At 71.5% G+C, this 113,197-nt stretch carries 101 protein-coding genes, 1 tRNA gene, 1 other RNA gene, 2 pseudogenes and 2 riboswitches (2 of these 107 cut by a window edge); of the genes and pseudogenes, 35 read left to right on the top strand and 70 right to left on the bottom strand.

Annotated features, from left to right (window positions below; translation table 11 throughout):
• On the top strand, window positions 1-537 hold the final stretch of the coding sequence (locus ACGF2Y_RS13270) for an SGNH/GDSL hydrolase family protein (RefSeq protein WP_392945960.1). The gene continues 711 nt to the left of window position 1, outside the view; 537 of the gene's 1,248 nt are visible here — the last part of the coding sequence; the start codon falls outside the window, past its left edge; the stop codon is at window positions 535-537.
• A gap of 165 nt (window positions 538-702) precedes the next feature.
• Here the strand turns inward: ACGF2Y_RS13270 and ACGF2Y_RS13275 are convergent, their stop codons facing one another.
• From ACGF2Y_RS13275 to ACGF2Y_RS13290, 4 genes are all read right to left on the bottom strand, one after another.
• The gene (locus tag ACGF2Y_RS13275) at window positions 703-1,440 is read right to left on the bottom strand and encodes a DUF1707 domain-containing protein (protein ID WP_392946197.1); all 738 of its coding nucleotides are present in this window, start codon (window positions 1,438-1,440) and stop codon (window positions 703-705) included.
• A 174-nt stretch (window positions 1,441-1,614) separates the two neighbouring features.
• A complete protein-coding gene (locus ACGF2Y_RS13280) occupies window positions 1,615-2,637 on the bottom strand; it encodes an ATP-binding cassette domain-containing protein (RefSeq protein ID WP_392946199.1) in 1,023 nt (340 codons plus the stop codon).
• Window positions 2,638-2,690: 53 nt separating this feature from the next.
• Window positions 2,691-3,518, bottom strand: coding sequence for an ABC transporter permease (locus ACGF2Y_RS13285; protein ID WP_392946201.1), 828 nt, complete (start codon window positions 3,516-3,518; stop codon window positions 2,691-2,693).
• 97 nt (window positions 3,519-3,615) lie between these two features.
• Window positions 3,616-4,416, bottom strand: a complete 801-nt coding sequence (locus tag ACGF2Y_RS13290) for an ABC transporter permease (protein WP_392945962.1) — start codon at window positions 4,414-4,416, stop codon at window positions 3,616-3,618.
• 187 nt (window positions 4,417-4,603) lie between these two features.
• On the opposite strand from ACGF2Y_RS13290, the gene ACGF2Y_RS13295 reads away from it, so the two are divergent.
• Entirely contained in the window at window positions 4,604-7,054 is a 2,451-nt protein-coding gene (locus ACGF2Y_RS13295; protein WP_392945964.1) for a transglycosylase domain-containing protein, read from the top strand.
• Between the two features lie 13 nt (window positions 7,055-7,067).
• Here the strand turns inward: ACGF2Y_RS13295 and ACGF2Y_RS13300 are convergent, their stop codons facing one another.
• From ACGF2Y_RS13300 to ACGF2Y_RS13310, 3 genes are all read right to left on the bottom strand, one after another.
• A complete protein-coding gene (locus ACGF2Y_RS13300) occupies window positions 7,068-7,388 on the bottom strand; it encodes a multidrug efflux SMR transporter (protein ID WP_018488630.1) in 321 nt (106 codons plus the stop codon).
• Between the two features lie 37 nt (window positions 7,389-7,425).
• Window positions 7,426-7,498, bottom strand: a riboswitch (guanidine-III (ykkC-III) riboswitch).
• Window positions 7,499-7,540: 42 nt separating this feature from the next.
• Window positions 7,541-7,915, bottom strand: coding sequence for a GroES family chaperonin (locus ACGF2Y_RS13305; protein WP_392945967.1), 375 nt, complete (start codon window positions 7,913-7,915; stop codon window positions 7,541-7,543).
• Window positions 7,916-7,995: 80 nt separating this feature from the next.
• Window positions 7,996-8,313 (bottom strand): DUF3618 domain-containing protein, encoded by a 318-nt coding sequence (locus tag ACGF2Y_RS13310; RefSeq protein WP_392945969.1) that lies wholly within the window; start codon window positions 8,311-8,313, stop codon window positions 7,996-7,998.
• Between the two features lie 142 nt (window positions 8,314-8,455).
• On the opposite strand from ACGF2Y_RS13310, the gene bcp reads away from it, so the two are divergent.
• The 5 genes from bcp (at window position 8,456) to ACGF2Y_RS13335 (ending at window position 12,196) form a co-directional block, all read left to right on the top strand.
• On the top strand, window positions 8,456-8,923 hold the full coding sequence (bcp, locus tag ACGF2Y_RS13315) for a thioredoxin-dependent thiol peroxidase (RefSeq protein WP_392945971.1): 468 nt from the start codon (window positions 8,456-8,458) through the stop codon (window positions 8,921-8,923).
• 192 nt (window positions 8,924-9,115) lie between these two features.
• Entirely contained in the window at window positions 9,116-10,612 is a 1,497-nt protein-coding gene (proP, locus tag ACGF2Y_RS13320; protein ID WP_392945973.1) for a glycine betaine/L-proline transporter ProP, read from the top strand.
• Window positions 10,613-10,731: 119 nt separating this feature from the next.
• The gene (locus ACGF2Y_RS13325) at window positions 10,732-11,391 is read left to right on the top strand and encodes an HNH endonuclease signature motif containing protein (RefSeq protein WP_392945975.1); all 660 of its coding nucleotides are present in this window, start codon (window positions 10,732-10,734) and stop codon (window positions 11,389-11,391) included.
• Window positions 11,388-12,050 carry an HNH endonuclease gene (locus ACGF2Y_RS13330; RefSeq protein WP_392945977.1) on the top strand — a complete coding sequence of 221 codons (663 nt, stop codon included), beginning with the start codon at window positions 11,388-11,390 and terminating at the stop codon, window positions 12,048-12,050. Before ACGF2Y_RS13325 ends, ACGF2Y_RS13330 begins: the two co-directional genes overlap by 4 nt.
• A 62-nt stretch (window positions 12,051-12,112) precedes the next feature.
• Window positions 12,113-12,196, top strand: a tRNA-Leu gene (locus ACGF2Y_RS13335).
• Between the two features lie 47 nt (window positions 12,197-12,243).
• Here ACGF2Y_RS13335 and rdgB read toward each other — a convergent pair.
• The 4 genes from rdgB to ACGF2Y_RS13355 form a co-directional block, all read right to left on the bottom strand.
• Window positions 12,244-12,846, bottom strand: a complete 603-nt coding sequence (gene rdgB / locus ACGF2Y_RS13340) for an RdgB/HAM1 family non-canonical purine NTP pyrophosphatase (protein ID WP_392945979.1) — start codon at window positions 12,844-12,846, stop codon at window positions 12,244-12,246.
• 67 nt (window positions 12,847-12,913) lie between these two features.
• A complete protein-coding gene (locus ACGF2Y_RS13345; protein ID WP_392945981.1) occupies window positions 12,914-13,303 on the bottom strand; it encodes a hypothetical protein in 390 nt (129 codons plus the stop codon).
• Between the two features lie 123 nt (window positions 13,304-13,426).
• Window positions 13,427-14,164, bottom strand: coding sequence for a ribonuclease PH (gene rph / locus ACGF2Y_RS13350; protein WP_392945983.1), 738 nt, complete (start codon window positions 14,162-14,164; stop codon window positions 13,427-13,429).
• 182 nt (window positions 14,165-14,346) lie between these two features.
• Complete coding sequence (locus ACGF2Y_RS13355; protein WP_392945985.1) at window positions 14,347-14,637, bottom strand: glucose PTS transporter subunit EIIB; 291 nt, start codon at window positions 14,635-14,637, stop codon at window positions 14,347-14,349.
• A gap of 161 nt (window positions 14,638-14,798) precedes the next feature.
• On the opposite strand from ACGF2Y_RS13355, the gene ACGF2Y_RS13360 reads away from it, so the two are divergent.
• Both ACGF2Y_RS13360 and ACGF2Y_RS13365 read left to right on the top strand, forming a co-directional pair.
• On the top strand, window positions 14,799-16,058 hold the full coding sequence (locus ACGF2Y_RS13360) for a PTS transporter subunit EIIC (protein ID WP_392945987.1): 1,260 nt from the start codon (window positions 14,799-14,801) through the stop codon (window positions 16,056-16,058).
• Between the two features lie 279 nt (window positions 16,059-16,337).
• A complete protein-coding gene (locus tag ACGF2Y_RS13365; protein WP_392945989.1) occupies window positions 16,338-17,603 on the top strand; it encodes a PTS transporter subunit EIIC in 1,266 nt (421 codons plus the stop codon).
• 119 nt (window positions 17,604-17,722) lie between these two features.
• Here the strand turns inward: ACGF2Y_RS13365 and ACGF2Y_RS13370 are convergent, their stop codons facing one another.
• Together ACGF2Y_RS13370 and ACGF2Y_RS13375 are read right to left on the bottom strand one after the other, a co-directional pair.
• Window positions 17,723-18,247, bottom strand: coding sequence for a GNAT family N-acetyltransferase (locus ACGF2Y_RS13370; RefSeq protein WP_392945991.1), 525 nt, complete (start codon window positions 18,245-18,247; stop codon window positions 17,723-17,725).
• 43 nt (window positions 18,248-18,290) lie between these two features.
• Window positions 18,291-19,043: an MBL fold metallo-hydrolase gene (locus ACGF2Y_RS13375; RefSeq protein WP_392945993.1), complete on the bottom strand. Its 753-nt coding sequence runs from the start codon at window positions 19,041-19,043 to the stop codon at window positions 18,291-18,293.
• Between the two features lie 206 nt (window positions 19,044-19,249).
• Here ACGF2Y_RS13375 and ACGF2Y_RS13380 point away from each other — a divergent pair, with 206 nt between their 5' ends.
• A complete protein-coding gene (locus ACGF2Y_RS13380; protein ID WP_392945995.1) occupies window positions 19,250-19,774 on the top strand; it encodes a type II toxin-antitoxin system PemK/MazF family toxin in 525 nt (174 codons plus the stop codon).
• 191 nt (window positions 19,775-19,965) lie between these two features.
• On the opposite strand, the gene ACGF2Y_RS13385 is transcribed toward ACGF2Y_RS13380, so the two are convergent.
• From ACGF2Y_RS13385 to clpS, 10 genes are all read right to left on the bottom strand, one after another.
• Window positions 19,966-20,916, bottom strand: a complete 951-nt coding sequence (locus ACGF2Y_RS13385) for a PLP-dependent cysteine synthase family protein (RefSeq protein WP_392945997.1) — start codon at window positions 20,914-20,916, stop codon at window positions 19,966-19,968.
• A complete protein-coding gene (locus ACGF2Y_RS13390) occupies window positions 20,916-21,194 on the bottom strand; it encodes a MoaD/ThiS family protein (protein WP_351096320.1) in 279 nt (92 codons plus the stop codon). Before ACGF2Y_RS13390 ends, ACGF2Y_RS13385 begins: the two co-directional genes overlap by 1 nt.
• A 98-nt stretch (window positions 21,195-21,292) precedes the next feature.
• On the bottom strand, window positions 21,293-21,421 hold the full coding sequence (locus ACGF2Y_RS13395) for a putative leader peptide (protein ID WP_018958487.1): 129 nt from the start codon (window positions 21,419-21,421) through the stop codon (window positions 21,293-21,295).
• Between the two features lie 69 nt (window positions 21,422-21,490).
• Window positions 21,491-22,291, bottom strand: coding sequence for an ABC transporter ATP-binding protein (locus tag ACGF2Y_RS13400; RefSeq protein WP_392945999.1), 801 nt, complete (start codon window positions 22,289-22,291; stop codon window positions 21,491-21,493).
• Between the two features lie 208 nt (window positions 22,292-22,499).
• Entirely contained in the window at window positions 22,500-23,540 is a 1,041-nt protein-coding gene (locus ACGF2Y_RS13405) for a FecCD family ABC transporter permease (protein WP_392946001.1), read from the bottom strand.
• Entirely contained in the window at window positions 23,537-24,532 is a 996-nt protein-coding gene (locus ACGF2Y_RS13410; RefSeq protein ID WP_392946003.1) for an ABC transporter substrate-binding protein, read from the bottom strand. Before ACGF2Y_RS13410 ends, ACGF2Y_RS13405 begins: the two co-directional genes overlap by 4 nt.
• A 58-nt stretch (window positions 24,533-24,590) precedes the next feature.
• Window positions 24,591-24,710, bottom strand: a riboswitch (cobalamin riboswitch).
• Window positions 24,711-24,780: 70 nt separating this feature from the next.
• Window positions 24,781-25,203, bottom strand: coding sequence for a Mov34/MPN/PAD-1 family protein (locus ACGF2Y_RS13415; RefSeq protein ID WP_392946005.1), 423 nt, complete (start codon window positions 25,201-25,203; stop codon window positions 24,781-24,783).
• 134 nt (window positions 25,204-25,337) lie between these two features.
• Complete coding sequence (locus ACGF2Y_RS13420) at window positions 25,338-26,792, bottom strand: amino acid permease (RefSeq protein WP_392946007.1); 1,455 nt, start codon at window positions 26,790-26,792, stop codon at window positions 25,338-25,340.
• Between the two features lie 341 nt (window positions 26,793-27,133).
• Complete coding sequence (locus tag ACGF2Y_RS13425; protein ID WP_392946009.1) at window positions 27,134-27,745, bottom strand: DUF2017 domain-containing protein; 612 nt, start codon at window positions 27,743-27,745, stop codon at window positions 27,134-27,136.
• Window positions 27,746-27,801: 56 nt separating this feature from the next.
• Window positions 27,802-28,119, bottom strand: a complete 318-nt coding sequence (clpS, locus tag ACGF2Y_RS13430) for an ATP-dependent Clp protease adapter ClpS (protein WP_311119745.1) — start codon at window positions 28,117-28,119, stop codon at window positions 27,802-27,804.
• A 79-nt stretch (window positions 28,120-28,198) separates the two neighbouring features.
• On the opposite strand from clpS, the gene ACGF2Y_RS13435 reads away from it, so the two are divergent.
• Both ACGF2Y_RS13435 and ACGF2Y_RS13440 read left to right on the top strand, forming a co-directional pair.
• Window positions 28,199-29,527, top strand: a complete 1,329-nt coding sequence (locus tag ACGF2Y_RS13435) for a nicotinate phosphoribosyltransferase (RefSeq protein WP_392946012.1) — start codon at window positions 28,199-28,201, stop codon at window positions 29,525-29,527.
• A gap of 235 nt (window positions 29,528-29,762) precedes the next feature.
• A complete protein-coding gene (locus tag ACGF2Y_RS13440; RefSeq protein ID WP_392946014.1) occupies window positions 29,763-30,350 on the top strand; it encodes an isochorismatase family protein in 588 nt (195 codons plus the stop codon).
• A 35-nt stretch (window positions 30,351-30,385) separates the two neighbouring features.
• On the opposite strand, the gene ACGF2Y_RS13445 is transcribed toward ACGF2Y_RS13440, so the two are convergent.
• Together ACGF2Y_RS13445 and ACGF2Y_RS13450 are read right to left on the bottom strand one after the other, a co-directional pair.
• A complete protein-coding gene (locus ACGF2Y_RS13445; protein WP_392946016.1) occupies window positions 30,386-30,805 on the bottom strand; it encodes a hypothetical protein in 420 nt (139 codons plus the stop codon).
• A 124-nt stretch (window positions 30,806-30,929) separates the two neighbouring features.
• Window positions 30,930-33,332 carry an immune inhibitor A domain-containing protein gene (locus ACGF2Y_RS13450; protein WP_392946018.1) on the bottom strand — a complete coding sequence of 801 codons (2,403 nt, stop codon included), beginning with the start codon at window positions 33,330-33,332 and terminating at the stop codon, window positions 30,930-30,932.
• A gap of 423 nt (window positions 33,333-33,755) precedes the next feature.
• Between ACGF2Y_RS13450 and ACGF2Y_RS13455 the strand changes: the two genes are divergently transcribed.
• Complete coding sequence (locus tag ACGF2Y_RS13455) at window positions 33,756-34,073, top strand: hypothetical protein (protein ID WP_392946020.1); 318 nt, start codon at window positions 33,756-33,758, stop codon at window positions 34,071-34,073.
• Between the two features lie 105 nt (window positions 34,074-34,178).
• Here ACGF2Y_RS13455 and ACGF2Y_RS13460 read toward each other — a convergent pair whose 3' ends face one another.
• A complete protein-coding gene (locus ACGF2Y_RS13460) occupies window positions 34,179-34,847 on the bottom strand; it encodes an RDD family protein (RefSeq protein WP_392946022.1) in 669 nt (222 codons plus the stop codon).
• Window positions 34,848-35,039: 192 nt separating this feature from the next.
• Window positions 35,040-36,704, bottom strand: a complete 1,665-nt coding sequence (locus tag ACGF2Y_RS13465; protein ID WP_392946024.1) for an RDD family protein — start codon at window positions 36,702-36,704, stop codon at window positions 35,040-35,042.
• A 247-nt stretch (window positions 36,705-36,951) separates the two neighbouring features.
• Here ACGF2Y_RS13465 and ACGF2Y_RS13470 point away from each other — a divergent pair, with 247 nt between their 5' ends.
• A complete protein-coding gene (locus ACGF2Y_RS13470; RefSeq protein ID WP_392946026.1) occupies window positions 36,952-37,434 on the top strand; it encodes an SsgA family sporulation/cell division regulator in 483 nt (160 codons plus the stop codon).
• 22 nt (window positions 37,435-37,456) lie between these two features.
• Here ACGF2Y_RS13470 and ACGF2Y_RS13475 read toward each other — a convergent pair whose 3' ends face one another.
• Complete coding sequence (locus ACGF2Y_RS13475) at window positions 37,457-38,824, bottom strand: FAD-binding oxidoreductase (protein WP_392946028.1); 1,368 nt, start codon at window positions 38,822-38,824, stop codon at window positions 37,457-37,459.
• A 97-nt stretch (window positions 38,825-38,921) separates the two neighbouring features.
• Here ACGF2Y_RS13475 and ACGF2Y_RS13480 point away from each other — a divergent pair, with 97 nt between their 5' ends.
• Window positions 38,922-40,406 carry a tetratricopeptide repeat protein gene (locus tag ACGF2Y_RS13480; RefSeq protein WP_392946030.1) on the top strand — a complete coding sequence of 495 codons (1,485 nt, stop codon included), beginning with the start codon at window positions 38,922-38,924 and terminating at the stop codon, window positions 40,404-40,406.
• A 97-nt stretch (window positions 40,407-40,503) separates the two neighbouring features.
• Here the strand turns inward: ACGF2Y_RS13480 and hppD are convergent, their stop codons facing one another.
• Window positions 40,504-41,649, bottom strand: coding sequence for a 4-hydroxyphenylpyruvate dioxygenase (gene hppD, locus ACGF2Y_RS13485; protein WP_392946032.1), 1,146 nt, complete (start codon window positions 41,647-41,649; stop codon window positions 40,504-40,506).
• A gap of 122 nt (window positions 41,650-41,771) precedes the next feature.
• Between hppD and ACGF2Y_RS13490 the strand changes: the two genes are divergently transcribed.
• The 8 genes from ACGF2Y_RS13490 to ACGF2Y_RS13525 all read left to right on the top strand — a co-directional run bounded on the left by ACGF2Y_RS13490 (window position 41,772) and on the right by ACGF2Y_RS13525 (window position 48,452).
• A complete protein-coding gene (locus tag ACGF2Y_RS13490) occupies window positions 41,772-42,269 on the top strand; it encodes an Lrp/AsnC family transcriptional regulator (RefSeq protein ID WP_392946034.1) in 498 nt (165 codons plus the stop codon).
• Between the two features lie 25 nt (window positions 42,270-42,294).
• Complete coding sequence (locus ACGF2Y_RS13495; RefSeq protein WP_392946036.1) at window positions 42,295-42,942, top strand: ABC transporter permease; 648 nt, start codon at window positions 42,295-42,297, stop codon at window positions 42,940-42,942.
• Window positions 42,935-44,200, top strand: a complete 1,266-nt coding sequence (locus ACGF2Y_RS13500; RefSeq protein ID WP_392946038.1) for a betaine/proline/choline family ABC transporter ATP-binding protein — start codon at window positions 42,935-42,937, stop codon at window positions 44,198-44,200. Before ACGF2Y_RS13495 ends, ACGF2Y_RS13500 begins: the two co-directional genes overlap by 8 nt.
• On the top strand, window positions 44,197-45,063 hold the full coding sequence (locus ACGF2Y_RS13505) for an ABC transporter permease (RefSeq protein WP_392946040.1): 867 nt from the start codon (window positions 44,197-44,199) through the stop codon (window positions 45,061-45,063). Before ACGF2Y_RS13500 ends, ACGF2Y_RS13505 begins: the two co-directional genes overlap by 4 nt.
• A 164-nt stretch (window positions 45,064-45,227) precedes the next feature.
• Window positions 45,228-46,118, top strand: coding sequence for a glycine betaine ABC transporter substrate-binding protein (locus tag ACGF2Y_RS13510; RefSeq protein WP_392946203.1), 891 nt, complete (start codon window positions 45,228-45,230; stop codon window positions 46,116-46,118).
• Window positions 46,119-46,194: 76 nt separating this feature from the next.
• Window positions 46,195-46,809 carry an ArsR/SmtB family transcription factor gene (locus tag ACGF2Y_RS13515; protein ID WP_392946042.1) on the top strand — a complete coding sequence of 205 codons (615 nt, stop codon included), beginning with the start codon at window positions 46,195-46,197 and terminating at the stop codon, window positions 46,807-46,809.
• 43 nt (window positions 46,810-46,852) lie between these two features.
• Complete coding sequence (locus ACGF2Y_RS13520) at window positions 46,853-47,053, top strand: hypothetical protein (protein ID WP_392946044.1); 201 nt, start codon at window positions 46,853-46,855, stop codon at window positions 47,051-47,053.
• Between the two features lie 31 nt (window positions 47,054-47,084).
• The gene (locus ACGF2Y_RS13525; protein ID WP_392946046.1) at window positions 47,085-48,452 is read left to right on the top strand and encodes an MFS transporter; all 1,368 of its coding nucleotides are present in this window, start codon (window positions 47,085-47,087) and stop codon (window positions 48,450-48,452) included.
• Here ACGF2Y_RS13525 and ACGF2Y_RS13530 read toward each other — a convergent pair.
• From ACGF2Y_RS13530 to ACGF2Y_RS13615, 18 genes and pseudogenes are all read right to left on the bottom strand, one after another.
• Window positions 48,412-49,200, bottom strand: a complete 789-nt coding sequence (locus ACGF2Y_RS13530) for a S16 family serine protease (RefSeq protein ID WP_392946048.1) — start codon at window positions 49,198-49,200, stop codon at window positions 48,412-48,414. The genes ACGF2Y_RS13525 and ACGF2Y_RS13530 overlap by 41 nt on opposite strands.
• Before the next feature lie 148 nt (window positions 49,201-49,348).
• Window positions 49,349-49,993, bottom strand: coding sequence for an IclR family transcriptional regulator (locus ACGF2Y_RS13535; RefSeq protein ID WP_006124906.1), 645 nt, complete (start codon window positions 49,991-49,993; stop codon window positions 49,349-49,351).
• A 517-nt stretch (window positions 49,994-50,510) separates the two neighbouring features.
• Complete coding sequence (locus tag ACGF2Y_RS13540; RefSeq protein ID WP_392946050.1) at window positions 50,511-52,295, bottom strand: DEAD/DEAH box helicase; 1,785 nt, start codon at window positions 52,293-52,295, stop codon at window positions 50,511-50,513.
• Between the two features lie 156 nt (window positions 52,296-52,451).
• Window positions 52,452-52,835 (bottom strand): type II toxin-antitoxin system death-on-curing family toxin, encoded by a 384-nt coding sequence (locus ACGF2Y_RS13545; protein WP_392946052.1) that lies wholly within the window; start codon window positions 52,833-52,835, stop codon window positions 52,452-52,454.
• A complete protein-coding gene (locus tag ACGF2Y_RS13550) occupies window positions 52,835-53,032 on the bottom strand; it encodes a ribbon-helix-helix protein, CopG family (protein WP_032775118.1) in 198 nt (65 codons plus the stop codon). The genes ACGF2Y_RS13545 and ACGF2Y_RS13550 overlap by 1 nt, the downstream gene beginning before the upstream one ends.
• A 44-nt stretch (window positions 53,033-53,076) precedes the next feature.
• Entirely contained in the window at window positions 53,077-54,576 is a 1,500-nt protein-coding gene (locus ACGF2Y_RS13555; RefSeq protein ID WP_392946054.1) for an MFS transporter, read from the bottom strand.
• A 284-nt stretch (window positions 54,577-54,860) separates the two neighbouring features.
• Window positions 54,861-55,604 (bottom strand): hypothetical protein, encoded by a 744-nt coding sequence (locus ACGF2Y_RS13560; protein WP_392946056.1) that lies wholly within the window; start codon window positions 55,602-55,604, stop codon window positions 54,861-54,863.
• A gap of 85 nt (window positions 55,605-55,689) precedes the next feature.
• Window positions 55,690-55,908 (bottom strand): annotated as a pseudogene (locus tag ACGF2Y_RS13565) (hypothetical protein); the annotation flags it as partial.
• 22 nt (window positions 55,909-55,930) lie between these two features.
• A complete protein-coding gene (locus tag ACGF2Y_RS13570) occupies window positions 55,931-56,356 on the bottom strand; it encodes a hypothetical protein (protein WP_392946058.1) in 426 nt (141 codons plus the stop codon).
• A gap of 128 nt (window positions 56,357-56,484) precedes the next feature.
• Window positions 56,485-58,842 (bottom strand): xanthine dehydrogenase family protein molybdopterin-binding subunit, encoded by a 2,358-nt coding sequence (locus ACGF2Y_RS13575; protein WP_392946060.1) that lies wholly within the window; start codon window positions 58,840-58,842, stop codon window positions 56,485-56,487.
• Window positions 58,843-58,900: 58 nt separating this feature from the next.
• Complete coding sequence (locus tag ACGF2Y_RS13580) at window positions 58,901-60,538, bottom strand: 2Fe-2S iron-sulfur cluster-binding protein (protein WP_392946062.1); 1,638 nt, start codon at window positions 60,536-60,538, stop codon at window positions 58,901-58,903.
• The gene (locus ACGF2Y_RS13585) at window positions 60,535-61,431 is read right to left on the bottom strand and encodes an FAD binding domain-containing protein (protein ID WP_392946064.1); all 897 of its coding nucleotides are present in this window, start codon (window positions 61,429-61,431) and stop codon (window positions 60,535-60,537) included. The genes ACGF2Y_RS13580 and ACGF2Y_RS13585 overlap by 4 nt, the downstream gene beginning before the upstream one ends.
• A gap of 328 nt (window positions 61,432-61,759) precedes the next feature.
• Window positions 61,760-63,427 carry a beta-N-acetylhexosaminidase gene (locus ACGF2Y_RS13590; protein ID WP_392946066.1) on the bottom strand — a complete coding sequence of 556 codons (1,668 nt, stop codon included), beginning with the start codon at window positions 63,425-63,427 and terminating at the stop codon, window positions 61,760-61,762.
• Between the two features lie 4 nt (window positions 63,428-63,431).
• A complete protein-coding gene (locus ACGF2Y_RS13595; RefSeq protein WP_392946068.1) occupies window positions 63,432-64,280 on the bottom strand; it encodes a carbohydrate ABC transporter permease in 849 nt (282 codons plus the stop codon).
• A complete protein-coding gene (locus ACGF2Y_RS13600; protein WP_392946070.1) occupies window positions 64,277-65,266 on the bottom strand; it encodes a carbohydrate ABC transporter permease in 990 nt (329 codons plus the stop codon). Before ACGF2Y_RS13600 ends, ACGF2Y_RS13595 begins: the two co-directional genes overlap by 4 nt.
• A gap of 2 nt (window positions 65,267-65,268) precedes the next feature.
• Window positions 65,269-66,573: an extracellular solute-binding protein gene (locus ACGF2Y_RS13605; protein ID WP_392946072.1), complete on the bottom strand. Its 1,305-nt coding sequence runs from the start codon at window positions 66,571-66,573 to the stop codon at window positions 65,269-65,271.
• 270 nt (window positions 66,574-66,843) lie between these two features.
• Entirely contained in the window at window positions 66,844-67,140 is a 297-nt protein-coding gene (locus ACGF2Y_RS13610; RefSeq protein ID WP_006124925.1) for a DUF3039 domain-containing protein, read from the bottom strand.
• Window positions 67,141-67,170: 30 nt separating this feature from the next.
• Window positions 67,171-67,731 carry a YqgE/AlgH family protein gene (locus ACGF2Y_RS13615; RefSeq protein ID WP_392946074.1) on the bottom strand — a complete coding sequence of 187 codons (561 nt, stop codon included), beginning with the start codon at window positions 67,729-67,731 and terminating at the stop codon, window positions 67,171-67,173.
• Between the two features lie 287 nt (window positions 67,732-68,018).
• Between ACGF2Y_RS13615 and murA the strand changes: the two genes are divergently transcribed.
• Complete coding sequence (murA, locus tag ACGF2Y_RS13620) at window positions 68,019-69,359, top strand: UDP-N-acetylglucosamine 1-carboxyvinyltransferase (RefSeq protein WP_356563440.1); 1,341 nt, start codon at window positions 68,019-68,021, stop codon at window positions 69,357-69,359.
• Window positions 69,360-69,457: 98 nt separating this feature from the next.
• Here the strand turns inward: murA and ACGF2Y_RS13625 are convergent, their stop codons facing one another.
• Entirely contained in the window at window positions 69,458-70,300 is an 843-nt protein-coding gene (locus ACGF2Y_RS13625) for a helix-turn-helix domain-containing protein (protein ID WP_392946205.1), read from the bottom strand.
• Between the two features lie 52 nt (window positions 70,301-70,352).
• Between ACGF2Y_RS13625 and ACGF2Y_RS13630 the strand changes: the two genes are divergently transcribed.
• Window positions 70,353-70,835: a DUF2000 family protein gene (locus ACGF2Y_RS13630; RefSeq protein ID WP_392946077.1), complete on the top strand. Its 483-nt coding sequence runs from the start codon at window positions 70,353-70,355 to the stop codon at window positions 70,833-70,835.
• 135 nt (window positions 70,836-70,970) lie between these two features.
• On the opposite strand, the gene ACGF2Y_RS13635 is transcribed toward ACGF2Y_RS13630, so the two are convergent.
• From ACGF2Y_RS13635 to ACGF2Y_RS13660, 6 genes are all read right to left on the bottom strand, one after another.
• Window positions 70,971-71,252, bottom strand: coding sequence for an HU family DNA-binding protein (locus ACGF2Y_RS13635; RefSeq protein WP_003968811.1), 282 nt, complete (start codon window positions 71,250-71,252; stop codon window positions 70,971-70,973).
• A gap of 376 nt (window positions 71,253-71,628) precedes the next feature.
• Complete coding sequence (locus tag ACGF2Y_RS13640) at window positions 71,629-73,065, bottom strand: NAD-dependent malic enzyme (RefSeq protein WP_392946079.1); 1,437 nt, start codon at window positions 73,063-73,065, stop codon at window positions 71,629-71,631.
• 540 nt (window positions 73,066-73,605) lie between these two features.
• The gene (locus ACGF2Y_RS13645; protein ID WP_392946081.1) at window positions 73,606-75,987 is read right to left on the bottom strand and encodes a HelD family protein; all 2,382 of its coding nucleotides are present in this window, start codon (window positions 75,985-75,987) and stop codon (window positions 73,606-73,608) included.
• Window positions 75,988-76,199: 212 nt separating this feature from the next.
• Window positions 76,200-77,177 (bottom strand): anti-sigma factor family protein, encoded by a 978-nt coding sequence (locus ACGF2Y_RS13650; protein ID WP_392946082.1) that lies wholly within the window; start codon window positions 77,175-77,177, stop codon window positions 76,200-76,202.
• Window positions 77,174-77,761, bottom strand: coding sequence for a sigma-70 family RNA polymerase sigma factor (locus ACGF2Y_RS13655; protein WP_392946084.1), 588 nt, complete (start codon window positions 77,759-77,761; stop codon window positions 77,174-77,176). The genes ACGF2Y_RS13650 and ACGF2Y_RS13655 overlap by 4 nt, the downstream gene beginning before the upstream one ends.
• Window positions 77,762-77,826: 65 nt before the next feature.
• Window positions 77,827-78,540, bottom strand: a complete 714-nt coding sequence (locus ACGF2Y_RS13660) for a CGNR zinc finger domain-containing protein (protein ID WP_392946086.1) — start codon at window positions 78,538-78,540, stop codon at window positions 77,827-77,829.
• 143 nt (window positions 78,541-78,683) lie between these two features.
• Between ACGF2Y_RS13660 and ACGF2Y_RS13665 the strand changes: the two genes are divergently transcribed.
• Window positions 78,684-79,373: a GNAT family N-acetyltransferase gene (locus ACGF2Y_RS13665; RefSeq protein ID WP_392946208.1), complete on the top strand. Its 690-nt coding sequence runs from the start codon at window positions 78,684-78,686 to the stop codon at window positions 79,371-79,373.
• Here ACGF2Y_RS13665 and ACGF2Y_RS13670 read toward each other — a convergent pair.
• The 4 genes from ACGF2Y_RS13670 to ACGF2Y_RS13685 form a co-directional block, all read right to left on the bottom strand.
• Complete coding sequence (locus tag ACGF2Y_RS13670) at window positions 79,306-79,989, bottom strand: GNAT family N-acetyltransferase (protein WP_392946088.1); 684 nt, start codon at window positions 79,987-79,989, stop codon at window positions 79,306-79,308. The two genes, ACGF2Y_RS13665 and ACGF2Y_RS13670, sit on opposite strands and share 68 nt — an antisense overlap.
• Before the next feature lie 45 nt (window positions 79,990-80,034).
• Window positions 80,035-81,177 carry a uroporphyrinogen-III synthase gene (locus ACGF2Y_RS13675; protein ID WP_392946090.1) on the bottom strand — a complete coding sequence of 381 codons (1,143 nt, stop codon included), beginning with the start codon at window positions 81,175-81,177 and terminating at the stop codon, window positions 80,035-80,037.
• A gap of 142 nt (window positions 81,178-81,319) precedes the next feature.
• Window positions 81,320-82,651: a nitrate/nitrite transporter gene (locus ACGF2Y_RS13680; protein ID WP_392946092.1), complete on the bottom strand. Its 1,332-nt coding sequence runs from the start codon at window positions 82,649-82,651 to the stop codon at window positions 81,320-81,322.
• A gap of 337 nt (window positions 82,652-82,988) precedes the next feature.
• Complete coding sequence (locus ACGF2Y_RS13685; RefSeq protein ID WP_392946094.1) at window positions 82,989-83,960, bottom strand: LysR family transcriptional regulator; 972 nt, start codon at window positions 83,958-83,960, stop codon at window positions 82,989-82,991.
• Window positions 83,961-84,063: 103 nt separating this feature from the next.
• Between ACGF2Y_RS13685 and ACGF2Y_RS13690 the strand changes: the two genes are divergently transcribed.
• Window positions 84,064-85,599 (top strand): MFS transporter, encoded by a 1,536-nt coding sequence (locus ACGF2Y_RS13690; RefSeq protein WP_392946096.1) that lies wholly within the window; start codon window positions 84,064-84,066, stop codon window positions 85,597-85,599.
• Between the two features lie 65 nt (window positions 85,600-85,664).
• Window positions 85,665-87,434: a phosphotransferase gene (locus ACGF2Y_RS13695; RefSeq protein WP_392946098.1), complete on the top strand. Its 1,770-nt coding sequence runs from the start codon at window positions 85,665-85,667 to the stop codon at window positions 87,432-87,434.
• A 100-nt stretch (window positions 87,435-87,534) separates the two neighbouring features.
• On the opposite strand, the gene ssrA is transcribed toward ACGF2Y_RS13695, so the two are convergent.
• From ssrA to ACGF2Y_RS13715, 4 genes are all read right to left on the bottom strand, one after another.
• Window positions 87,535-87,921, bottom strand: a transfer-messenger RNA (tmRNA) gene (gene ssrA, locus ACGF2Y_RS13700).
• Window positions 87,922-88,078: 157 nt separating this feature from the next.
• A complete protein-coding gene (gene smpB / locus ACGF2Y_RS13705) occupies window positions 88,079-88,567 on the bottom strand; it encodes an SsrA-binding protein SmpB (RefSeq protein WP_030589153.1) in 489 nt (162 codons plus the stop codon).
• An 18-nt stretch (window positions 88,568-88,585) separates the two neighbouring features.
• Window positions 88,586-89,773: a S41 family peptidase gene (locus ACGF2Y_RS13710; RefSeq protein WP_392946101.1), complete on the bottom strand. Its 1,188-nt coding sequence runs from the start codon at window positions 89,771-89,773 to the stop codon at window positions 88,586-88,588.
• Window positions 89,774-89,870: 97 nt separating this feature from the next.
• Window positions 89,871-90,086: a toxin-antitoxin system HicB family antitoxin gene (locus tag ACGF2Y_RS13715; protein WP_392946103.1), complete on the bottom strand. Its 216-nt coding sequence runs from the start codon at window positions 90,084-90,086 to the stop codon at window positions 89,871-89,873.
• Between the two features lie 36 nt (window positions 90,087-90,122).
• On the opposite strand from ACGF2Y_RS13715, the pseudogene ACGF2Y_RS13720 reads away from it, so the two are divergent.
• Window positions 90,123-91,324 (top strand): annotated as a pseudogene (locus tag ACGF2Y_RS13720) (RNA-guided endonuclease InsQ/TnpB family protein).
• Between the two features lie 34 nt (window positions 91,325-91,358).
• Here the strand turns inward: ACGF2Y_RS13720 and ftsX are convergent.
• Together ftsX and ftsE are read right to left on the bottom strand one after the other, a co-directional pair.
• Entirely contained in the window at window positions 91,359-92,276 is a 918-nt protein-coding gene (gene ftsX / locus ACGF2Y_RS13725; protein WP_392946105.1) for a permease-like cell division protein FtsX, read from the bottom strand.
• Between the two features lie 54 nt (window positions 92,277-92,330).
• Window positions 92,331-93,020: a cell division ATP-binding protein FtsE gene (gene ftsE, locus ACGF2Y_RS13730; protein ID WP_018512316.1), complete on the bottom strand. Its 690-nt coding sequence runs from the start codon at window positions 93,018-93,020 to the stop codon at window positions 92,331-92,333.
• A 260-nt stretch (window positions 93,021-93,280) separates the two neighbouring features.
• Between ftsE and ACGF2Y_RS13735 the strand changes: the two genes are divergently transcribed.
• Window positions 93,281-93,481 carry a hypothetical protein gene (locus ACGF2Y_RS13735; protein WP_392946108.1) on the top strand — a complete coding sequence of 67 codons (201 nt, stop codon included), beginning with the start codon at window positions 93,281-93,283 and terminating at the stop codon, window positions 93,479-93,481.
• Window positions 93,482-93,742: 261 nt separating this feature from the next.
• On the opposite strand, the gene ACGF2Y_RS13740 is transcribed toward ACGF2Y_RS13735, so the two are convergent.
• From ACGF2Y_RS13740 to ACGF2Y_RS13755, 4 genes are all read right to left on the bottom strand, one after another.
• On the bottom strand, window positions 93,743-94,675 hold the full coding sequence (locus tag ACGF2Y_RS13740) for an LPXTG cell wall anchor domain-containing protein (RefSeq protein WP_392946109.1): 933 nt from the start codon (window positions 94,673-94,675) through the stop codon (window positions 93,743-93,745).
• 330 nt (window positions 94,676-95,005) lie between these two features.
• Window positions 95,006-96,112, bottom strand: coding sequence for a peptide chain release factor 2 (gene prfB / locus ACGF2Y_RS13745; protein WP_392946111.1), 1,107 nt, complete (start codon window positions 96,110-96,112; stop codon window positions 95,006-95,008).
• 125 nt (window positions 96,113-96,237) lie between these two features.
• Entirely contained in the window at window positions 96,238-97,488 is a 1,251-nt protein-coding gene (locus ACGF2Y_RS13750; RefSeq protein WP_392946113.1) for a serine/threonine-protein kinase, read from the bottom strand.
• Window positions 97,489-97,734: 246 nt separating this feature from the next.
• The gene (locus ACGF2Y_RS13755) at window positions 97,735-99,450 is read right to left on the bottom strand and encodes a protein kinase (RefSeq protein WP_392946115.1); all 1,716 of its coding nucleotides are present in this window, start codon (window positions 99,448-99,450) and stop codon (window positions 97,735-97,737) included.
• Window positions 99,451-99,948: 498 nt separating this feature from the next.
• Here ACGF2Y_RS13755 and ACGF2Y_RS13760 point away from each other — a divergent pair, with 498 nt between their 5' ends.
• From ACGF2Y_RS13760 to ACGF2Y_RS13780, 5 genes are all read left to right on the top strand, one after another.
• A complete protein-coding gene (locus tag ACGF2Y_RS13760) occupies window positions 99,949-103,863 on the top strand; it encodes an FHA domain-containing protein (protein WP_392946117.1) in 3,915 nt (1,304 codons plus the stop codon).
• Between the two features lie 285 nt (window positions 103,864-104,148).
• A complete protein-coding gene (locus tag ACGF2Y_RS13765; protein WP_392946119.1) occupies window positions 104,149-105,522 on the top strand; it encodes an ABC transporter substrate-binding protein in 1,374 nt (457 codons plus the stop codon).
• 106 nt (window positions 105,523-105,628) lie between these two features.
• Window positions 105,629-106,939, top strand: a complete 1,311-nt coding sequence (locus ACGF2Y_RS13770) for a carbohydrate ABC transporter permease (protein ID WP_392946211.1) — start codon at window positions 105,629-105,631, stop codon at window positions 106,937-106,939.
• A 100-nt stretch (window positions 106,940-107,039) separates the two neighbouring features.
• Complete coding sequence (locus tag ACGF2Y_RS13775; RefSeq protein WP_392946121.1) at window positions 107,040-107,930, top strand: carbohydrate ABC transporter permease; 891 nt, start codon at window positions 107,040-107,042, stop codon at window positions 107,928-107,930.
• Window positions 107,931-108,159: 229 nt separating this feature from the next.
• A complete protein-coding gene (locus ACGF2Y_RS13780; RefSeq protein ID WP_392946123.1) occupies window positions 108,160-110,394 on the top strand; it encodes a CDP-glycerol glycerophosphotransferase family protein in 2,235 nt (744 codons plus the stop codon).
• Between the two features lie 66 nt (window positions 110,395-110,460).
• Here ACGF2Y_RS13780 and ACGF2Y_RS13785 read toward each other — a convergent pair whose 3' ends face one another.
• Both ACGF2Y_RS13785 and ACGF2Y_RS13790 read right to left on the bottom strand, forming a co-directional pair.
• On the bottom strand, window positions 110,461-111,603 hold the full coding sequence (locus ACGF2Y_RS13785) for a glycosyltransferase (protein ID WP_392946125.1): 1,143 nt from the start codon (window positions 111,601-111,603) through the stop codon (window positions 110,461-110,463).
• On the bottom strand, window positions 111,600-113,197 hold the 3' portion of the coding sequence (locus ACGF2Y_RS13790; RefSeq protein WP_392946127.1) for a CDP-glycerol glycerophosphotransferase family protein. The gene runs 1,417 nt beyond the window's last position; 1,598 of the gene's 3,015 nt are visible here — the last part of the coding sequence; its start codon lies off the right edge, out of view — the gene reads right to left on this strand; its stop codon occupies window positions 111,600-111,602. The genes ACGF2Y_RS13785 and ACGF2Y_RS13790 overlap by 4 nt, the downstream gene beginning before the upstream one ends.

Genomic DNA, 113,197 nt, shown 5'->3' on the forward strand with positions numbered 1-113,197 from the left:
GGCGGCCGGTACGGGGTCGCCAACGCGGGCATCTCGGGCAACCGGGTCACGGGCATCGGCCGCGGCACCGGGGGCCAGCCGGGCACCGACCGGCTCGACCGCGACGCCCTGTCGGTCGCCGGAGCCCGGACGATCGTCGTGGCGCTCGGCATCAACGACGTACAGCAGTCCCCCCAGGAGACCGACCCCCAGCGCATCGTGGACGGCCTGCGCGCCCTCACCGACCGGGCGCACGCCCGCGGGCTCAAGGTCGTCGGCGCGACGCTGACCCCGTTCGAGGGCTTCCGCACCTGGACGCCCCAGCGCGACGCCGTACGCCGGGCGGTCAACGAGCAGGTCCGGGCGGGCACGGTCTTCGACGCGTACGTGGACTTCGACGCGGCGGTACGCGATCCCGCCGCGCCGAACCGGATCCTCGCCGCGTACGACTCCGGCGACCACCTGCACCTCAACGACGACGGGTACCGCGCGCTCGGCGACCGGCTGGACCTGGAGTCCCTGGACCGGGCCCGCGCGCCCCGGTCCGACGCACTGTGAGCCGGTGAGGAGCCGCGTACGGGCGGGGCGGGGCGCAAGAGGGTGCGTTGGCACAACGGCGGTCAGGGCCGCTGGTGTTGATGCGACGCGGGGGGGGCTCGGTCGCCGATGCACCCGCCCAGGGACACCCGGCCTGCCCGGTGCGCGCGTCCTGCCCCGGCCCCCTCAGAGTTCCTTGCGGCCGCCGCCGTCCGTCCCGCCGTCCGCCCGACCGTCCGTCCCGCTGTCCGGGCGCTCCAGCTCGCGTCGGCGGCGCGCCTCCAGTTCCGCTTCCTTCGCCTCCTTGAGGCGGCGGCGCTCCGCCTTCGTCCGCTTGCGCTCCACGCCGACGCCGCCCATCAGGGCGAAGCCGGTGATCCGCACCTGCGGGGCGTCCGGGGCGGGCTCGCCCTCGTCGTTGGAGCCCTCGCCGAACCCGCCCATGATGCCGATGCCTCTGACCTCGACGTTCAGCTCCGGCGGCGCGGTCACATGGAGGCCGCCCATGATCGTGAAGCAGCGGATGACGATCTCACGGTCCTCGAAGTTCGCCTCGCGCAGATCGATCTCGCCGCCGCCCCACATCGCGAACGCGGTGAACGTCCGGCCCACCGTCCAGCGGCCCTTCCGGTTGAACCCGCCCCAGAAGGCGAACGCCCCCTTTGAGGTGGCGTTGCCGCCGATCCGCGCGGGCCAGTCGGCCGCGGAGCCCCGCAGCGGGGCGGGCGCGGACGAGCCCACCGGGGCGACCGTCGAGCCCGGCGCCGGAAGGTCCTGGACCAGCGGCTCCAACTCCCTGTGCGTACGGGCCTTGTAGGCCGCCTCAAGGCGCTGGTCGAACTCGTCCATGTCCAGTCGGCCTTCGGCCACCGCCTCGCGCAGCAGTTCGGCGATCCGCTCACGCTCGGCATCGGAGGCGCGCATTTCCGGACGTTCACTTGTCATACCGCGCAGCCTATTGAACGCACCCGTTCCCGGCACAAACCTGCAGGCCCACGACCTGCGGGCCCACTCCCCGCAGGCCCACGACCTGCGCGCCCACGACCTGCGCGCCGCACCAGGAGGGTTTCACCGGAGAGTTCCCCGGAAGCGTGCCCGTCACCCCGCGGACTCGTACATCCTCGCGATCACGGCCTCGATGTCCGGCTCCCGCACCGACAGGTCGACCAGCGGGTAGTCCGCGGCGATCCGTGCCACCAGCGGCGCCGCCGAGGCGGCGGCGGGGAACGCCAGCCACTGGCGCGCTCCCTCCACCTTGACCGCCCGCACGGCCGGTCCCCCTGCCGCCCCCTGCGACTCCAGCACGATCGGGGGCAGTTCGCTCTCCAGGTCCACCACGAGCATGCGTTCGCTCTCCCCCACCTCGTGGAGGCCCGCCGGCGAACCGTCGTACATCAGCCGGCCATGGTCGATCACCATCACCCGGCCGCACAACTGCTCGATGTCGGTGAGGTCGTGCGTCGTCAGCAGGACCGTCGTCCCGCGCTCGGTGTTCAGCTCCTTCAGGAACTGCCGCACCTTGGTCTTGGAGATCACATCAAGACCGATCGTCGGCTCGTCCAGGTAGAGCACCTCCGGATCGTGCAGCAGCGCCGCCGCGATGTCGCCGCGCATCCGCTGCCCCAGCGAGAGCTGGCGTACAGGTACGTCCAACAGCTCGCCCAGATCGAGGAGTTCGACGCAGCGGTCCAGGTTCTCCCGGTAACGCCGGTCGGGGATGCGGTACATGCGGTGCATCAGCCGGTACGAGTCGCGCAGCGGCAGGTCCCACCAGAGAGTCGTCCGCTGGCCGAACACCACACCGATGCGGTGGGCCAGCCGGGTGCGTTCGCGGGAGGGGTCGATGCCCGCGACGCGCAGCCGGCCGCCGCTCGGGGTGAGGATGCCCGTCAGCATCTTGATCGTGGTCGACTTGCCGGCCCCGTTCGGGCCGATGTAGCCGACCATCTCGCCACGTGCGACCTGAAAGCTGATGCCGTCCACCGCCCGCACCTCGCGGCGCTCGCGACGCAGCAGTCCGGTACGGCGGCGGACCTGGAAGACCTTCTCGACGCCGTCGAGGGAGATGAAGGCGTCGCCGCCCACACCACCACCATCGCCCACGCCCGAGCCGCCGCTCATGCCCGTACCCCCCTGCTCAGAACCGTCCGACATGCCCAACTCCCTTACCTTCCTCAACTGCCCGTGCTCCGGTACGACCGCAGCCCCGCCCGCCACGCGAGGCCCGCCACCACCCAGCAGCCCACCGCCACCAGCGGCGGCAGGAACGCCACCCACTGCGGCAGATCGACCGGATACTCCCGGTCCAGCACGTACAGCGCGGGCAGCCAGCTGACGAAGGCCAGCGGCACCACGAACGTCACCCCGCGCACGAGGTCCTTCGCGAAGATCGTGGGCGGGTACTGGAGCAGCGTCGTCCCGCCGTACGTGAAGGAGTTCTGCACCTCCGAGGCGTCCTGCGCCACGAACTGGAACGCCGCCCCCACGACGAAGACCGCCCCGAAGATCGCCGCCCCGCTCACCATCATCATCGGCAGCATCAGCACCTTCACCGGTGTCCACGCGATGTCCAGCGAGACGAGCGCGTAGCCGAGCACCAGCAGCCCCTGCGTGATCCGCCCCAGCCGGCGCAGCGCGAACCGGTCCGCCGCGACCTGCGCCAGCACCGGGACCGGCCGCACCAGCAGGGTGTCGAGCGTCCCGTCCCGGATCCGGCGGCCCACCCGGTCCATCGACCCCAGCAGCAGATCGCACAGCCCGAACGCGGTGGCCGACACCCCGTACAGCAGGGCGATCTCCGGCAGTGTGTACCCGCCCAGCGCGTCGACGTGCGAGAACATCAGCAGGATCGTCACGAAGTCGAAGGCCGTCACCGCGAAGTCCCCGGCCGTCGTCATGACGAACGAGGCCCGGTACGCCATCGTCGAGCGCACCCACATCGCCATGATCAGCCCGTACGCCCGGACTCCTTCCAGCAGCCGGGGCCGCTCCGGAAACGCCAACGCCCGCGCCCGCGCCTGCGCCTGCGCGGCAGCCGACGCCTCCGCCGCCCGGACCGCCCCGTCCCCCCGGTCCTCCTCCGCCGCCCGCACCACACTCTCAGCCACCCTGCACCACCACCCTCCTGGTCGCCGCGGACTGCAGCAGCCGGCCCGCCAGCAGCAGCGCCACCGCCCAGCCGCCCTGGAACGCGTACGCCTCCACCAGCCCCCACCCCGTGCGCTTGCCGAGGAACACGTCGGCCGGGACCTGGAGCAGCGAGGACCACGGCAGCGCCAACGCCACCTCGCCCAGCAGTCCGGGGAACAGGTTCAGCGGCAGCAGCATCCCGGAGAAGAACAGCCCGGCCAGCGACACGATCCGCAGCGCGCCCGCCCCGTCCATCAGCCAGAACGCCGACAGTACGACCAGATAGCGCACCGCGAAGCTCACCACCACGCCCAGGAACACCGAGAGGAGGAAGGCCGGCCAGATCCACAGCGAGCCGGGAAGGGCCAGGTCGAAGGCGAGCGCCCCCAGGCACATCGGTGCGACCCCCCGGCCGAGCAGATGGAACGCCGCCCGGCCCAGGTCCCCCGCCAGCCACCACAGCTGAAGATCGGCGGGACGGTACAGATCGACGGCGACGTCCCCCGTACGGATCCGCTCCGTCAGCTCGTCCTCGAAACCGCCGCCCATCATGGCGCAGGCCATCAGCAGGGCCTGCCCGAGCCAGACGTAGGTCAGCGCCTGGGACGTGTCGTACCCGCCGAGGTGCGGACGCGCCTCCCACAGGGCGAGGTAGGTGTACGCCACGATGAAACCGAAGACCGTGTTGGTGAACACCCCCGCGGCGGTGGCCGTCCGGTAGGTGGCATAGCGCCGGAACGCACCCCCCGCCACCACCGCGTAGAGCCGCACGCCGTCCCCTCTCCCCCGCCACCACCGGATCCCGACACCAAAGCGGCCGACGCTAGTGCACGCGTGACGGCCACCGCGACTGCATTTCAGGACGGCTGGAGGAGGGAACAGTCCGGTCAGACCCGAAGATATTCCGGCGAAACGGGCACTATGGGAGAACTGACCACGCCCGAGGAGCCCCACGGACATGAGCGACGCGTCACAGCACTGGGCCCCCCGCGACCCCTCGGACGCGGCGGCCGCACCCGGGAGCGACCAGGGAGAGCCCCCCGGAAAAAACGGCGAGACCGGCAAGAACAGCGGGAAGAGCGAGCGGGCCCGCGGGAAGGGCGGGAAGCGCAACGGCAGGAAGCGGCGCACCGGCTGGCGGCGTGTCATCCCCACCTGGCGGATGACCCTCGGCACCGTGCTGGGCCTGTGCCTTCTCCTCATCGGCGGGTTCTTCGCCGGATACCAGCTCGTCGACATCCCGGCCGCCAACGCCTCCGCCACCGCCCAGTCCAACGTCTACCTCTACAACGACGGCAGCGTCATCGCCCGTGACGGCGACGTGAACCGGGAGAAGATCAGGCTCTCCCAGGTCCCCGTGACCGTCCAGCACGCGGTGCTGGCCGCCGAGGACCGGGACTTCTACTCCGAACGCGCCGTGGACGTGAAGGCGATGGTCCGGGCCGGCTGGAACACGGTGACCGGCAAGGGCACGCAGGGCGGCTCGACGATCACCCAGCAGTACGTGAAGAACTACTACCTCGGCCAGGAGCGGACCGTCCTGCGCAAGGCCAAGGAGTTCTTCATCGCGGTCCGGCTCGACCGCGAGGAGACCAAGGACGAGATCTTCGAGGGCTACCTCAACACCAGCTACTTCGGGCGCAACGCGTACGGCATCCAGGCCGCCGCCCAGGCGTACTACAGCAAGAACGTCGAAGACCTCACCACCGCCGAAGGCGCCTACCTCGCCTCCCTCCTCAACGCCCCCAGCGCCTACGACGTCATCGCCCACCCGGACAACGAACCTGCGGCCCGGCGCCGCTGGAACTACGTCCTGGACGGCATGGTCAAGGAAGACTGGCTCGATGCGGCCGAACGGGCGACGACGCGGTTCCCCACACCCGGCGAGGCCAAACCGTCGACCGGGCTCTCCGGACAGCGCGGCTACATCGTGCAGGCCGTCGAGGACTACCTGAACCGACGCGGCATCCTCGACGAGCAGACCCTCGCCACCGGCGGCTACCGCATCACCACCACCCTCGACCGGGCCAAGCAGGACGCCTTCGTCAAGGCCGTCGACACCAACGTCATGGACAGGACCAGCACCGACCGCGAAGCCGACCGCGACATCCGCGTCGGCGGCGCCTCGATCCTCCCCGACACCGGCGAGGTCGTCGCCCTGTACGGCGGCATCGACTACACGAAGCAGTACGTCAGCAACGTGACCCGCCGCGACTACCAGGTCGGCTCCGTCTTCAAGCCGTTCGTCCTCACCTCCGCCCTCGTCAACGGCTCCACCACCCAGGACGGCCGGCGCATCACGCCCAACACCGTCTACGACGGCACCAACAAGCGCACCGTCATCGGCCCCCAGGGCTCCACCGGCTACGCCCCCGCCAACGAGGACGACGTCGACTACGGCGACATCACCGTACGCACCGCCACCGACAGGTCCGTCAACTCCGTCTACGCCCAGATGGCCCAGGACGTCGGCCCCGGCAAGGTCCGCGACACCGCGGTCGCCCTCGGCATCCCCACCGACACCCCCGGCCTCATCGCCTCCCCCTCCATCGCGCTCGGCCCCGCCAACGCCAGCGTCCTGGACATGACCGAGGCGTACGCCACCCTCGCCGACCACGGCCGGCACGGCAGGCACGTCCTCGTCAGCAAGATCACCAAGAACGGCACCGGGATCGAGCTGCCCGAACGCACGACCCGCCAGGCCGTCAGCCGCGAGGCCGCCGACACCACCACCGCCGTACTCCGCGGCGTCGTGGAAGGCGGCACCGGCACGGCGGCCCAGGCGGTGGGCCGCCCCGCCGCGGGCAAGACCGGTACCGCGGAGGAGGACCGGGCCGCCTGGTTCGCCGGGTACACCCCGGACCTCGCGACCGTCGTCGCCGTGCTGGGCCAGGACCCGGACACGGGCGCCCAGACCTCGCTGTACGGGGCTCTCGGCCTGCCCCGCGTCAACGGCGGCGGCGTCCCCGCCGAGACCTGGGCCGCCTATACGGAAGCGGCGCTGCGCTCCTCCCCGGCCCAGGAGTTCGACCTGGAGACGGCTGCGGGCTCCGACGTGGAGGACGAACCCCTGGTCGACGAGAACCCCGGCGGAAGCACGGACCCGTTCTCCCCGTCGGACCCCACCACCCCCTCCGGCACCACACCGAGCAGTCCGGCCGGCAGCTCCCCGCCCGCACCCGGCACGAACAGCGGCGGGACGGACGGAAACGACGGCACGACCGGCGGAACGACCGGCGGCGGCGGAACAAGCGGCACAAGCGGCGCGACCGGAGCCGCCGGTGCCACCGGCGGCTCCGGCGAACCAGGAATCACCGGAGCCACCGGACGTGACGGCGAGGGCGGGGGCGACGGCGGCTTCATCGAAGGCGCTCGCGGCCCCGGCTTCCCCGACGGCCCACCGGTATGACCCGCGGCCGGCCTCAGTGCCCGGAGGTCGCCTTCAGCCCGACCACGGCCACCAGCAGCAGACAGACGAAGAAGATCCGGGCGGCGGTCACCGGCTCGTTCAGCACGACCATGCCCAGGATCGCCGCACCGGCCGCGCCGATACCGACCCACACGCCGTACGCCGTACCGATCGGCAGCGTCTTGGCCGCATGCGACAGCAGCACCATGCTCGCCACGATCCCGAGGCCGGTGAACACACTCGGCCACAGCCGCGTGAACCCCTCGGTGTACTTCATCCCGATCGACCAGCCCACTTCGAGCAGACCGGCGATGATCAACAGAACCCACGCCATGACTGGCACCTCCGACGACGACCACGTGAACAGAACGGGTGCGTCGTCTTTGCAGGCCCGGTACGGCGCGTCTCGTCGGGTGGTCCCACCGTAGCAAAAACGGGAAAAGGGCCTGGTGACGCCGGTCACCAGGCCCTGAACGGCCACAGCTCCTACAGATACAGCCCGGTCGAATCCACCGAACCCTCGAACCGGTCGGCGGCCACCGCGTGCAGATCGCGCTCCCGCATCAGGACGTACGCCACACCCCGCACCTCGACCTCGGCACGGTCCTCGGGGTCGTACAGCACCCGGTCGCCGGGCTCCACCGTCCGTACGTTCTGCCCGACCGCGACGACGACGGCCCAGGCGAGGCGCCGGCCCACCGCGGCCGTCGCCGGGATCAGAATGCCGCCGCCGGACCGCCGCTCGCCCTCCGACGCGTCGTTCCGCACCAGCACCCGGTCGTGCAGCATCCGGATGGGCAGCTTGTCGTCGGCGGCGGAACCGGTGGCACCGCGATGGCCCTCGTGGGTGTTGTCGCTCACGCCCGCAACCTACCTGCCGGACCCGGGACCGTACGCCTCCGGGTACCGAACACCCCCGGACACCGGCCGATCACCACCGGTCACGTGCGGCGGCGCCTGGACACGGTGAACAGCCCCACCACGCCGACCACCAGCAGCGCCGCGGGAATCACCCGCTCCAGCCGCGGAGAACCGTCCTCCGCGACGAACCGCGCCTTCACCTCCGACACCGAGCGGTTCACCGCGACGAAGGCACGGCCGGCCGTCCGGTCCACGGACTGGGCGGCCTTCGCCTTGGCGTCGGTGATGATCGTCTTCGGGTGTACCCGCACCCCGATCTCGTCGAGCACCGCAGCGAGCTGCTCGCGCCTGCTGATGATGTCCGCCTCGATCTGCGCAGGGGTCCTGGCATCCGACACTGCGCCGCCTCCGTGGTCGTCGTCCGGTAAACCTTCTCTGAGCCTTCATCGACAGTCTGTCAGCTCGAACCTCCGCACACCCGGCGGCACCCCTATTACCCTCGGACCCGTCCGACCCGCGCACCACCCGAGGAGAACCAACATGAGCGAGCGACTGAAGCCCGGCGACACCGCTCCCGCCTTCACCCTTCCCGACGCCGACGGCAACGAGGTGTCGCTCGCGGACCACAAGGGCCGCAAGGTCATCGTGTACTTCTACCCGGCCGCCCTCACCCCCGGATGCACCAAGCAGGCCTGCGACTTCACGGACAACCTCGACCTCCTGGCCGGCGCCGGGTACGACGTCATCGGCGTCTCCCCCGACAAGCCGGAGAAGCTCGCGAAGTTCCGCGACACGGAGAACCTCAAGGTCACCCTGGTGGGCGACCCGGCCAAGGAAACTCTGGAGGCGTACGGTGCCTTCGGCGAGAAGAAGCTCTACGGCAAAGTGGTGACGGGCGTGATCCGTTCCACCGTCGTCGTCGACGAGGACGGCAAGGTCGAGCACGCGTTCTACAACGTGAAGGCGACCGGTCACGTGGCGAAGATCATCAGGGACCTGGGCATCTGACCCCCGCCCGCCTCTTCACACGATCTCGACGTGTACCGACACGCTCCCCGTCAAGAACACGTCGGCCCGAACACGTCGAGATCGCGTGAAGGGGACCGCGTCGGATCCCGCACCGGCCCTCGGCATCGGTTGCGACCGCCCTGACCGCACAGAAGCCTTTCCTCGAACGCACTCCGAGGAAAGGACCCGTCCATGGCGGCCCCCGACCCCCAGCAGGCGGCCGACCCCGCAGCGGTCAGACGCCACCCCACCCTCTTCCGGGCCGTCCGGAAGCGGCGGAACCCTCGGCTGCGCCGGACGGACATCACGGTCACGGACGACGCCGCGGTCAAGCGGGCCGTGAAGGCCGCCTCGCTGGGCAACGCCATGGAGTGGTTCGACTTCGGGATCTACTCCTACCTGGCCGTGACGATCGGGCACGTGTTCTTCCCGTCCGGGAACGACACCACCCAGCTCCTCTCCTCCTTCGCGACCTTCGCGGTGGCCTTCCTCGTACGGCCGCTGGGCGGCATGTTCTTCGGCCCGATGGGCGACAAGGTCGGCCGCAAGAAGGTCCTCGCGCTGACGATGATCCTGATGGCGATCGGCACGTTCGCGATCGGCCTGATCCCCTCGCACGACACGATCGGCGTCTGGGCCGCGGTCCTGCTGATCTTCTTCCGGATGCTCCAGGGCTTCTCGACGGGCGGCGAGTACGGCGGCGCCTCGACGTTCATCGCCGAGTACGCCCCCGACAAGCGGCGCGGCTTCTTCGGCAGCTTCCTGGAGTTCGGCACCCTGGCCGGCTACGTCGGCGCGGCGGGCCTCGTAACGGCCCTGTACGCCCTGCTGACCGACGCGCAGATGGAGGCCTGGGGGTGGAGGATCCCGTTCCTCGTCGCGGGCCCGCTGGGCCTGGTCGGCCTCTACCTGCGACTGCGCCTGGACGAGACCCCGGCGTTCCAGAAGCTGGAGGGCGGGACCGCGCACGCGAGCGAGGCGGCGGACGGCGTCGAGTCCACGGCCAAGGGCGATCTCGCGAAGATCTTCCGGCAGTACTGGCGGACGCTGATCCTCTGCATCTGCCTGGTCGGCGCGTACAACATCACCGACTACATGCTGTTGTCGTACATGCCGACGTACCTCTCCGACGAGCTCGGCTACAGCGAGACCCACGGCCTGCTGATCCTGCTGGCGGTGATGGTGCTGCTGATGACGGTCGTCAGCCAGATCGGCAGGGCCTCCGACCACTTCGGCCGCAAACCGCTGCTGATGACCGGGATGCTGGGCTTCCTCTTCCTCTCCCTCCCCGCGTTCCTCCTGATCCGGGTGGACGGCATCTTCCCGATCACGGTCGGCATGCTGCTGCTGGGCCTCTCCCTGGTCTGCATGCTCGGCACGATGTCGGCGGCGCTGCCGGCGCTGTTCCCGACGAACGTCCGCTACGGGTCGCTCTCGGTCGGCTACAACCTCTCCGCGTCGCTCTTCGGCGGCACGACCCCGCTGGTGATCACGGCCCTGATCAGCTGGACCGGCTCCAACCTGATGCCCGCGTACTACGCGATGGCGGCGGCCCTGGTCGGCGTGGTCGCGGTCGCCTGCATGGAGGAGACCGCCCAACAGCCCCTGATCGGCTCCCCGCCGTCGGTCGAGACGGAGGAGGAGGCGGCGGAACTGGTGCGGGCGCAGGCGCCGGAAGCGACGTTCTGATCCGCTCCCTTGCGGCCGTTCCCCGTTTCCACCGGATTCCGGGCGTGACTGTCCGATAAACGGTTCGTTACTCCGTACGAGGCTGCGAACGGGCGGCCGGAGACGGAGGGGGCGGGGGCATGGGGAACAGCCCGTACACGCGGGAGCGGCTGGCGGAGGCGGCCTCGTCGTCGCGGACGCTCTCGGAGGCGTTGGCGAAGCTCGGGGTGGATCCGAGGAGTCCGACGCGGCGGTATCTGCTCGACCGCATGCGAAAGCTCGGCGTGGACACCCACCACTTCGAAAGCGAAGGCGTGCGCTGGACGAAGGAAGTCCTTCAAGCGGCGGTCGCTTCCTCGACCAACATGTGCGAAGTGCTGCGGCGCCTCGGCCTTGAGGTGGTCGGAGGTCAGCACACCCACATCAGCCGCCGTGTGAAGGCTTTGGGGATCGACACATCGCACTTCTCGGCACCGCCGAGGACCGGCGACATCCGCCGTCGGCATCCGGAGGAACTGCTGGTCGACCAGGGCCAGAACCTCGCACGCCGCATACCCGGCGAGCGGCTCAAGCGGGCCATGATCGCTCTGGGCGCCGCGGAACGGTGCACCCTCTGCGGCACGGGCCGGATGTGGCGGGAGAGGCCTCTGCCACTTGAGGTCGATCACATCGACGGCAACTGGCGGAACAACCGGCCGGAGAACCTTCGGCTCCTCTGCCCCAACTGCCATTCGACGACCGACACGTACCGCGGCCGCGGCAAAGGGCTTCGCACCTCGGCACGGAGTGAAGCCCGGTGAGCGCCCGCAACGGCTACACACGAGAGCGGTTGGCCGAGGCAGCCCGTCGGTGCGCCGACATCCAGGAGGTCATCGCCTTTCTGGGCACCCGCCCCTATGGCAGGCTCAGCCGCTACCTGTTCGCCCGCTTCGAGTATTTCGGGATCGACGTGTCCCACTTCTCCCGCCGCGGCTACCACAGAGCCGGAGAACGTCCTTCGACCGCAGAACTCGCGGAAGCCGTCGCCGCTGCCGTTTCCATCGCCGACGTCCTCAGGCGGCTGGGCCGGGCGGACACCACAAGCCAACGACAGCACTTACGCACGTGGACAGCCGACGACGGACTCTCCACCGCGCATTTTCTGGGGCAGGGCCACCAGCGGGGGCAAGCCGGACCCACCCCGCTCAGGACCGCTGAACAGATCCTGGTGAAACACGAGGGCAACCACCGTACGAAGACGGTCCTGTTACGGCGGGCACTGCGGGAAGTCGGCCTCGCGGAGGAGTGCGCCGAGTGCGCAACCCCGGCCCTCTGGCTGGGCAAGCCCATGACACTGGAGGTGGACCACATCAACGGCGACTGGAGCGACGACCGCAGGGAGAATCTGCGGCTCCTGTGCCCGAACTGCCACGCGGTGACCCGCACCTGGTGCAGGGGTGGCAAGGTAGCTCCGGCCTGAGGATCCCTCCCTGATATCCAGCGCGCTTACTCCGCAGAGGGCAGTAAGCTGAGATCTGCTGCGCGGCCGTGGCCAAACTGGTATCGGCGGGTGTTTTAGGGGCATCTGGGAGAAATCCTGTGTGGGTTCGAATCCCACCGGCCGCACGCCCACGAGAAGGGGCCGTCCCGAGCGGGACGGCCCCTTCTACGCTTCACCCCACCAGCTCCCGCACCACCGGCACCAACGCCCGGAACGCCTTCCCCCGGTGGCTGATCGCGTTCTTCTCCGCCGGGGACAGCTCCGCGCATGTGCGGGTCTCCCCCTCCGGCTGGAGGATCGGGTCGTAGCCGAAGCCGTATCCGCCCGACGGGGTGTGGCGCAGGGTGCCGTTCAGGCGGCCCTCGACCACGCGTTCCGTGCCGTCGGGGAGGGCCAGGGCCGCGGCGCAGGCGAAGTGCGCCCCGCGGTGTGCGTCGGCGATGTCGCCGAGCTGGGCCAGGAGCAGGTTCAGGTTGGCCCTGTCGTCGCCGTGGGTGCCGGACCAGCGGGCCGAGAAGATGCCGGGGGCGCCGCCGAGGACGTCCACGCAGAGGCCGGAGTCGTCGGCGATCGCCGGGAGGCCGGTGGCGCGGGCCAGGGCGTGGGCCTTGAGGAGTGCGTTCTCGGCGAAGGTGACGCCGGTTTCCTTGACGTCGGGGATGTCGGGGTACGCGTCCGCGCCGACGAGGTCGAGTTCGAGTCCCGCGTCGGCGAGGATGGCGCGGAGTTCGGTGATTTTCCCGGCGTTGCGGGTGGCGAGGATCAGGCGCTTCATGGGGCGATTATCGCCCCGGGGGGTGGGGCGGGGCGGCCCAGCCCCCGGCCCGCCCCACACCCGCGTGCTACGCGCTGCAGACCTTGCCGATCTCCGTCGCCGCGTCCGTCACCGGGGTGATGTCGGGGGTGGCGTCGCCGTTCTCGATGGATTCGCGGACGTCGGTGACGCCCGCCTGGAGGTCGTCGACGGCCTTGGAGAGGTCGGCGTCGTCCGTGGTGTCGTCGAGCTTCTTCAGCTCGCGATCGATGTCGTCCAGGGACTCGGAGGCCTGGGTGACGTCCTCGGAGGCGTTGGAGACGGCCTGCTGGAGGTTGCCGACGCTGGTGGCTATGGCGTCGGCGGTGCGGACGCAGTCGAGCGCCTTGTCGAGGCCGGCGCAGCCTGCGGTCGTGGTCAGTGTCAGCAGGGTGGCGGCGGTGGCGAGTACGAGGCGTTGGTGGCGGCGCGAGGCCATGGTGCGGTCCCTCCCCGGGAGTTGTTACGTGGACGGGCGCACGGTTCGACCCGTGCGCCCGTATCCGTAGCGACGCTCTGTGGTGCGTATGCGGTTGCTTCTTCGCCCACGGAGAGCGGGTTGTTACGCGTCCCGGGTGCTCGCGAGCGCGTCGCGCTGGAGTGCGGCGAGGTCGACGCAGCCGGCGGTGGCGAGGTCGAGGAGGGAGCCGAGTTCCTTGCGGTCGAAGGGCGCGCCCTCGGCGGTGCCCTGGACTTCGACGAAGCGGCCGTCGCCGGTGCAGACGACGTTCATGTCGGTCTCGGCGCGGACGTCCTCCTCGTAGCAGAGGTCGAGGAGCGGGGTGCCGTCGACGATGCCGACGCTGATGGCGGCGACGGTGTCTGTGAGCGGCTTGCGGCCGGCCTTGACGATCTTCTTGCCCTGGGCCCAGGTGACGGCGTCGGCGAGGGCGACGTAGGCGCCGGTGATGGCGGCGGTGCGGGTGCCTCCGTCGGCCTGGAGGACGTCGCAGTCCAGGACGATGGTGTTCTCGCCGAGGGCCTTGTAGTCGATGACGGCGCGCAGGGAGCGGCCGATCAGGCGGCTGATCTCGTGGGTGCGTCCGCCGATCTTGCCGCGTACGGCTTCGCGGTCGCCGCGGGTGTTGGTGGAGCGGGGCAGCATGGAGTATTCGGCGGTGACCCAGCCTTCGCCGCTGCCTTTGCGCCAGCGCGGGACGCCTTCGGTGACGGAGGCGGTGCAGAAGACTTTGGTGTCGCCGAAGGAGATGAGGACTGAGCCTTCGGCGTGCTTGCTCCAGCCGCGTTCGATGGTGACGGGGCGGAGCTGTTCGGGGGTGCGGCCGTCGATGCGAGACATGGGGCCGACTTTATCCGCTGGCGGGGGTGGCTCCGTTCGGGTGCGGTGGGCGCTGCGGTGGAGTGCGTGCCCGGTGCGGTGGGCGCTGCGGTGGAGTGCGTGCCCGGAGCCGTCCGGGCATGGCAGGGCCCCGCCCACCGGTGGGGGACGGGGCCTGCGGGGTCCGGCGTGGGGTCAGCCGGTCACATCATGTCTTCGATGTCGGCGGCGATGGGGTCCGCGTCGGTGCCGATGACGACCTGGATCGCGGTGCCCATCTTGACGACGCCGTGGGCGCCGGCGGCCTTGAGGGCGGCTTCGTCGACCTTGCTGGGGTCGTGGACCTCGGTGCGGAGGCGGGTGATGCAGCCTTCGATCTCGTCGATGTTGTCGATACCGCCGAGCCCGGCGACGATCTTCTCAGCCTTGGTGGCCATGTCCTTCTCCCTGGTTTCGCGCGCAGACGGCCGCCCGCTGCGGTTCCGTTTCGTCACGGTAACGCACGGTTGGCCCAACTTCACGGGCGGGTAACCGGATGATCCCGAAAGATGACGATCACCGGCGCCCTGCCTTCGGACGGGCCCGGACCGTGACGCAACTGGTCTACACCAGTTTGCAACGACCGCCAAACGTGAAGTGTTCCGGGAGGACGCCCATGAGTTCGAGCGCCGCTGCGGCACCGCAGCAGAAATGGTGGAACGGACCGGTCCAGGGCCTGCAGAAGGTCGGGCGGAGCCTTCAGCTCCCGGTGGCCGTCCTCCCCGCCGCCGGTCTGCTCGTCAGCCTCGGCAATCTGTTCAGCTCCTATCTGGACGGCGCGTTCTGGGACAAGACCTCCAAGGTCCTGCTCAACGGCGGCACCGCGATCCTCGACGGCCAGCTCGGCCTGCCCCTGCTGTTCTGCATCGGCGTCGCCATCGGCTTCGCGAAGAAGGCGGACGGCTCCACCGCGCTGGCGGCCGTTGTCGGCTTCCTGGTCTACCGGGGGGTACTGGCCGCCTTCCCCATGGACGGCACCGTGACGGAGGCGCTGCCCGACGGCCAACCGCAGAACCCCGGGGTACTCGGCGGCATCCTGATCGGGCTGCTGACCGCGGTCGTCTGGCAGCGTTACCACCGCACCAAGCTGGTCGACTGGCTCGGGTTCTTCAACGGGCGGCGTCTGGTGCCGATCCTGATGGCGTTCCTCTGCGTGATCCTCGGTGTGCTGTTCGGGCTGTTGTGGCAGCCGGTGGGCGACGGGCTGACCTGGTTCTCCAAGCAGCTGATCGATCTCGGCTCCTGGGGTGCGGCGATCTTCGGCTTCGCGAACCGGCTGCTGATCCCGATCGGCATGCACCAGTTCCTGAACACGTTCTTCTGGTTCCAGGCGGGCGAGTTCACCGGGATGGACGGCCAGACCGTGCAGGGCGACATCTCCCGCTTCTTCGCCCAGGACCCCTCGGCCGGACAGTTCACCTCGGGCTTCTTCCCGATCATGATGTTCGGCCTGCCCGCCGCGGCCCTGGCCATCACCCACACCGCACGGCCGGAGCGCCGCAAGGAAGTGGGGGGTCTGATGGTGTCCGTGGCACTGACCTCGTTCGTGACGGGGGTGACCGAGCCGATCGAGTTCTCGTTCATGTTCGTCGCGCCGCTGCTGTACGGCGTGCACGCGGTGCTCACCGGGGCCTCGATGGGCATCACCTGGCTGCTGGGCGTGCATGCCGGGTTCAGCTTCTCGGCCGGGTTGATCGACTACGTCGTCAACTGGCATCTGGATACGAAACCCTGGCTGATCATCCCGATCGGCGTGTGCTTCGCGGTGATCTACTACGTGGTCTTCCGCTTCGCGATCACCAAGTTCGACCTCAAGACCCCCGGGCGCGAACCCGAGGAGATCGAGAAGGAGATCGAGAAGGACCTCACCAAGTAGCGGGGAACCGCAGGACAGCGGGTCTCCGGACCCGGCCGCACCAGGCAGGCGCAAGGCCCTCGGACCATCGGTCCGGGGGCCTTCGGCATGTCACCGAACGTACCGGATCCGCTACTGCGAATAAGTAGGGAATTGCAGGTTCCTTATCTAACCCTCACCGTGCTAAAACTGGTCTACACCACTGAGTGGTCCAGACCACGGCTGTCTGCCGCCGTCTGTCGAGTCGCTGCCTCCCCTCATCCATCACCTGGGCGGCACCGTGTCCCATGGAGGAAGTTGATGACCACGGCTGAGACCGCACCCGCGGCCGAGAAGAAGAAGGGCGCCGGCGCGATGGCCGTCATGCAGCGCATCGGCCGCAGCCTCATGCTGCCGGTCGCCGTGCTGCCGGCCGCCGCACTCCTGGTCCGCCTCGGCCATGAGGACATGCTGGGCCGCGATTCGTTCCCGGCCTTCATAACGAAGCTCGCCGGCTACATGGCCGCGGGCGGCGGCGCACTCCTCGACAACATGCCGCTGCTGTTCGCCGTCGGCATCGCGATCGGCTTCGCGAAGAAGTCGGACGGCTCCACCGCCCTGGCGGCCGTCACCGGTTATCTGGTCTTCCAGAAGGTGCTCGCCACCTTCACGGACGGGAACCTGCCGCAGGTCGCCGGCGTCGTCGACGGCAAGATCGTGATGAACGACGCCCCCGTCAACGCCGGTGTCCTCGGCGGTGTCGTGATGGGCATCGTCGTGGCCCTGCTCTACCAGAAGTTCTACCGGACGAAGCTGCCCGACTGGGCGGGCTTCTTCAGCGGCCGCCGTCTGGTCCCGATCCTCTCCGCCTTCGCGGGTCTGCTCATCGGTATCGTCTTCGGTCTGATCTGGCCGGTGCTCGGCGCCGGTCTGCACAACTTCGGCGACTGGCTGGTCGGCTCCGGCGCGGTCGGCGCGGGCATCTTCGGTGTCGCCAACCGTGCGCTGATCCCGGTCGGCATGCACCACCTGCTGAACTCCTTCCCTTGGTTCCAGGCGGGCGAGTACAACGGCGCCCACGGTGACATCGCCCGCTTCCTGGCCGGTGACCCCAACGCCGGGCAGTTCATGACCGGCTTCTTCCCGATCATGATGTTCGCCCTCCCGGCGGCCTGCCTCGCGATCGTGCACTGTGCCCGCCCCGAGCGCCGCAAGGTCGTCGGCGGCATGATGTTCTCCCTCGCGCTCACTTCGTTCGTCACCGGTGTGACCGAGCCGATCGAGTTCACGTTCATGTTCATCGCCCCGGTGCTGTACGCGATCCACGCGGTGCTGACCGGTGTGTCGATGGCCCTGACCTGGTCGCTCGGCATGAAGGACGGCTTCGGCTTCTCGGCCGGTCTGGTCGACTTCTGGCTGAACATCGGCATCGCGTCGAAGCCCTGGATGCTGGTCCTGGTCGGCCTCTGCTTCGCGGTGGTCTACTACGTGGTCTTCCGCTTCGCGATCATCAAGTTCAACCTCCCGACCCCGGGCCGGGAGTCGGACGAGGAGCTCGCCGAGCTGCAGAAGGCCGAGGCGAAGTAAGACCCACCCCCGATTGCCGGTGGGTCTAAGCCTCCGCCACGCCCGTAAAAGACGAAGCCCCCGCTTCCCGAAGATCTCTTTCGGGTCGGGGGCTTCGTCGTACCTGCCGTACGGTCACCTCACACCTGGCGTACGGGCATGGGCACGGGCAGGCGGTAGATCTGGCGGGAGCCGCCCTCCGGGCCCGGGTCGGCCGGCTCGGCGGGGCGGAAGCCGAGCCGCTCGTAGAAGACCCGGGCGCCGCTCGCCACGGCCCCGGGGTGGTCGGGGCCGAAGGTGACCACCTCGACGGTGCCGGGCCCGGCGACGTACCGGCGCATCGCCTCCGCCATCAGCAGGCGGCCCACACCCGCGCCCCGGCAGTGCTCGGAGGTGACGAGCCAGTGCACGTGGTACGTGGGCGGTTCGGCGCCGAACAGCAGGCCGCCGACGAGGCCGGACGCGCGCGCCGACCCGGCGGGCTCTGCGGACCCAGCGCGCTCCGTGGACTCGGCGACCAGCGCCGCCCCGTCACGGATGTGGGCGTTCACCGCACGGTGGAAGCCCGGCTCCCCGACCATCGGCCCGAACCAGTGCTCTACCTGGGACGCCAGGGCCAGGAAGCCGTCGAGATCGCCCTCCCGGGCGGATCTGATCGTGATCATCCCGGGAGTCCGGCAGAGCGGACCCCGGTTCGGCGGCCCGTTCTCAGCACTCGTACACCGCGCCCGGAGCCGCCAGTTCCACCGGGCCCGGGTAGACCGCACGGGCGTCGGCGGCGTTGCGGTCGGCGTCGGTCCACGGCGGGATGTGGGTGAGGACGAGCCGGCGCACTCCGGCGCGGGCCGCCGCCTCGCCGGCCTCGCGGCCGTTGAGGTGCAGATCGGGGATGTCCTCCTTGCCGTCGACGAACGACGCCTCGCAGAGGAACAGGTCCGCGTCCCGGGCCAGGTCCTCCAGCGCCTCGCAGGTCCCCGTGTCGCCGGAGTAGACGAGGGTGGAGCCGCCGTGCTCGATCCGGATGCCGAAGGTGTCGACGGGGTGGCAGAGCTTCTCCGTACGGACCGAGAAGGGGCCGATCCCGAAGGATTCCGACGTGAGGGTGTGGAAGTCGAAGACCTCGCTCATCGCCCGGTCGGAGGGGGTGTCGCCGTGGGCGGCGGTCAGGCGCCGCTCGGTGCCCTCGGGGCCGTAGACCGGGAGGGGGACGGGGCGGGCGCCGTCGTGCCGGTAGTAGCGCACGACGAAATACGCGCACATGTCGATGCAGTGGTCGGCATGCAGATGGCTGAGGAAGATCGCGTCGAGGTCGTAGAGACCGACGTGGCGCTGCAGCTCGCCGAGGGCTCCGTTGCCCATGTCGAGGAGCAGCCGGAAGCCGTCGGCCTCTACGAGGTAGCTCGAGCATGCCGAACCCGTGGACGGGAACGAGCCGGAGCAGCCGACGACGGTGAGCTTCATGGAGCGTGAACCTCCGAGACGTGGGAACGGGGAGGGTTCGTGCGATTCCGCCGGAGCTTCGTACGGTTCCTGCGGGACGGGTTTTGCGGTTCGTCGAGCGTAAGGCGCGAAACTCCACGTCGCTCCTCCGCTGCCCTCCGTTGTGGGGGAACTCACCTGCTCTGTCACCGGTTCGATGGAAGCGCGCCCACCGGTACGGTCGGTGGATGGACACGTTCTGGTGGGTGGCGCTGGTCGCCGTGGTTCTGCTCGCGCTCGTCGCCGCGGTGGTGGACGGGCGGGGGCGCTCGGACCGCGGGCCTCGTTCGCGGCGGCCCCGGCAGCCGGTGGGGTCGGCCCGGCCGCCGTCCCGGCCGTCGCGGCCCTCGTCCCGGCCTTCGGGTCCGGAAGGGCATGGCGACGGGCGTACGCCGCGGGCCGGTGAGGTGTGGTGGGCCGATGTGCCGTACGAGGACGGGCCCGGGTCGAAGGACCGGCCGTGTCTGGTGATCTCGGTACGGGGGCGGGGCCGGGGGCGCACGGCGCTGGTCGCCAAGATCACCAGCAAGCATCACGAGGAGCGGCCCGGGGTGATCGCGCTGCCCGCGGGGACGGTGGGGGATCAGCGGGGGCGGCAGAGTTTCCTGGAGACGGATGAGCTGCGGGAGGTGCGGGTCGCCGGGTTCCGGCGGCGGGTGGGGGCGGTGGATCCGGAGCTGTGGGAGCGTGTGCGGAAGCTGGGGGCGGGGTGAGGGGCGAGGCCCTGGTTTCGGGGCTCCGCCCCGGACCCCGCTCCTCAATCGCCGGAGGGGCTTGAAAGATGTCCTCAAGCGCCGGACGGGCTGGAGAGTGCGCCCGGACCAGCTGAAGGGACGCCGGACCGGCTGAAAGATGCCCTCACGCGCCGGACGGGCTGGGGTGCGCGCCCGGACGGGCTGGAGGATCAGGCCCAGAGCTGGCCCTGAAGCGTTTCGATCGCGGCTTCTGTCGTCTCGGCCGTGTAGACGCCCGTCGACAGGTACTTCCAGCCGCCGTCCGCGACGACGAAGACGATGTCGGCGCTCTCCCCCGCCTTGACCGCCTTGTTGCCCACGCCGATCGCCGCGTGGAGCGCGGCGCCGGTGGAGACGCCCGCGAAGATGCCCTCCTGCTGGAGGAGTTCGCGGGTGCGGGTGACCGCGTCGGCGGAGCCCACCGAGAAGCGGGTGGTGAGGACCGAGGCGTCGTAGAGCTCGGGGACGAAGCCCTCGTCGAGGTTGCGGAGGCCGTAGACGAGGTCGTCGTAGCGCGGTTCGGCGGCGACGATCCGGATGCCGGGGCGGTTCTCGCGGAGGTAGCGGCCGACGCCCATGAGGGTGCCGGTGGTGCCGAGGCCCGCCACGAAGTGGGTGATGGACGGGAGGTCGGTGAGGATCTCGGGTCCGGTGGTGGCGTAGTGGGCGCCCGCGTTGTCCGGGTTGCCGTACTGGTAGAGCATCACCCAGTCCGGGTGCTCGGCACTGAGTTCCTTCGCGACGCGGACGGCGGTGTTGGAGCCGCCCGCGGCCGGGGAGGAGATGATCTCGGCGCCCCACATGGCGAGCAGGTCGCGCCGCTCCTGCGAGGTGTTCTCCGGCATGACGCAGACGATGCGGTAGCCCTTGAGCTTGGCCGCCATGGCGAGCGAGATGCCGGTGTTGCCGCTGGTGGGCTCCAGGATGGTGCAGCCGGGTGTCAGCCGGCCGTCCTTCTCGGCCTGTTCGACCATGTGGAGCGCCGGGCGGTCCTTGATCGAGCCGGTGGGGTTGCGGTCCTCCAGCTTGGCCCAGATCCGGACGTCCTCGGACGGGGACAGCCGCGGGAGGCGGACGAGGGGGGTGTTCCCCACGGCCGCCAGCGGGGTGTCGTACCGCATCAGCGCATGCCGCCGGCGACGGCCGGGAGGATCGTGACGTTGTCGCCGTCGCTGAGCTTGGTGGTGATGCCGTCGAGGAAGCGGACGTCCTCGTCGTTGAGGTAGACGTTCACGAAGCGGCGGAGCTGTTCGCCGTCGACGATGCGCTCACGGATGCCGGTGTGGCGGCTCTCCAGGTCGGCGAAGAGGTCGGCGAGGGTGTCCCCGTTGCCCTCGACGGCCTTCGCGCCGTCGGTGTAGGTGCGGAGGATGGTCGGGATGCGGACCTCGATGGCCATGGCGTGGGCTCCTGTCGAATGCGGAGAGGTGGCGTGGGGCGCGCGTTTGTGCCCCCGCGCAGGGGGTGGTGCGTGTGGGTGGGCGCGCGGACCGCGGCTCAGGCCGGGCGGCTCACGGGCAGGCTGCGGGCGGGACAGATCGCGCTGGCGAGCCTGCACAGGTCGACGTGCAGCCGCGCGACGAGCAGCGTGCCCGGCGTCTTGTTGCTCACGTCATGGGGAACCATGCGGGCATCGTATCGATTCCCTGTGCGGAAACCCGAGGGGCATCCCACATCGCGGATGGTAAGCGACCGCTATGTGGACATGGTGGGGCGGGCGAGTCCTTCCGGGAGGTAGACGACGGTGGGTGCGCCGGTCTTCGGGTGGGTGCTGACCTCGGCGGCGACGCCGTACACCTCGCCCAGCAGCTCGGCCGTGAGGACCTCTTCCGGGGTGCCGGAGGCGACGACGCGGCCGTCCTTGAGGACGTAGATGCGGTCGCAGTAGTACGCGGCGAGGTTGAGGTCGTGCAGGGCGAGGAGGTTGGTGGTGCCGAGGTCGCGGACCAGGGAGAGGATCTCCAGCTGGTAGCGGATGTCCAGGTGGTTGGTCGGCTCGTCCAGGACGACGAGTGAGGGCTGCTGGACCAGGGCGCGGGCGACCAGGGCGCGCTGGCGTTCGCCGCCGGAGAGGGAGGCGAACGTACGGGGTTCGAGTGCGGCGATGCCGACCCGGGCGAGGGCGCCGGTGACCAGGGCGGTGTCGGCGGCGGTGTCGGCCTCCCAGAACCGCTTGTGCGGGGCCCGGCCCATCGCGACGACCTGGCCGACGGTGAGCTCGAAACCGGCGTGGCCGTCCTGCGGGACGGTAGCGATGCGCTGGGCGCGGGCCTTCACGGGGAGGGCGGCGAGGTCGTCGCCGTCGAGGAGGACGCGGCCGTGGGTGGGGCGCAGGGTGCCGTAGACGCAGCGCAGGAGGGTGGTCTTGCCGCTGCCGTTGGGGCCGACGAGGCCGACGGTCTCGCCGTCGGCGGCGGTGAGGTCGACGGCGTCGACGAGATGGCGGCCCTCGTCGCCGATGCCGTACGAGAGGCCCTCGGTGCGCAGGGTGGTCACGGGCGGGCTCCTCGGGCGTGCGGAGGCGTCGGGCGGGCTCCTCGGACGTACGGAGGTGTCGGGCGGGCTCCCTCGACGCGTGGCACCTTCATGCGGAGGCCCGTGACAAGGAAGGACCTCGTGCGGAGGCCTGCGACAAGAAAGGACCTGGTGCGGGGGCTCGTGACAAGAAGGGGCCGGGTGCGGGGGCTCGTGACAAGAATGGGCCTCATGCGGGGGCTCCTTCGGACCTGCGGCGGAGCATCCAGAGGAAGAACGGGCCGCCGGTCAGCGCGGTGAGCACGCCGACCGGGATGTCCTGCGGGGCCGCGAGCGTCCGGGCGGCCAGGTCGGCGAGGACGAGGAACACCGCTCCGCCGAGGGCGACGACCGGGAGCAGCGCGCGGTGTGCGGCGCCGACGGCCATCCGGGCCATGTGCGGGACCATCAGCCCGACGAAGCCGATCGCCCCGCTGTACGCGACGAGCACCCCGGTCATGAGGGAGGCGAGGACGAAGACGGCGGCCCGGAAGCGGGCGGTGTCCAGGCCGAGGACGGTGGCGCCCTCCTCCCCCACCAGAAGCAGGTCGAGCGGGCGGGCCAGGGTGAGGAGTACGGCGGTGCCGATGACCAGGGTGACCGCGGGGAGCGCGAGCATGTCCCAGCGGGCCGCGCCGAGGCCGCCGAGGGTCCAGTAGAGGACTTCCTGGAGGTGGTCGGCGCGGGCGGAGGTGACCAGGATCAGGCTGGTCAGGGCGGAGAGGATGTAGGAGACGGCGACCCCGGCGAGGACGAGCCGGTTGGTGGTGAGGCCGCCTCCGCCGCGCGCCAGGGTGTAGACGAGCAGCAGCGAGAGCAGCGCGCCGGCGAAGGCGGCGGCGGGGATGGTGACGGTGGTGGCGAGGGTGGCGCCGATGCCGAGGACGATCACGAGGACCGCGCCGGTGGAGGCCCCGGAGGAGACGCCGAGGAGGAACGGGTCGGCGAGCTGGTTGCGTACGAGGGCCTGGAGGACGGTGCCGATGACGGCGAGTCCGGCGCCGACGACGATGCCGAGCAGCACGCGGGGCAGCCGGACGTCCAGGACGATCGTGCGGAAGGGGCTCGCCTCCGCCCGCCCGGTCAGGATGTCGAGGACCTGGCCGGGCGGGATGCGGACGGAGCCGAGGGCGAGGGCGGCGATCACGGCGGCGGCGAGGAGCGCGGCGAGGACGCCGAGCACCAGGGTGTAGCGGAGCAGCCGCCGCGGTGCGGGGGTACGGCAGCTCACGGGGTGGTGGCCGCCGGGTGGAGCTGGGCCGCGAGCTTCTCGACGGCGGCGGGGACGCGGACGCCGAGGACCGCGTCGGAGAGCGGCATGACCGCGAAGCGCTTGTTCTTGATGGCGGGGACGTCGGCGAGGGCCGGGTCGGTCAGGAGGCGCTTCTTCTTCTGTTCGACGGTGGTGGCGCCGTAGTCGTAGATCACGATGGCTTCGGGCCCCCGGGCGACGACGTTCTCCCAGGAGGCGTCACCGAAGGGCTTGTCGAGGTCGGCGAAGACGTTGGTGCCACCGGCCCGCTCGATCAGTTCGTTGCCGATGCCCTCGCCGCCCGCGGTGAAGGCGGTCTTGTCGCCGCTGTCGTAGACGAAGACGGAGACGGGCTTCAGGCCGGCGAGCTTCTTCGCGGTGGCGGCGTTGTCGGCCTTGGCCTGCTTGATCCAGGCCTCGGCGCGGTCGGCGACGCCGAAGGTGCGGCCGACCTCGCGGACCTCCTCGTAGAGGGTGTCCATGGGCTGGTCGCCCTCGGTGCAGCTCTCGGCGTTGAGCCGGGTCTCGATGCCGGACTTCTTGAACGCTTCGCGGCTGCGGCCGTCGCCGGCGGTGAAGGCGCTGCTGTAGCCGCCGTAGACGAAGTCGGGGTTGGTGGCGAGGACCTGCTCGTAGGAGGGGTACTCCTTGGCGATGACCGGGACGGAGGCGTAGTCCTTCGCGTACTTCGGCAGGACCTGGTCGTCGAGGTAGGCGGTGCCGACGAGGGACTTCGCCAGGCCCAGTTCCAGCATGATCTCGGTGACGTGCTGGTTCATGGTGACCACGCGCTTCGGCGGGGCCTGATACGTCGTGGTGACACCGCAGTTCTTGACGGTGTACGGGAATCCGTCGCTCTTCGCCGCGGCCTTGTCCCCGGTGGCGGCGTCGCCGTCCGGGGAGGAGCAGGCGGTGAGGGCGAGCGGGAGCAGCACGGCGGCGGCTATGAGCGCGGGGGTGCGCCGGGACATGGCGAGGCCTCTCCGGGGGATTTCCGCGTCCCCTGGTCGATGCGGAAAGGCGGCGGGCCAGTTCCTGGCTTCCGGGCCGCCCTCCGGTGCGATGTCGTCCGTTTGAGGAGTCGTCCGCGTGGGAGGGGGCCCGGTCACAGTGGCGGGACCGTGCCGGATTCGCACCGGCTTCCTGGTTCCTGCTGCCTTGATCGGGTCTGGGGGCAGTGTGCCAGACCCGTGCGGCGGCCCGGCGGTCCGCCCGGGGTTCAGTACGCCTCGACGACCCGCACGTCTTCCTCGGTGATCTCGCCGTCCACGATGCGGTACGAGCGGAACTGGAAAGGGCCCGCGCCGTCGGTGTCGGCGGTGGAGACGAGGACGTAGTGGGCGCCGGGTTCGTTGGCGTACGTGAGGTCGGTGCGGGAGGGGTAGGCCTCGGTCGCCGTGTGCGAGTGGTAGACGACCACGGGCTCCTCGTCGCGGTCGTCCATCTCGCGGTAGAGCTTGAGGAGGTCGGCGGAGTCGAACTCGTAGAACGTGGGCGAGCGGGCGGCGTTGAGCATGGGGATGAAGCGCTCGGGGCGGTCCGTCCCGGCCGGGCCCGCGACCACTCCGCACGCCTCGTCGGGGTGGTCGGCGCGGGAGTGGGCGACGATCTGGTCGTAGAGCGTCTGGGTGATGGTCAGCATGGCGCCAGGATATGCAAGGGGCCCCCGCGTACCGGTGGGTGGTACGCGGGGGCCCGCATGCTGGACGCCGTCGGCCGTTGGGGCGGCCGGGGGCGGTCCGGGGAGGAGGGCGGTCGTGGGGCCCGCCCTCGGGGTCAGTGGGTGCCGGAGGTGGTCTTCCGCGGGGTGCGCGCCTGGATCACCCGGTAGGAGACGAAGAGGAGGAGCGCCCACAGGGGTGCGCAGTAGAGCGAGATCCTGGCGTCCTCGTCGATCGCCATCATCACGATGACCATGCCGATGAACAGGAGCGCGAACCAGCTGGTGTACGGGGCTCCGGGGGCCTTGAACGAGGACTGCGGGAGCAGGCCCGCGTCGGCGAGGCGGCGGTAGCGGATCTGGCTGAGCAGGATCATGATCCAGGCCCACATGCCGGAGATGGTCGCGAAGGAGACGACGTAGGTGAACGCCTCGCCCGGCCACTGGTAGTTGATCCACACGCCGACGAGCATCAGGGCGGCGGAGAAGGTGGTGCCGAGGAGCGGCAGGCCGTTCTTCGTCAGCTTGGTGAAGGCGCGGGGGCCCTGGCCGTTGAGGGCGAGGTCCCGGAGCATACGGCCGGTGGAGTACATGCCGGAGTTGCAGGAGGAGAGCGCCGCGGTGAGGACGACGAAGTTGACGACGGCGGCGCCGACGCCGAAACCCATCTCCTCGAAGGCCTTCACGAACGGGGAGACGCCGGGCTTGAAGGTGGACCACGGCACGACGGAGAGGATCATGATCAGCGCGCCGACGTAGAACACGGCGATGCGCCACGGCACGGTGTTGATGGCCTTGGGCAGCACGGTCTCGGGGTCCTTGGACTCTCCGGCGGTGACGCCGACGAGTTCCACGGCGAGGAAGGCGAACATGACGATCTGGAGCGTCATGAGCGTGCCGGTGATGCCGTTGGGGAAGAAGCCGCCGTCGTTCCAGAGGTTGGAGACGCTCGCGGTGTCGCCGGCGTCGGAGAACCCGACGGTGAGGACGCCCGCGCAGATCAGGATCATGCCGATGATCGCGGTGACCTTGACCATGGAGAACCAGAACTCCAGCTCGCCGAAGAGCTTCACGGAGATCAGGTTGGCGCCGTACAGGATGAGGGTGAACACCAGGGCGGACAGCCACTGCGGAATGTTCCACCAGTACGTCATATAGGTGGCGGCGGCGGTGACTTCGGTGATGCCGGTGACGACCCAGAAGAGCCAGTAGGTCCAGCCGGTGACGAATCCGAAGAACGGTCCGAGGAATTCCCGGGCGTACTCCGAGAAGGAGCCGGAGACCGGGCGGTACATCAGGAGTTCGCCCAGTGCCCGCATGATGAAGAAGATGACCAGGCCCGCGATGACGTAGGCCAGGACGATGCTGGGTCCGGCCCGGTCGATGGCTTTGCCCGCGCCGAGGAAGAGCCCGGTGCCGATGGCTCCGCCGATGGCGATCATCTGAATCTGACGGGCTCCCAGACCGCGCTGGTATCCCCCGCCGTCGGCCCCGGCAGCCCCGTCGGCCCCGGCGTCGCCGCCGGGCCGGCCCTTGTCGACCTGTCCTTCGTCGACCTGCGCCGATGTCATGGTGGTGCGCCTTTCTCCACGCCGATCCGCGCCGTACAAGGCTGCGGATCAGGTCCTGATCCCCCCGGATATGGATGGAGTGCCACCGGCGTTCGGCCGGTCTGTGGCGCCCCCGGGGACAGGGGTGACGTCCCCGGGCGGTCGTGAAGATTTATCACGACCGCCAGGGGACACCGTGGGACATTCTGTGGCGCATACCACAGCGAAAGCGGGCAAGAGGTTTGATTCGGCAGAAAAGGGCTGAATCACTTGGGGGGATCGTTATGCGGATCTGAGCGTCCGTTGAGCGAACGGTCGTCCCCCGCCCCGGCACGGCGGGGGATGATCCGCGCCCTTGACGTTTACGGCATCAGCGTCTCGACGAGCGTTTCCTGGAGCGCGCCGAGCCAGAGGTAGGCCATCACCATGGGCTTGCGCGGATCGGAGTCGGGGAGCCGGTAGAGCGAGCCCTCCTCGCCCTCGTCCTCCTCGGACACCTCCAGCCGGGTGCCGATGGTCAGGCGCAGGTCGTTGAGGGAGCGGAGCCAGCTGCGGCACTCGTCGCCGGTGAGGGTGAGGACGGCGCCGCCGTCCCCGGCGGGCACGAGCGCGTCCAGGGTGCGGACGACGGTGAGGGCGTCCTCGCGCTTGCCGGAGCGCAGGTCGTTCTCGGTGAAGCGGCGGAACTCGGAGGACAGCTCGCGCAGCTCCTCCTGCGGCTTTCCGCCCTCGGCGGGCCGGTCGGGGCCGCCGTAGGCGTCGGGGAAGAGCCGGGCGAGCGCCGGGTCGGAGGGCGGCTTGCTGGGGCCTTCGGCGAAGAGGGCGGCGAGCGGGTCCTCGCCGTCGGCGGGCGTCTCGCCGGGGCCGATCAGTTCGAGCAGCTGGACGACGAGGGAGCGCAGGATGGAGATCTCGACCTCGTCGAGCGCGACGGCCGCGCCGCCGCCTGGGGTGGCCTCGAAATGGCCGGCCATGGATTCTCCGATGGTGGGTCGAACGGGGCGGGGGGTACGGCGGTGCGCGCAGGGCGCTAGTTGCGGTCCTGGGTGAGGGTGGCCCACAGCCCGTAACCGTGCATGGCCTGGACGTCGCGTTCCATCTCCTCGCGGCTGCCGCTGGAGACGACGGCGCGGCCCTTCTGGTGCACGTCCAGCATGAGCCTGTGGGCCTTGTCCTTCGGGTAACCGAAGTAGGCCTGGAAGACATAGGTCACATAGCTCATGAGATTGACCGGGTCATTGTGGACAAGCGTCACCCACGGGACGTCCGGCTCGGGGACCGCGAAGGTCTCCTCGGCCGAATCGGGACGTTCGATCTCTACGGGGGTAGCAACGCTCACCTGTCCCATGCTGCCACCAGGGCGGGTCCGGCGCACAAACGGACCCCACATCTCGTCACTCTGACGAATAGGGGGTAGCATCCCAGCCATGAACTCAGCGGACCTCGGGCGACGGGTCGGCGTTCCGTCGACCGCGCTCTTCACCGACCAGTACGAGCTGACCATGGTGCAGGCGGCCCTCAAGGCCGGCACCGCCGACCGGCACTCGGTCTTCGAGGCGTTCACCCGCCGGCTGCCCGAGGGGCGGCGTTACGGAGTCGTCGCGGGCACCGGGCGGGTGCTGGACGCCGTGGAGAACTTCCACTTCGACGACGAGATGATCGGCTTCCTGCGGCAGCGGAACATCGTCGACGAGCCCACCCTCGAATGGCTGGCCGGCTACCGCTTCAGCGGCGACATCTGGGGGTACCCGGAGGGCGAGGTCTACTTCCCCGGCTCCCCGATCCTGCGGGTGGAGGGGTCCTTCGCCCAGTGCGTGCTGCTGGAGACGGTGATCCTCTCGATCCTCAACCACGACTCGGCCATCGCCGCCGCCGCCTCGCGGATGTCGGCCGCCGCCGGGGGCCGCCGGCTGATCGAGATGGGCGCGCGCCGCACCCACGAGCTCTCCGCGGTCGCCTCGTCCCGCGCCGCGTACGTCGGCGGCTTCGACGCCACCTCCGACCTGGCGGCGGGCTTCCGCTGGGCGATCCCGACCGTCGGCACGAGCGCGCACGCCTTCACCCTGCTGCACGACACCGAGCGCGACGCGTTCCGGGCGCAGGTGGACTCGCTGGGCCGGGGCACGACGCTGCTGGTCGACACGTACGACGTGACCGAGGCGGTCCGGGCGGCGGTCGAGATCGCGGGCCCCGAGCTCGGCGCCGTACGGATCGACTCCGGGGACCTGCTGCTGGTCGCGCACCGGGTGCGGCAGCAGCTGGACGAGCTGGGGGCGACCGGCACCAAGATCGTGGTGACCTCGGACCTGGACGAGTACGCCATCGCCTCGCTGGCCGCCGCGCCGGTGGACGCGTACGGGGTCGGCACCCAGCTCGTCACCGGGAGCGGGCACCCCACCTGCTCGATGGTCTACAAGCTGGTCGCCCGCGCCGGCTCGGCGGAGCCGGACGCTCCGCTGGTACCGGTGGCCAAGAAGTCGCTCGGCGCGAAGTCGTCGAAGGGCGGTCGCAAGTGGGCCGCCCGCCGGACCGACGAGCACGGCATCGCCGAGGCCGAGGTGATCGGCACCGGACCGGCGCCCGCGGAGTCGGCCGGCCGGCCGCTGCTGGTGGAGCTGGTGCGGGGCGGCGAGGTGGTCGCCCGTGAGCCGCTGGAGGCGGCCCGGGAGCGGCATGTGGCCGCGCGCGCGGGGCTGCCGATGTCGGCGATCCAGCTGTCGCGCGGCGAGCCGGTGATCCCGACCGAGTACGCCTGAGAACGGCCCGGGGCGGCCCGCCGGGACCGCCCCGGCGGGCCGGACCGGCCGGGTCCACGACCGGGGGTTTCGCGGACGGGCTTGATTGTGGCGGTCCAGTGCCTAGGCTCGAACCCGCGGACCCATCCGGACACCCCGGCGCCCCGTCCCGCCGCCGCCCCGCCCCGCTCCCGCCCCGCTCAGGCTCCATCCGCTTCCACCCCCGCCCCCACACCCCCACCGAAGGACACCCGCCATGCACCGCGCATTGATCGTCGTGGACGTTCAGAACGACTTCTGCGAGGGCGGCAGCCTCGCGGTGGCGGGCGGCGCCGATGTCGCCGCCGCCATCACCGACCTGATCGGCGACGCCCGGCCCGGCTATCGCCATGTGGTGGCCACCCGCGACCACCACGTCGACCCGGGCGACCACTTCTCGCCCGACCCGGACTTCGAGCACTCCTGGCCGGTGCACTGCGTCGCCGGCACGGAGGGCGTCGGCTTCCACCCGAACTTCGCGCCCGCCGTCGCCTCCGGCGCGATCGACAGCGTGTTCGACAAGGGGGCGTACTCGGCCGCGTACAGCGGGTTCGAGGGCACCGACGAGAACGGGACCGGCCTCGCCCAGTGGCTGCGCGACCGTGAGGTCACCGAGGTCGACGTGGTCGGCATCGCCACCGACCACTGCGTGCGGGCCACCGCGCTGGACGCGGCCCGTGAGGGCTTCGTCACGCAGGTGCTGCTCGACCTGACCGCCGGCGTATCCGGGGCGACCACGGAACGGGCGCTGGCGGAGCTGCGTACGGCGGGCGTGAAGCTCTCCGGCACACCGGTCGTCGCGTAGGACCCTGTGCGCGGATCACGCCACGCCCCTCGCGCCTACGCGGCGGGGCGGGCCGGTCCGGCGTACCCGGCGGGACCCAGCAGGGCCCGGATCGGGTGCCACAGCTCCTGGCACAACTGGGGCGACTGGGGTGCGAGGCCGCCGGACGGACCGGCCGCTTCCGCCTGCGGGGCGGCCCGCCACAGCAGCCCGTCCGGATGGTGCAGCACCGCCGTGATCTCGTCCGGCGTGGGCGGCCGGTCGTTGCCGCGCAGATAGACCGCCCGCAGCCCCAGGTTGCGCAGCCTGGTCAGGGCGCGCGCCCGGTTCGCCGCGTGCACCAGCACCCGCACCGGGGCCCCGGGCCCCGTTCCCGCCGAGCCGCTGCGAGAACCTGTTCCGCCGGCCGGTCCGGTCAGGGTCAGGGCGACCACCACCGTGCCGTTCGGCAACCTGCAGAAACCTCCGCCTGCCATGCTCCGCGCTCCCCCGTGAGACGTCGTGTCAATAAGGATGTGAACAAGACGCACCTAAACACGATCGGCCGCCGCCCGCTAGGGGGCGACGGCCGATCATGGTTTGACCTGCGGTTTTACTTGATCAGCGACCCGAGGGGCTGACCAGCAGGGTCATCGTCCGACCGTTGCGCGGCTCGTGCAGGATGGAGATGCGGGTGTTCGTGTCAGAAACCTTGACACTGCCCGTGGGGTTCTCCTTGTACCAGTAGGTGCCCTTGCGGTCGTCGAAGACCGGCTTGCCCAGCGCGGGCCTGATCCGCAGCGGGACGTCCGCGTTGTGGAGCGTGAAGCCCTTGTTCGGGTACCAGCTGAACGGCGCGTCGAACGGCTGGATCTTGTTGCGCAGGAGCGAGCCGTCCTTCCACTTGAGCGGCTTGGCGTGCGCGTCGATCGGCAGGATCAGACCCTGGCCCGGGTGGGCGGAGGTGTTGTTGTCCTTCTGGGAGGTGTCCCAGAGCCAGATCAGCAGACCCGTCTGGTACGCGTAGTGCTCGACCCAGCTGGGGCGCGTGCCGGCGAAGCCGAAGTTGTACGGGCCGACCTTCAGGGTCTCGTCGTACGAGACGTACTGGCGGTTCTCCGCGATGTAGTACTGCGGGTAGTCCTGGGTGAAGGACTCGCCGACGCGCGAGAAGCCCTTGGCGGTCCAGCCGTTGGCGTCGCCCTCGGCGTTGTCCGAGAAGAGCGTGGCGCCATCGGCCGTGATGGTGATCTCGTCGGCCGTGAAGCCCTTGCCGCTCACGCCGCCGTCCGTCTGGTAGCGGAAGCGGAGGTCGATCTTCTTGCCCGCGTAGGCGTCCAGGGAGAAGGAGAGCTCCTTGTGGTCGCCCGAGACGTCGGTCAGGGCGGGCTTGTCACTGGCGTCGCGCGGAAGGGCCTTGCCGTCGGCGGTGCCGTCGAGCGCGGTCCAGCTGCTGCCGCCGTTGTCGGACACCTCGGTGTAGAGGTAGTCGTAGTCGGCCTCGATGTCGTACCAACCCGAAAGGTCCAGCGTGGCCTCGGACTTGCCGGTCAGGTCCACCGAGCGGGTCAGGGTGTTCGACAGGTCGTCGCCCATGTCGCTCCACCACTGCTTCGCACCCTCGGCGGGCTTGACGACGGTGGTGGTGACGGCCTTCTCCGGCAGCTCGACGACGAGCGCCTGCGGGTTCTTGGTGTTGTACTCCGAGACGCCCAGCTTGTGCAGCGAGGTCTTGCCGGCCTTGGCCGTGTCGTAGTCGAGCCAGCCCAGCTGGAGCTTGTCCCACGAGGTCATGTCGCCCGGCAGGTTGCCGATCTCGCCCTCGCCGGTGCCGAGCCAGGAGCCCGCCGACATCAGGGACCAGAAGCCGACCGAGTTCTCGCCGCCGCCGGAGGTGTCGTACAGGTCCGGCAGACCGAGGTCGTGGGCGTACTCGTGGGCGAAGACGCCCAGCCCGCCGTTCTCGGGCTGGACGGTGTAGTCGCCGACCCAGATGCCCGTGTCGCCGATCTGGGCGCCACCGGCCTTGTTGTCCGAGGGGCCGGTCGCACCGGCGTCGGTGCCGTACGCGTACCAGCGGTGCGCCCAGATGGCGTTGGTGCCCTCGGCGCCGCCGCCGGCCGACTCGTCCTCGCCGGCGTGGACCAGCTGGAAGTGGTCGATGTAGCCGTCGGGCTCGTTGAAGTTGCCGTCGCCGTCGAAGTCGTAGCGGTCCCACTGGTCGTACTCGGCCAGGTTCGCCTTGATCTCGGCGTCGGTGCGACCCTTGGCCTGCTGGTCGGCGACCCAGGCGTTCACGCCGTCGCGCACCGCGTCCCACACGTTGGCGCAGTTGGACTGGCCGCAGTAGTTGGAGCCGTAACGGGCCTCGTTGTAGGGGACCTTCACCCAGTCGGAGACCTCGCCCTCGACCGAGTAGCGGCCCGAGGAGGTCTTCTCGTAGTAGGTCTTGAGCGAGTGGACGCCCTTGCCCTCGCCGAAGTAGAGCTTCTGGAAGTGCTCCTGGTTGTAATCGGCCTTCCAGGCGGTGCTGTTGTCCTTCTCCGGGTCCGGCTCGGCGATCTCGTTGTGCGCCGGGCCGGGGGCGCCGCCGTACTTCTTCACCGGCGGCTTGGGGCCGTCGCCGTCCGGGTCGAACATCGTGGTGTCGTCGACCTTGTCGCCGAACTCCAGCAGGATGGTGAAGATCTTGTCGGTCTTCTCCCGGCCGAGCTCCACGTACTTCTTGTTGTCGAGCTTGACGACCTTGGAGCCGCCCCGGTTCGACACCTTCTTGTCCCCGGACAGCACCTCCTCCAGCGCGGCCTCGCGCTGGGCGGCCTGCCGTTCGCTGAAGGGGCCCTCCAGGTTGTGCTCCACATGCCCCTTGGCCGGCGCCGGGTCATGGCGGTCGACGGTGGAGACACCGGAACCTGATGTGTTGTCATGCGCCTGAGCGGTGGCGAAGGTCGACGCCGTCGCAGCGGTCGCAGCCATGGCCACGACAACAGCGGCGGTCCGAAGCGCCCGTCTCTGATTGGTCACTTGATGCAGTCCTCCCCGGGCGTCCGCGCAACGGCCAGGGGGGTATGAAGCGGGCCGCGCGCGTAAACGCGTCACAAGTGACGACATTCGATCGAAGTTATGGGAGAAAAGACAGACCTTGACTTGAACAGACCAAGTGCACTATGCGGAGCGTTCTTCCGGTATGCGGACGGTATGAGGAGGGCATGGGAACGGCAGAAGAACGTCGGTGATCCTGACCAGGCAGTCGACCCGCCTCAACGGGCGCGCCCCGCTGTCCGGCTGGTGAGAGACGTGACTCCGTGCGCCCCCTGTGCACCGGAACCGAGGGTGAGTCCACGCTTACCGCAGGTCCTCGTCGGGCATCCACCGTCGTAGGGTCGTTCGGGCCGTCACCCGTGCCGACCGCCCCGCCCATCCGACGTCCCGAGGACGGATACCGCCATGCCGCGTCCGACTGCCGCACAGTTCGCCTACGGTTCGGCCACCGTCGTCGTCACGACCCTGGCCCTGCTGCTGCTGTTCCGCACGGAGTCCGGCATCGGCGTGGCCGCCGTCGGCGCGGTCGCGCTGGCCCTCGGCCTCCTGGTGGCCGTACGCCTGCCGCTCCCCCGCCACCGTGCGGCGGAGGGGGCCGGGCAGCCGGCGACCGCCCACGCCGCCGCCCGAACGCACCACGCGCTGGAGGGCGTCGAGGCCCGGGAGCGGGTCCCGGCGGGCCGTTCGTCCGTGCGGGAGGACGAGCACTCGCTGCGCCGCTGAGCGGGCGTCGCCTTCGAGGACGGCCGTCCGCCGGCAGGTCCGCCGAGGGCCATCCCGCTCTTGCCGGCGGGTCCGGCGAGGCCCACCGGCAATGGAGGGCGGGTCTTAGCGAACGACCACCACGACCGTCTTCGCCGCCTTGTCCTGGAGCCCCTGCCGGTAGGGCTTGTCGGTGAACATCAGCACGATGTTGATCAGCCACCACAGGCACGGGCAGCACAGGAGCGCCGGGGCCCACAGCACGACGCCCCGCATCAGCGCGGCCCCGGTGTCGGGCACCCGCCCGTCGTTGAGCATCGCGACGCGCAGTTTCAGCAGCCGCTTGCCCACCGTGCGGCCGTCCTTGCTGGTGAAGTACGTGTCGTAGGCGACGTAGACCACCAGCCCGATGAGCGACCACAGCAGCTGGTGCCCGCTGTACCCGTTGGCGACCGCGTCGCCGAACCCGTCGTCACCGTCCCCGTTGACGTCGACCGCGCCGCCCCAGGGCAGCGAGATCAGATACAGCGGGATCGAGATGATGAGGAAGTCGATGAGCCGCGCCAGAATCCGCTTCCCCGGCTCGGCCAGCGGCGGCATCCCGGCCAGCGGATCGGGCGCGCCGGAGCCGCCACCGCTGCCGTACGGATCGTTCGGCGGGGGCGGAGGCGGCGGCGGGGGCGGCGCACTGCCGTACGGCTGACCCTCGGACGGCGGCGAGGGCTCCTGCGGCTTCTTGAGGAACGGATCGTCGTCCTCGGGCGGCTGGCCGGGCGTCGGCTGGTCGTTGCTCATGGGGGCAGTGCATCCCGCACCACCGGGGCCTGCAACGGCTCAGGTGCGTTCGGGGGACACAGGGCGGCATACGCGTCCGAACGGGCCTGCCGCCGCTCGCCCGGCCCCGCGTTCCGACCGCCCGACAGACCCTTCTCGGCCGACGCCCACTCGGCCGACGCCCGCCCGGCAGCCGCTCGGCCGACAGCCCACTCAGCCGGCGACGAAGGTGCGGGCGGCCTTGTCGTGCCAGCACTGGCGCCAGGGACGGTCGAACAGGCACCACAGGACGTTGACCACGCCGATGACGAGCAGCCCCAGCACGCCGTAGACGAGCCAGCGGCGCAGGGCCGCGCCCAGGGTGGGCGCGTCGTGGGACTCGATGTCCCGTACGTCGAGCCCGCAGAGCTTCTTGCCCAGCGTCCGGCCCCACTTGGCCGTCGGCAGTGCCTCCAGGAGGAAGCCGAGGAGGAGGAACGCGGCGAGCAGGGCCCCCAGCAGCGCCCCGGTGGTGGAGTCCAGCAGCCAGACGGTGACCGTCTCCCCCGTCTCCTTCGCCGCGGTGATCTTCCGGTCGATGTGGTCGAGCGCCCGGGTGGCGAGCGGAACCGCCGCCGCCCCGACGGCCGCGCCGAGCACGAGGTTGTCGACCAGCCGGGCCGCGAACCGTTTGCCGAGCCCGGCGGGCCGGGCCGAGGCCTGGTTGCGGGCGAGCTGCTGGAAGGGGTCGTCGACCGGCGGCTTCCAGGGCACGACAGGCTGGTCCGCCCCCTGTCCGGGCCCCTGGTGCTGCTGGTGCGGCGGCTGCTGGTGCTGGTGTTGTTGCTGCTGCGGTTCGGGCTGGGCCAGTTGGTGGACCTGCTGCGCCCAGGAGGCCGGGGCGGCGGGGGCCTGGACCGGCCCCTGCCGCACATCCTGCGGGGCGGGAGCCGGGGCGGGAGCCGGGGCGGGGGTAGTCGGCGGCTGCGCCTGCTGTGCATGCAGTGACTGTTGCGGCTGCGGTGACTGCTGCGGCTGTTGCGGCTGCGGTGACTGCTGGGCATGCTGCGGCTGCTGGGTGTGCTGTGACAGTTGGGCTTGCTGTGGCGGGCGTGGCTGCTGCGCTTGCTGTGCCTGGCGCGGCGGCTGCGCCTGCTGTGCATGCGGTGACTGCTGCGGTTGCTGTGCCTGCGCCGGAAGGGCACGCGGCTCCGGAGCCGGCGCGAGGCTGTTCTGCGCCACGCCCGGGTTCTGCGGCACCCCCACGCTCTGCGGCCCCCGCGGCGTACCGGAGTTCGGCGGTGCCGGGTGGGGCGGTACGGCGTGCGGCGCCGGGGCGCTCTCCCGTACCGCCTTCGGCTGTGGCCCCGCCGCGCGGATCGTGACCGTCCCGTCCGTCGGCGGACGCGCCCCGGCCTCCTCGGCGGGCAGGCCGCCGCCCTCCCGCATCCCCGGGAGCGCGCCCCCGGTCGGGCCCTGGGCCAGGGGCGCCCTCGGGTCGGCCGGCGGCGACGGGCGGCCGGCGGGCTCCTGCGCCGGGCCGCCCCAGTCGACCCGGCGGTCCCGTTCGCCGCCGAAACCGTTCTGGCGTGCGGTGTCCGCCTGCCAGACGGACGCGGCGTCCGCAGCGTCCGCGACGGGTTCGCCCGGGGCTCCCGGCCCGGCCTGGAGTCCGTCCTCCTCCTCGTCGAAGAAGATCGGCCCGGTCTCCTCCACGGGCGCGGTCCGCCCACCGGCGGCAGACGCGGCGGCCGGGTCCGCCTGCCGGGGCGCGGGGCGGCTCGTGCCGGGGACCCAGGACGCGCCGTTCCAGTACCGGACGTAGCCGGGGATGGAGGGGTCGGGGTAGTAGCCCTCGCGGGGGCTTTCGTCACCGGGTGCCGGAGTTGGCGCGCTCATCAGCGGGTCCCGTATCTCTTCGAGGCCTCAGGCCGTCCCCGTGGTGCGGGCGGACGGCCTCAATACAAGGGTCCACATCTATCAGACAGCCGCCCGCCCCCGGGCCGGTCCATCTGTTTGGGACCACTTTCGGGACGGACCGAAGTTTTTTTGAGAAGTCGCGTAATAGGTGGCGGGGAGGGCGCTCTCTCCTTGTGCGGGACGGTCACCGGGCCGGCCCACGAGCACCGGAAGGTTGTGCATTCTCATGATGAGCATCGTGGAACGTGAGCTGGAGCTGCGGCTCGTCCTGTCCCCCGAGCGGTCCATCCCGGTGCCCGCCCGGCTGACGTATCGCACGGACGATCCGTACGCCGTCCACATCGCCTTCCATATCGGCTCCGAGTCGCCCGTGCACTGGACGTTCGCCCGGGAGCTGCTGGTGGAGGGCGTGTTCCGGCCGTGCGGGCACGGGGACGTACGGATCTGGCCGACGAAGGTCGCGGGCCGCAGCGTCATCTGCGTGGCCCTCACCTCCCCCGACGGCAACGCCCTGCTGGAAGTGCCGTCGGCGACCGTGGCCGCCTGGGTGGAACGGACGCTGCGGGTGGTGCCGCCGGGCACCGAGAGCGAGCGGCTCGGCCTCGACGAGGCGCTGGCGGATCTGCTGGCCCCGCTGCCGGCCGACGACCTGTGGCTGAGCGACCCGTGGGCGGCGGACGAGTCGCCGTCCCAGGACGGTGAGGTGTGAGAGGGGCCGGACAGGAGGGCCGTCAGAAGAGTTTGCCGGGGTTGAGGAGGCCGAGCGGGTCGAAGGCGGCCTTGATGCCGCGCTGCAGTTCGATGCCGGTCTCGCCCAGTTCGCGGGCCAGCCACTCCTTCTTGAGTACTCCGACGCCGTGTTCGCCGGTGATGGTTCCGCCGAGTTCCAGGCCGAGCGCCATGATCGCGTCGAAGGACTCGCGGGCCCGGCGGGACTCGTCGGGGTCGTGGTGGTCGAAGCAGACGACGGGGTGGGTGTTGCCGTCGCCCGCGTGGGCGCAGACGCCGATGGTGAGGCCGTACTCCTCGGCGATGGCCGCCGTGCCCGCGAACAGATCGCCGAGCCGGGAGCGCGGTACGCAGACGTCGTCGATCATCGTGGCGGGTTTGACGGTCTCCAGCGCGGTGAGGGACATCCGGCGGGCCTGGAGGAGGAGTTCGGACTCGGCGGCGTTGTCCGCGGGGACCACTTCGGTTGCCCCGGCGGCGGTGCACAGCGCTCCCACGGCGGCGAGGTCGGCCGACGGGTCGGGGGTGTCGAAGGCGCAGAGCAGCAGGGCCTCGGTGGTCTCGGGCAGGCCCATGGAGGCCAGCGCGTTGACGGCACGCACGGTCGTACGGTCCATCAGTTCGAGGAGTGACGGGGTGTGACCGCGCTCCATGATCCGGCACACAGCGTCACAGGCGGCGGCGGCCGAGGGGAACTCGGCGGCGAGGACGAGCTGCTGGGGCGGCTGCGGTCTGAGCGCGAGGACGGCCTTGACGACGATCCCGAGGCTGCCCTCGGAGCCGACGAAGAGCCGGGTCAGGTCATAGCCGGCGACGCCCTTGGCGGTGCGGCGGCCGGTGGTCAGGAGCCGTCCGTCGGCGAGGACGACGTCCAGACCGAGGACGTACTCGGCGGTGACCCCGTACTTCACGCAGCACAGGCCGCCGGACGCGGTGCCGATGTTGCCGCCGATGGTGCACGTCTCCCAGCTGGAGGGGTCCGGCGGGTAGTACAGACCGTGTTCGTTCACCGCGCGTGAGAGCACAGCGTTGACGACGCCCGGTTCGACGACGGCGATCCGGTCGACCGGGCTGATCTCCAGGATCCGGTCCATCTTCACCAGGGACAGCACGATGCAGCCGTCCGAGGCGTTGGCCGCGCCGGACAGGCCGGTGCGGGCGCCCTGCGGGACGACCGGGACGCGCAGCGCGGTGGCGGTGCGCATGACGTGCTGGACCTGCTCGACCGTGCGCGGGAGCACGACGACGGCCGGGGTGCCGGCCGCGCAGAAGCCCGCCATGTCGTGGGCGTAGGACGCGGTGACGTCCGGATCGGTGATCAACGTCCCGGGGGGCAGTCCCGCGCGCAGCCGTTCGAGGAGATCGCTCATGATCCAAGCGTGACACCCAGGGCCAAAGGTGTGAACCCGTGGGCGGCGGCGATCCCAAGGCGCGGTGTGCTCGTATGACTGACGCACAGTGATGGTCATGGATGTCATGCCGCAGCAGGATCCGGAGTCCCGCCGGCCGCCCGTGCCGCCCCCGCAGGACCCGTACGTGATGCCCGCCGAAGGCGCCACCGCCCTGCCCCCGCCGCCCCTCACCCTGCGGACGACGCTGCGCAGGGCCGCGTTCGGCGCGGTCGCCGCCGGGGTGCTGCTGGCCGGGGCGCTGGTGGCGGTGCAGAACGGGGAGGGCGACGGGCCGAAGGAGCCGGGGCCGGTCGAGCGGGCCGAGGCGGCGGCCGCCGCGGGCTCCCCCGCCTCGCTCTCGGACCTCACCGCGCTGATCGGGGACCGGCAGAAGTGGGTGGAGTCCCATCCCTCCGACGCCCCGTCCCTGGCGACGCTCGGCACGGCGTACGTGGAGTGGGCGCGGCGTTCGGCGGACACGGCGTACTACGCCCGCGCCGAACAGGCCCTGAAGCGTTCGCTGGACGCGCGGCCGGGCGAGCGCGGGAACGGGCAGGCCCGGGTGGGCCTGGCGGCCCTGGCCAACGCCCGGCACGACTACCTCGCGGCGAAGCGGTGGGGCGAGAGCGTGCAGAAACAGCAGCCGAAGACCTGGAGCGTGTATCCGGTACTCATCGACGCGTACACCGGGCTCGGTGACCGGAAGGCGGCGACCGCGGCGACGGAGAAGTTCGGCGAGCTGCGCAAGGGCGTTCCGGCGCTGGCCCGCACCGCCGAGCTGTACCGGAACCAGGGCTGGCGCGAGGACGCGCTGGCCACCGCCCGGGAGGCGGCCGACCGGGCGACGCGGCCCGCCGAGAAGGCGCAGGCGCTGCACCGTCTCGGCGAGCTGGCCTGGGAGCGGGGCGAACCGGAGGAGGCGGTGGCGCAGTTCGACGCGGCGCTGCGCACGGACGCCGGCCATCACGCCTCGCTGGCGGGCCGGGCCCGCGCCCTGGTGGCGCTGGAGCGCACCGACGAGGCGCTGGCCGCGTACCAGAGCGCGCTGGAGAAGCTCCCGCGCCCCCGGTACGCCCTGGAGCTGGGCGAGCTGTACGAGTCGCTGGGGCTGGACGGGGACGCCCGCACGCAGTACGCGAAGCTGCGGGAGATGGTGGCCGCGGCGGAGCGGGCCGGGGCCGACGAGTCCCTGCTGCTGGCCCGCTTCGAGGCCGACCACGGGGACCCGGACGAGGCGGTGGAGCTGCTGCGCGGCCAGTGGGCGAAGCAGCACCGCAGTGCGGCGGTGGCGGACGCGCTGGGCTGGGCGCTGCACCGGGCGGGCAAGTCGCGGGAGGGGCTGGGGTACGCGGAACGGGCCGTCGGCACGGGCGTGCGGAACGCCTCGTACGCGTACCACCTGGGCGTGATCCAGCGGAAGGTGGCGGAGTACGGTCCGGCCCGCCGCCATCTGGAGGAGGCCCTGCGCACCAACCCGGCGTTCTCGCCGCTCGCCGCGCCGCTGGCGAAGCAGGCCCTGGCGGCGCTCGGCGACCCGCCGCCGGGCGGCCCCGGCGGCTGACAGCCGCCGCTGTGCGGAGCGTGGGCCGCCGCGGTCCGGGGTACTGCCCCGGACCGCGGCGGCGTTCTGCGGGGAGCCGCAGGTCAGGATGGCCGGCTCAGAGGTTGCCGCGCTTCTCCTGCTCGCGCTCGATCGCCTCGAACAGGGCCTTGAAGTTGCCCTTGCCGAAGCCCATGGAGCCGTGGCGCTCGATCATCTCGAAGAAGACGGTCGGCCGGTCCTGGACCGGCTTGGTGAAGATCTGCAGCAGGTAGCCGTCCTCGTCGCGGTCGACGAGGATCTTCAGCTCGCGCAGGGTCTCCACGGGCACCCGGGTCTCGCCCGCCCACTCGCCGAGCGTGTCGTAGTACGAGTCGGGCACGTCCAGGAACCGGACACCCGCGGCCCGCATGGTGCGCACCGTCGAGACGATGTCGTTGGTGGCGAGCGCCAGGTGCTGGACGCCGGGGCCGCCGTAGAACTCCAGGTACTCGTCGATCTGCGACTTCTTCTTCGCGATGGCCGGTTCGTTGATCGGGAACTTCACCTTCTTGGTGCCGTCGGCCACGACCTTGGACATCAGGGCGGAGTACTCGGTGGCGATGTCGTCGCCCACGAACTCCTTCATGTTGGTGAAGCCCATGACCTTGTTGTAGAAGGCGCACCACTCGTCCATCTTGCCGAGCTCGACGTTGCCGACGCAGTGGTCGATGGCCTGGAAGGTGCGCCTGGCGGGCGGCTCGACCATCGGGGCGGCGGCGACGTAGCCGGGGAGGTAGGGGCCGTCGTAGCCGGAGCGCTCCACCAGGGTGTGACGGGTCTCGCCGTACGTGGCGATGGCGGCGAGGACGACGGTGCCGTGCTCGTCCTTGACCTCGTGCGGCTCGGTGATGCCGCGCGCGCCGTGCTCGACGGCGTACGCGTAGGCCGCGCGGGCGTCCGGGACCTCGATCGCGAGGTCGATGACCCCGTCGCCGTGCGCGGCGACGTGGTCGGTGAGGAAGGTGCCCCACTCGGTGGACACCTTGACCACGGAGGTGAGGACGAAGCGGGCGGAGCCGTTGGTCAGGACGTAACTCGCGGTCTCACGGGTGCCGTTCTCCGGTCCGGAGTAGGCCACGACTTTCATGCCGAAGGCGGTCGAGTAGTAGTGCGCGGCCTGCTTGGCGTTGCCCACGGCGAAGACGACCGCGTCCATTCCCTTGACCGGGAAGGGGTCGGCCTGCCGGACGGTTTCGGGGCTGGTGTGCAGAGTCTCAGTCATGTTCGAAGGCTCTCCCCACATCGCAAGGTGCGCAATAGTTCGTACATTCACTGGTCAATGTGCCCAGCAGATCGCCATGATGGCCGCACTATCTGTACAGGGTGACCATCGAAGGCGGAGTCATGGCGATCGATCATCTGGACGGGCGGCTCATCGTGCTCCTGGCGCGCGAACCGCGGATCGGCGTCCTGGAAGCATCCCGGCGGCTCGGGGTGGCACGCGGGACCGTGCAGGCACGGCTGGACCGCCTTCAGTCGAATGGCGTCATCCGGGGATTCGGCCCCGACGTGGATCCCGCGGCGCTCGGCTACCCGGTCACCGCGTTCGCCACGCTGGAGATCAAGCAGGGCCAAGGGGCCGACGTACGGACCCACTTGGGCGGCGTACCGGAAGTGCTGGAGCTGCACACCACCACCGGACACGGCGACATGCTCTGCCGGCTCGTCGCCCGCTCCAACGCCGATCTCCAGCGGGTGATCGACCGGGTTGTCGGATTTGATGGCATTGTCCGGGCCTCCACGGCGATCGTCATGGAGAACCCGGTTCCGCTGCGGATCATCCCGCTGGTGGAACAGGCGGCCGAGGACACCGACCACCCCGGGGGCCCGGGGCGTTATTGACGTTATTGAGCCGAAGGAGTGCCGTGTGAGCTTCTGGGAGTATCTGAACACCCGCCACCAGCAGCTTCTCACGGACGCGTTCCAGCACGTCAGCGCGGTCTTCCAGTGCATGGTCATCGCTACCGTGCTGGGCGTGGTCATCGGGGTGGTGAGCTACCGCAGCGGCTGGGGCGGCTCGCTCGCCATCACCTCCACGTCGACGATCCTCACCATTCCGTCCCTCGCCGCGATCGGTCTGCTGATCCCGCTGGTCGGCCTGGGCGTGACACCGACCGTGATCACCCTGACCCTGTACGGGCTGCTGCCGATCGTCCGGAACTCCATCGTGGGGCTGCGGGGCGTCGATCCGTCGCTGGTCGACGCGGCGACGGGCATCGGGATGTCGCGGCCGGCGCGGCTGTGCCGGGTGGAGCTGCCGCTCGCCTGGCCGCCGATCCTGACCGGGATCCGGGTCTCCACCCAGATGCTGATGGGGATCGCCGCCATCGCCGCGTACGCCTCCGGGCCCGGCCTCGGCAACGAGATCTTCCGGGGCATCGCCTCGCTGGGCAGCGCCAACGCGATCAACCAGGTCCTCGCGGGCACGCTCGGCATCGTCGTCCTCGCCCTGCTCTTCGACGCCGCGTACGTCCTGCTGGGACGGCTGACCATCCCGAGGGGGATCCGTGCCTGAGACCGGGACCGAGACTGTCCGGGGGGACGAGCGCGCCGCCGCCTCCGGGGCCACCATCCAGCTGGAGAACCTCAGCAAGAGCTACCCGGGCAACCCGAATCCGGCCGTCGACAACGTCTCGATGGAGATCAACGCGGGCGAGACCGTGGTCTTCGTCGGGCCGTCCGGCTGCGGGAAGTCCACCACCCTGAAGATGATCAACCGGCTGATCGAGCCGACCTCGGGCCGCATCCGGATCGACGACGAGGACGTCACCGACATCGACCCGGTGAGACTGCGCCGCAAGATCGGTTACGCCATCCAGTCCTCCGGCCTCTTCCCGCACATGACGGTCGCGGACAACATCGCGCTGGTCCCGAAGATGGTCGGCTGGTCCAGGTCCCGGGTGAACGACCGGGTGGAGGAAATGCTCGACCTGGTGGGCCTGGACCCGCGCGAGTTCCACGGCCGCTACCCGCGCCAGCTCTCCGGCGGGCAGCAGCAACGCGTGGGCGTGGCGCGGGCGCTGGCCGCCGATCCGCCGGTGCTGCTGATGGACGAGCCGTTCGGGGCGGTCGACCCGATCACCCGCGACCACCTCCAGGACGAGCTGATCCGGCTCCAGCACGAGCTGCACAAGACGATCGTGTTCGTCACCCATGACTTCGACGAGGCGATCAAGCTCGGCGACCGGATCGCGGTGCTGCGGGAGCGTTCGCACATCGCGCAGTTCGACACCCCGGAGGCGATCCTCACCAACCCGACGGACGACTTCGTCTCCGGCTTCGTCGGCGCGGGCGCGGCCCTCAAGCGCCTCAACCTCACGCGCGTACGGGATGTGGGCATCGCCGACTTCCCGACGGTCACGGTCGAGGACCCGCTCCAGACGATCTTCAACACACTGCGCAACGGCCCGCACAACGAGCTGCTGATGCTGGACCGCAGGAACCGCCCGTACAAGTGGCTGCGGCGCGGTGACCTGATGCGGGCACGCGGTTCGCTGGCGCGGGCCGGGCAGCTGGTGCACGACACGGTGACCCGGGACGCCACGCTGCACGACGCGCTGGAGGCGGTGCTGACCGACAGCGGGGGCCGGGTCGCGGTGACCGGGCGGCGCGGCGAGTTCATCGGGGTCGTCGACATGAAGACGCTGATGGACAGCGTGCAGGAGCTGCTGGAGGCCGACCGGCTGACCGCGATGGAGCACCAGCACCGGCTGGAGGAGCTGCGCGTCCACCAGACGGAGCAGGAGCTGGAGGGGGGTGGCGGCGGCCGATGAGTCCCAGCCGGCCGGCCCGTCCCGGCAAGGATCCGTCCCCGACCCGGCCACCGGGCGAGCACGACGTCAAGGGGCACGCGTTCCACGACGAGGAGAGCGATCCCGCCCCCGGCCCGGCCGCGCCGGAACGCCGGTTCACCTGGCGGAAGCTGGTGGTCCTGCCGGCGGTGCTGGCGGTCGTCCTGGTCGTCACCTACGTGTGGATCACCACCATCCACCTGGACTCGATCGCGGAGAACTCGCTCTCCGGCGGCAACGTGCAGCTGCGCTGGTGGCAGCACGTGCGGCTGACGGCGATCTCCACGTTCTGGGTGCTGATCATCGCGATCCCGCTCGGCATCGCGCTGACCCGGCAGCGGCTGCGGAAGGCGGCCCCGGCGTTCACGGCGCTGGCCAACATCGGGCAGGCGACCCCGGCGATCGGTCTGCTGGCGCTGCTGGTGATCTGGCTGGGCATCGGCCCGCGGACCGCGATCATCGGCATCGTGATCTACGCGGTGCTGCCGGTGCTCTCCAACACGGTGGCGGGGCTGCGGGCGATCGAGCCGAACATGATCGAGGCGGCACGCGGGATGGGGATGTCCGGCCGGGGCGTCCTGATGAAGGTGGAGCTGCCGCTCGCGGTGCCGCTGATCCTGGCGGGGGTGCGGACGGCACTCGTCCTGAACGTCGGCACGGCGACGCTCGCGACGTTCGGCGGGGGCGGCGGGCTGGGCGACCTGATCACCTCGGGGATCCAGACGCAGCGGATGCCGGTGCTGGTCATCGGCTCGGTGCTGACGGTGGTGCTGGCACTGCTGGTGGACTGGCTGGCCTCGCTGGCCGAACTGGCGCTGACGCCGCGCGGGCTGGAGGAGCGATGAGGAGGAGGACGACGACGTACGGATCGCGGCGCAGGACCTTCGCGACCGGCGGCACGGCCGGGCCCCTGGCGCCTGCCCCGACCCGGTCCCTGACTCCGGCCCTGACGCTGGTGCTGGCCCTGGCGCTGCTCCTGGGCGGCTGCGGACTCAAGAGCGGTTCGCCGATGGTGGACGACGTGTCGCCGGGGTCGGTCGGGCAGGGCGAGCCGCTCAAGGGCGCGACGCTGACCGTGACCTCGAAGAACTTCAGCGAGAACATCATCCTGGGCCAGATGACCGGCCTGGTGTTCAAGGCGGCCGGGGCGGAGGTCCTGGACCGGACGAACCTGCCGGGTTCGATCAGTGCGCGCGAGGCCATCATCAACGGCGACGCCGACGCGCAGTGGGACTACACCGGCACCGGCTGGATCACCTTCCTCGGCCACGCGGACCCCATCGTCGACCCGCACGAGCAGTACGAGGCGGTGCGGGACGAGGACCGGGCCAACGGGGTGGTCTGGCTGCCGCCGGCCCCGCTCGACAACACGTACGCACTGGCCATCAGCAAGAAGAACAACGCCACGTACAAGCTGAAGAACCTCTCGGACGTGGCGGCCCTCGCGAAGAGGGACCCGGGCGCGGTGACGATCTGCGTGGAGAACGAGTTCGCCTCCCGCGACGACGGGCTGCCCGGCATGCAGAAGCGGTACGGGATGAGCATCCCGGCCGCCAACATCCAGAAGATGGACGCCGGGATCATCTACACCCAGGTCTCCGAGTCCGACTCCTGCCTGCTGGGCGAGGTGTTCACCACCGACGGGCGCATCGAGGCCATGAACCTGGACGTCCTGGCGGACGACAAGAGCTTCTTCCCCAACTACAACGCCTCCCCGGTCATCCACGAGGCCACCTTCGAGGAGTACCCGGTGATCGCGGAGCTGCTGGACCCGCTCGCGAAGAAGCTGACGACCGAGGTCGCGCGAACGCTGAACGCCAAGGTGGATGTGGACGGCGAGGACCCGCACGAGGTGGCGAAGGACTGGCTGGTGGCGGAGGGGTTCATCAAGGAGGGGTGAGTTACGAAGAGCCGTTGCAAAGAATCCCTTGCAAAAAAGCCTTGCAAAGCATTCTTTGCATCCCTATCGTCGAGTCATGCCAGAGAACGAGGACGTCCGCCCCTACCGCTACGACGGCACCGACCGGAAGATCCACAACGTCGACGCCCGCACCTTGCGGGCCATCGCGCACCCGCTCCGGATCCGGCTGCTGAAAGCGCTGCGCGAGTTCGGCCCCGCCACCGCCTCCAAGCTCGGCGAACGGCTGGGCGAGTCGAGCGGCGCGACCAGCTACCACCTGCGCCAACTGGCCGAGTCCGGCATGGTCGAGGACGCCCCGGAACTGGGCAAGGGCCGCGAGCGCTGGTGGCGGGCGGTCCACGACGGCTCGACCGTCGAGAGCACAGATTTCCGGACGCACGCCGACCCGGAGGTGCGCGGGGCCATCAACTTCCTCCTCCACGAGACGGCCACGAGCCACGCCCAGGAGCTGAACACCTGGCTGGGCACGATGGACGACTGGCCGGAGGTGTGGCAGCGGAGCTGGGACATGAGCGACTTCAAACTGCGGCTCACTCCCGAGCTCGCCCTGGAGCTGTCCCGGAAGGTCCACGAACTGATGGAGAGCTACCTGGGCGTCGTCCCCGAGGACACCGAGGGATCGGCCGTCGTCCGCACCCACCTGCACACCTTCCCGCGCTCCTCCGAATGAGCGACGCGCCGCCAACCGCCCCCCGCTCGAAGGGAATCGCCTTATGCACGCCGACGTACACCACCTCCTGCACGCCGCCCGCGCGTCGGAACTCCACGGCGAGGCAGCGGCGTTCCGCCTCCCCCGCACCCGGCTGCGCACCCGGGTCGGCTGGGCCCTGGTCGAGGCGGGCCTGCGGCTGACGGTCGAGAGCCGGGAGACGGCCGCCACCGCGCCCCGCACCGCCGCCTTCCGTACCGCGTGACGGCCCTACGACCATCCCGGGGGAAAGCGCCATGGGGAACCGCACCCCGCTCGCCGCCACGCTCGCGGCCAACTCCATATCCACCGCCGGTACTTCACTGACCCTGATCGGTGTCCCCTGGTTCGTCCTGGAGACCACCGGCAGCGCGGGCCGGGCAGGCGTCGTCGCGTTCTGCGCGACCCTGCCGATCGTCGTCGCCGCGCTGGTCGGCGGACCGGTCATCGACCGGATCGGCCGCCGCCGGGTCGCCATCGCGTCCGACGCCGTGTGCGCGTCGGCCATCGCCGCGATCCCGCTGCTGCACTTCGCCGGCGCCCTCGACTTCTGGATGCTGTGCGCGCTGATGGCACTCAACGGGTTCGCCCACACCCCGGGCAACACCGCGCGCTACGTCCTGATCCCGGATCTGGCCGAGCACGCCGGCACCACGCTCCCCCGGGCCGCCAGCCTCTTCGACGCGGTCTCACGCGGGGCCCGGATGGCCGGCGCGGCGCTGGCCGGGGTCCTCATCGCCTTCGTCGGCGCGGAAACGGTCCTGCTGCTGGACGCGGCGACGTTCGGGCTGTCCGCACTGCTGATCGCCACAGGGGTAAGGGGAGTGCGCGCGGCCGAGCCGCGGAAGGCGGAGGCCCCGGTCTCGCTGCGCGCCTACGGCACCGAACTCCGCGAAGGGTACGCCCACTTGCTGGGCAACCGGCTGTTGCTGGCGATCGTGGTCATGGTGATGTTCATGAACGGCATCGACCAGGGCTGGAACGCGGTGCTGCTCCCCGTGCACGCCGAGGGCGAGCTGGGCGGCGCGACCGCCATCGGGCTGCTCACCGCGATGTTCGGGGCGGGCGGGCTGATGGGGGCCCTGCTGTACGGGGCGGTGGGGCACCGGTTCTCGCGCCGGACGGTGTTCACGGTGTGCGTGATCCTGTGCGGCGCGCCGAGGTTCGTGGTCGCCGCGGTGACCGGGACGGCGCTTCCGCTCGCGGTCACCATGCTGCTGGCCGGGATCGCGGGCGGCGTGCTGAACCCGATCCTGACGACGGTGATCTACGAGCGCGTGCCCGACCGGCTGCGCAGCCGGGTCTCGGGGGCGCTGACGGCGGGCTGCGAGTTCGCGATGCCGCTGGGCGGGCTCGCGGCCGGGCTGCTGGTGGAGGGCGTGGGGGCGACGGGGGCGCTGCTGGCGATGGGCGGGGTCTTCTTCCTGGCCACGCTGTGCCCGCTGGTGTTCCCGTCCTGGCGGACGATGGACGACACGCCGGGGGCGGCGGTGGGGGAGCCCTCCGGGCCGCCGGGGCCGGACGCGGGGAAGCCTTTCGCACGGCCGAGGCCGGACACCGGGAAGACCTCCGCGCCGCAGCAGGTCAGCAGGCCGGTACCTTCCCGCCCGTCTCCAGGGCCTTGAGCGAGCTGACCGCGTCCTTCAGCGTGGTGACGGGCACGATCCGCAGCCCGTCGGGCCGCTCGGCCTCCGCCTGGGCGCACTCGGCCTTCGGGACGAGGAAGACGGTCGCCCCGTCGCGGTGGGCGGCCTGCGTCTTCATCGACACCCCGCCGACCGCGCCGACCTTCCCGTCCGCGCTGATCGTTCCCGTACCGGCGATGGTGCGGCCGCCGGTGAGACCGCCGCCGGAGCCGTCGCCGTCGAGCTTGTCGATGATGCCGAGGGAGAGGAAGAGACCGGCGCTGGGGCCGCCGATGTCGCCGAGGTCCACCTCGACCCGCATCGAACCGGGCTCGCGGTCCAGGTAGTTCAGGGCGGCGTCGACGGCGACGTCCTGCGACTCCTTCATGTCGTCGAGGTTGTGCCGCTCGATCTCCTTCTCGGAGCCGCCGGTGGGGTAGACGGAGTCGCGCGGCATGACCGCCCGGTCCGCACGGAACCAGCCGTCGATCACGTCACCGATACGGACGTCCGCCTTCGGCCCGGTGGCGAGGATCGTCGTCATCCGCAGCTGCCCGTCGGTCGGCCGGGTGGACGTGCCGGTGATGGTGATCACCGGCCGCCCGTCGTCCTTGCCGAGCACATCCGAGGTCACCCCGGGCCGCGCCAGGGTGAACGGCAGCGGCGCGAGGACCGTCGTACCGAACAGGGCGAGGACGGGCAGCGCGCAGAGGGCGAGGACGCGGGGGCGCGAGAGACGAGTGAGCACCCACCCAATCTAACCGGCGCGCCCGGACGGGAACGCGCCAGGCGCACGCCGCCCACGCCGCCCTCGCCGCCTGCGCGAGGACGGCCACTCCCGCCCTGAACGCGTACGCGGCCCTGGACTCGTACGGCGGCCCTGGACTCGTACGCGGCTACCGCAGCGCGTCGGCCACTTCCCGGGCGGCGTCGAGCACGCGGGGCCCGACCCGTTCCGGTACGGCGTCGGCGAGCATGACGACACCGACGCTGCCCTCCACGCCCGAGACCCCGACCAGCGGCGCGGCCGCCCCGCTGGCCCCGGCTTCGAGTTCGCCGTGGGTGAGGGTGTAGCCGGGGTGCCCGGCCTCCGTCGCCTGCCGGGCGGACAGGATGGCCCGGCCCGCCGCGCCCCGGTCCAGCGGATGCCGGAAGCCGGCCCGGTAGGCGACGTGGTAGTCGGTCCAGGTGGGCTCGACGACGGCGACCGCGAGGGCGTCGCTGCCGTCGACGAGCGTGAGGTGGGCGGTGGCCCCTATGTCCTCGGCCAGGGAGCGCAGCGCGGGCAGCGCGGCTTCCCGGACGAGCGGGTGCACCTGTCTGCCGAGCCGCAGCACACCGAGGCCGACCCGGGCGCGGCCGCCCAGGTCACGGCGCACCAGGGCGTGCTGCTCCAGGGTGGCGAGCAGCCGGTAGACGACGGTCCGGTTGACACCGAGTTTGTTGGACAACTCGGTGACGGTCAGGCCGTGATCGGTGTCGGCGAGCAGTTTGAGGACACGCAGTCCTCGGTCGAGCGTCTGGGAAGTCTCCGCTGTCACGACGCCCTCTCCTCTTCGGGTGAGCGACGACGGTCCCGCTCCGGAGGTTGCGACGCCGGTCCCAGCGGCGACGCACGGAGAGGCCGCCGGTCTGGCAAAGGCACCGGCTGCGCTCCGCGGCGGCGCTGCCACGGGGCGTTCATATGCCGGGGACAGTAGCGAGCCAGTCCGCTCAGCGGAAGTCCTCGTCCAGAATCCGGTCTCCGGACAGGGAGCCACGGCATGGCCCCCGGATAAGGGCCGGTCAACGGGGGCGGCGTCCGGTAAGCGAACATCTACGCGCGTTCACGTGTCACGACACCTCTGCGGCGACCCGTCCACAGATGCGAACCATCGTTAACAGTGTGTGAACGGCCCCGGAGAAATTTCCCGCAACCGACCACCGGAAACGTCACCGCACCTCGCCCCGAAACATCGCCGTGCTGCCCGGGAACGCCACCGTACGGCCCGGAACGCCATCGGCCCGTACGAAGGAGGGAACCTCCGTACGGGCCGGCGAAGCGGGAACGCCCCGGGATCACGTCATCCGGGTCGCCCACTCCTGGACCTTCACGATGCGCTGCTGGATCTGGTGGGCCGTCGCCTCGGCGCTCGGCGGGCCGCCGCAGACCCGGCGGAGCTCGGTGTGGATGACACCGTGGGGCTTGCCGCTCTGGTGGGTGTAGGCGGAGACCATGGTGTTGAGCTGCTTGCGCAGGCTCAGCAGCTGCTTGTGGGTGACCACGGGCCGGGCGTCGGCCGGCTTCTCCAGGAGGTCGGCCTCCTCGGCCGGCTTCTGGCGGCTGTGCGCGATCTGCCGGCTCTGCCGCTTCTGGAGAAGGAGCTGCACCTGGTCCGGTTCGAGGAGCCCCGGGATGCCGAGGTAGTCCTGCTCCTCCTCGGAACCGGGGTGGGCCTGCATGCCGAACTCGGCGCCGTCGTACAGCACCCGGTCGAAGACGGCGTCGGACTCCAGCGCCTCGAAGGGCAGCTGCTCCTCGGTCTCCTCGTCCTCCAGCTTCTCCGCGTCGGCGAGGAGCTTGTCCTCCTCGGAGAACGGGTTCTCCTCGTCGCTGCCCTTCTTCGGCTTGTCGAGCACGTGGTCGCGCTCGACCTCCATCTCGTTGGCGAAGTCGAGGAGCATCGGGATCGTCGGTACGAAGACGGAGGCCGTCTCACCACGCCGGCGGGAGCGCACGAAGCGCCCGACGGCCTGGGCGAAGAAGAGGGGCGTCGAGATGGTCGTCGCGTACACGCCGACGGCCAGGCGCGGCACGTCGACCCCTTCGGACACCATCCGCACCGCGACCATCCAGCGCGACTCGTCCGCGCTGAACTTGTCGATCTTCTTGGAGGCGGCCTTCTCGTCGGAGAGGACCAGGGCCGGCGTCTCGCCGGTGACCTTCTTGAGGATCTTGGCGTACGCGCGTGCCGACTCCTGGTCGGTCGCGATGACGAGGCCGCCCGCGTCGGGGATGCCCTTGCGGACCTCGGTGAGCCGCTTGTCGGCGGCGGAGAGCACATTGGGGATCCACTCGCCGGTGGGCGCCAGCGCCGTGCGCCAGGCCTGCCCGATGGCGTCCTTGGTCATCGGCTCGCCGAGCCGGGCGGCGATCTCGTCGCCGGCCTTGGTGCGCCAGCGCATGTTGCCGCTGTAGCTGAGGAAGATGACCGGGCGGACGACGCCGTCGGCGAGCGCGTTGCCGTAGCCGTAGGTGTAGTCGGCGGAGGAGCGGCGGATGCCGTCGTTGCCCTCCTCGTACGCGACGAAGGGGATCGGGTTGGTGTCCGACCGGAACGGCGTACCGGTCAGCGCGAGCCGCCGGGTCGCCGGATCGAACGCCTCCTGGCAGGCCTCGCCCCAGGACTTCGAGTCACCGGCGTGGTGGATCTCGTCGAGGATCACGAGCGTCTTGCGCTGCTCGCAGCGGTTGCGGTGCAGCATCGGACGGACGCCGACACCGGCGTACGTCACGGCGACCCCGTGGTAGTCCTTGCTCAGCGGACCGGCGCTGTAGTCGGGGTCGAGCTTGATCCCTATCCGCGCGGCCGCCTCCGCCCACTGCTTCTTGAGGTGCTCGGTCGGGGCGACGACGGTGATCTGCTGCACGACATGGTGGTGCAGCAGCCACGACGCGAGGGTCAGCGCGAACGTGGTCTTGCCGGCGCCGGGCGTCGCGACGGCGAGGAAGTCGCGCGGCTGCTCCTGGACGTACCTCTCCATGGCACCCTGCTGCCAGGCTCGCAGCTTGCCGGCGGTGCCCCAGGGGGCGCGGCCGGGAAAGGCGGGTGAGAGGTGGTGGGAGGCGGTGGTAGTAGTCACGGTCTCCGGTTCGGGGCTCTCGGGTACGTGGGGCGCTGTCGGCACCGGACCGGGCCGGTTCGTCCCGGCCCGCGATACGACAACCGGGCCACCTTACCGGTGGCCCGGTTGAAACCTGCTACGAACAAGCCGCGCCGACGCCCGACGAGACCGTGTTCACATCGCGTCGCGCAGCGCTCTCAGCCGCTCGGCGATCCGGTCCACATCCTCAAGGCTTCCCATGGCCACTTCGATGACGAGTTTGTACGCCTCGTCCTGGTCAACCTCGACCATCTCGGTTCCGTTGATGTCGAGGAACACGACCGTGGACATCCACGCCATACGCTTGTTGCCATCGACGAGGGGGTGGTTCACCGCCAGCGACTGCAACAGCCCGGCGGCCTTCTGGAACAGATCGGTGTACGCCTCGACACCGAACATCTGCGACTGTGGCCGATGAACCGCCGAACTGAGCAGCCCCAGATCGCGCACCGCGACCTGCTGCCCCCCACAGGCGAGCTCCGCCAGGTCCAGGACTTCCTGAACCGTCAGGTATTTCACTACTCCCCCAGCCTCCGCAGCAGATCAGCGTGGCGCACCGCGTACTTCGCACCGAGCCGGCGAACCGACTCCCGGTCGGCCTCGACCTCCAGATAGCGGTCGATGGCCTGAAGCACTATGGCGTGCATGCTCCGCCCCTCCTGCTCGGCACGGAGCTTCAGCGCCTCTTGCTGGTCCTCGCGTATACGCAGGTTCATAGCCATACCAATAAGGTACCACCTGTGGGGCCAAAGCAGTACCGCTATCGCTCCCGCACCCGGGTCGCCACCCAGGCCCCCACCACCGCCACCCCCGCCATCGGCAGGAACACCGCGGCGAACGCGCCCGGGTGCGAGCCCGACGTCCCCGACGCCACCGCCCCGTGCGCGGCCGCGCCCACCGCCCCGCCGCCGAGCGCCGCGAAGGCCGCGCCGCCGGTGGCCAGGAGCAGCACGTTGGAGAGCCCGTCGGAGATCTGGAGGGCGGCGGAGTTGGAGCCCGCCTCCTCGGGGGCCGACAGCTTCAGCAGCAGCACGCTGGTGGAGGCGATCACCATGCCCATCCCGAAGCAGCCGAAGGCCCAGGCGACGGCGACGATCCAGACCGGGACCCCCTCGATCAGCACGGAGGGCGCGACGGCGATCGAGGCGGCGACGAGCACCATGCCGCTGACCATCAGCCGCTCCCGGTGCGCTTCCATGCGCGGCCGGGACTGTACGTACGAACCGAGCGCCCAGGTCGCCCCGCCCACGGCCAGCGAGAGCCCGGCCATCGTCGGGGACAGCCCTCGCTGGGTGACCAGCATCAGCGGTACGAAGGACTCGGCGGCGATGAACGATCCGGCGGCGATCCCGCGCAGCAGGACCACCGAGGGCAGCCCGCGCCCCGCCCGTACGGTCCCCTTGGGCAGCAGTCCGCGGACGGCCGGCACCAGCAGGGCGACGCCGAGAGCGGCCGGCAGGAGGGCGAGCCAGTTCAGCTCCTGCCCCGCGTACTGGAGCAGCCCCGCCCCGGCCGAGATCCCCAGCGCGAGCCGGATCCGGCGGCGGTCGTACGGCTCGGTGGCGGCCTCCGGGTCCGCGGGCCCGGAGGCCGTCCGCCGGATCGCCGGGAGGGCCAGCACGAGCGGGACCACGATGAGGACGGGAATGCCGACGAACACCCAGCGCCAGCCGAGGTGCTCGGTCACCGTCCCGGAGGCGAGCGGCCCGACGACGGAGGGGATCACCCAGCTCGCCGCGAAGGCGGCCAGGATCGCGGGCCGGATGTGCTCGGGGTAGGCCCGCCCGATGACCACGTACAGGGCGACGATCACCAGCCCGCCGCCGAGGCCCTGGACCGCCCGGCCCGCGATGAAGATCCACATGCTGGTGGCCGCCCCGGAGAGCAGCAGACCGGCGCCGAAGGCGGTGATCCCGGTGGCGAGCGGCTGGAGCGGCCCGCGCCGGTCGGCCCACTGTCCGGAGAGGACCATGGCGAAGAGGCTGGTGGTGAAGTACGCGGAGAAGGCGAACGCGTAGAGAGGGATCCCGTTCAGCTCGCGGGCGACCACCGGCATGGCCGTGCCGACCGCCGTGGCCTCGAACGCGATGAGGAACACCACGGAGACGATGCCGATGCTCAGCGCCCGGTAGCTGCGCCCGAGGACCCCCTCGGCGGCCGCGAGAGGGACTCCGGACAGCGGGTCCGGGGAGGAGGCGTCGGTCACGGTCGGCGCGAGGCGCGCGGTATCGGTGCCGTCACGCGGTTCGAGGGCGGTCATGGCCCAAGAGTAAGAGGCATGGAGCGGTTTGAACCCTGTCTTTGTGCGGCCCCGCACTCGGCCCTTGGTCGTAGGTCCCGAGCCCCGGGTGTGACCGGCGTGTGGCCGTCGCCTGGCGGCCCGGCCGGGCTTCCCGAGGCGGTGGACGGCGGCCCGTGGCGTCATGGACAGCGAGGAACGGACGGCGAGGTACGGGCAGCAGAGGAACGCGGCAGGAGAACAGCGACGCGCAGCACCACCACACCCGACCGTGTGTCCGCGTGGGCGTACGGGCCGAGCGCGGCTCACGCCTTGAGCGCGTCCAGCACCTCGTGCGCATCACTGAGCAGGTCGCCCTGGTACGGAGTCAGATCGGGAACGTCGACCTCACCCTCCGGATAGTCGTCGTCGCCGTCGTACGTCGTCGAGACGGACATACCGAGCGTCATGACGACGCCGCCGTCCCGCACGGCCACCAGCGAGGACTGGTCGTCCCTCGTCACCAGATAGGCGCTGTCCCCGAGACCGGGGATTCCCTCCACCTCGGCGACTTCGTTCCCGAAGGGGTCCGCCTCCGTGCTCAGCGCCTCGAATTCGGGCCCCGGATCGGTCTCCTTGTGCAGTTCGACCCTCATCGACACGGAGACCTGGACGGACCACCCGTCCCCCCGCTCCTCCTCGGAGACCTCGAAGGGAGCGAGCGAGACCGCGCAGTCGACCCGGTCGATGGCAGGATGCTCGACCCGCCCCGACAGCTCGGTCGGCTCACTCTCCGCCTTCCCGACGGATCCGGAGAGCGCCTTGAGCTGCATCGCGACACAGGGCTTCTCCCCCAGCCGGTACCCCCGCAGATCCGGCTTCCCCTCGCCGAACCCGTACCCGAACACCGCCGCCGCCCACACCGCGGAAGCCACCAGTGCTCCGGCGGCGGCCCACAGCAGCCCCGCCCCGTAGCGCCGTCCGGCCGCGGGCTTCCGGTCGAACCCGCTCACCGCCTCCGCGGGCTCGCCCGGTTCGAACTCCCCCACCATCTCCGGCTCGGATATCACGCCGGCCCCCCTCCTGGTCAACGGCTACGGCAGAGACCGCATACCGGGGTCCAGCTTCTCAAGGAGGCCGCTGTCGCCCTCTCCCGCCCTTGGCCTCGGCGGCTGCGTCCGCGAACTCCTTGGCGGTCCCGCCGACGAACGCCTTGGTGACCCCGGCGTCGAGGCCCTCCCCGTTCGCCTTCGCCTTCATCCCGTCAGAGGCTCGGGTGGCGAGCTTGTCCAGATTGGCCGCCCTATCCGACCAGTCGTCGGCCGCGGCCTTCAGCTTCCCCGACGGGGCTTCGACGATGTCCTCGTCATGCAGCGTGCGCGCGGGCCCCCGAGCCCTACTTCAGGTACTCCGAGAGCTTGGAGACCGGCACCAGATCCCCGCCGATCTTCACGTCGTCCTTCGCGTGCTGGGCCTTGGTGTAATCCAGGTGGTTCGAAATATGCGCACAGGAATCCAGCAGCGTCTTGAGCTGGGTCTGCCAGCGGTCGTGCACCTTGAGCACCGCCGAACCGCTCGTGAAGTTGCCGTTGGTGAGCGCGATCGCCGCGTCGAAGGTGGCCGGACGGGCGTGGTCACCGTCCTTCGACAGCCTCGTCCTGAGCTCATAGGCGTCATTCCCGACAGCGCCGAGGTCGTCCCGGTTCACCACCAGGTCGGGTGCGCCACCCCCGCCGCCCTCGGCCGGAGCGCTGTTGACCTGCATGGCTCTTCGTTCGGCCGCCGCCGAGCGCAGTTCGGCCCATTCCTTCTCGAATGTCACGTGTTCCCTCGGGTATCGCCGTGCGGACAGCCTCCGCGGCAACCGTACGGTCGCGAGCACGGGGCGGGCGAGTAGGAACTGAGCCTTTGTCCGGGCAGAAACGCACCGCCGCCGAGCCGGCCTTCGGGTCACCCCTTGGGCGTCGCCACCGCCGCCTGGGGCCTGATGGGCAGGCGGTTCACCGGGCGGCCCGTCGCCGAGCGGACCGCCGAGGCGACCGCTGCGGGGGCCGTGACGACCGGGACCGCCGAGGCGGGCTTGGCGCCGAAGGGGGCTACCACGTCGCGTTCCTCGACCAGTTTCACGATCCGGATGTCCGGGGCGTCCAGCGAGGTGGGGAGCGCGTAGCCGGTCAGGTCGGGGTGGCGGATCAGGCCGCGGGCGGTGCGGAGGTTCTCGGTGAGGGCCGCGCCGATGCCCTGGGTGATGCCCGCCTCGATGCGGATCGCCAGCTGGGCCGGGTTCAGGACGCGGCCGACGTCCTGGGCGACCGCCATCTCGACCACCCGGACGGAGCCGAGCTCGATGTCGACGTCGACCACCGCCCGTACCGCGCAGAACGCGAGGCCGACGAACGCGTCGCCCTGGCCGGACTCGTCCAGCGGTTCCGTGGGATGGGGGCGGCACTGGGCGGTGGCCCAGAGTTCCTTGCCGTCCAGCTCCTCCGTGACGGTGGTGGAGAGCACACCGTCGTACGAGGTGATCTTGCCGTCGGCGATCTGGAGCAGCTCCGTGGACATGCCGAACTTGTGGGCCAGCGGCTGGAGGAGCTGGGTGCGGACCATCTTCGCCGCGCGCTCCACCGCCCCGCCCGACACCCAGGTGTGACGGCCGTGCGTCGCCGGGCCCGCCGGGGGCTGGTCGGTGTCGACGGCGGCCACATGGACCTCTTCGATGCCCAGGGTCTCCTGGACGACCTGGCGGGCCAGCGTGGTGAAGCCCTGGCCCGTCTCCACCGCCGCGCAGATCACCGTGGCCACACCGTCGTGGACCCGGACCGTGGCCGTGGAGACCTCGTCCGTGCCCTCGGCGCCCAGCATGTGGACCATGCCCAGGCCGTAGCCCACGCCCCGGCGCACCGCGCCGGGCTCCCCCGCGCCCTCGGGGCCGCCCGGCAGCAGCCAGTCGTCCTGCGGGGCGTCCTTGGGAAGGGCGGGGAGGGGGTAGTCGCGGACGGCCTGGAGCAGTTCGGCCACCGGGGCCGGGCAGGTGACCGTCTGGCCGGTGGGGAGGATGTCGCCCGTCGACAGCGTGTTGCGCAGGCGCAGTTCGGCCGGGTCGATGCCCAGCTTCGCGGCCAGCTTGTCCATCTGGCCCTCGTACGCCGCGCAGACCTGCATCGCGCCCTCGCCGCGCACATGGCCCGAAGGCGGGTTGTTCGTCCGGACCGCCCAGCCCTCGATGAAGGCGTGCGGGACGACGTACGGGCCGCAGGCGAAGGCCACGGCCGCCGCCAGGGACTCCGAGGAGGCGTCGGCGTACGCGCCGGCGTCCAGCAGGATCTGGGCCTCCACCTTGACCAGCCGGCCCTCCGCGTCCGCGTGGTGGCGGTAGCGCAGGAGCGTGGGGTGGCGGTGGGTGTGGCCGAGGAAGGACTCCTCGCGGCTCGCGGCCAGCTTCACCGGGCAGCCGGTGCGCAGCGCGAGCAGGCCCAGCGGGATCTGGAAGCCGGGGTCCTCGCGGTCGCCGGTCGCGCCGGGCACCCCGGTCACGACGACCTTGACCCGGTCGGGTTCCAGGCCGAAACAGGCGGCGATCAGGTCGCGGTCGGTGTGCGGGTCGGTGGAGGCGGTGTAGATCTCCACGCCGCCGTCCGGGCGGGGCACGGCGAGGCCGGCCTCCGCACCGATCGGGGCCGGGTCCTGGCGGCCGATGCGGTACAGGCCCTCGACGACGACCTCGCCCGCCGCCTCCGCGTCGCCGTAGCGCAGCGGGATGTGCCGGATCAGGTTGCCGTCGGGGTGCAGGGGCTCCGCCGCGAACGCCTGCTCCGGGTCCGTGACCGGCTCCAGCACCTCGTACCGTACGGCGATGGCGGCGGCGGCCAGCCGTGCGGTGTCCGGGTGGTCGGCGGCGACCGCGGCGATCGGCTCGCCGTGGTGGCGGACCAGGTCGGAGGCGAACACCGGGCGGTCCACCACATGGCGGCCGTAGTTGCGGTCCCCCGGCACGTCCTCGTGCGTGACGACCGCGCGCACCCCGGGCATCTCCTCGGCACCCGAGGTGTCGATGGACACGATCCGCGCGTGCGGGTGCGGGGAGCGCAGCACGGCCGCCCACAGCAGGCCCTCGGCCCAGAGGTCGGCGGCGTACGGGAAGGTGCCCTCGGTCTTCGCGCGGGCGTCGGCGGCCGGCAGCGAGGCGCCGAGGCCCAGCAGGGGCTGCTCCTGGTCCGGGCCGGAACCCGTGCCCGGTCCGCCCATGGCGTCGATCCTGGGCAGACCGGTGCTGGTCGCGTTGGCCGCGGTGGCCGCGTCGCCGCTCACGCCGCCTCCTTGTCGTTCGCGTGGTGCTGCTGTCGTACGGCGGGACCGGGGGCGTGCCTCACAGCGCCTCTCCCTCGTGCGGGTGGGGGCCCTGCTGCACGCCGCCGGCGCCCGGCTCGGCCTGATGCGGGATGCGCGCCTCGTCCTGGACCGCCGTGGCCGCCTCGGCGCTCGCCTCACGGGCCGCGACGACGTCCGCGACCGCGTCGAGCACGCCCCGGTAGCCGGTACAGCGGCAGAGGTTGCCGCAGAGGGCCTGACGGGTCTCCAGCTCGCTGGGGGCGTGGTTGCCCTCCAGCAGGTCATGGACGGTCATCGCCATGCCGGGGATGCAGAAGCCGCACTGGACGGCTCCGCAGGCGGACAGGGCCCGCTGGACGTCGGACGGTTCGCCGTCGACGGCCAGGCCCTCGACCGTACGCACCTCGCTGCCCGCCGCCGTGGCCGCGGGGACCAGGCAGGAGGCGACCAGCCGGCCGTCGACCTGGACGTTGCAGGCGCCGCACTCACCCTGCGAGCAGCCGTCCTTGGCCCCGGCCAGGCCGAGGCGCTCGCGGAGCACGTAGAGCAGGGACTCGCCGATCCAGGCGTCGCTGACCGGGCGGTCCATGCCGTTCACATGGAGCAGGTAGGACGCGGAGGGGTGCTCGCTCGGTGCGTCGAGGAGGACGGGGGCGGGGGCGGCGTCCGGGGCTGCCTCCGGGATCGCGTCCGGCGTTGCTTCCGGGGTCGCGTCCGGGGCTGTGCCGGGGACCGCTTCGGGACCCGCGTCGGCGTCGGGAGCCGCCTCGGGTGCCGTGTCGGGTTCCTCGGCGGTGGGGCCCTCGGTGCCGGTGGCGGCGGTGGCGGTGTCGGTGTCGGTCTGTGCGTCCGTCGCCGCCCCGGCCGTCTCTGGCTGGACCGTCTCTGCCGCCGGAGCTGCCGGTTCGTCCGTCGCCGGTTCCGGGGTCTCCTCCGTTACGGGTACGGGGGCGGTTTCCGGTTCCGGTGTGGCCCAGGGGGCGGGAGCGCCGCCGGGCAGCGTTGCCGGGCGGGCGCTGTCGGCGTACCACTGCGGGGTGTGCGCCGAGGCCAGGAACTCGCCCGATTCGTCCGGGAGATCCCCGTCCGCCACCGGGATCGTCCACTGGCCGGTGTGACCCGTGGGGCCGGAGTGGCCGGTTCCGCCCGCGGCCGCCGGGGCTGCTTCCGGGCCGGCCGACTCCGGGGCCGTCGGCGTCTCGCCGAAGGCCTCGGTGAAGTTCCACTGGGCCGTGGCGTGCGAGGTGTCCTGGTAGGGGCCCTGGTATCCGCCCTGCCCGCCCTGCTGGTTCGGGTCCGGCCAGTGGACCACGCCGGACTCCTGGGCGGCGGCGGTCTCCTGGGCGGCGGCAGCCTCCTGGGCGCGCTGCTCGGCCTGCGCCTGCTGGCTCTGCGTCCGCACCACCCAACTGCCCGTCGCCGCCGGGTCCAGGCCGGCGGCCGGGGTCAGCGGCAGGATCATCGGGGGGACGTACCCCTGGCCGGGCGCGGCCAGCGGGATGTTGGCCAGGTCCTCCGGCGGGAGCTGGACGAACGCGGTGGCGTCGGCGTCGTACTCACCGTTCTGCGGGGTCGGCAGCCAGGCTCCGTACCGCGGATCCGGTCCGCCGGAGCCGCCCTGCCCGTCCTGCGGCCCGTACTGCCCGTGCTGGTCGGGGGATTCCTCATTGCTCACGACAGTGCCCTCCCCAGCGCGCGTCGGGCGAGCGCGGCGACGGTGCGCCGCAGGTGCAGTACGGCCGGGGACAGCGGCGGTGCCTCCGAGCCGTCGGCCGGTGGTGCGTGGTCCGGGACGCAGGCCGCGGCGACGTACTCGCCGAAGGCGGCCAGCGCGGCGGGGGCCAGGCCCCGCTCGCCGTCCCAGTCGATCAGCGAGGCGATCCAGCGCTCCGCCTCCAGCGGGCGCAGCGGCATCGGGGCGATCGCGCCGACCGCGCAGCGCACGCCGCGGCGGGCCGGATCCAGGACGACGGCGACCGAGGCGGTGGCACGGCCGGGACCGGTGCGGCCGGTGGCCTTCAGGAACACCTGCGGGGCGTGCAGCAGCGGTACGCGGACGAAGCCGATCAGCTCCGCGGGCTCCAGCAGTTCACGGCCGGCCAGCAGGTGGGAGACGGGGATCTCGCGGCGGGCGCCGCCGGGGCCCGCGATGACGAGCTCGGCCTCCAGCGCGGCCAGCACCGGCAGGGCGTCGCCGGTGGGCGCGGAGGTGACGATGTTGCCGCCGAGGGTGCCGGCGTTGCGGATCTGGGGCGGACCCGCGGCGCGGGCGGAGGCGGCGAGGGCGGGGATGAGGGCGGCGAAGTCGGGGCGGCCCATGCGGGCGTGGGTGAGTCCGGCGCCGAGCAGCGCGTGGCCGTCCTGGTAGTGCCAGCCGCGCAGCTCGCTGATCCGCCCGAGGCCGACCAGCCCCGAGGGGCGCAGCAGCCCCTTGTTGACGGCTGCCATCAGGTCCGTGCCCCCCGCGACCGGAACGGCTGCGGGCATGGCGCCGAGTGCCGCCACGGCCTCGTCCAACGAGGCCGGCAGCGTCACCGATTGCATCGCCTGCGGTGCGTGCGTGGTCAACCCAGCTGCCCCTTCCCGGTCTCCCGGCTGTCCCGCCTGTTCCGCCGTACGGTACGTGTTCACAGCCCGGACGTGGCAACTCTGGCACATCTTCCGATCGGACCGGCGCGAGGGTCCGCGAAGGGTGGATCCGTCCCTGACCTGCGGGATGTTCCGGTTTCGCACTTCTTCGGCGGGGAGGGTGAATTGCCACTCTTCAGCGAGGTTTGTACGACTTATACGGTTCGCACCCTCGCTCCGGCGCGCGTCGGCAGGGCTGTTGGCCCCGGACGCGGGCCGGCCGCAGCGGTCCCGGAGGACGGCTGCGGCCGGCGGGCCGGGCTCGGGGTCACACCACCGGTGGCACCACGTCGAGCGGGCGGCCGAGGATGCCGGGGCGCTGCTGCCGGGGGTACGGACCCGTCGGCGGGCGGTAGTCGACGCCGAGGGCGTCGAGCCGGGCGTAGTGGGCGCTCATCCGGGCGTCGAAGGCGGCGAAGTCCCGGTCGGCCGGGGCGGGCAGGGCGGACCAGGCGACCTCGGCGAAGGCGGCGAGGCGTGGGAAGACCTGGTAGTCGACGCGGGCCCGGTTCTGCATGACCTCGGTCCAGACGTTGGCCTGGGTGCCCAGGATGTGACGGGCCGCCTCCTGGCTCAGGCCCGGCGGGACGGGCTCGAAGCGGTAGACGTCCTCCAGGGTCCGGACGTATCCGATGGGCATGGGTTCGTCGGGGCCGCCGTCCTGACGGTGGTCCAGATACACCTGCTGCTCGGGGCACATGACCACGTCGTGCCCGGCCTCGGCGGCCGCGATGCCTCCGGCGTAACCGCGCCAGGAGGAGACCGCGGCCCCTTCGGCGAGGCCGCCTTCGAGGATCTCGTCCCAGCCGATGAGGCGGCGGCCCCGGTCGGCGAGCCAGGCGTCGAAGTGCCGGATGAACCAGGACTGGAGTCCCTCCTCGTCCTTGACGCCGAGTTCGGCGATCCGGGCCTGGGCGAGCGGGGACTGCTTCCACTGGTCCTTGGGGCACTCGTCGCCGCCCATGTGGACGAACGGCGAGGTCCCGGCGGGGAAGAGTTCCAGCACCTCTTCCAGGACGCCTTCGAAGAAGCGCAGGGTGTTGTCAGTGGGGGCGAGTACGTTCGGATTGACGCCCCAGGTGTCCCAGACGGAGAGGGTGGTGGTGTCGATGACGTCGGTGTTGCCCAGTTCGGGGTATGCGCTGATGGCGGCCTGCGAGTGGCCCGGGATGTCGATCTCGGGGACGACCCGGATATGCCGCTCGGCGGCGTGGGCGACGATCTCGCGGATGTCGTCCTGGGTGTAGAAGCCGCCGTGGGGGGTCTCGTCCCACAGTTCGGAGGCGCGGTGGCCGTATTTGGTGCGCGAACGCCAGGAGCCCACCTCCGTCAGGCGCGGGTAGCGCTTGATCTCGATGCGCCAGCCCTGGTCGTCGGTGAGGTGGAAGTGGAAGACGTTCAGCTTGTGGGCGGCGAGCAGGTCCAGGTAGCGCAGGACGTCGTCCTTGGGCAGGAAGTGCCGCGAGACGTCGAGCATCAGACCGCGCCAGCCGAAGCGGGGTTCGTCCTCGACGACGACCGCCGGGACCTCCCAGGCGCGTCCCGGTGCGAGGGGCGCGCGCCGGAAGGCGTCCGGGCCGAGGAGCTGACGGAGGGTCTGCGCGCCCCGGAAGACGCCCGCCGCGCTGCCGCCGGTGATGCGTACGGCATCGGCGTCGACGGCGAGGCGGTATGCCTCGGGGGCCAGTTCCCCGTCGAGCGTCAGCACGATGCCGTGGTCGCCCGTGCCCTCGGTCAGGGGCAGTCCGGTGGCCGGGCCGAGCGTGGTGCGCAGCCAGCGGGCGACGCCCTCCGTGCCCGGTGCGGCGCTCAGCGGGGTCGCGCGGTTCAGCGCATACGGCCCGGAGGGGGCCGGGGTCAGGGTGCGCGGAGCGGGGATCAGACCGAGAGCCGCGGTGTTCACGGAGGCCGCCGCCGTCCTGTCCTCGGGTGTCATGACATCAGTCCTTTACCGCTCCGCCCAGTCCGGAGACGAGGCGTCGCTGTACGAGTACGAAGAAGACCAGTACGGGGATGGTCATCACCGTCGAGGCTGCCATGATCCCTCCCCAGTCGTTCTCGTCCGGTTTGAAGAAGACCAGCAGCGCCATCGGCAGCGTCGACTGGGAGGTGTCGCTGATGATGAACGACTTCGCGAACAGGAAGTCGTTCCAGGTGGTGATGAAGGAGAAGACGCTGGTCGCCACGAGGCCCGGGAAGACCAGCGGGAAGAGGATCTGCCACAGGAAGCGGGTGCGGCTCGCCCCGTCGATGCAGGCGGCCTCCTCCAGGGCTTCGGGGACGGCCTTGACGAAGCCGCGCAGCATCCAGATGGCGAACGGCAGCGAGAAGGCGAGGTGCGGCAGGATCAGCGAGCCGAGCGTGTTCAGCTGGCCGAAGTCCCGCATCAGGAAGAACAGCGGGATGGTCAGCGCCTCCACCGGCACCATCTGCGCGACCAGGAACATGATCAGCAGTGTGGTGCGGAACTTGAAGCGGAAGCGGGTCACGGCGGTGGCGGCCAGGAAGGCGATCAACGCGGAGAGGATGACGACCGTGCCCGCCACCAGCAGGCTGTTGAGGAAGTAGCGGCCGAAGTCCTGCTGGTCGAAGACCCGGCGGAAGGAGTCGAGCGAGGGGGCGAGCGTCCAGGGGCGGGCGTCGGTGGACTGGATCTCCCCGGCCGGTTTGAACGCGGAGAGCACCATCCAGTAGAGCGGGAAGGCGACCGCCACGGCGATGATCAGGGCGGCGGCCTCGGCGGCCAGCCTGCCGGGCCGCTTGACGCGCAGAAGCGTAAGCACGCTCACAGTTCCTCTCCCTGGCGGCGTACGAGACGCAGATAGACGAGCGTGACGGCCAGCAGGATCACCAGCATCACGACGCCGATCGCCGATCCGAGGCTGTACTGCGAGGACGCGAACGCCTTCTGGTAGGCGTACACGTTGAGCACCAGGTTCTGGCCGGCGATGCCGCCGCCGTTGGTCATGACGTAGATCTGGGTGAAGACCTTGAAGTCCCAGATGATCGACTGGATGGTGACGACGATCAGGATGGGCTTGAGCATCGGCGCCATGATGGTGCGCCAGATCCGCCACTGGGACGCGCCGTCCAGCGAGGCGGCCTCCAGCACTTCGGTGGGGATGGCCCGGATGCCCGCGTACACGGTGACCATCACGAACGGGAACGAGCACCACAGCACTTCGAGGAGGACGAGCGCGAAGGCGCTGTAGCGGCCGTACGTCCAGGAGAAGTCGCCGAGTCCCAGCACTCTGTTGACGGGTCCGAAGTCGGGGTCGAAGAGGAAGACCCAGACGGTGGAGCCGGTGATCGCGGGGGTGGCCCAGGCGCCGAGCGCGGCCATCATCAGCGCGAGCCGGGGCAGCGCGCGGATGCGGGTGAGCAGGACGGCGAGCGCGCAACCGACGAACAGGGTGGAGACCACGCAGGCCGCGGCGAACAGGACGGTGGCGAGGAGGACCTGCCAGAACTGGCTGTCGTCGAAGAGCGTGGCGTAGTTGCCCAGGCCCTTGAAGGTGGTGGGTTCGCCGCCGCTGACCTGGGCCTGGGTGTACTCCAGGAACGAGATCAGGCCGAGTTGGTAGATCGGGTAGACGAGCAGTCCGGCGAGCAGGACGAGGGCGGGCAGCAGGTAGAGCCAGGGGGTCCAGCCGGAGCGGTTCGCGGGTGGGAGCGACCGGCCGCGCCGGGGCGGGCGGACGGCCGGGGTGCCGCCGCCCGCCCCGGCCGCGCCCGTGGGCGGGGCCTTGAGCGGGGTGGTGGTGTGCGTGGTCATCGTCAGCCCGCGTCGGTGAAGGCCGTGTTCATCTTCTTCGCCGCGTCGTCCGTGGCCCTGTCCACGTCCTTACGGCCGGAGACGATCTCCTGGAACATCGTCGGCAGGACGAGCGAGGCGTCGATCTGGCCCCAGGCGGGCGAGGCGGGGACGAACTTGGCGCCCGCGCCGAGGGTCCGGACGAACGGGGCGACGAAGGGCTCCTTCTTCGCGGCGTTGTCCAGGACGTCGGTGTAGGTGGGCAGGAAGCCCATCGCGTCGAACATCTGGGCCTGGGTCTTCTTGCCGCTCAGCGACTTCATCAGGTCGACGGCGAGGGTGCGGTGCGAACTGCTCCTGAGGACGCCGAGGTTGTTGCCGCCCGCGAAGGCGGGGGCGATGGAGCCCTCGGCGATGCCGGGCAGCGGGACGACGGCGTACTTGCCCTTGACCGCGCCCGCCTCGACGGCCGCGTGGCTGAAGTCGCCGCCGATGGCCATGGCGGCCTTGCCGGAGGCGAAGGCGGTCACGGTGGCGTTGCCGCCCATGGAGGCGCACTTGGCGGCCGGACAGTTGTCGTCGCCGAAGAGGGAGGTGTAGGCCTCGATGCCCTTGCGGGACTTCTCGCTGTTGATGCCCGACTTGTAGGCGCCCCCGCTCTCGCCCGCGAGCTCGCCGCCGTTGGCCCAGATGAAGGGCATCGCGCCGTAGGTGTACGCGCCGCCGACCGCGAGGCCGTAGAGGTCGGGCTTCGCCTTGCGGATCTTCTTGGCGGTGGAGATCAGCTCGGCCTGGGACTTGGGGGCCTCGATGCCGAGGTCCTCGAAGACGTCGGTGCGGTAGTAGAGGGCCCGGACGCCGACGAAGAAGGGTGCGCCGTAGACCTTGTCGCCGACGGTGACGGACTGCTTGGCGGTCGGGTCGGTGTCCTTGGCCTCGTCCCAGGCGCCGAACTCCTCGGTGATGTCGGCGAGTCCGCCGTCCTTGACGTATCCGGCGGTGTCGCTGTTGCCGTACTCGATGAGGTCCGGGGCGCTGTCGGGGTCGTTGAACGCGGCCTTGATGCGCTGCGCGCGGGTGTCGACGGGTATGTACTCGACTTCGACCTCCGCGCCCTTGTGGGCCTTCTCGAAATCGGCGACGGCCGCGTCGACGACCTTCTCCTTGGGCTTGTTGCCGACCTCCTGGAAGAGCCAGACACGGAGAGTGCCGCTCTTCTCATCACCCTTCGCACTGGTGTCGGAGGTCTGCGGCGCGCAGGCGGTGGCGGTGAGGCCGGCCAGCACCAGCGCCGCAGCCGGGGCGGCAATTCGGGCAGAAAGCTTCATCCGGAACCCCTACCGGTCATGCGTTGCAACATGTGCAACGTGCGTTTCGTTCTGCACAACTGGCAGGAGAGTAGATCCGCGTTCCGGCGCCGACAAGTGGTCTCCACCACTCTGTGACCAGCGGATGCAGCCCGTGCAACGCGACTGCCCGGCCACCGGGGGTGACCGGGCAGACAGAAGGCCCCCGGGGTGCGCGGTGTCGCGCGCCCCGGGGGCCTGACAGCAAAGACCCACCGGCGATCGGGGGGTGGGTCCACGTGAGGAGCGGACCTACTTCTTGTCCTTGCCGCCGCCCTTGCCCTTGTCCTTGTCGCCGCCGGCGCCCATGGACTCGTAGATCTCCTTGCACATGGGACAGACGGGGTACTTCTTGGGGTCGCGCCCCGGCACCCAGACCTTCCCGCACAGCGCGACCACGGGAGTGCCCTCCAGGGCGCTCGCCATGATCTTGTCCTTCTGGACGTAATGGGCGTAGCGCTCGTGGTCGCCGTCGCCCCTCGACACCTGTGGCGTCGGTTCGACGAGGGTCCCCGTACCTGCCCCGCGATCGGGCTCAAGAGTGCTCATAACCGCCAAGGGTACTGAAAGAGACGGGCATCAGTTGAGCGAAGGGTCGTCCGGATACGTGGCGATCATCGCGAGTTCGCTTCGCTGGCGGCGGAGCACCGCACGCCAGAGCTGTTCGGGGTGCGGGGAGGAGACGTCACCGGGCTCCGACTCGACCACGTACCACGCACCCTCGTCCCGCTCGCCCTCCAGTTGACCGGGGCCCCAGCCCGCGTATCCGGCGAAGATCCGCAGCGAACCCAGGGCGGGGCCGAGCAGCTCCGGCGGGGTCTCCAGGTCGACCAGGCCGATCGCCCCGTGCACCCGCCGCCAGCCGAGCGGGCCCTCGTCGCCCGGGATCACCGCCACGCCGAGCGCCGAGTCGAGCGAGACCGGGCCGCCCTGGAAGACGACGTCCGGCTCGCCGGTCAGGCCGGCCCAGGACGTGAGGATGTCGCCGACGCCGACCGGGGTCGGGCGGTTGAGGACCACGCCGAGGGAGCCCTCCTCGTCGTGGTCGAGGAGCAGCACCACCGCGCGGTCGAAATTCGGGTCCGTGAGGGCGGGTGCGGCCACGAGCAGTCGCCCTGTGAGCGAGGACACCTCGGTCATGGCAGGAATGATCCCGCATATTCGCCCTCCGCGGGGGCCGAGTGACCGTGCTGCCGCCCTCAGGAGAGCGAGCGCAGCTCAGGGCGCACGGAGGCACGGGGAGCGCACCGAACCGCGGGGGCGCGGTGGGCCATCCGGACGGTAACCCTCCGCAAGATCCGATGCGCGGAGGGTGTTGTGGCGGATTCATGACGTTCGTACACCCCCCTTCGCCTTACGGAAGGGGGGGAGGAGGCCATTACCCTTTTCGTTGGCCCCCTGCCCGACCACTCCGGAACGCGAGATACATGACCGGCACAGACGATGTCCTGCTTGTCCACGGCGGCACCCCGCTGGAGGGCGAGATCCGCGTCCGAGGCGCCAAGAACCTGGTGCCGAAGGCAATGGTCGCCGCGCTGCTCGGCAGCGGGCCCAGCCGTCTCCGCAATGTTCCCGACATCCGTGACGTACGGGTCGTCCGGGGACTGCTGCAGCTGCACGGCGTCACCGTCCGCCCCGGCGACGAGCCGGGCGAACTGATCCTCGACCCCTCGCACGTCGAGTCCGCGAACGTCGCCGACATCGATGCCCACGCGGGTTCGTCGCGCATCCCGATCCTGTTCTGCGGCCCGCTGCTGCACCGCCTCGGCCACGCCTTCATCCCGGGCCTGGGCGGCTGCGACATCGGCGGCCGGCCGATCGACTTCCACTTCGAGGTGCTGCGCCAGTTCGGCGCGACCATCGAGAAGCGGGCCGACGGCCAGTATCTGGAGGCCCCGCAGCGGCTGCGCGGCACCAAGATCCGGCTGCCGTACCCCTCGGTGGGCTCCACCGAGCAGGTGCTGCTGACCGCGGTGCTCGCCGAGGGCGTCACCGAGCTGTCCAACGCGGCCGTCGAGCCGGAGATCGAGGACCTCATCTGCGTACTGCAGAAGATGGGCGCGATCATCTCCATGGACACCGACCGGACCATCCGGATCACCGGTGTCGACAAGCTCGACGGTTACACCCACCGGGCGCTCCCGGACCGTCTGGAGGCGGCCTCCTGGGCGTCGGCGGCACTGGCGACCGAGGGCAACATCTATGTGCGCGGCGCCCAGCAGCGTTCGATGATGACCTTCCTGAACACCTTCCGCCGGGTCGGCGGCGCCTTCGAGATCGACGACGAGGGCATCCGCTTCTGGCACCCGGGCGGCGCGCTCAACGCCATCGCGCTGGAGACGGACGTGCACCCCGGCTTCCAGACCGACTGGCAGCAGCCGCTGGTCGTGGCGCTGACGCAGGCCGCCGGCCTGTCGATCGTCCACGAGACGGTGTACGAGTCGCGGCTCGGCTTCACTTCCGCGCTCAACCAGATGGGCGCACACATCCAGCTGTACCGGGAGTGCCTGGGCGGTTCGGACTGCCGCTTCGGCCAGCGCAACTTCCTGCACTCGGCGGTCGTCTCGGGACCGACGAAGCTCCAGGGCGCCGATCTGGTCATCCCCGACCTGCGCGGCGGCTTCTCGTACCTGATCGCGGCACTGGCGGCGCAGGGCACCTCCCGGGTGCACGGCATCGACCTGATCAACCGCGGTTACGAGAACTTCATGGAGAAGCTGGAGAAGCTCGGCGCGAAGGTGGAGCTGCCGGGCGGTTCGCTGGTCTGACCCCGCACAGTGCTGCCGCACACAGCACTGCGCACCGCATGAGCAGCCCGCCGCCCCGGTCCCTCCTGAGGGGGACCGGGGCGGCGGGCTGCCGGGCGTCAGAAGGCCCCGCGGGCGGCCCTCGAACGGGCGTACCGGCCCGGGGTGGTACCCGCGATCCGCCGGAAGTGCCGGGTGAGGTGGGACTGGTCGTGGAAGCCGACAGCGGTCGCCGCCTCGCCGGGCGGCATCCCGTCGAGCAGCAGGCGGCGGGCCCGGTCGACACGGCGGGCCGTCACGTACTGGTGCGGCGCGATGGCGTAGGCCGCGCTGAAGGCCCGTACGAGATGGGTGGGGTGCGCGTGGACCAGCCGGGCGGCCTCGGCCAGCGTGACGCCCTCGCACAGCCGCTCGTCCAGGAGCTCGCGCAGGTCCCGCGCGACGTCCCGGGGCGGCTCCGGGGGCCCCGCCCCCGCCGCCGGGGTTGTCGCGGGGCGCAGGTGGCCCCGCAGCCGCTCGCCGACGAACGCCAGACGGCTCTCCGCCTCCAGCGCGCCGTCCGGGTCGGCCAGGACCGTGTGGAGCCGGCCGACGCGGCTGCGCAGCAGGGGGTCGGCCAGGTCCGGGGTGTCCACGGCGGGGCCGATGAGGCTCGCGTCGAGCTGGGTCATGTCCAGGTAGAGCACCCGCTTGCGGAAGCCGCCGGAGGTCGCGGGCGAACCGTTGTGCGGGACCTGCGGCGGCAGCAGGCTCACCGTGCCGTCCGGGGTGCCGCGCTCGTGGCGGTCCAGGTCGTAGCGGACGGCCCCGTCGTCGACGATCAGTAGCGTCCAGGCGTCGTGCACGTGCATGGGGTAGGCGTGCTCGGTGAAGCGGGCGTGGAAGACCTCCACGACGCCCGGGACCGCCGGACGCCAGGCCGAGATCTCCTGCCGTGGCATCGCGTCCTCCTGCCGTGGCATCACGCAAAGAACGTACAAGACCCCTGCCGGGGCCACCGGCCAGTCTCGGACCATGAGAAACACGACAACAGAGACCACCGGGACCACCGGGACCGCAGAGGACGCGGAGAGCGAGGACGCTCCCGTCCGCTTCGACACGAGGATCGCGGTGCTGCTCCGCGACGACCTGGAGACCTGGCAGCGCCTGAACGTGACCGCCTTCCTGGTCAGCGGCCTGGGCACGGCGGCGCCCGAGGTGATCGGCGAGCCCTACGAGGACGCCGACGCCACCGCGTACCTGCCGATGCTGCGGCAGCCCGTGCTGGTCTTCGAGGGGGCGAAGGAGATCCTGACCGCCGCGCACACGAAGGCGCTCTCCCGGTCTCTGGCGACGGCCGTGTTCACCTCGGACCTGTTCGGCACGGGGAACGACCGGGACAACCGGGCTGCCGTACGGGCGGTGGGGCGGGACGCGCTCGACCTGGTGGGTCTCGCCGTGTACGGGCCGCGCAACGCCGTGGACAAGGCCCTCAAGGGCACACGGATGCACCCCTGAGCGCTCCGCGCCTCCGCGGGCCCCCGGGTGCCCCGGGCATGACGCGAGGGCTCCTGCGGGGCGCATGTGCCTCCGGCATACGCAAGGGCGGCCACCCCTGGTCGGGAGTGGCCGCCCTAGTTGCGCCGTTGAGGGTTACTTGCCCTTGGCGGCTTCCTTGAGCTTCGAGCCCGCGGAGACCTTCACGCTGTAGCCGGCGGGGATGTTGATCGGGTCGCCGGTCTGCGGGTTGCGAGCGGTGCGAGCGGCACGGTGGGTGCGCTCGAAGGTCAGGAAGCCGGGGATGGTGACCTTCTCGTCACCCTTGGCGACGATCTCACCGACGGTCTCGGCGAGCGCGGCCAGCACGGCGTCGGCGTCCTTGCGAGTCACCTCGGCGCGGTCGGCCAGGGCGGCCACCAGCTCACTGCGGTTCATGTTGTTACTCCCGTGTTCTTCTTGCCTGTGAGGCGTGAGATCGAAGCCGATGCTGCCAGGGCCCTCTGACAGTCCCCGGACCCGGGTCTGATGTCAGACCCTCTCGCCCGATTACGCATCCTGCCCCCACCAGCGGCGGGAAAGCCAATCCGGAACCCTTCGGGGTCAATGAAAAGCGCCACGGTTTGCTCGTGGTGACGCTCCGTCGACTTGACCGAGCGGTCCGCAGCGGATGCCGGGCCCCGCAGGGCCCACTGCCCGCCCACCCTAAAGGGGCGTTTGGGGCGCCGCGACCCGCGACGCGCCGTACGGCACGGGCGGGTGCGGCCCGGGGAGTCCCGCGGACACCCCGTTCGGGGCTCCCGGAACAGTGGGGTCAGACGGCGGTGGAGGGGACCGCTCCGGTGCCCGTGGCGGCCTTCGCGGCGGCCCGGACGGCTCCGGCGACCGCGCCCGCGACCTTGTCGTTGAAGACCGAGGGGATGATGTAGTTCGCGTTGATCTCTTCCTCGGCGACCACGTCGGCCAGCGCGCCGGCCGCGGCGAGCATCATCTCCGTGTTGACCGTGCGGGACTGAGCGTCCAGCAGACCGCGGAAAACACCCGGGAAGACCAGCACGTTGTTGATCTGGTTGGGGAAGTCCGAGCGGCCGGTGGCGACGACCGCCGCCGTCTGACGGGCGATCGCCGGGTCGACCTCGGGGTCCGGGTTCGCGAGCGCGAACACGATCGCGCCGTCCGCCATCGCGGCGACGTCGTCGCCGTTCAGGACGTTCGGGGCGGAGACGCCGATGAAGACGTCGGCGCCGACGACGGCCTGCTTGAGAGTGCCGGTGACGCCCTCGGGGTTGGTGTTGTCGGCGATCCAGCGCAGCGGAGAGTCGGGGTCGGCCGCCACGAGGTCCTCGCGTCCGGAGTCCACCACTCCGTGGATGTCGGCGACGACGGCGTGCTTGACGCCCGCGGCGATGAGCAGCTTCAGGATGGCCGTACCGGCCGCTCCCGCGCCGGACATGACGACCCGTACGTCCCCGATGCTCTTGCCCACCACGCGCAGGGCGTTGGTGAGGGCGGCCAGCACGACGATCGCGGTGCCGTGCTGGTCGTCGTGGAAGACGGGGATGTCGAGGGCCTCGCGCAGCCGGGCCTCGATCTCGAAGCAGCGCGGCGCGGAGATGTCCTCCAGGTTGATGCCCGCGAAGCCGGGGGCGATGGCCTTGACGATCTCGACGATCGCGTCGGGGTCCTGGGTGTCCAGGCAGATCGGCCAGGCGTCGATGCCGGCGAAGCGCTTGAAGAGGGCCGCCTTGCCCTCCATGACGGGCAGCGCGGCCATCGGGCCGATGTTGCCGAGGCCGAGCACCGCGGAGCCGTCCGTCACAACTGCGACGGAGTTGCGCTTGATGGTGAGGCGGCGCGCGTCCTCGGGGTTCTCGGCGATGGCCATGCAGACCCGGGCCACGCCGGGGGTGTAGATCATCGACAGGTCGTCACGGTTGCGGATGGGGTGCTTGGACGCCATCTCGATCTTGCCGCCGAGGTGCATGAGGAACGTACGGTCGGAGACCTTGCCCAGCACGACGCCCTCGATGTCGCGCAGACCTTCGACGATCTCGTCCGCGTGCGAGGTGGAAGTGGCGGCGATGGTGACGTCGATCCGCAGCTTCTCGTGGCCGGAGGCGGTCACGTCGAGGCCGGTGACCGACCCCCCGGAGGACTCGACGGCCGTAGTGAGCTGGGAGACCGCGGTGCCGCTCGCGGGCACCTCCAGCCTGACCGTCATCGAGTACGAGACGCTGGGCGCCGTTGCCATGGCCGAGTCCTTCGCTTTCCTTAGCTTCATTGCCGCGCATCCGGAACGCTCGTTCCGGTCACGCTTCCCGATCGTCGCACCTACCGACTGGTAGCCGGTAATGACTGCCGCCTTTCGGAAAGCAGTTTCCACCATACGAGAAACTACCCGTTCGGCGGAACCCCCAAGGGGGACCCGAACCCGGCCGGGAGGCCCATGCACGAGACCGGGAGGCCCATGAACGAAAACAGGGCGGCCCGTGAACAAGAACAGACCCGCGCCACCAGCAGGTGACGCGGGTCTGTCTGTTTCTTCACTTGGGTGGCACCGGCCCGCCATGCTCGCCTCGCGGCAAGTGGTCGCTCGAAGCGACGAAGGTTGGGCCCGGGGGCTTGGATCGAGCCGGTGCCAGTACCAAGGTAACAAACACCCCCGAGAAGTGATTCCTGTGCGACGGGTTGACTCGCGAAACCCGCTCCGACCACCGCTCCGGCCACTCACTCCGGCCCACCGGCCGGCCACGGCCCGGTGGGCCGGGGACGGGCCCCGGCCGACCGCGTGTCAGTCCCTCAGCAGGTCCGGCACCCCGTCCTCGTCCGGCAGGTCCCGCTCCCCCGAGACCACCGTGAGCTGCTGCGTCGCCCGGGTCAGCGCCACGTACAGCACCCGAAGACCCGCCGGGGACTCGTCCGCGATCTCCGCGGGCGAGACGACCACCGTGGCGTCGTACTCCAGGCCCTTGGCCTCCAGGCTGCCCAGCGTCACCACCCGCTCCCCCAGCTCCGCGAGCCACTCGCGGGCCTGGGCGCGCCGGTTCATCGCGACGACCACGCCGACCGTGCCGTCCACCTCCGCGAGCAGCCGCGCGGCCTCTTCGCGGACCGTGGCGGCCAGGTCCCCCTCGCGTACCGGCTCGAAGCGGGGCACCACCCCGGTCGAGCGGACCGCGGCCGGTGACTCCATGCCGGGCATCGCCAGCGCCAGCACCTTCGCGGCCAGCTCCGCGATCTCCGCCGGGTTGCGGTAGTTGACGGTGAGGGTGAAGCGACGGCGCGGCCGGGAGCCGAGCGCCTCGTCCCGGGCGGCGGCCGCCTCGTCCGGGTCGGACCAGGAGGACTGGGCCGGGTCGCCGACGATCGTCCAGGTGGCGTGCCGGCCCCGGCGGCCGACCATGCGCCACTGCATCGGGGTGAGGTCCTGCGCCTCGTCGACGATGACGTGGGCGTACTCGGTACGCTCCGCCGCGAGCCGCTCGGCCCGCTCCCACTGGGTCTCCTCGCGCTGCGGCATCAGCTCCTCCAGACCCGAGAGCTGGTCCAGCGGGCCCGCCTCGCGCTTGCGCCTGGGCCGGTTCGGGGTGCCCAGCAGCGCCTGGAGCTCGTCCAGGAGGGCCACGTCGTGGACGGAGAGCGGACCGTTGCCGTCCGCGTCGAGACGCTTCAGCGACCGGGCCAGTCGGCGTGCCTCGCCCTGGTTGAGGATGCGCCGGGACCAGCGGCTCAGCCGCCGCTCGTCGGCCATCGCCGCCAGCACCCGGCGCGGCGTCAGCTCCGGCCACCAGGCGTCGAGGAACTCCAGGAACGGGGTCTCGGTGGAGACGTCCTCGTCGAACGAGGAGCGCAGCTCCGCCACCAGCTGCGGGTCGGTGTACCGGCCGCGCCCGGAGGACCTGTTCCACAGGGCGTCCAGCAGCAGCTTGCGGGCGCGCGGGCGCAGCAGGTTGACCGGGGCGGTGCCGCCCAGGGCGTTGTGCCGGATGCGCTGGAGTTCGTCGGCCTCCAGCTCGACCCGGGCCCCGAACGCGACGACGCGCAGCCGGTTCGGGGTCGGCGCTCCACCGCCCTGTTCGGGCTCCTCGCCGAAGGCGAGCTGGCCCGCCTCCTCACGTGGCGCCGCGGGCCGGCCCTGTTCCAGCGCGCCCCGGGCGGCCTTGCGCAGCACGTGGAGCATCCGGGAGGAGCCCTTGATCCGGGCCACGGCCGGTTCGTCGTAAGTGGTCGCACCCTGGACTCCCGCCGCCTCGTCGGACAGCGAGCCGACCGCGCGGATCGCGACCTGGCCCTCCTCGCCGAGCGAGGGCAGCACCCCTTCGGTGTACGCGACCAGGAGCGGGGTGGGCGAGACGATCAGGATGCCGCCCGCGTACCGCCGCCGGTCCTGGTAGAGCAGATACGCCGCCCGGTGCAGGGCGACGGCGGTCTTGCCGGTGCCGGGGCCGCCGGTGACCTCGGTGACGGAGGCGGCGGGGGCCCGGATGACCAGGTCCTGTTCGGCCTGGATGGAGGAGACGATGTCCCGCATGGTGTGGCTGCGGGCCTGGCCGAGCGCCGCCATCAGCGCGCCGTCCCCGATCACCGGCAGCTTCTCGCCGTCCAGGTACGCCGTCAGCTCCGGGCGCATCAGGTCGTCCTCGACCCCGAGGACCTTGCGGCCCTTGGAGCGGATGACCCGGCGGCGTACGACGCGGCCCGGCTCCTTCGGGGTGGAGCGGTAGAACGGGGCGGCGGCCGGGGCCCGCCAGTCGATCACCAGCGGGGTGTAGTCGGAGCCCAGGACCCCGATCCGGCCGATGTGGAGCGTCTCCGCGATGTCGGCGGTGGCGTCCTCCCGGACGGTGTCGTCGGCCGGTTCGACGGAGGTGTACGCGCCGTCCGGGCCACGCTCCCCGTCCTTGCCGAGCAGCAGGTCGATCCTCCCGAAGAGGAAGTCCTCGAACTCGCTGTTCAGCCGATTGAGGTGGATCCCCGCCCGGAACACCTGGGCGTCCCGCTCCGCGAGCGCGCCGGGGGTACCGACCTGGCCGCGCTTGACGGCGTCGTTCATAAGGAATTCCGCCTCGTCGATCTTCTCTTCGAGGCGGTGATAAACACGGTCGAGATGCTCCTGCTCGACACCGATTTCCCGGTCCCGCAGCGATTCGACAGCGGCATCCTGCGCGGCCACCGAGGCCCCCTTCTGACGTGCACTGGGCAGCCGTCAACCCTATGCGAAGGGGGCCCCGAGCGCACCTGCCCCCCGTATCCCGATCGCGCGTCGCACCGGGCGGGGTACGGGGGGACGCGGCGGGGCACAAGGGGCGGTGGAGGGGCAGAGGGGACGGCGGAGGGGCACAGGGGGGACACGGCGGGGCGCAGGGGAACGCGGCGGGGCGTGGTTCAGGCCCCGATCTTCACCAGCCGCTCCCCGTCGAAGGTCCGCACCTCGAAGCGGTCGATGTCCTTCCGGTCCATCGCCGCCCCGCCGTGCACGTACAGCGGGGACTTCACCGCCGGGTTCGTGGCGCCCTCGATGCCGTATCCCCACTGCGGGACCGACCAGGAGGTGACGACCTCCTCCTCACCGGTCCTGGAGACGGCGATCAGACGGCACTTCTGCGGTCCCTGGACGTTCTTCAGCTCCAGGACCGTGTGGGTGCCCCAGCCCTTCTCCTCCATGCCGACGGTCGCGGCGACCCGGGTGACGGGGTCGGTCGCCGAGACCTTCTCTGTCATGTGCTGGAAGGAGTCGTCCTCGGCCGGGCCGGTGGGACGCGGATCGCCGGCGGTCACCGGCCCGCCGCCGCGGTCGTCGTCGCCCGCCGTGACCGCGAAGGCGGCGACGGGGCCGCCGATGATCAGGGCGGCGGCCGCGGCGACCAGATACCGGCTGCGCCGGGTGCGGCGGTGCCGCTTGTGCGCGACCTCCTCCATCAGCCCGCCGAGCAGCCGGGGCGCGGGCCGCTCGGGCACGTGCGGCACGGGACGGGCCCCGGGCACGGCGGCGGGCGCATCGGAGAGCAGCGCGAGCATCGGCTCCATCGCGGCGAACTCGTCGAGGTGCGCGGCGCACCGGGCGCAGCCCGCGAGGTGGGCCTCGAAGGCGCTCGCCTGCGCGTCGTCGAGGATGCCGAGGACATACGCGGCTGCCGCGTCGTGCTCGGGCCCTTCGGGCGGCACACCGAACGGCTCGCCCCGGCCGCCGGGTCCGCCGGGGGCACCGGATCCGCCGGGTCCGCCGGGGTGCCCGGGGCCGGAGCGGTGCGCGGTCCCCGAGGGGTGGGCGGGGCCCGCGGTGTACGGGGGATTCGGGGGACCGGACGGCGCGCGGGGGCCGGGAGGCCGGGGCCCGAACGGCTGCCTCTGCTGGTCGCTCATGCCGTGATCCCCCTCTCTTCGAGTGCGAGCTTCATCGAACGGAGTGCGTAGAACACCCGGGACCGCACGGTCCCGCTGGGGACCCCGAGGACTTCGGCGGCCTCATTGACCGTACGTCCCTTGAAGTAGGTCTCGACCAGTGCTTCCCGGTGCGCGGGGGTCAGGTCTTCGAGCGCGTCCGAGAGCGTCATCAGCCACAGCGCCTTGTCGATCTCGTCCTCCGCGGGAATGACCTCCAGCGGCGACGGGTCGACCTCGCGCGGCCGGGCCTGCCGGCTGCGGTGGCCGTCGATGACGATGCGCCGGGCGACCGTCACCAGCCAGGGGCGGACGGAGCCGGTGGCCCGGTTGAGCCGGCCGGCGTTCTTCCAGGCACGGATGAGCGTCTCCTGCACCACGTCCTCGGCCCGCTGGCGGTCGCCCGCGACGAGTCGGAGCACGTACGCGAGGAGCGGCCCGGCATGTTCGCGGTACAGCGCCCGCATCAGCTCCTCGTCCGGTATCCCGGAGGGGGACGGGGGCGGCTCACCGCGATGTCGGGCCCTGTGCGGACGGTCATCGGCCACGGCCGCATCCTTGCGCAACCGAACCTCCCGGTCGAGACCCTGAATCGAACTCTTCGACCATCGGTACGGGGACGGAGGCCGGTTCATTCAACGCCGGGCGAAATTTCTTTCTCCGGACCGGACGTATCCGGACCGTACGCGTCCGGACCGGATACGTACGGTCCGTACGCGTCGGGACCGTAGACGCCGGGACCGTAGACGTCCGGTGCCCCCGTGGTCCTGCGCCGGTGCCGGGCGACCCGTTCGCGGTTGCCGCAGACCTCGCCGGAGCACCAGCGCCGCCGCCCGCCGCGTGAGGTGTCCAGGTAGAGGCGGTGGCAGGCCTCGCCCTGGCAGCGGCGCAGGGCCGCCCGCGCGACCGGGTCGGTGAGCAGGTCCACCGCGTCCCGGGCGACGACGGCGAGGAGCCCCGCGCAGTCGGGTGCGGCGCTCAGGGCCCGTACCAGGCCACCGTCCGCGCCGCGCACCGCGCGGGGCCCCGGAGGCGCCCCGGAGGCCAGGGAGTTGATCCGCTCCAGCGCGCCGCCGGCTTCGGGTCCGCCGAGTTGAGCCACCATCAGACGCCTTGTGGCGGTGCGCAGTTCGTGGAAGCGGGTCACCCAGGTGTCGTCCAGCGCCGTCAGTGCGGTGGCCGGCGGGACGAGCCGGGCGTCGGTCAGCCACTGGGCCAGGCGCTCGGGCCCGTCGAGCTGTTCGCAGGTCCCGGGGACCCCGCCCGCCCGCTCCGTGGCCACCAGGTCGAGGCAGATCCTGCCCGCGTCAAACCGCCACCTGCGCGTACCTCTGCCCGCTGCCATGCTCCTGTCACCGCCTCGGTCGCCGGTGGAACGGCCACCCCCAGAGTGCCCCTGTCGGGGCCCGGCCGGAACCCCCGCCGCCACGTGGGGTGCGGACCCGCCCCCGTACCGTTGCGGCCATGGATCACGAGGGGGAGGCACCCATGGACCGGGGCGACGGAAACGTCACGCTCACCTCCGGCGGCCTGCTGATGCGCCCCTGGCGCGAGGATGATCTGCCGGCGCTGCTGCGGGCGTACGCCGATCCGGCGATGCGGCGGTGGCTGGCCACCCAGGTGCACGGAGCGGACGGGGCGGCCCGCTGGCTGGAGTCGCGGCGCACGGAGTGGGCGGCGGGCACCCGCTTCGCCTTCGCCGTGACCGAGAGCGGGCGGGAGGCCGGTCGGGACGGCGGGCGGGAGGCCGGTCGGGACGGCGGGCGGGAGGCCGGTCGGGACGGCGAACCGCTCGGCAACGTCGTGCTGAAGCGGCCGGATCCGGTGAGCGACTGCGCCGAGGTGGGCTATTGGACGACGGCCCAGGCGCGCGGCCGGGGCGTGGCGTCACGGGCGCTGACGGCGCTGACCGACTGGGCGTTCACACACTTCGCCGAACAGGGCCTGAGACGGCTGGAGTTGCTCCACCAGGTGGACAACGAGGCCTCGTGCCGGGTGGCGGAGAGGTGCGGATACCCGCTGGCCCGCGTGATCCCGGCGCTGCCGCCCGACTATCCGCTGGACGGCCATGTGCATGTGCGCGAGGCTCCCGCGACCGAGGAAGCGACGCTCAGGCGGCCGGAGCGTCGTCGTGCAGAAGCCGCTGGAACAGGTGGTGGTCGCGCCAGCGGCCGCTGATGTGCAGATAACCCGGCGCGGTGCCGATCCGCTCGAACCCGGCCTTGGCGAGCACCCGTTGGGAAGGGGCGTTGTCGGTGACGGTCGCCGCCTCGACGCGGTGCAGGCCCAGCCGGTCGCGGGCCGCCTCGCAGACCGCACCGACGGCGGCGGTGGCCAGCCCGCGTCCGGTATGGCCCTCGTCGACCCAGTAGCCGAGGCGGGCGTTACGGAAGGGGCCCCGCTCGACGCCGGAGAGCGTGAAGGCGCCGATCACCCGGTCGTCGGCGTCCGCGAGCACCCAGGGCATGGCCCGCCCGGCGTCCCGGTCGGCCAGCAGCGCGGTGAGCCGGGCGGCCTGGCCCTCGACGGTGTAGAAGGACTCGGGGCGTACGGGTTCCCAGCGGCGCAGGTACGCGCGGTTGCGGGTGAGGGTCGCGGCGAAGGAAGGCGCGTCGGCGATCACGGCGGGCCGGAAGGTCACGCCCGGGGCGAGCCGGTGGGACAGGTCCGGGACAGCCCGGGAGGCCGCGTCCGCGGCGGGCCGGAAGGCCACATCCGGTGCAGGAAGGCGGGAGACGTCCGGGGCGGGCAGGCGGGACGCGTCCGGGGCGGGCCGGCGGAGGTGATCGGTCATCCGGTCACGCTAGCCGGGACGCTTCGGCTGCCCCCTACGGCCCCCTCAGCGGCCGTACTTCGTGTCCGCCGTCGGGTCCAGCGCCAGCCGGTAGCCGCGCTTGACGACCGTCTGGATCAGCCGGGGCAGGCCCAGCGCCGTGCGCAGCCGGGCCATCGCCGTCTCCACCGCGTGCTCGTCGCTGCCGCTGCCGGGCAGCGCCCGCAGCAGGTCGGCGCGGGCCACCACCCAGCCGGGGCGGCGGGCCAGCGCGTGCAGGAGCGCCATGCCCGCGGGCGGCACCGCGCGCAGCTCGTCGTCGACGAGGACGGCGTGCCCCCGGATCTCGACCCGGTGGCCGGCGACGGGCAGGACGCGCGCGGCGCGAGGGAGGTGGGCGCACATCAGCTGGACGAGGGGGCCGAGCCGGAAGCGTTCCGGCTGGAGGGTGGCGATGCCCCGGGCCTGGAGCGGAAGGGCGGTGACCGGTCCGACGCAGGCGACCAGCACGTCGTCGCGCAGGGCGCCGAGGACCTCGGGAAGCAGTCCGCGGGTCTCGGCGCGGCCCAGGAACGAGGCGGCGGCGGGCGCGCTGGTGAAGGTGATCGCGTCCAGGCCCCGGGCGGCGGTGACGTCGAGCATCCGGTCGAGCGGGGCGATGTCCTGCGGCGGCATCCAGCGGTAGACGGGGACGACGACGACGTCGGCGCCCGCGGCCGTCAGCGACTCGACGAAGCCGGGCAGCGCTTCTCCGTGCAGCTGGAGGGCGACCCGGCGGCCGTCCACGCCTTCGGCGAGGAGCCGGTCGAGGACCTCGGCCATCGATTCGGACCCGGGCGACCAGGTCTCGGTCAGCCCGGCGGCCCGGATGGCGCCCTTGACCTTGGGGCCCCGGGCGAGAAGCTCGACCCCGCTCAGCGTCCTCAGAAGGGCGTCGCCGATGCCCCAGCCGTCGGCGGCCTCGATCCAGCCGCGGAAGCCGATCGCGGTGGTGGCGACCGCGATGTCGGGGGCGTGGCCGATCAGTTCCTTGGTGGCGGCGAGGAGTTCGCTGTCGTCGGCGAGCTGCACGATCCGCAGGGCGGGGGCGTGCAGGACGGCGGCCCCGCGGCGTTTGAGGAGGGTGCCGAGCTCCTCGGCGCGACGGGCCGCGGTCACCCCGACGGTGAAGCCCGCGAGGGGGCCGTGCGTTGTGTCGTCGTCCTGCATGGCGTGTTCCCGGCTCCCGTGTTCCCGCTCGTACGCGATGTGCGGAGGCCCGAGCCTGTCAACGGTGCGTGTCAGGCTCGGTTCCTCCGTATTTCCCGGCCGTTACGTCACACGACGCCGGGATGTCGCCCATGGGCTCCCCTCACACCTCCGCGTAGCCGAGCTGGGCCCGCGCGGGCACGGGTGCCGGGCGGCGAAGGTATACCGCCCAGGTGAGGGTGAAACACACACCGTAGAAGGCGAGGAAGGACCAGAAGGCCGCGGTTCCGGTGCCGGAGGCCTGGAAGGACTGGCGGAAGGCGAGGTTGATGGCCAGGCCGCCGAGCGCGCCGACGGCACCGATGAGGCCCATGGCCGCCCCGGACAGCCGCCGTCCGTGGGCGGCGGCCGCCTCGCCGTCGAGGCCCCGGGCGAGGGCCTTGGTGTGGAAGATGCCGGGGATCATCTTGTACGTCGATCCGTTGCCGAGGCCCGTCAGGACGAACAGGCCGGTGAAGCCGGTGAGGAAGACGGGCAGCGACGCGCTCCCCGAGGCCTGGATGACGACGCCGGTGGCGGCGGCCATCGCGGCGAAGGTGACCAGGGTGATCCGCGCACCGCCGTACCGGTCGGCGAGTTTGCCGCCGACGGGCCGGATCAGGGAGCCCAGCAGCGGGCCGATGAAGGTGAGCGAGGCGGCCTGGAGCGGAGTCCGGCCGAACTGGGTCTGGAGCACCAGGCCGAAGGCGAAGCTGTAGCCGATGAACGAGCCGAAGGTTCCGATGTAGAGGACCGACATGATCCAGGTGTGCGGGTCTCGGGCGGCTTCCAGCGCTGCCCCGGTGTCGTTCTTCACGGGCCGGAGGTTGTCCATGTACAGGGCGGCGCTCACGGCGGCCAGGACGATCAGCGGGATGTACACGCCGAGGACGATCCGGGGGTGCGAGGCCCCCAGTGTGCCGATGACGAGCAGGCCGATGAGCTGGACGACGGGAACGCCGACGTTGCCGCCGCCCGCGTTCAGGCCGAGCGCCCAGCCCTTCTTGCGCAGCGGGAAGAAGGCGTTGATGTTGGTCATCGACGAGGCGAAGTTGCCGCCGCCGATCCCGGTGAGCGCCGCGACCGCGACGAAGGTGGCGTACGAGGTCCCGGGCTCCATCACCCAGAACGCGGCCAGCGTCGGGACGAGCAGGCTCGCCGCGCTGAAGATCGTCCAGTTTCGGCCGCCGAACCGGGCGACGGCGAAGGTGTACGGCACCCGCACCAGTGCGCCGACGAGGGTGGCGGTCGAGATGAGGAAGAACTTCCCGGCCGGGTCGATGCCGTATTCGGGTCCCATGAACAGGACCATCACCGACCACAGGGTCCAGATGGAGAACCCGATGTGCTCGGAGAGCACGGAGAACCACAGGTTGCGGCGGGCGATGCGTTCGCCCTTCTCCCGCCAGAACGTCTCGTCCTCCGGCTCCCACGTCTCGATCCAACGGCCTGCCATCACGCGCCTCCACAGGGGGTCGGGGTGTTGTCCCCGACGCTAGGGAACCCTCGTTTCGGCCTGGTGCCGCGAGGTGACCGGTGCGCAACCTTGCTCTCACCGGGCGGTTTCCGGCCCGGTGAGATGCGGTGCCGTCCGCCGTCCACCATGTGCTGTCCACCGCCTGCCGTCTGTCGTCTGCCTCTTGCTGCCTGCCTCTTGCTGTCTACGCTCATCTGCCGCCTACGCTCTCTTGCCGTCTGCGCTCATCTGCCGTCTACTGCTCTTGCTGTCCGCCGGAGCCGGTCGCAGAGCGTGGCGCACGGTGTCGACGTCCGAGCGCCCCTGACCGGGTTGATCAGGAACGGTTGCGCATCAGTGCCCGGTCACCCTCCGGAAGCCAGCAGCCGGACGGCGGGACCAGCCACCCCTCGGCACGTGCCAACTGGTCGGCAGCGTTCCGCAACGCGTCTGTGCCGGGGTGGTTCAGGCCGGTGCGCCAGACCAGCACGAGCGGCGAGAGCGGAACCGGATCGACCAGCGGGCGCAGCACCGTGCCGGGCAGCGGCGGGAAGTCGACGACGGCGAGTACGGGGTGTCCCGCCTTCGAAATGACCCGCTGGAATTCGGCCACGCCCACGGCGAGCGGAACGGGTGGGGCCATGGTGATGTCCCACTCGGCGAACAGCAGCGCGGCCAGGTCGGTCCACTCCCGCGTCCGCTCGTTGCCGGCCCCCGCGTAGACGGTCTCTCCGGACAGCTCGGCCAGGGCGACGGCCTCCCGCGCGGCGAGAGGATGGGAGGCGGGCAGCATCAGGGCCATCGGCTCGTACCGCACGGGGTACACGGAAAGACCCGCGCGCACCGCGGGGGCCAGTCCGGCGGCCCGGCCGAAGGAGGCGTCGAGCCGCCCGGCCAGGATCTCGGCGGCGGCCCAGGTGAGCCCGGACTCGAAGCGGGCCATCAGCTCGCACTCCGGCAGCAGCTCGCGGGCCCGCGCCAGCACCCGGGCGGCGGTCGCCCCGTCGCTGTTCAGGTCGACGAGCAGCGGCCGGGCGGGTGCGCCGCTGAAGGCCCCCGCCAGCTCGGCGTGCGCGTCGAGCACCCGGCGGGCGTACGGCAGCAGGCGTTCGCCGTCCGGGGTGAGCGTGACCTGCCGGGTCGTGCGGACGAACAGCTCCGCGCCGAGCGCACGCTCCAGCCGCCGGACGTCCCGGCTCAGCGCCTGCTGCGCGACGAAGAGGCGGGCGGCGGCCCGCGTGAAGTGCAGTTCGTCGGCGACGGCGAGGAAGGCGCGCAGCAGACGGGGGTCGGTGTCGGCGGGAGGCACGCCACGAAATCTACAGCGCGCGACCCGATTCACAACACGGTCGCGTGAATCGGCGCGGAAGAGGTGTTGGACCCGGACGGCAGGGCACGGCCAGCCTGGCCGTATGCCGATATCCCCCGTCGCCCGCCCCGAAACCGCTGCCCGTCCGGAGACCACTCCCCGCCCGGAAGCCTCTGCCCGTCCGGAGACCGCCGCCCGCCCGGTCCCGTCCCGTTCCGCCGCCCCGGCCCGGCCTGCCCCGTCGCGCCGTACCGCCCCGGCCCGGCCCGTCCCGTCCGCCCGCCCGGTCCGGGCCGACCCGCCGCCCCGCTCCTCCACCCCCCTCTTCGCCGTCTCCGGCGGCCAGCTGGTCGCGGCCCCGCGCTCCGCGCCCGGGAGCACCGGGAGCACTGGGCGCACCGGGAGCGCCGGGCGACGACGGTCCTCGAACCCGTACCTCCGGCTGCTGGCGACGCCCGGGGCCCGTGCGTTCACGGCGGGCAGCCTGATCGCCCGGCTGCCGATGGGGATGCTCGGCGTCAGCGCGATCATCATGATCGCCGGTTCCCGGGGCTCGTACGCCCTGGCCGGGGCCGTCACCGCGACCGGCCTGGCCGCGACGGCGGTCGTCGCGCCCTTCACCGCCCGGCTCGTGGACCGCTTCGGGCAGGCGCGCGTCGCGGTGCCCGCCACCGCGCTCGCCGTGCTCGGGTCGCTGGCCCTGGTGCTCTGCGTGCACCACGAGGCCCCGGCCTGGACGCTGTTCGCCGCGTACGCCGCGACCGCGACGACCCCGAACACCGGCGGGATGTCGCGGGCCCGCTGGGCGCGTCTGCACCGGGGTGACCCGGCGGCCCTGCACACCGCGAACTCCTTCGAGCAGGCCGCCGACGAGTTGTGCTTCATGCTGGGCCCGGTGCTGGCCGCGACGCTCTGCGGGGCGCTGTTCCCGGAGGCGGGGACGGTGGTGGGGGCCGGGCTCCTGATGACCGGCGTCCTGGTCTTCGCCGCCCAGCGCGCCACGGAGCCGCCCGTCACCCCCCGTAAGAAGACGGTCGTCTCGCCGCTGCGCACGCCGGGAATGCCCGCGCTGCTGGCGGTCTTCCTCGCGACGGGGGCGGTGTTCGGGGCGCTGGAGGTGGTCTCCATCGCGCATGCCGGGGGCGCGATGCTGGCGCTGCAGGCGGCGGGGTCGTGCGCGGCGGGCCTGGTCTACGGTTCACTGCGGCCAGCCCGGAACGTCCGCCTCCGGCTGCTGCTGTGCCTGGCCGGGATGACGGCGCTGATGTCCCTGCCGCTGCTGGCCGCCGCCGGGTCCGCCGCCCTGCCGGTCCTGGCGCTCTGCCTGCTGCTGGCGGGGGCGGCGACCGCGCCGACCATGGTCACGGGCATGACGCTGGTCCAGCGGGCCACGCGCCCGGAGCAGCTGAACGAGGGCATGACGCTCTCGGTGACCGCGCTGCTGGGCGGGGTCGCGGCCGGGGCGGCGGCCGGCGGCTGGCTGGTCGAGCACGCGGGCACGGTCCCCGGCTACGCGGCCCCGATGTCCGCGGCGGCCCTCGCCCTGGCCGTCGCGGGCGCGGGGGCGGCTCGGGCGGCTTCGCCCCGCACCCCCCGGGACCGGCCACCGGTCAATACGACCGCTCCCAAGGGGAGTTGACCTGGGCCGATGACTGGGAGAGGCTGATCAGGCCGCTGCTCACGCGTACCGGGGGGACTTCTCGCATGGCAACCACGACCGGAGGTCTGCGCGTCGGACCGGATTCGGCCCCGGACCGCTACCGGCTGCGGCGGTCCATCGGACGCGGCGGGGAGGCGGTGCTCTACCTCGCCGATCTGGAGCTGTCCGGGGAGGCCGAGCCCGTCGTGGTGAAGGTCCTGGACACCCGCACCACCATGACGGCCGAGGGCTTCGCCCGGATCAGCGCCGCGTGGAGCGACCAGGCTGAGCTGCTCCGCTTCGTGCACCGGGTCGGCGTGATCGGGGTGCGGGAGCACTTCGAGGGCCCGCCCCCGCACCCCGCGGGCCGGTCCGAGGAGAGCACCGGCCGCTGCCTGTACCTGGTGATGAACCATGTGGAGGGCCTGGACCTGCGGGACTGGCGGGCCGAACGCACTCTGGAGACCCCCGCCGAGCGGCGCGAGGCCGTGCGCTGCCTGGAGCAGCTGGCCGAGGTGCTGGACCGGCTGCACTCGGGGAGCGCCACCCCGTCGGGCCGCGTGGTGGTGCACGGCGACCTGTCGCCCGGCAATGTGATGGTCGACGCCGACGGACAGGCCACCCTGGTCGACTTCGGACTGAGCAAGCTCGCCCCCGAACACCGCACGGCCGAGGTCTGGTTCACCCCCGGGTTCGCGGCACCGGAGGTGCACGAGGGCGTACGTTCCCCGGCTGCGGACCGGTACGCGTTCGGCGCCATCGCCTATTTCCTGCTCAGCGGTGAGAGCCCGCCCACGGCCCCCGAGCAGCTGCGCGAGCGGTTCACCACGCTGCCGGAGGTCACCGGCCTGCCGCCCGAGCGCCGGGGCACCCTGCTCGCGCTGTACGACGCCGACCCCGGCCGCCGGCCCGAGTCGCTGACCGGCTGGGTGCGGCAGTTGCGCCCGGCGGTGGTCACGACGACGTCCCGCGCCCGCACCGTCACCGCCCCTCCCCCGCCCACATCCCCGCCGCCGGGGGCCGCGTCGCCCGGGGCCCTGCCGCCCGGGGCCGCTTCCTCCGCGCGCCCGCATTACGTCGCCCCGCAGACACCACCGGGATCACCGGGATCACCGACGCAACCGCCGGCGGCCGTGCCAGCGCCGGACCCCGGGCGCCCCCGCCGGAAGTACCTGCTGCCGCTGGGCGCGGCGGCTGCCGTGACGCTGCTGGTGGTCGGCGCAGTCCTGGGCTCCCGGCTGGCCTCCGGTGACGACGACAGCGACACCGCCTCCGGCAAGGGCCCGGAGGTGACCCGTACGGCCACCGAGAGCCCCGCGGCAGGGCCGAGCACCGAGCCCGGCACCCCGTCGGAATCGCCCGGGACACCGACGGCCGACCCGTCCGGCGCCCCGGACGCGACAGCCTCTTCGGACTCTTCGGACTCTTCGGAGACCGCCGCGAGGGAACCGCAGTCCTTGACGGCGCTGACGCCGGTGGACGGCTCCTCGTGGGACACCGAACCATCCGTCCTGAACACCCGGGAATTCGAAACGGCGATGACCACGCGCCTGCCGTGTTACAGCAGGACCAAGGTCACCGAATACAACCTGGAACGCGCCTGGTCCTCCCTCCGGTTCACCGGCGGCATCACGGACGACTCGCCCCAGTCGCAGGGAAAGCTGACGTTCCTGGGCGACGGAAAGATCCTGGAGTCCGGAACCCTGTCCCTGGGCAAGGAGCGGACCTTCGACGTACCGGTCGACGGCGTACTGCGACTGCGCGTCACCCTCGACACCGCGTCCGGCGACTGCAAAGGCATCGCCGCCCTCGCCGACCCCGTACTGGAACCCTGACCCGTCCCGCCCTGGCATACGCCTGGACAGGGGAAACGTCCGGACATGGGAAAAGCCTCCGCCCCGCGAGTGAACTCGCGAGGCGGAGGCTTACATGGGGTGGTGGAGATGGCGGGAATCGAACCCGCGTCCAACGGTGCGGAACCAGGGCTTCTCCGAGTGCAGTTCGCTGCGCTTTTCTCGGCCCCGGAGGTCACACGAACAAGCCTCCGACAGGCCCAGCCACTGTTTGATTTCCTTCTCGGCCCCGTGGCCGGGCCGAGAAGTTTAGATCCCTAGTTGATGCCAGGATCCGGGTCGGGATCACCCCCGGGCTGACACTCCGCAGAGTCTTCGCTAGCTGCTAATTAGGCAGCGAGGGCGAAGGCGGAGGAATCGCGCTTGGAATTGGCGATTATTGTTTGCGACATATGGTTTACGAGATCATTGCCGCTTCCTCGACTCGCTTCCCCTGCTTCGACATCCGCTGTCGAAACCGATCATCCCCATGTTGCTGTATTTAATTTACAACAGTTCAAAACGCGCACCTTCGCTGTGGTGCACGGCCCATCGTACGTGACCAACGCCGGACGATGCCACCGTATTCCTGCCCGGACACCGGCCCCGCCCGGACAGTACCCGTACAGGCCCCGGGCAGCCCCCGCTCAGGCGCTGCGCTGCCGCCGGCGGGCCGCCGAGATGGCGCGGTTCGTCTCCCGCGTGTCCTGCTTCTCGCGGAGCGTCTGCCGCTTGTCGTACTCCTTCTTGCCCTTCGCGAGCGCGATCTCGACCTTGACCCGGCCGTCCTTGAAGTACAGCGCGAGCGGCACGATCGTGTGGCCGCTCTCCTGGGACTTCGACTCCAGCTTGTCGATCTCGGCCCGGTGCAGCAGCAGCTTGCGCTTCCGCTTGGCCGCGTGGTTGGTCCAGGTGCCCTGGACGTACTCCGGTACGTGGATGTTGTGGAGCCAGGCCTCGTGGTCGTCGATCTGGACGAAGCCGTCGACCAGGGAGGCCCGTCCCATGCGCAGGGACTTGACCTCCGTCCCCATGAGAACGAGGCCGCACTCATAGGTGTCGAGGATCGTGTAGTCGTGCCGCGCCTTCTTGTTCTGCGCGACCATCTTGCGCCCGGTGTCTTTTTCCTTCGCCATAGTGCGGTCATTTTCGCACTACGACCCACCCCCGAGGCCACTCAATACTGTCTCGGCCCGCTGCTGGGCCCTCTCCCGCACCACGAGGTCGGGTGTGATGCCCCTGCCGTCGACGTTGCGGCCGGCCGGAGTGCGGTAGTGGCCGACGGTCAGCTCGGCGACCGAACCGCCCGGAAGCTCGCTGGGCATCTGCACGGAGCCCTTGCCGAAGGTGGGCGAGCCGACGGTGACCGCGCGGCCCCGGTCCTGGAGGGCGCCGGTCAGCAGCTCGGCGGCGCTCATCGTGCCGCCGTCGACCAGGACGACGACCGGCCGGTCCGTGTCACCGCCCGGATCGGCGTACAGGGCCTGCTCCTCCCCGTGTACGTCGTACGTGGCGACCAGCCCGCCGTCCAGGAAGGCGGAGGCGGCGACGACGGCCTCGGTGACGAGTCCGCCGGAGTTGGCGCGCAGGTCGAGCAGTATCCCGGCCCCGTCGGGAGCCTCGCGGACCGCGTCCCGGACATCGGCCCCGGCGCCCTTGGTGAAGGCCGCGACCTTGACCAGGACCGCCGATGAGGGCTCGGCCCCCAGCCGCCGCACCGTGACCGCCTCGGTGGCCAGCCGGGCCCGCTGAAGGGTCTCCGTCCAGCTCCGGCCCGCCCGGACCAGGCCGATCTCCACCCGGCTGCCCTCGGCCGCTCCCGTACCGTCACCGCGGAGTAACGCGACGACCTCCGCGACGGGACGCTTGCCGACCGCGCGGCCGTCCAGGGTGCGCAGCAGGTCACCGGCCCGGATACCGGCCCGGTCCGCGGGACCGCCGGGCTGCACGCGGGACACGGTGACATCGCCGCCGTCGGTGCGCCGGGCGGAGAGCCCGACGCCGGTGTAGGAACCGTCCAGCGCCCGCTCGAACTCCTCGTACTCCCGTTCGTCGTACACCGCGCCCCAGCGGTCCCCGCTGCGGCTGACGACCTCCTCGGCGGCGTCCTTCACGGACTTCCCGTCGGCCGCCGCGCGTGCGGCCGCGTCCTCGATCTCGTCGCGGTCGACCGGGGCGACGGTGGAGGAGACGGCACGGGTCCCGGTCCCGGTCTCGGGACCGGGGTCCTGCGGCAGCGAACCGGTCGCGGCGGCGGTGGCGAGAGCACACCCGAAGACCAAAGTCAGAGCCGCCCCGCGGCAGAGACCGCGGGGCCCGAAGCGGTGCGCAGAGCCCGACATGGCGCCGAGTCTAGGACAAGCCCCCTGGGGCGCATGGGCACTCGCCCGTACGCCCCAGGAGGCGTACGTCACCAGAAGCCGGAGGACACCGGACCGTTCACGCCACGGGCGGGCCGGGACGCCCGCCAGGCCGGGCAGGAGCGGCCGGTTCACCTGCGGTCGGATCGGCGACACCTGCAACGGTCGGCAGGGCGCACTCCAAGAGGTAGACGAGATCGGCATTGAGCGACCGCCGCTCGCGCTTGGCGTGCAAGGTCAGCCGAGTGTGGAGGTCGACGGGGAGCCGGAGGGTGAGTCGAATATCGGAATCCATGGAGTCATGGTGTCACCGGAGTGCTAAATTAGCACCATGACGACACCGCTCAAGGTCGAAGGTATCGGGTATGCCCGTTACACGTACCGACTCCGGGTGTCGTCCACCGCCCTCGCTGCGCTGATGTCCGAATGGGGCCGCTGTCGTTGGGTGCGGAACCAGTGCGTCGCAGAGTCCCGCGCGGCACACAAGGCCGGAGAAGAATGCGGCCCGGCCCGGCTGGGCAAGATGTTGACAAGTTGGCGTGCCGAGCAGGAGTGGCTGCGTCAGGGCGGGTCCGTGCCGCAGCAGCAGATCATCCGCGATTTCGCCGGGTCCCGTGTAAAAGGGCTCAAGGACATCAAGGCCCGGCTTCCGGTCAAGCGGCGCGCGGGGACGCCGAAATTCAAGAAGAAGGAGCTCTCGGCCCCAACGCTGAGCTACACCCGGCGGGGCTTCCGCCTCAAGGAGGGTCGTCTGCATCTTGCGGGTGGCATCTCTCTGACGGTGGTGTGGTCACGCCGACTGCCCGGCCAGCCCTCCAGCGTCCGTGTCCACCGCGACAGTACCGGCCATTGGTACGCCTCCTTCGTCGTCCGAACCGAAGCACAGCCATTGCAGGAGACAGGCCGGAACATCGCATCGACTGGGGCGTCAAGGAGACGGCAACCACCACCAGCGGCGCTCACGACCTTTCCCATCCCGAACACGGGAAAAAGACAGCCGGGAAGCTGGCCGGACATCAGCGGAGGATGGCCCGGCGGAAACCCGGGCGAGGACAGGCCGCATCGAAGAAGTACGGCAAGGCCAGGCTGCACGCCGCGAAGGTGCACAAGAAGGTCGCCCGGCAACGGCAGGACACCGCACGTAAGTGGGCCAAGAAGGTCGTGACGGACTTCGACCAGCTCGCGGTGGAAGACTTCAGGCCGAAGTTCCTCGCCAAGTCGACGATGGCCCGCAAAGCGGCCGACGCAGCCATCTCTGCCACGAAGCGCGAACTGATCAACATGGCGCGCAAGCACCGACGAACCCTGCATCTGGTGCACCCAGCGCACACCACCATGGACTGTGGACACTGCGGAGCGAGAACCAAGCACGCACTTCCGCTGTCGGAACGTACCTATACCTGCACCGCGTGCGGAGCCGTGTCCCCCAGGGACAAGAACTCCGCACGCGTGATGCTCGTCCGGGCTGGTCTGGACCCGGCTGGTGCTGATCGCGGAAGACCTGACAGCCCGCCGGGCTGCCGGGCAGCGTGAGCCAGGAATCCCCCGGCCTCAGCCGGGGGAGCACTCAAACCTTCAGGTACTTGCGCAGCGCGAAGAGAGCGGCGACGGCGGGCATCAGCAGACCGATCGCGAGCACCAGCGGAAGCTTGGTGAGGACCGCGTCCCAGCCGATGAAGTTGATCAGGTTCAGCTTCTCCTGGAGCGCGAGGCCGCCGTCGATCAGGAAGTACCGGCCGCCGAGCAGCATCGCGCAGGCCAGCACGCCGCCGATCAGGCCGGCGACGGCCGCCTCCATGATGAAGGGGGCCTGGATGTAGAAGCCGGAGGCCCCCACGAGGCGCATGATGCCCGTCTCACGTCTCCGGCTGAACGCGGAGACGCGCACGGTGTTGACAATCAGGATCAGCGCGATGACCAGCATCAGGATCATCACGTAGATCGCGACGACGTTCATGCCGTTCATCAGCTCGAAGAGGTTGTCCAGGATGGACCGCTGGTCCTGGACGGACTGCACCCCGTCCCGCCCGGCGAAGGCCGTCGCGACGACCTTGTACTTCTGCGGGTCGTCCAGCTTGACCCGGAAGGACTCCTGCATCTGGTCGGGCGTGATGTTGCCCGCCATCGGGGAGTCGCCGAACTGCTCCTGGTAGTGCTTGTAGGCCTCGTCGACCGTCTCGAAGTGGACCGTCTCGACGGCGTCCATCTTCTCCAGATCGGTCTTGATCTGCTCCTTCTGCTCCTTGGTGACAGCCCCCTTGGCGCATTTGGGCATGTCCTTGGCGTCGTTCTTGTTGCAGAGGAAGATCGAGACGTTGACCTTGTCGTACCAGTAGTCCTTCATCGTGCTGACCTGCTCGCGCATCAGCAGCGCGCCGCCGAACAGGGCGAGCGAGAGGGCGACGGAGACCACGACCGCGAAGGTCATCGTGAGGTTGCGGCGGAGACCGACGCCGATCTCCGACAGGACGAACTGGGCGCGCATGGCGTCCTTTCAGTACTCGATGCTCGAAATGCACGAAGAGCCGGAGCCCTTCGGTCAGTGCTGGTAGCCGTACACGCCGCGTGCCTGGTCACGTACGAGACGGCCCTGCTCGAGCTCGATGACGCGCTTGCGCATCTGGTCGACGATGTTCTGGTCGTGGGTCGCCATGATCACGGTGGTGCCGGTCCGGTTGATCCGGTCAAGCAGCTTCATGATGCCGACGGAGGTCTGCGGGTCGAGGTTGCCGGTCGGCTCGTCCGCGATCAGCAGCATGGGGCGGTTCACGAAGGCGCGGGCGATGGCCACGCGCTGCTGCTCACCGCCGGAGAGCTCACCGGGCATCCGCTCCTCCTTGCCGCCGAGGCCGACGAGGTCGAGGACCTGGGGCACGGCCTTGCGGATCTCGCCGCGGGGCTTGCCGATGACCTCCTGCGCGAAGGCGACGTTCTGTGCGACCGTCTTGTTGGGCAGCAGGCGGAAGTCCTGGAAGACCGTCCCCAGCTGGCGGCGCATCTGCGGCACCTTCCAGTTGGACAGCCGCGCGAGATCCTTGCCGAGCACATGGACCATGCCCGTGCTGGCGCGCTCCTCGCGCAGGATCAGCCGCATGAAGGTCGACTTGCCGGAGCCGGAGGACCCCACCAGGAAGACGAACTCACCCTTCTCGATGTCCAACGAGACATCACGCAGAGCCGGTCGGGTCTGCTTCGGGTAGGTCTTGGAGACGTTGTCGAATCGGATCACGGATGCACCACGGTCGGCCGGGAGTAGGTGAGCGTGACCATACGCGAACCGGGCTCACGCGTGCAGGCGGCGTCCGGCAATGGGTGATTTATGGCGGATCGGTCACCGGAACGAAACGGGTCGTGCCGGACCTTGTCCGGCGGGCCGCGCCGAAGGCGCCGCGAGCTGGCACAGTGGTGAGGGGAACGGTTGCGTTTCCGTGAGCGTTGTGCGGAGAGAAGGCAGACGAGCGGCTCCGCCGCGCGGGAGGAGGAATGCGCATGACCTATGACCGACTGGTGTGCGCGAACTGCGCGTCCCCCGTCAGCGAGGGCCGCTGCCGCGTCTGCCGTGCCGTGCGGCAGCAGATGCTGGAGGAACAGGGCCAGGGCCCGCTGGCCGGGATGAGCCCGGTCATGCTGATCGCCCTGATGGTGGTGCTGCTGACCGCGCTCGCGCTGCTGGCCCACCAAGCGGCCTGATCCGGCCCGTACGACCCCCGGGGCCGGCCGCCCCCCCATCGCCCTGTCGGGGCTGACAGACGTAGGCGTACGGCCGCCTGAGCGGTCCGGCGCGGGACGTGGACGGTCCGGGCACGGAGCCGGACGGTACGAGCGCGGAGAAAGGGCCCGGGAGGCGTTGTACGCCCCTCCCGGGCCCTTCGTCATGCTGTGCCGTGCCGTGTACGGGCCTGGCGTGCGCCCGCTACGCGTCGGTACGGTCCATCACGGTCCGCTACGGGCCTAGGCGACCGTGCGACCGCCGCCGACCAGGCGCGGCAGGATGCGGAAGCCGATACCGCCCGCGATCATCGTCGCGGCGCCGATGACCAGGAAGGTCGTCTCGGCCGCGCCGGTCTCGGCGAGCTCTTCCTTGCCCTTGCTCTGCTCGACCGGCTTGTTGCCGACGCTGTCGGTGTCGGTGTTGTCGGTGCACTGGGCGCCGTCGAGGTCGACGGTGCAGCCGACGTCGCCGGAGGCGGAGCCGCCGGTCGCGGAGCTGCCACCGGTGGTGCCGGTGGAACCGGAGGTGCCGGAGGTGCCGGTGGTACCCGAGGTCCCGGTGCTGCCAGTCTGCCCCTCGGAGGTGTCACCGGTCGTGGTCTCACCCGTGGAGGTCCCGGTGGTGCCGGTGGTGCCGGTGGTGCCGGTGGTCCCAGTGGTGCCAGTGGTGCCAGTGGTCCCGGAGGTCCCGGAGGTCCCAGTGGTGCCAGTGGTGCCAGTGGTGCCAGTGGTGCCAGTGGTCCCGGAGGTCCCGGAGGTCCCAGTGGTCCCGGAGGTCCCGGAGGTCCCAGTGGTCCCAGTGGTCCCAGTGGTCCCAGTGGTCCCAGTGGTCCCAGTGGTCCCAGTGGTCCCAGTGGTCCCAGTGGTCCCAGTGGTCCCAGTGGTGCCGGTGGTCCCAGTGGTGCCGGTGGTCCCAGTGGTGCCGGTGGTCCCAGTGGTGCCGGTGGTCCCAGTGGTGCCGGTGGTGCCGGTGGTGCCGGTGGTCCCGCCCGGGTCGGCGCCGCCGATCGGGTTCTCCTCGACCTCGCCCGCCTGGACCTGCACGTCGGCGACGCCGGAGTCGACGCCGATCTCCAGCGCCTGCGCGGCACCGGCCGCGGTCAGCGAGGCACCCGCGGCGATAACCACGCCAGCGGTTATCCGCGCAACGCGAACACGCGTCTTCTTCGTCATGTGTTGCTACCCCCAGTAGCCGATCTCGTCATTGGAGCAGCCATATGCGGGCCGCGGGCCCTGCGGGGAATCGCTTTCGGCAGGGCCACGTCGTGTCGTGGTCACCCCGCCCGCCCCCCGGTTCACACCCGCCCCGGACATACGCATGCTGCTGTAGCACCCTGGCCAGAGTTAAGGATTACGTCAAGGCCGTTCCGTGCACTAGGCACCGATATGGGGGTTCTTGACGGCTAATCGGAAGCCCGACTGTGACGTATCGGGCACAGACCCCCGCAACGCGGGCGGGCCCGGACAGTCGCCTGTCCGGGCCCAACCTCCGTACCGCCGAGGCTACTTCTCGCGCTGCTTGCGCCAGCGGATGCCCGCTTCGACGAAGCCGTCGATCTCGCCGTTGAAGACCGCTTCGGGGTTGCCCATCTCGAACTCCGTACGCAGGTCCTTGACCATCTGGTACGGGTGCAGGACGTACGAACGCATCTGGTTGCCCCAGGAGTTGCCGCCGTCGCCCTTGAGCGCGTTCATCTTGGCCTGCTCCTCCTGGCGTCGGCGCTCAAGGAGCTTCGCCTGGAGGACGTTCATCGCGGACGCCTTGTTCTGGATCTGCGAGCGCTCGTTCTGGCAGGAGACGACGATGCCGGTGGGCAGGTGGGTCAGACGGACCGCGGAGTCCGTGGTGTTGACGCCCTGTCCGCCGGGACCCGAGGAGCGGTACACGTCCACGCGCAGCTCGGACTCGTCGATCTCGACGTGGTCGGTCTGCTCGACGACCGGGAGCACCTCGACGCCCGCGAAGGACGTCTGGCGGCGGCCCTGGTTGTCGAAGGGCGAGATGCGGACCAGGCGGTGGGTGCCCTGCTCGACGGAGAGCGTGCCGTAGGCGTACGGGACCTGGACGGCGAAGGTGGTCGACTTGATGCCGGCTTCTTCGGCGTAGGCGGTCTCGTAGACCTCGGTCTTGTAGTTGTGCCGCTCGGCCCAGCGGATGTACATGCGCTGGAGCTTCTCCGCGAAGTCCGCGGCGTCCACGCCGCCGGCCTCGGCCCGGATGGTCACCAGGGCCTCGCGCGCATCGTACTCGCCGGAGAGGAGCGTGCGGACCTCCATCTCGTCCAGCGCCCTCTTCACCGACTCCAGCTCGGTCTCGGCCTCCGCCTGGGCGTCGGCGTCGCCCTCGTCCGCAGCGAGCTCGAAGAGGACTTCGAGGTCGTCGATGCGGCCGCGCAGGGTCTCGGCCTTGCGGACCTCGGCCTGGAGGTGGGAAAGCTTGCTGGTGATCTTCTGGGCCGCCTCCGGGTCGTCCCAGAGGGACGGCGCCGCAGCCTGCTCCTCGAGCGCGGCGATGTCCGCCCTCAGCGCATCCAGGTCAAGGACGGCCTCGATCGACCCCATGGTCGAGGAGAGGGACTTCAGCTCTTCGGAAATATCGACGACTGCCACAGGTCCAGCGTAACGGCTGGGCGGACGAAGCTTGCCCTCCCCCGGAGAACCGGGCGCCGGTCCGCTTCCGGTTCTCCGGGCGAGGGCGCTCGACGGTTCGGCGGCAAGGACTCCCGGAGGCGCTGTCAGGGGGTCGCCGGCGCGGAGTTCTCGCTGTCCTGGGGGGTGGCCGGGTCCCCGTCGCCGCCGCCGGCGGCCAGCCAGCCGCCGACCGCGACGGCCGCGCAGAGGACGAGGGCGGCGGCACCGAGAGTGATACGGCGCTTGCGGACGGCCGCCGCCTTGTTGCGGGCGGAACCGGGCCGGGGTCTGCCCGGGGCGCGGGGGGCGCGGGCCGTCCCGAGCGGGCCGCCCGCCAGTTCGTCCGGGGCCGGGACGCGCATGCTCGTGTGGGTGTCCCGGTTGGAGTCGGGTGCGGAGCCGGGCACCAGCGGGACCGCCCCCCGGCGGCGGGGCTCCTCGGCGGCCGGGGTGTACTGCTGCTCGTCGTAGGCGGGGGGCCGCTGGTCGCTCTCCTCGGCGTCCGGCTCGTCCACCTCCAGCGGCGGGATGCCCGCCAGCAGGGGCAGCAGGTCGCGCAGCCGTACGGCGAGCTCCGAGGCGCGCAGCCGGGAGGCGGGGGCCTTGGCCAGGCACTGGACCAGGAGCTGCCAGAGCTCCTCGGGGATGCCGGGGAGCGGGACGACGGTCTCGGTGACGTGCCGGCGCAGGACCGCGCCGGGGTGGCCGCCGCCGAAGGGGGTGAACCCGGCCAGCAGCTCGTAGAGCACGGTGGCCAGGGCGTAGATGTCGACGGCGGCGCGCGGGGGGAGGCCCTCGACGATCTCGGGGGCCAGGTAGTCCGGGGTGCCGATGATCTTCGTGGCCTTGGTACGGCGCGGGGTGTCGATCAGCTTGGCGACGCCGAAGTCGGTGAGCAGGGCGGGGTGCGCGCCGCCGGGTCCGAGCGGGCCCTCCATGTCGAGCAGGATGTTCTCCGGCTTGACGTCCCGGTGGACCACCTGGGCCTTGTGCGCGGCGGCCAGCCCGTCGGCGACGTCCGCGATGATCGCGACGGCGGCCTCGGGGGCGAGGCGGCGCTCGCGGTCCAGACGGGTGCGCAGGTCGGTGCCGCGTACGAGCGTCATGACCAGGGCCAGGTCGTTGCCGTCCACGACGAGGTCCCGGACGGCGACCACGTGCGGGTGGTCGAGTCCGAGCAGGGCGGTGCGCTCCTGCACGAAGCGGCCCACGAGTTCCTGGTCGGACGCGAGGTCCTCGCGCAGCAGCTTGATGGCGACCGGGCCCTCGGGCCCTTCGCCGAGCCATACCGTGCCGGCGCTGCCGCGCCCCAGGATCTGGTGGGCCGTGTACCGGCTGCCGATATTCCGTGCCAAGACTGCTCCCTCAGCGGCTGGCGGTGGACCCCCGGTCGACAAAGTTACGCGGCGTTCGGGGTGTCACGTGCCCTGGATGGCACCGACCTTCACTTCTCCGGGCCAAATAGGCCCGGAGAAGTCGACAAAGGGACAGAGTTACGGGTCAGGCGCTGCCCGGCTGTTACGGGTCGGGCTCCGCCCGGTGCGTTACGGTCGGGCTCCGCCAGGTCGTCAGCGGGTCGGGCCCTGCCTGTTCGCTACGGGTCAGGCTCCGCCCGAGCCGCCGGCGCTGTCGCCGACCTCGGAGATCCAGTCGGTGACCGCGCCGATCGCGTCGCCGATCGCCTCCCAGTAGCCCTTGCCCTGGGCGACCCAGTCCTGGAGCGGGGTCAGCTCCCAGATGAGCCAGCCGGCGATGATCAGGAGCACCACGGTGAACAGGCAGCCCTTGAGGCAGCCGAGTCCGGGGATGCGCATCGGGTTGGCGCCGCGCTGCCTCGGCGGACGCGGCTCGCGCGGCGGACGCGCGGCCGGCTGCTGGGGCTGATGCGGCTGGGGCTGATGTTGCTGCGGCTGATGCAGCTGTGGCTGTGGCTGTGGGGGCGCGTACTGCTGCCGCTGAGGTTGCTGCGGCTGCTGGTAGCTCTGCGGCTGATGCTGCTGGTGCTGCGGCGGGTACTGCTGGTGCTGCGGAGGCGGCTGGCGGCGCTGGGGCGGCTGCTGCTGGTGCTGTTGTGGCGGTGCCTGTCGCTGGGGGCGGCGGCGCAGCGGGTCCTGGCTCGGGTCGAGGTACTGGACCTGGGTCTGATCGTTGCGGTCGCGGGCCGCCTGGAGCTGCGACTGCCAGGGGTGCGGGCCGTCCGGCTGCGGCGACCCGTCGGGGCGCTGCGGCACGGGCGGCATGACGGCCGTCGGGTCGGCCTGGCCGCCGGGACCCTGGCCCTGGCCGCCCGGACCCGCGGTCTGCTGGAACACGCTGGTGGCGGCGGCGGGGTCGTAGGAGCCCGCGTTGCTCGGCAGCACCTGCGTGGGGTCGGCCGCGCCCGGGGCCTCCGGGACGGCGGTGGGCGCCGGGTCGGGAGCGAGCAGGGCGCCCACCCCGTCGGCGGCGGCGATCTGGGCGGAGTTCGCGTGGACGCCGATGCCCGAGGCGACCGTACGCAGGCCGCGGGCCAGGTTCTCGGCGCTGGGCCGCTGGTCCGGGTCCTTGCTCAGGCAGCGCTCCATGACCGTCCACAGCGGCGCGGGGACGGTGCTGGGGCGGCGGGGCTCCTCGCTGAGGTGCCGGTGCAGGACTTCGAGGGCGGTGCCCCCGGCGAACGGCGGGCGGCCGGTGACCAGCTCGTACAGCAGGATGCCCGCACCGTAGATGTCGACGGCGGAGGTCTGCGGGCGGCCCTCGGCGGACTCCGGCGCCACGTAGGCGGGGGTGCCGACGAACTCGTGGGTCCGGGTCAGGCCCGGGGAGTCGGCCAGGCGCGCGATGCCGAAGTCGGTGAGCATCGGGTGCATCTGGCCGTCGCGCTCGTCGAGCAGCACGTTGGCGGGCTTGAGGTCGCGGTGGACGACGCCGTCGGCGTGGCTGGCGGCGAGCGCGTCCGCGATCTGCGCGGTGAGCAGCGCGGCGGCGACCGGGGTGAGCGGGCCGTTATCGCGGAGGTAGCGGTGCAGGTCGGGACCGTCGATCAGGTCCATCACCAGGGCGAGGAGATCGCCCTCGACGACGAGGTCCCGGGTACGCACGATGTTCGGGTGCGTGAGCCGCAGCAGGACGGAACGCTCCCGCAGGAACCGCATCACGACATCGGCGTCGTTGGCCAGCTCCTCCTTGAGGACCTTGATGGCCACGGTCTCGCCGGGCTGACCCGCGACGGCTGCCTCGGCGCCCGCGGCCTCCCGCTGGCGGGCTCGCCAGACGGTGCCCGTGGCGCCGCGTCCGAGCGGCTCCTCGAGCAGGTACTTGCTGCCTACCGGCCGCACGTCATGCGCTCCCTGCTGATCATGGTGCTTGCGGTCTCCGGGGGTGTCTTGCCGATCATGCCGGGCCCGCCCGAGTGTTCCGGCCCACTGTAGTGCCGCCGAACGGGGCACCGGGGGCTCATGTTTCGGGGGAAGACGCGCGGACCGGGCAGAAGGTTGCCGCACGGCCGCCCGCGATCCGGTCGCACGTTCGACCATGGATGCGGGTTTCCGCCCGGCCTGCGGCAGATAGCCGCCGGGAAAACCCTCCGAGCGGCGGGTTCCGGACGCAAGCAGGCACTTTTACGCCCACAGCCGACCATTCAAGATCATTTAAAGGTGACCGCCGGGCGTGTTGTCAGTGGCAGGTGCGAGGATGCCTCCAGCACGGATCTGCGGGGTCGGAGTCTCGCGGTGCGTGACGACACCTGTACGGACGACGTGTCCGTGCCGGGTGGGGGGAATCACAGGGCGTTTCCCCTGCCGGGCACCCCCGCGCAGAAGGGACCGCTGACGGCGATGCAGATCCGGCTGACCGTCCTCGCGCCGCGCAGCGGCCAGACCCCGGCGCGCACCTGCGACGTGCTCGTCACGGCCCCCGCCGGTACGGCGCTGGCCGCCGTCGCCTCCCAGCTGGCCGCCGCCGTGTCGGGTCCGGAGACCTCCCAGGGCGGCGGGGCGATCGTGTTCTTCGCCGGACGGGAGCGGCTGGACGGGCACCGCATCGCGCTGGGCGAACCGCCCCTGGTGGACGGCGCGGTCCTCTCGCTCCAGGTCCCCGGCGACGACGAGGCGACGGACGACGCCGTGCCGGCCCAGCTCCACGTGGTGGCGGGGCCGGACGCGGGCGGGGTCCATCTGCTGCACGGCGGGCAGATCCGGATCGGCCGCTCCGCCGACGCGGACGTCCCGCTCGACGACCCGGACGTCTCCCGGCTGCACTGCGCGGTGACGGTCTCCGACGACGGCCGGGTCTCGGTCGCCGACCTCGGTTCGACGAACGGCACCTCGCTGGACGGCGTCGAGGTGCGCGAGCGGCCGGTCCGCCTCGCCCCCGGCGCGCTGCTGCGGCTCGGCGAATCCGCCCTCCGGCTCACGGCGGGCTCCCGTCCTGCGACGCTGCCGACCGCCCCGGACGGCGAGGGACACCTGCGGGTGACCCGCGCCGAGACGGGCCCCTCCGCCCCGGGGCAGGGCCCCGGTGCGCCCTTCGGCTCGCGCGCCCGGGGCCACGGCGGCGGCCAGGGCCCCGGTCACGCGTACGGCGAACCGGCCGCCCCGTCCGCCTCCTCCCCTTCCACCGGTTCCACCAGTTCGACGACGCCCTCCGGGGCCTGCGGCCCGTCCGGGACATACAGCCGGTCCGGGCCCAACGGCGTCTCCGGGGCCCCGGGGTCCTCCCCCGACGCGACCTCCTGGCCGGAGCACGCCGGGGGCGGCCCGGCCGCGTATCCGGAGCACGGCAGCCACCCCCGCGGCGAGGAGCTCTCCGGTGCCCCGGCGCCCCGGCGCGGCATAGGAGCCTGGGCGAGGCGGCTCAAGGGCGGCGCGAAGGGCGAGCAGGCGACAGGCCCGGGGGCGGGGACGGGGGCCGGCAGGTCCGGGCCGTCCGGCGGCCCGGACGCGTACGGCGCCCCCCGCACCCCGGACGATCCGGATGGTCCGGGCGCCTCGGCGGCGTACGGATCAGGAACGTATCTGCCGGGGACGTACGGCTCAGAGCCGTACGGCTCAGAGGCCCACGGGCCAGGGACGTACGGGTCAGAGGCCCACGGCTCAGGCGCGTACAGCTCCACGGCCGGCTCCTACAGCCCCTCGGGCGGTTTGCCGGGCGATTCCCCGGCCGGTCCGCCCGACCCGTACGGCGGCCCGTCGGGGGCCGGGCATCTCGCCTCCCCGGCCTCTCCCGGCTCCCCCTTCTCCGCGCTGCCCTCCGCCCCCGAGGGCACCTGGCCGGATCCGGCCGCCGTGCTGCTGACCGCGCTCGGCCCCGGGCCACGGCTCTGGGAACGCCACCCGGAGCACCCGGAGGCGCTGGTCGTGCGGCTCGGCACGACCGACCGGGCCGAGGTGCCCGCCGTGCCGGTGACCGTGGGGCTGCGGGAGGCCGGTTCGCTGGGGCTGGCCGGTCCGCGCGCCCGGCTGGCGGGGCTGGCCCGCGCGACGGTGGCGCAGCTCGCCGCGCTGCACTCCCCGTTCGACCTGGAAATCGTCCTCATCAGCACGGACCGCTCCCGCCCGCTGGAGGAACGGCGGCGCGAGTGGTCCTGGCTGGGGTGGCTGCCGCATCTGCGCCCGACGCACGGACAGGACTGCCGGCTGCTCCTCGCGTACGACCGTGAGCAGGCGGCCGCCCGTACGGCCGAGCTGGTGCGCCGCCTCGACGAGGGCCCCCTCGGTCCCGGCTGGCCGCATCTGGACCGGGCCTCGGTGGCCGGGGCCGCCCGCGCCCACACGGGCCCGCACACCGTGGTCGTCCTGGACGGCGACCCCGGTACGGCGATGCTGCGCGAGACCACGGCGCGGCTGGCCGGGGCGGGCGCGGCGGCCGGGATCCATCTGATCTGCCTGGCCGAGACCCCGGCCGCCTCCCCCACCTCCCCGGTGGCCGCGACGTACGAGACCGCCTGCCGGGCCTCCATCGCCTTCCGGGAGTGCGGGGCGGTCGCGATGCTGAGCGGGGATGTCGCCACGGCGTTGCGCCTGCTGCGCACGGCGGGCGGGCAGGCGGCGGGGCACGGGACGGTGGCCGCGGTGGACGCGGTGTCGGCGGCCTGGGCCGAGCGGTTCGCCAGGGCCCTGGCTCCCCTGCGCGAGGAGGGCTCGGCCGCGCTGGCGGGCCGCCCGACGACCGCGGCGCTGCCGCCGTCCGCCCGGCTGCTGGACGAGCTGGGCCTGGCCCGCGCCACACCGGCCTCGCTGATGGCCCGCTGGGCGTCCACGGCGGAGGCCCAGCCGGGAGCCTCCTCGGCGCCCCGGTCAGCGGGGGCTCCCCCGCCCCGCCCGGAGCTGGACAGCCCCAACTCCGGGCGCACCCTCAGCACGGGCCCGCGCGTCGGCCCCCAGCGCACCGCGGCCGCCTCCGCCCACCACGACTCCGGCCGCACCCCGTACCCGGCGGCGGGCGCCCCGGACCCGGACCGTACGCCGTATCCGCCCCTGGACCCCCGCGACTCCGGCCGCACGCCGCATCCGGGCAGCCGCTCCGCCCCGGACCGCACGCCCTGGCCGTCCCTGGACACCCACGACTCCGAGCGCACGCCCTACCTGGGCTCCCAGCGTTCCGCACCGGGTCAGGGCTCCCGACCGGGTCAGGGATCCGGTCCGGGGCAGGGCTCCAGTGCCGGGGAGCGGGGCGACGGGCCCGGGGCTCAGCCCACCGTGCACACCGGCCGGCCGGTCCTCGTGCTGGGGGCCGGCCCCCGCGGCCCGCTCAGCGTCGACCTCGCCGACGAGGGGCCGCATCTGCTGATCGAGGGGCCGCCGGGCAGCGGCCGCACCGAGCTGCTCCGGGCCGTCGCCGCCTCGCTCGCCTCCGCGGCCCGGCCCGACCGGCTCGGCATGGTGCTCGTCGACGGCTCCGGCGGCGAGCACGGGGAGCGCGGCGAGGGCCTGCTCCCCTGTACGGAGCTGCCGCACGTCTTCACGCACCTCATAGCGTGCGACCCGGTCCGGATGCGGGAGTTCGCGCAGGCCCTGGGCGCCGAGCTGAAGCGGCGCGCCGAGCTGCTCGGCGACCTGGACTTCGCCGCCTGGCACGAGCGGTACGCCCAGCAGGAGGCCCCCCGCATCGTGGGACAGCGGCCGCCGAGCGGTACCGAGCGGCGGGGTGATCTGGACTCCCCGGCCACCGGCACCCTGCGGCTGCGCCCCGCCGCCCGGTCCGCGGACCCCGGCCCCTCCCCGCTGCCCCGCCTCGTCGTCCTCGCCGACGACTTCGACGCGCTGGTCGCCCCGGCGCTCGGCAGCCCCGGCCGGCCCGCCGCCGGTTCGGTGGTGCGGGCGCTGGAGGCCGTGGCCCGGGACGGCGGACGGCTCGGGGTGCATCTGGTCGCCGCCTCCGCGCGCCCGGACCGTACCGAGGACACCGAGCTGGCCCGCGGCGCCCGGCTGCGCATCGTGCTGGACGCCCCGGTGCTGCCGCCGTCCCCGGACCAGCCGGCCCCCGGCCGGGGCAGGCTGGGGCATCCGGACGGCCGGGTGACGCCGTTCCAGGGGGGCCGGGTCACCGGCCGCATCCCGCGTACGGCGACGCTGCGCCCCACCGTCGTCCCGCTGGAGTGGGAGCGGATGGGCGATCCGCCGACCCGGCGCCCGGTCCGGGAGCTGGGCAACGGTCCGACCGACCTGGCGCTGCTCGCCAGTGCGCTGGAGCGCGCGGCCCGTTCGGTGAACGCCGAGCGGCTGCCCGCACTGGTGCCGTTCACGTCATGACGGCGTCGACGGGGAGCGCGGCAAGCAGTCCCACCGGCCCGGCCCGCTCCTACGCCCGGCGCGGCCACCGGCCCGGCCCGCTCCCGGCCCCGACCGCTCCCCGCCCTGCCCCGGGGCGGGCTCCCGACATGGACTGACATGACGTCACGAGGCGGTCACGATCAGCGCGTTGGACCCTCCGGTGGTATTGCGGGCCCCGTACACCGGGCGTAGGACTGTGCGCACGGACGACGTAGTCCGGGCATGCGTACATGGCCGGGCGCGTACGGAAGAGACGGGGCAGGAATGCGCACAACCTTCTCGATACGCAGGGCCGCACTCGTGTTCGCGGCGGTCGGCGCTCTGGCGCTCACCGGCTGCGGAGGCGACGACGGCGGCGACGGCGGCAAGAAGAAGCCGGGCGACGGCTCCGGCAAGGGCACGGACAGCTCGTCCGCGGTCGACCTGCCGAAGCTGGACGGGGAGAACATCTCCGTCGCCGCGGTCTGGACCGGACCCGAGCAGGCCAACTTCACCAAGGTACTGGACGAGTTCGAGAAGCGTACGGGTGCGAGCGTCACGTTCGTCCCGGCGCAGGACCCGATCATCAACTTCCTGGGCACGAAGATCGCGGGCAAGCAGCCGCCGGACGTGGCGATGATCCCGCAGGTCGGCGCCATCCAGCAGGCGGCCGCGAAGAAGTGGGCCAAGCCGGTCGGCCCCGAGGCGCGGGCCCAGCTCGACCAGAACTACGCCAAGGTCTGGCAGGACCTGGGCGCGGTGGACGGCACCCAGTACGGCGTGTACTTCAAGGCCGCCAACAAGTCCCTGATCTGGTACAACGCCGCCGCCTTCGAGAACGCGGGGGCGAGTGAGCCGAAGACCTGGAAGGACTTCCTGGCGACCGCGGAGACCATTTCCGCCTCCGGGGTCACGCCGGTCTCGGTGGGCGGCGCGGACGGCTGGACCCTGACCGACTGGTTCGAGAACGTCTACCTCTCCCAGGCGGGTCCGGAGAAGTACGACCAGCTGGCCAAGCACGAGATCCCGTGGACCGACCCGTCCGTCAAGGACGCGCTGACCACGCTGGCCGGGCTGTTCGGGAAGCCGGAGCTCATCGCGGGCGGCGCGGACGGGGCCCTGCAGACGGAGTTCCCGACCTCGGTGACCCAGACCTTCACCGGGGGCGACCAGCCCAAGGGCGCGATGGTCTTCGAGGGAGACTTCGTCGCCGTCAACATCGCGCAGACCGAGGCGAAGATCGGCACGGACGCCAAGGTGTTCCCGTTCCCGGCGGTCGGCGCGGAATCCCCCGTGGTGACCGGCGGCGACGCGGCGGTGGCGCTGAAGGACACCAAGGGCGCGCAGGCGCTGCTGACCTGGCTGGCCTCGTCCGACGCGGCGAAGATCTGGGCCGAGGCGGGCGGGTTCATCTCCCCGAACAAGGGCCTGGACCTGAAGGCGTACCCGAACGACGTGCAGCGCACGATGGCCCAGGCGCTGATCGACGCCGGTGACGACGTCCGGTTCGACATGTCCGACCAGGCACCGCAGTCGTTCGGCGGGACGCCCGGGAAGGGCGAGTGGAAGATCCTCCAGGACTTCCTGAAGAACCCGAAGGACATCGCGGGGACCCAGAAACAGCTGGAGTCCGAAGCGGTCGAGGCGTACAAGAGCTGACGCCATGACGACAGCGACCGCGGGGGGCGCCGGTGCGGCGCCCCCCGCCGACGACACGAGCCCGCGCCCGTCCCCGCCCCCGGATCCGGGGAAGTCCCGCCGGAGCGTGACCGGCACCCGCAGGGTCATCGCGGCGGCGTTCCTGCTGCCCGCGCTGGTGCTGCTCGGTGCGCTGGTGCTCTATCCGATCGGGTACTCGGTCTACCGGTCGTTCTTCGACCAGGCCGGTACGGGCTTCGCCGGGCTCGACAACTACCAGGCCCTGTTCACCGACGCCACGATCCTCACGGCGGTGAAGAACAACGCGATCTGGGTGGTCTTCGCCCCGACGGTCGCCACCGCGCTCGGGCTGATCTTCGCGGTGCTGACCGAGCGGATCCGCTGGGGCACCGCGTTCAAACTGATCGTCTTCATGCCGATGGCGATCTCGATGCTGGCGGCGGGCATCATCTTCCGGCTGGTGTACGACCAGGCTCCCGAGCGCGGCGTCGCCAACGCGGTGGCGGTGAGCGTGCACGACACGTTCACCGAGCCCGCCGGCTTCCCGAAGGCCCGCCCGCTGCCCGTGCACCCGCTGGAGAAGGGTGACGGCGGAGCGTTCGTGTCCAAGGAGCCGATCCGGGCGGGCGAACCGCTGCTGGTGCCGCTGGTCGGTGTGGCTCCGGCGAAGATGCCGGGCGACGCGCGGCCCGCCGAGGGGGCTCCGACGGTCTCCGGGGACAGGGACGGGAACGGGAACGGGGACAAGATCTCCGGCACGGCCTGGCTGGACTTCACCCGGGGCGGCGGCGGAAAGCCGAATGTCGTCGACCCGCAGGAGCTGGGTCTGAAGGGCCTCACGGTCGAGGCGGTGAAGGACGGCGAGGTGATCGCCACGGCCACGGCCGGAGCGGACGGCGTGTTCACCCTGCCGGCCTCGGCGGACGGAGCCCAACTGCGCCTGCCCGCTGACAACTTCCGCGAGCCGTACAACGGCGTCGACTGGCTCGGGCCGTCCCTGGTGACGCCCGGGATCATCGGCAGTTACGTGTGGATGTGGGCCGGGTTCGCGATGGTGCTGATCGCCGCCGGACTGGCCGGTCTGCCGCGCGAGCTCCTGGAGGCGGCCCGGGTGGACGGCGCCAACGAGTGGCAGGTGTTCCGCCGGATCACGGTGCCGATGCTGGCTCCGGTGCTGGCGGTGGTCCTGGTGACACTGATGATCAACGTGCTGAAGGTCTTCGACCTGGTGTTCATCATCGCGCCGGGCTCCTCCCAGGACGACGCGAACGTGCTGGCGCTCCAGCTGTACCGGTCCTCGTTCGGCACGGACGCGGACCTGGGGATCGGGAGCGCGATCGCGGTGCTTCTGCTGCTGCTGGTGATCCCGGTGATGCTGTTCAACATCCGCAGGATCCGGAAGGAGGGACGCCGATGACGGGCCACGCCCGCCCCGTGCCGCCTCCCTGCTGGGGGTCCGGGGGTCGCCCCCCGGAAGAACACAGCAACATCCGCAGGATCCGGAAGGAGGGACGCCGATGAGCGCACCCGAGCCAGCACTCAAGTCGAAGCGGTCCGGGCAGTCCCTCGGCGCCCGGCTGGCCGCCCGCGCCGGCGGCGGGGTGATGCGGGTTCTCCTGATCCTGGTCGCCCTGTTCTGGCTGATGCCCACGATCGGCCTGCTGCTGTCCTCGCTGCGCACGCCGCAGGACATCGCGGCGACCGGCTGGTGGAAGATCTTCACCGCCCCGTCCCAGATGACCTTCGACAACTACCAGCGGCTGCTGGACAATTCGACGATCACCGGCTCGCTCCTCAGCACGATCATGATCACCGTGCCCGCCACGGTGCTGGTGGTGGTGATCGGATCCCTCGCCGGATACGCCTTCGCGTGGATGGAGTTCCCCGGCCGGGACTGGTGGTTCCTGCTGGTCGTCGGGTTGCTGGTGGTGCCGGTGCAGGTCGCGCTGATCCCGGTGTCCGAACTCTTCGGCACCATCGGGGTCTTCGAGACGACGCTCGGCGTGGTGCTGTTCCACACGGCGTTCGGCCTGCCGTTCGCGATCTTCCTGCTGCGGAACTTCTTCGCGGAGATCCCCCGCGAGCTGCTGGAGGCCGCCCGGCTCGACGGGGCGGGCGAGATCCGGCTCTTCACCCGGGTCGTGATGCCGCTGGGCGGCCCGGCGATCGCCTCGCTCGGGATCTTCCAGTTCCTGTGGGTGTGGAACGACATGCTGGTCGCGCTGATCTTCGCGGACTCCGGGTCGCCGCCGATCACCGTGGCGCTCCAGCAGCAGGTACGCCAGTTCGGCAACAACATCGACGTGCTCGCGCCCGGCGCGTTCGTGTCGATGGTGATCCCGCTGGCGGTGTTCTTCGCCTTCCAGCGGCAGTTCGTCTCCGGCGTGATGGCGGGCGCGGTCAAGTAGCCACCGCTGTGCGGCCGTAGATCCACAGGCCGTAGATCCACAGGCCGTAGATCCACAGGCCGTAGATCCACAGGCCGTACGGCTGTACGTCAACCAGGAGTGGCCCGGTTCCCCGGAACCGGGCCACTTCGCCGCGTACATCCCCCGAATGCCATGTCCGGCGTAACCCTGTCATTCCATCCGACGTTTGCGGGCCACCTGGTTCCCGCGAACGACCCATGGATGTGTAGTGCCCCGGTTCACTGTCATCGTGCCCGCATTCCGGGTCCAGGCGTATCTGCACGCGTGTCTGGATTCCGTGCTGACCCAGTCCTTCAAGGACTACGAGATCATCGTGGTCGACGACTGCTCCCCCGACGCCTGCGGACCGATCGCCGACGAGTACGCCCGCCGGGACCCCCGCGTCACCGCACTGCACCTGCCCCGCAACATCGGACTGGGACCGGCCCGCAACGCCGGGATGGGCCGGGCGGGCGGCGACTACCTGATCTTCCTCGACGGCGACGACACCCTGCTGCCGGACACGCTCCGGATCATCGCCGACCGGATCGACGAGACCGGCGAGCCCGACGTCCTGATGTACGACTACGCCCGTACGTACTGGACGGGCCGCAGCGTACGCAACGTGCTGGCCGCCCACCTCGACGAGGGCGGGCCCGCCCGTTTCCGGCTCACCGACCGTCCCGAGCTGCTGCGACTCCTCATGGTCGTCTGGAACAAGGCGTACCGCCGCGCGTTCGTCGAGGCCGAGGGGTTCACCTTCCCGCCCGGCTACTACGAGGACACCGCCTGGACGTATCCGGTGCTGATGTCGGCCGGGTCGATCGCGGTGCTGGACGAGGTCTGCGTCTCCTACCGGCAACGGCGGCGCGGCAACATCCTCTCCACCACCAGCGAGAAACACTTCGACGTCTTCGACCAGTACGACCGGGTGTTCGCGTTCATCGACTCCCGCCCCGAACTCGCCCTGTGGCGGCCGGTGATGTTCCGCCGGATGCTGGACCACTTCTCGGCACTGTTCGCCTCCCGGGACCGGCTGCCGCTCCACAGCCGTGCCGCGTTCTTCCGCAGGGCGACCGCGTCCTGCCGCCGCTATCACACCCCCGGCGCCCCGGTCCCCCGCCGCGCGCTGCTGCGGCACACTCTGCTGCGGCTCGGCGCGCGGCGCACCTACCGGGCCCTCTCGGGGGCCCAGCGCCTCGGCGACCGGCTGCGCCGGGGCTCGGCGGCCGTGCGCGGGGCGGTGCGGGGCGCGGCGCTGCGGGTGCACTACCGGATCCAGTTGCGGCTGCCGCTGCGGACCCGGGACGCGGTGTTCGCCGCCCGGGGCGGCCGGGGGTACACGGGCAGCCCGGCGGCGATCGAGGCGAAGGTCCGCGAGCTGGTCCCGGGGGTGCGGACGGCCTGGATCTGTCGGCCGGCCGACGCCCCCACCGTGCCGGCCGGCACCCGGTGTCTCGCGCCGGGCACCTTCGCCCACTGGGCGGCGCTGGCCCGTTCCGCGTACCTGGTGAACGACGCGTCCTTCGACCGGGGGCTGGTCAAGCGGCGGGGCCAGGTGCTGTTGCAGACGCACGAGGGCACTCCGCTGCGGACCGTGGGCACCGATCTGCTGGACCGGCCCGCCGCCGCCCGGGGCACCGACTTCGAGCAACTGCTGCGCTCGGTCGACACCTGGGACTTCTCCCTCTCGGCGAACCCGCACTCCACCCTCGTACGGGAGCGGGCCTACCCGTCCGCGTACACGACACTGGAATACGGCTCGCCGCGCAACGACGTGTACCACCGCACCGGCCCGGAAGACGTGGCGCGGCTGCGCGAGACGCTGGGGATCCCGGCGGGCAGCACGGCCCTGCTGTACGCCCCGGCGCACCGTGACTACCGGCGCGTCCAGCGGCCCGTCCTGGACCTGGAGCGGCTGATCCGGGTGCTGGGCCCGCAGTTCGTGATCCTGGCTCGGTCGCCCCGCCCCGCCGGCCCCGGGGGCGGTGGCCGCCGTGCGCCGCATCCCCGGATCATCGACGTCAGCGCGCACCCGTCCGTGGAGACGCCGGCGCTCGCCTCGGACGCCCTGATCACCGACTACGCGTCGCTGATGTTCGACTACGTCAACCTGGACCGCCCGGTGGTGCTGCACCTCGACGACATCGAGGCGTACGAGGCGGCCCGGGGCACGTACTTCGACATCACGGCGTTCCCGCCCGGCATCGTGGCCCGGGACCAGGACGAGCTGTTCGACATCTTCGCCACGGACCACTGGCGGGGCTCCCGCTCGGCGCAGCTGCGGGCCGCGTTCCGGGCCCGGTTCTGTCCGTACGACGACGGGTACGCCGCCGAGCGGGTGGTGCGCCGGGTCTTCCTCGGGGAGACGGACGGGCTGCCGCTGCCGGTGCCGTCCGCCGCCCGCCGGACGCCCGCGGCCCTGCCCGCGCAGAAAGGGGCCGGGGCGCCGGTCAGGGGCTGACCCCCGGCCGGGACCGCCCCGAGGACCTGTTCAGCCTTCCGGGAAGGTCGCGCCGGGAGGACCTGCTCAGCGTTCCAGGAGGGTGAACAGCTCCTCCCAGCGGCGCAGGGTCTCCGGCTCGGAGAACCGCTGGACGCCGGACCGGGCCCGTGCGCCCATCGCGTCGCGCAGCCGGGGGTTGCCGGTGAGCCGCAGCAGCCGGTCGGCGAGGGCGGCGATGTCCCCGGCGGGGGCCAGGAGCCCGTCCTCGCCGTCGCGGACGATCTCGCGCACCCCGGGCGCGCAGTCGAACGCGGCGCAGGGCACGCCACTGGCCATCGCCTCCAGCAGCGCGAGCGGGAAGCCCTCGCCGCGCGAGGACTGGACGAAGACGGAGGCGCCGGCGAGGGCCCGCTCGACGTCGTCGGTGCGGCCCATCCACTCCACGGAACCGTCGAGGCCGAGGGCGGTGCACTGCGCCTTCAGCGCGGTCTCGTCCTCGCCCGCCCCGTACACGCGCAGCCGCCAGTCGGGGCGGGACGGAGCGACCAGGGCCCAGGTGTCCAGGAGCAGGTCGATGCCCTTCTGGTCGCTGAGCCGGCCGATGCTGGCGACGGTCCGCGCGGTGCGTGGAGAGGGCACGAGGGGGAGGCGGGAGAGGGCGTTGGGCAGGAAGCCGACGTTGTTCATGCCGTCCCCGGCCCACTGGTCGGCGTCCTCCTCGGTGAGGACGAGCCAGTGGTCGAGGTCCTTGTAGTGGTTCCTGATCCAGCGGTAGCGGTGGCTCGCGCGGGAGTAGGCGTAGGACTCGTGGCTCATCCCGATGACCCGCAGCCCGGTGGTGTCGGCCTCCCCGACCCACTCCATCGCCCAGACCTGGGTGACGATGACGACCGCGCCGGGGCGGGCGGTCGCGAAGATCTCCGAGAGCCGGCCGACGGCCTGCTTCTTGGCGGCGACCCGGGCGGCCTCCTTGCGCCGGGCGGGGATCCGGAAGCGGTCGCGGATGCCCCGGGGCGTCCAGGGGGTCGGGGGGTGGGCGGGGTAGAGGGCGGTGACGGGGTGGGCGGGCCGTTCGGGCAGCGCCATCGTGAGGTCGGCGGCGTGGATGCCGATGGCGTGGACCCGGTGGCCCTGGCCGGCGAAGAGGCGGGCGGTCTGGTGCATCCAGCCGGTGACACCGCCGAGTTCGTCGGTGCTGTTGGAGACGATGAAGATGTCACGGCTCATCGGCCGGCCCCCCGGTCGTGGTCGGTGGTGTGGCGGACGCCCTGGGATTCCCGGGGGTCTTGGGAGGCTTGGGAGGCTTGGGAGGCTTGGGAGGCTTGGGAGGCGCGTGGGCCTTGGGAGGCTCGGGAGCTGCCGGGGGCGAAGACGGCGGCGATGGTCCTGCGGGCCGCGTCGCCTCGGTCGTAGGACCCGAACTGCTGGGCGAAGGCCCGGCGCCGGTCGGCGTACCGGGTGTCGGACTTCTTCAGTTCCGCGAGCGCCTCGAACAGCTCCTCCTGCGTCGCGGCCACCGGCCCGGGGGCCTTCTCCCGCAGGTCGAAGTAGCTGCCGCGCTCAACCGCGTACGCGTCGAGGTCGGGGGCGAACAGCACGACGGGCCGGTCGAGGAGGGCGAAGTCGAACATGATGGAGGAGTAGTCGGTGACCAGCACATCGGTGAGGGCGAGGAGTTCGCTGACGTCGTGGTGGCGCGAGACGTCGACGACGGTCCCGGGCGGGCAGACCGGCAGCCGGGCGGACTCCAGGTAGTGCGACCGGACGAGCAGGGTGTGGGTGTCGCCGAACCGTTCCGCGAACTCCCGTACGTCCAGGAGGAGTCCGCTCCTTCGCTGCTTTCCGGGGCTGCCCCGGAAGGTCGGGGCGTACAGCACCGTCTTCTTGTGGTCGTCCAGCCCGAGCACCCCGGCCAGCGGCGGGCGCGGCAGCCGTCCTTCGGTCTCGGACCGGGTGCGCTCCGCGATCAGGGCGTCGTTGCGCGGGTAGCCGGTGCGCAGAAGCCGTTCCTCGGGCAGCCGGTAGGCGCGGGCGAGGGTGTTCACGTCGTGCTCGGAGCGGACGAGGAAGTGGTCGAAGCGGTCCACGGCCTGCTGGAGCCGCTCGCGCCGGGGGGCGTTCTGAAGCCGTACGCGGGTCTCGTCGAAGCCCATGCGCTTGTACGCGGATCCGTGCCAGGTCTGGAGGTACGTGGTGTGCCGGGGCTTGTGCAACTGCTGCGGGAAGCCCTGGTTGTCGACCCAGTACTCCGCGCGGGCCAGCGCCCACAGGTAGCGCCAGGACCAGCGGCGTACGAGGCGGGCGTCGTCCGGGAAGCCGTCAGGGGACGCGTCGTAGGACCAGATGGCGCGCAGTTTCAGGCCCTGGCGGCGGATCTCCTCGTACAGGGCGCGCGGGCTGTCCCCGTAGCAGGTGCCCATGTGGCTCTCGAAGACGACGGAGCCCCGGCGCACGGGGAGCCGGGTGAGCCAGGTGTTGTGGAAGGGGACCTTGAAGCCCCGGGAGCGGTAGCGCTCCAGGCGCTTGCGCAGGGCCCGGACGAGGAGCTTCGCCCTGCGGGCGGGCCGGAAGCGGGTGGCGTAGCGGATCAGGCGGTGGGCGACGAGGGCCGGGCGGCGGCGGGCGGTCAGCCGGAGCGCGAAGTGGTCCTTCAGCGTGATGTAGGGCTCCCAGGTGTCTCCGGCGAGCCGCCCGAGCCGGGGCCGGGCGGCGAACCGGGCCGGCCCTTCCACCTGGTCCTGCGGGGCGAACAGATCGCTGACGGACCGGGGCCCGTCACAGCCCCCCGCCTGTACGGTCAGCCGCGCGTCCCACGCGGTGT

The organism is Streptomyces sp. NPDC048142, from assembly GCF_043202835.1.
Taxonomy (GTDB): domain Bacteria; phylum Actinomycetota; class Actinomycetes; order Streptomycetales; family Streptomycetaceae; genus Streptomyces.

Excerpts from the sequence above, each read along its gene's own strand:
- ACGF2Y_RS13615 (WP_392946074.1), bottom strand. The coding sequence starts at position 67,731 with ATGACCGAGGTGTCCTCGCTCACAGGGCGACTGCTCGTGGCCGCACCC.
- ACGF2Y_RS13675 (WP_392946090.1), bottom strand. The coding sequence starts at position 81,177 with ATGCAGGACGACGACACAACGCACGGCCCCCTCGCGGGCTTCACCGTC.
- ACGF2Y_RS13475 (WP_392946028.1), bottom strand. The coding sequence starts at position 38,824 with ATGAGCGATCTCCTCGAACGGCTGCGCGCGGGACTGCCCCCCGGGACG.
- ACGF2Y_RS13765 (WP_392946119.1), top strand. The coding sequence starts at position 104,149 with ATGCGCACAACCTTCTCGATACGCAGGGCCGCACTCGTGTTCGCGGCG.
- ACGF2Y_RS13415 (WP_392946005.1), bottom strand. The coding sequence starts at position 25,203 with ATGCTGACCATCACCCAGACGCTCTACGACCAGATCGTCGCCCACTCC.
- proP (WP_392945973.1), top strand. The coding sequence starts at position 9,116 with ATGGCGGCCCCCGACCCCCAGCAGGCGGCCGACCCCGCAGCGGTCAGA.
- clpS (WP_311119745.1), bottom strand. The coding sequence starts at position 28,119 with ATGGGACAGGTGAGCGTTGCTACCCCCGTAGAGATCGAACGTCCCGAT.
- ACGF2Y_RS13680 (WP_392946092.1), bottom strand. The coding sequence starts at position 82,651 with ATGGCAGGCCGTTGGATCGAGACGTGGGAGCCGGAGGACGAGACGTTC.
- ACGF2Y_RS13440 (WP_392946014.1), top strand. The coding sequence starts at position 29,763 with ATGCACCGCGCATTGATCGTCGTGGACGTTCAGAACGACTTCTGCGAG.
- ACGF2Y_RS13375 (WP_392945993.1), bottom strand. The coding sequence starts at position 19,043 with ATGAAGCTCACCGTCGTCGGCTGCTCCGGCTCGTTCCCGTCCACGGGT.
- ACGF2Y_RS13480 (WP_392946030.1), top strand. The coding sequence starts at position 38,922 with ATGGATGTCATGCCGCAGCAGGATCCGGAGTCCCGCCGGCCGCCCGTG.
- ACGF2Y_RS13300 (WP_018488630.1), bottom strand. The coding sequence starts at position 7,388 with ATGGCGTGGGTTCTGTTGATCATCGCCGGTCTGCTCGAAGTGGGCTGG.
- ACGF2Y_RS13740 (WP_392946109.1), bottom strand. The coding sequence starts at position 94,675 with ATGACGAAGAAGACGCGTGTTCGCGTTGCGCGGATAACCGCTGGCGTG.
- ACGF2Y_RS13380 (WP_392945995.1), top strand. The coding sequence starts at position 19,250 with ATGGACACGTTCTGGTGGGTGGCGCTGGTCGCCGTGGTTCTGCTCGCG.
- ACGF2Y_RS13785 (WP_392946125.1), bottom strand. The coding sequence starts at position 111,603 with ATGAGCCGTGACATCTTCATCGTCTCCAACAGCACCGACGAACTCGGC.
- ACGF2Y_RS13635 (WP_003968811.1), bottom strand. The coding sequence starts at position 71,252 with ATGAACCGCAGTGAGCTGGTGGCCGCCCTGGCCGACCGCGCCGAGGTG.
- ACGF2Y_RS13445 (WP_392946016.1), bottom strand. The coding sequence starts at position 30,805 with ATGGCAGGCGGAGGTTTCTGCAGGTTGCCGAACGGCACGGTGGTGGTC.
- ACGF2Y_RS13715 (WP_392946103.1), bottom strand. The coding sequence starts at position 90,086 with ATGGATTCCGATATTCGACTCACCCTCCGGCTCCCCGTCGACCTCCAC.
- ACGF2Y_RS13525 (WP_392946046.1), top strand. The coding sequence starts at position 47,085 with ATGGGGAACCGCACCCCGCTCGCCGCCACGCTCGCGGCCAACTCCATA.
- ACGF2Y_RS13660 (WP_392946086.1), bottom strand. The coding sequence starts at position 78,540 with ATGGCAGCGGGCAGAGGTACGCGCAGGTGGCGGTTTGACGCGGGCAGG.
- ACGF2Y_RS13490 (WP_392946034.1), top strand. The coding sequence starts at position 41,772 with ATGGCGATCGATCATCTGGACGGGCGGCTCATCGTGCTCCTGGCGCGC.
- ACGF2Y_RS13600 (WP_392946070.1), bottom strand. The coding sequence starts at position 65,266 with ATGACCACGCACACCACCACCCCGCTCAAGGCCCCGCCCACGGGCGCG.
- ACGF2Y_RS13425 (WP_392946009.1), bottom strand. The coding sequence starts at position 27,745 with ATGGCCGGCCATTTCGAGGCCACCCCAGGCGGCGGCGCGGCCGTCGCG.
- ACGF2Y_RS13640 (WP_392946079.1), bottom strand. The coding sequence starts at position 73,065 with ATGGCAACGGCGCCCAGCGTCTCGTACTCGATGACGGTCAGGCTGGAG.
- ACGF2Y_RS13625 (WP_392946205.1), bottom strand. The coding sequence starts at position 70,300 with ATGCCACGGCAGGAGGACGCGATGCCACGGCAGGAGATCTCGGCCTGG.
- ACGF2Y_RS13695 (WP_392946098.1), top strand. The coding sequence starts at position 85,665 with ATGGCAACCACGACCGGAGGTCTGCGCGTCGGACCGGATTCGGCCCCG.
- ACGF2Y_RS13365 (WP_392945989.1), top strand. The coding sequence starts at position 16,338 with ATGACCACGGCTGAGACCGCACCCGCGGCCGAGAAGAAGAAGGGCGCC.
- ACGF2Y_RS13670 (WP_392946088.1), bottom strand. The coding sequence starts at position 79,989 with ATGACCGATCACCTCCGCCGGCCCGCCCCGGACGCGTCCCGCCTGCCC.
- ACGF2Y_RS13360 (WP_392945987.1), top strand. The coding sequence starts at position 14,799 with ATGAGTTCGAGCGCCGCTGCGGCACCGCAGCAGAAATGGTGGAACGGA.
- ACGF2Y_RS13395 (WP_018958487.1), bottom strand. The coding sequence starts at position 21,421 with ATGGTTCCCCATGACGTGAGCAACAAGACGCCGGGCACGCTGCTCGTC.
- ACGF2Y_RS13385 (WP_392945997.1), bottom strand. The coding sequence starts at position 20,916 with ATGCGGTACGACACCCCGCTGGCGGCCGTGGGGAACACCCCCCTCGTC.
- ACGF2Y_RS13325 (WP_392945975.1), top strand. The coding sequence starts at position 10,732 with ATGGGGAACAGCCCGTACACGCGGGAGCGGCTGGCGGAGGCGGCCTCG.
- ACGF2Y_RS13735 (WP_392946108.1), top strand. The coding sequence starts at position 93,281 with ATGACCTATGACCGACTGGTGTGCGCGAACTGCGCGTCCCCCGTCAGC.
- ACGF2Y_RS13550 (WP_032775118.1), bottom strand. The coding sequence starts at position 53,032 with ATGAACCTGCGTATACGCGAGGACCAGCAAGAGGCGCTGAAGCTCCGT.
- murA (WP_356563440.1), top strand. The coding sequence starts at position 68,019 with ATGACCGGCACAGACGATGTCCTGCTTGTCCACGGCGGCACCCCGCTG.
- ACGF2Y_RS13630 (WP_392946077.1), top strand. The coding sequence starts at position 70,353 with ATGAGAAACACGACAACAGAGACCACCGGGACCACCGGGACCGCAGAG.
- ACGF2Y_RS13345 (WP_392945981.1), bottom strand. The coding sequence starts at position 13,303 with ATGGCCTCGCGCCGCCACCAACGCCTCGTACTCGCCACCGCCGCCACC.
- ACGF2Y_RS13510 (WP_392946203.1), top strand. The coding sequence starts at position 45,228 with ATGGTGGACGACGTGTCGCCGGGGTCGGTCGGGCAGGGCGAGCCGCTC.
- ACGF2Y_RS13760 (WP_392946117.1), top strand. The coding sequence starts at position 99,949 with ATGCAGATCCGGCTGACCGTCCTCGCGCCGCGCAGCGGCCAGACCCCG.
- ACGF2Y_RS13275 (WP_392946197.1), bottom strand. The coding sequence starts at position 1,440 with ATGCGCGCCTCCGATGCCGAGCGTGAGCGGATCGCCGAACTGCTGCGC.
- ACGF2Y_RS13690 (WP_392946096.1), top strand. The coding sequence starts at position 84,064 with ATGCCGATATCCCCCGTCGCCCGCCCCGAAACCGCTGCCCGTCCGGAG.
- ACGF2Y_RS13295 (WP_392945964.1), top strand. The coding sequence starts at position 4,604 with ATGAGCGACGCGTCACAGCACTGGGCCCCCCGCGACCCCTCGGACGCG.
- ACGF2Y_RS13505 (WP_392946040.1), top strand. The coding sequence starts at position 44,197 with ATGAGTCCCAGCCGGCCGGCCCGTCCCGGCAAGGATCCGTCCCCGACC.
- ACGF2Y_RS13610 (WP_006124925.1), bottom strand. The coding sequence starts at position 67,140 with ATGAGCACTCTTGAGCCCGATCGCGGGGCAGGTACGGGGACCCTCGTC.
- ACGF2Y_RS13555 (WP_392946054.1), bottom strand. The coding sequence starts at position 54,576 with ATGACCGCCCTCGAACCGCGTGACGGCACCGATACCGCGCGCCTCGCG.
- ACGF2Y_RS13455 (WP_392946020.1), top strand. The coding sequence starts at position 33,756 with ATGCCGCGTCCGACTGCCGCACAGTTCGCCTACGGTTCGGCCACCGTC.
- rdgB (WP_392945979.1), bottom strand. The coding sequence starts at position 12,846 with ATGAAGCGCCTGATCCTCGCCACCCGCAACGCCGGGAAAATCACCGAA.
- ACGF2Y_RS13470 (WP_392946026.1), top strand. The coding sequence starts at position 36,952 with ATGATGAGCATCGTGGAACGTGAGCTGGAGCTGCGGCTCGTCCTGTCC.
- ACGF2Y_RS13410 (WP_392946003.1), bottom strand. The coding sequence starts at position 24,532 with ATGTCCCGGCGCACCCCCGCGCTCATAGCCGCCGCCGTGCTGCTCCCG.
- smpB (WP_030589153.1), bottom strand. The coding sequence starts at position 88,567 with ATGGCGAAGGAAAAAGACACCGGGCGCAAGATGGTCGCGCAGAACAAG.
- ACGF2Y_RS13775 (WP_392946121.1), top strand. The coding sequence starts at position 107,040 with ATGAGCGCACCCGAGCCAGCACTCAAGTCGAAGCGGTCCGGGCAGTCC.
- bcp (WP_392945971.1), top strand. The coding sequence starts at position 8,456 with ATGAGCGAGCGACTGAAGCCCGGCGACACCGCTCCCGCCTTCACCCTT.
- ACGF2Y_RS13710 (WP_392946101.1), bottom strand. The coding sequence starts at position 89,773 with ATGTCGGGCTCTGCGCACCGCTTCGGGCCCCGCGGTCTCTGCCGCGGG.
- ACGF2Y_RS13650 (WP_392946082.1), bottom strand. The coding sequence starts at position 77,177 with ATGAGCGACCAGCAGAGGCAGCCGTTCGGGCCCCGGCCTCCCGGCCCC.
- ACGF2Y_RS13460 (WP_392946022.1), bottom strand. The coding sequence starts at position 34,847 with ATGAGCAACGACCAGCCGACGCCCGGCCAGCCGCCCGAGGACGACGAT.
- ACGF2Y_RS13605 (WP_392946072.1), bottom strand. The coding sequence starts at position 66,573 with ATGAAGCTTTCTGCCCGAATTGCCGCCCCGGCTGCGGCGCTGGTGCTG.
- ftsX (WP_392946105.1), bottom strand. The coding sequence starts at position 92,276 with ATGCGCGCCCAGTTCGTCCTGTCGGAGATCGGCGTCGGTCTCCGCCGC.
- ACGF2Y_RS13520 (WP_392946044.1), top strand. The coding sequence starts at position 46,853 with ATGCACGCCGACGTACACCACCTCCTGCACGCCGCCCGCGCGTCGGAA.
- ACGF2Y_RS13370 (WP_392945991.1), bottom strand. The coding sequence starts at position 18,247 with ATGATCACGATCAGATCCGCCCGGGAGGGCGATCTCGACGGCTTCCTG.
- ACGF2Y_RS13280 (WP_392946199.1), bottom strand. The coding sequence starts at position 2,637 with ATGAGCGGCGGCTCGGGCGTGGGCGATGGTGGTGGTGTGGGCGGCGAC.
- ACGF2Y_RS13435 (WP_392946012.1), top strand. The coding sequence starts at position 28,199 with ATGAACTCAGCGGACCTCGGGCGACGGGTCGGCGTTCCGTCGACCGCG.
- ACGF2Y_RS13515 (WP_392946042.1), top strand. The coding sequence starts at position 46,195 with ATGCCAGAGAACGAGGACGTCCGCCCCTACCGCTACGACGGCACCGAC.
- rph (WP_392945983.1), bottom strand. The coding sequence starts at position 14,164 with ATGTCTCGCATCGACGGCCGCACCCCCGAACAGCTCCGCCCCGTCACC.
- hppD (WP_392946032.1), bottom strand. The coding sequence starts at position 41,649 with ATGACTGAGACTCTGCACACCAGCCCCGAAACCGTCCGGCAGGCCGAC.
- ACGF2Y_RS13590 (WP_392946066.1), bottom strand. The coding sequence starts at position 63,427 with ATGACACCCGAGGACAGGACGGCGGCGGCCTCCGTGAACACCGCGGCT.
- ACGF2Y_RS13665 (WP_392946208.1), top strand. The coding sequence starts at position 78,684 with ATGGACCGGGGCGACGGAAACGTCACGCTCACCTCCGGCGGCCTGCTG.
- ACGF2Y_RS13465 (WP_392946024.1), bottom strand. The coding sequence starts at position 36,704 with ATGAGCGCGCCAACTCCGGCACCCGGTGACGAAAGCCCCCGCGAGGGC.
- ACGF2Y_RS13420 (WP_392946007.1), bottom strand. The coding sequence starts at position 26,792 with ATGACATCGGCGCAGGTCGACGAAGGACAGGTCGACAAGGGCCGGCCC.
- ACGF2Y_RS13390 (WP_351096320.1), bottom strand. The coding sequence starts at position 21,194 with ATGGCCATCGAGGTCCGCATCCCGACCATCCTCCGCACCTACACCGAC.